The organism is Falsiroseomonas oleicola (genome assembly GCF_019029495.1).
GTDB classification, from domain to species: Bacteria; Pseudomonadota; Alphaproteobacteria; order Acetobacterales; family Acetobacteraceae; genus Falsiroseomonas; species Falsiroseomonas oleicola.
In genome coordinates, this window is record NZ_JAERQM010000009.1 from 56270 (window position 1) to 165973 (window position 109704).

The following is a 109704-nucleotide window of genomic DNA, read 5'->3' on the forward strand; positions in this document are numbered from 1 at the left end:
TGAAGGCGGTCTTCACCAACACGGTCCCCGTCGATGCCTATCGCGGCGCCGGGAGGCCGGAGGCGACCTATCTGCTGGAACGGCTGATGGATGTGGCGGCCGCCGAGGCCGGGCTCGACAAGGTCGAGTTCCGCCGGCGCAACTTCATCCGGCCGGACCAGTTCCCCTACCAGACGCCGGTCGCCCTGCAATATGACAGCGGCGACTACCATTCGACGCTCGCGGCCTGCCTGGAGACGGCGGGCTGGGCGGGGTTCGAAGCCCGCAGGGCCGAGAGCAAATCTCGGAAGAAGCTGCGCGGCATTGGCATCTCCACCTATGTCGAGGCCTGCGGCATCGCGCCCTCCGCCGTCGTGGGCTCGCTCGGCGCGCGGGCGGGGCTCTATGAGGTCGGCACCATCCGCGTGCATCCGACCGGCAGTGTCACCGTGCTGACCGGCGCGCATAGCCATGGGCAGGGGCATGAGACCACCTTCGCCCAGTTGGTCGCCGACAAGCTCGGCGTGCCGACGGCGAATGTGGACATCGTGCATGGCGATACCGCCAAGGTGCCCTTCGGCATGGGCACCTATGGCAGCCGGTCGCTGGCCGTGGGCGGGTCCGCGATGGACAAGGCGATGGACAAGATCATCACCAAGGGCAAGCGCATCGCCGCCCATCTGATGGAAGCCAGCGTCGAGGATGTGGAGTTCGAGCGCGGCACCTTCCGGGTGGCCGGCACGGACAAGACCAAGTCCCTGACGGATATCAGCCTGGCCGCCTACGTCCCCCACAACTACCCGATCGATGAGATCGAGCCGGGGCTGGAAGAGACGGCCTTCTACGACCCGAAGAACTTCACCTATCCGGGCGGCTGCCATATCTGCGAGGTCGAGATCGACCCGGAGACGGGGCGAACGGAAGTGCTGAATTTCACGGCGGTGGACGATGTCGGCCGGGTCATCAACCCGATGATCGTCGAGGGCCAGGTGCAGGGCGGCGTCGCCCAGGGCATCGGCCAGGCGCTGCTGGAAGCGGCGATCTATGATGCCTCCGGGCAACTCGTCTCCGGCTCCTTCATGGATTACACCATGCCGAGGGCCGGCGACCTTCCGGATGTCGGCGTCGCCACCCATACCACGCTCTGCACCCACAACCCGCTCGGGGTGAAGGGGTGTGGCGAGGTGGGGGCCATCGGCTCGCCGCCGGCGGTGATGAATGCGGTGGTGGATGCCTTGCGTGACTATGGCGTGCGCCATGTGGAAATGCCGGCGACGCCGCAGAAGATCTGGGGCATCGTCAACAGCCACAGGCTCGCGGCGGAATAGAGAGGGGATTCGGGACCATGTATGATTTCGCCTACCACAAGCCCGCCTCGGTCGCGGATGCCGTGAAGATCCTGGCCTCCGACCCCGAAGCGCGTCCGATCTCGGGCGGCATGACCCTGCTGCCGGCGCTGAAGCTGCGGCTGAACAAGCCGACCGCCGTGGTCGACCTCTCCGGCATCGCCGAACTCCGCGGCGTGAAGCGGGAAGGCGACAAGCTGGTGATCGGCGCCCTGACCCGGCATTTCGAGGTGGCGACCTCGGCCGAGGTGAAGGCCGCCATCCCGGCGCTGGCCGCCATGGCGAACACCATCGGCGACACCCAGGTGCGCAATCGCGGCACCATGGGCGGCTCCGTCGCCAATAACGATCCCTCGGCCGATTATCCGGCGGCGCTGCTGGCGCTCGGGGCGACCATCCAGACCGACAAGCGCACGGTCCCGGCCGATGAATTCTTCAACGGCATGTTCACCACGGTGCTGGAGGTGGGGGAGCTGGTGACGGCGATCCACATCCCCATTCCGGAAAAGGCCGGCTACGCCAAGATGCGCAACCCGGCGAGCCGCTATTCCATGGCGGGCGTCTTCGTCGCCAAGGGCGCGGCGGGCGTGCGGGTCGCGGTGAATGGCGCCGGCGCCAATGGCGTGTTCCGCGAGAAGGCGATGGAAGCGGCGCTCGCCGCCAACTGGTCGCCGGATGCCGTGGCGGCGGTGAAGGTCGATGCCGGCCTGATGAATGGCGACATCCACGGCAGCGCCGAATACCGCGCCCATCTGGTGACGGTGATGGCCAAGCGCGCGGTGGTGGATGCCGGCTGAGACTCCGTCCCATGACGAACTGGTGGCGCGGCATGAACGCGCCACCGACGACATCCTGCATCTTCATCTGCGCAACCCGGCCAATACCGATGGCCGGCTGATCGTCACCTTCGCCACGCACAACACGGGCGCGCGCTACGCCTCGCTGGAGGCGGTCCATCGTTGGCTGCCGATGGATGTGCTGGCCTTCCGGGATCCCTCCAACGGCTACTACCTGTACCAGGATGGCGGCGCCCGTTTCGGGGCGCTGCTGCGTGAGCTGGTGCAGGGCTATGATCCCACGAAGATCCTGCTTTTCGGCTCATCCATGGGCGGCTATGCGGCGCTGCGTTGGGCGATCGAGCTGGGGGCGAGCTGCGTCGTCTCCAATCCGCAGGTCAACCTCGATTCGGCGGCGACCTTCGCCTGGTCCGATCTGCGCACCAATATCCTGCGCATTCCCCATCGCGTGAACCTGGATGAACTACCGCCCGGTCCACGCCAGGCGGCCTTGACGGTGCTGCACAGCCGCCATCCGATGGATCTGGACGCGATGCGCCGGCTGTTCGGCTTCTGGCTGACCGCGCCGGGCATGGCGTTGAACCTGGAACAGGCGGCGGAGGAGGCGCATGCCTATCTGATCCGCGACTTTCCACATTTCCGCCGGCTGGTGGAGACCACGCTGGCGCAGCGCAAGGCCCTGGTCGCCGTGCCACGCCGGCCCGCCACCGTCGCCGCGGCCTGAGCCGAACTCTTCCCAAGCCCCAGCCCAGCCGGCAGGCTGCGCCGGGGCTGAAGGAGAGTGGATGTGCGGATCGACGACCCGGCGGTGATCGCCGAAGTGCGGGCGGTGTTCGACCGCTACGAGGCGGCGCTGATGGCGAACCAGACCGAGACCCTCGACGCCATCTTCTGGGCCGATCCCCGCACCGTGCGCTTCGGCATCGCCGAGATCCTCTATGGCCATGAGGCGATCCGGGCCTTCCGCGCCTCCGTCACCGCCTATGCCCAGCGCATCCAGCGCCAGGTGCGGATCACCGCCTTTGGGCCGGATGTGGCCGCGACGCATCTGGAGTATGAGCGCATCGGCACCGGGCTGATCGGCCGCGAGACCAAGATCATGGCGCGAATCCCGGGGGAGGGGTGGCGGGTGGTCTCGGCACATGTCTCGCTGCTGGCCGGCGGCGATCCGGCGCGGGTCATGGGGGATCAGCGGTGAGTGGCGACAGACAGATGCATGTGGTGGTGATCGGCGCGGGCATCATCGGCGCGGCGACGGCGCTGGGGGCGCTGCGGGAAGGCTACCGGGTGACCATCCTGGAGCCCGGCGAGCCGGGCGGGGAACAGGCGGCGAGCTATGGCAATGGCTGCTGGCTCAGCCCGATGTCGGTGATCCCGCCCTCCAGCCCCGGCCTGTGGAAGAAGGTGCCGAAATTCCTGGCCGACCCGTTGGGGCCGCTGGCGATCCGCTGGTCCTATTTCCCGAAGGTGCTGCCCTGGCTGGCGCGCTACCTCTGGGCAGGGTGGACCGAGGCGAAGGTGGAGGCCACGGCGCGCGCCCTGCGGCCGCTTCTGGTGGGCTCCCCGGCGCTGCACAAGGACCTGGCGGAACAGGCCGGCGTCGGCGCGCTGATCGAACAGCGCGGCCTGGTCTACATCTACGAGAACCGGCAGCAATTCGAGGCCGAGGCGCTGGCCTGGCGGGTGCGGAAGAAGGTCGGCATCGAATGGCTGGAGCTCGGCGCCGATGAGATGCGCCAGCGCGAGCCGGAACTCGACCGTCGCTACACCTTCGGCGCATTGGTGGAGGAGGGCGGGCATTGCCGCGATCCGGGCGGCTATGTCGCCGCCCTGGTGGCGCTGGCCCGGTCCGAAGGCGCGGAATTGCGGCGGGAAAAGGCGACGGGCTTCCGGATCGAGGGCGGGCGCCTGAAGGCCGTGCTGACCCAAGGCGGGGAGGTGGCCTGCGACCGCGCGGTGATCTCGGCCGGCGCCTATTCGAAGCACCTCGCCGCCGCTGCGGGGTCGAAGGTGCCGCTGGAGACGGAGCGCGGCTACCACGCCATGGTGGCGGATGCAGAGGTCGGGCCGCGCACGCCGATGATGCCCTATGACGGCAAGATGTCGATCACCTGGACCGATCGTGGCCTGCGCTGCGCCGGCCAGGTGGAGATCGCGGGGCTGGAGGCGGCGCCGAACTGGAAGCGGGCGGAGATCCTGCGCGACCATCTTCTGCGCAGCTTCCCGGGCCTGCCGCGCGACCTGCCGGCCAGCCGGGTGAGGATGTGGATGGGGCACCGCCCCTCCATGCCCGATGGCCTGCCCTGCATCGGCCCCGCCGGCGCCTCCCCGGATGTGCTCTGCGCCTTTGGCCATGGCCATGTCGGGTTGGTGGCGGCACCACGCACGGCCACGGCGGTGGTCGATCTGCTCGCCGGAAGGTCCCCTGCGCTCGCCATCGAACCATTCCGGCCATCGCGCTTCGGATAATCGCGCTTTTCGCTGGTTTTTCTTGCTACCTGGTGCAATCTTGCATGGTGGCGGCCCTGCATCGTGTCGGGTCGTGTCCACCAGTACGGATTGCATAAGATCGTGTTTCCCGACAACGAGCAGGGCGGCGCCGGGTCCGTCGAAGCCGAAGTGAAGTGGTACAATGCCCGCAAGGGTTTCGGCTTCGTCCTGGGACCGGATGGACAGGACGTCTTCTTCCACGCCTCGGCCTTGACCGAGGCGGGCATCGAGCCGCCGGATACCGGCGACAAGCTGAACTGCGAGATCGGGACGGACCGTCAGGGCCGGCGCCTCGTCACGCGGATCTATTCCGTGATCAAGGGTCCGGGCGGTGGTGACAGGGGCCCGCGCCCCGGTGGCTTCGGCGACCGTCCGCCGCGCCGCGACTTCGGTGGCGCCCCGGGCGGCTTCGGCGATCGTCCGCCGCGCCGCGACTTCGGCGGCGCCCCGGGCGGTTTCGGGGATCGTCCGCCGCGCCGCGACTTTGGCGGCGCTCCGGGCGGCTTCGGCGATCGTCCGCCGCGTCGTGACTTCGGTGGTGCGCCGGGTGGCTTTGGTGGTGGGGGCTATGGCGGCGGTGCCGGGGGCGGCTTCGGCGCGCCGCGTGGCAATTTCGGTGACCGTCCGCCGCCGCGCCGCGACCGCGCCGAGGAAGGTGGCCCGACCTATGCCGTCAGCGGCACGGTGAAGTGGTTCGACCAGGTGCGCGGCTTCGGCTTCGTCACGCCGGAAGATGGGGGCCAGGACGTGTTCCTGCACTCCTCCGTCCTTCAGCGCGCCGGCCGCGCCGATGTGCAGCAGGGCGAGAAGGTGGCGCTGGATGTGCGTGACGGCCAGCGTGGCCGCCAGGCCGTCAATATGAAGGAATAGGCCACTTCCCTTCTGGGTTGCGTGGGTCTGACCCCTCGGTGGCTCAAGCCTACAAATCATCACGCTTTTGGCGTCGCCTGCGGGACCCCGGCCGGGAAATCGGCCGGGGTCTTTGCGTTCAATTCATCTTTTTCGCCTGAGGCGCGCATCGCATCTGATTCGTTTACGCACTGTTCACGGTTTACGGGGAGTGTAGGGCCACCGCGACGGCCGATGCGCCGGATGTCGGGACGATCCACGGGAAGACCCCGGAGAACCACGCCATGTCATCGACCCGTCTTGAGCCTTTGCCCCTGACCTGCCCAAGCCTGCCACCCCGTCAAGCCGGGCTGTTCTACGACCCGGTCCTGCGCATGGGCATTTCCTGGCTCGACGGCGCCGCGCCACGCCCGGTGCCACGCAGCACGCCCGTTTCAGGCCAGCATGCCCGCATGGTGCAGGCCGTCGCCGGCATCGTCGCCATCGCCGCCGAACGCGCCCGCCAGAGCGGCGAGCTCCCGGCACTGCGCGATGCGCTGGAACGTGCCCTCGGGCAGAGCCCGGCGGATTCGGAGCCCACCGATCCGCGTGAGCAGGGATTGCCCGAGCCGGCCCCGATCCACGACGCCGATCGCGGCAATGAGGGGGAACGCCTGGGCACCCTGCTGCGCCGCCAGTCGCGGCGCTGAGGCGCGCCTGGAGCGACGCACCACACGCTCACCAATTGTTGGAACGCGCGGTTCCGGCCTTCGCCTCTTCTGTCATCGCGTCTCAGCCGAAACGGGTCGGGCGCAGGCCGCCCTGAAGCCAGGACACCAGCGTGTAGATGTCGAAGACGGGCAGGCCGAGTTCTGCCTGCAAGGCGGCCGCATAGGGCGGCATATTGGTGCATTCCAGCACGATCGCACCGACCTCCGGATGTCGCGCCACCAGGGCGCGCCCGGCCTCCAGGATGTCCTGCTCGGCCAAAGCGACATCCAGGTCCGATTTCTCCGCCTTGATGAGCACGCGGAAGAATTCGCGCCCCGTCTCCGTCCCCTCCACCGGCACGTCCAGCGGCACATTCGCGGCCTGGAGATGCGCGGGCGTCAGCGAGCCGCGGCTGACGGTGATGACGCCGACACGCTTGCCGGGCGGCAGCATGGCCTGCACCCAGGGCACCTGCATCAGGGAAGATGTCGCCACCGGCACCTGCACGGCCGCCGCCAGCTCCGCCTGGAACAGTGACAGGAAGCCGCAATTGGTGGTGATGGCCTCCGCGCCCAGATCCACCAGGTCCTTCGCCGCGGCGATGAAATCCGGCAGCAGCCCGCGCGCACCCTGAAGCACCACCTTCTCCGGACTGGCGCCGCGCACCACGCGGAACAGCACGGGGAAGGGCCAGGTCGTGCCATTGCCCATGTCGCCAGGGATTCGCGGAAAGCGCGCTTCCAGCATCAGGATGCCAAGTGGTGCGCCATAGATGGATTTGCCGCCACGGGCGAGGCGCGGCGCATTGGACAGGTTTTGCATGGCCAAAGCCTAGCCTCGCTTCGCTTTCTGTCCAGACGCCCGACGCAAGGGGTTGCGCGCCAGTCACCGGGGCGGTTCCTTGTGCCGTCAAACAGGCCCAACGGGATGCCAAAACCATGAAACTCCGACATCGCCTTCTTCTGCCGCTGCTGGCCCTGATGGGCGCCGCCCCTGCCGTGGCGCAGGACAACTGGCCTTCGCGACCGATCGAATTCCTCGGCGGCTTTCCCAATGGCTCGGGCGTGGACATCTATGCCCGCCGCATCGCCGCGCCGCTGTCCCAGGCGCTGGGCGTGCCGGTGGTGGTGAACAACCGCGTCGGCGCCGGCGGCAACATCGCCTCCGCCCATGTCGCGCAGGCGCGGCCGGATGGGTACCTGATCCTGTTCGGCACCGCCGGCACGCATGCCATCAACGCCACGCTGTATCGCCGCCTGCCCTTCGACCCGATGCGCGACGTGACCCATATCGCGCATCTGGGCGATGTGCCGAATGTGCTGATCACCAGCATGCAGCACCGGCCGCAATACACCGATTGCGCGGCGCTGGTGGCGGATGCCAAGGCACGGCCCGGCGCGCTGAACTATGCCAGCACGGGCAATGGCGCTTCCACCCACCTGGCGGGCGCCCTCTTCGCCTCGACGGCGGGGATCGACATGCTGCACATTCCCTTCCCCGGCCAGGGCCCGGCCATGGCGTCCCTGCTCGGCGGGCAGACCGACCTGTTCTTCAACCAGGCCGGTCCCTCGGTGGGCATGATTCGCCAGGGTGCCGTGCGCGGGCTGGGCGTGACCACCCCGCAGCGCCTGGCCGCATTGCCGGATGTGCCGACCATCGCCGAGGCCTGCAACCTGCCGGGCTTCGAGAGCACCACCTGGTACGGCGTCTTCGGCCCTCCCGGCCTGCCGGCGCCGATCCAGCAGCGCCTGAACGCCGAGATCCGCAAGATCATCGAGGCGCCGGAATTCCGCGACTGGCTGGTGAACAGCCAGGGCATCGCGCCGTCGACCGTGCGCACGCCGGAGGAATTCCGCCGGGTGCATGAGCAGGACATCGCTCGCTGGGGCCAGATCGTGCGCGCGGCCGGCGCCCAGGTGGATTGACGTAATACCAACGGCCCTTTCGCGTGACCGCTCCAGGGCCCCTCAGTCGTGCCGGAGGCACGCCAAAGGCGTGACGGGCGGAAACCTCCGGTTTCCTTGGCTCCGCGGCATAAGCCGCGGCGGCCGCCCGGACCGGTCAAGAGACCGCTCCGCTGGTATAAGAGGGGGCGCCATTGCGCCCCCTTTTCTCAGGACAGGATGAAATCCGCCGCTGTCAGCTCATGCAGGCCGGAGATCACCACATACATCTCCGGCACCAGATCCTGGTCCGCACTGTCGAGCTGGATCACCGTATTGCCGGCGAAATGCAGGAAGCGCAGCCCCGGCGTGCCCGGCGTGAAGCCCCCGGCGCCGAGCAGGACGAATTCCTGGATACCGGGCAAGGCGAGGTCGCCATCGATTGCGGAGAAGTCCAGGCGATCCTCCCCCACCACGAAATCCAGCACCCGGTCCCGCGCCGCCAGTGTGCTGTCCTCCAGCGACGTCCAGCGGAACACATCGCGCCCGGCATCGCCGCGCAGCCGGTCGGCGCCAAGCCCGCCTTCCAGCGTGTCATCCGCCGCGCCGCCCAGCAGAACGTCATCACCGGCCCCACCCATCAGCAGGTCCGCGCCCGCCTGGCCGAGCAGGTAGTCGGCGCCATCGCCGCCGGACAGCGTGTCGAGCCCATCGCCGCCGAACAGGCGATCCTCGCCATCGCCGCCATCGAGGCTGTCATCGCCGGCATCGCCCATCAGGCGGTCGCGATCCGCGCCGCCGAACAGCACATCGCCGTCCTCGCCACCGGACAGCGTGTCGCGGCCGGCATCGCCGCTCAGCGTATCCGCGCCGAGGCCGCCGGTCAGCAGGTCGTCCCCGTCGCCGCCCGAGAGGCTGTCATCGCCCGCCTCGCCGAGCAGGCGATCCCGGCCGAAGCCGCCCTCCAGCGTATCGTTGCCATCGCCGCCCAGGACACGGTCATCGCCACGACCACCGCGCAGCAGGTCATCGCCGCCGAGGCCCAGCAGCGTGTCGTTCCCGGCCAATCCGCTGATCGCATCGGCGCCGGCCGTGCCCAGGCGGCGGTCGGGCGTCGGCGGGTCCGGCGCGTCCTGCGTGCCCAAGTCGAAGGTGGCGAGGCTGGCATAGAGCGCGGCATCGGCCGGGATCAGCGTCATGCGCCCGGCCTCCAGCACCGTCTCCGTCACGTCATCGGCCAGCAGGAACAGTGTCACGCTCTGCGCCGTCTCCCCGGCGGCGAAGCTGACGGTGCCGGAGAAGGCGGTGCCCGGCGCGAAATCGGCCAGCGAGAGGCCCTCAGGCACGAAAATCCAGCCGAGCGTGCGGGCCACGGCAACATCGGCGCCGCTGCGGGTGAACTGGAAGGTGATGGGGGTGTCGCTCTCGCCTTCCAGCACGAAGGACGGGTCGGGCTGGATCACCAGGCCGCTGTCGTCATCCAGGATGGTGCCGGTTGCACTGCCTTCCAGGATCGGCTGGCCCACGGCGTTAGACAGGGTGAGGGTCAGCGCCTCATCCGCCTCCACCAGGCCGTCATCGAGGATGCCGATGCGGATGGTACGGCTGGCCTCGCCGGCGGCGAATTCCAGGGTGCCGGAGAGCGCGGTGAAATCGGCGCCGGCGGTGGCATCGACCCCGGTGATGTTGAAGTCGACGCTGCCCGCCGCCGCGGCATCGCCGCGCGTGACGGTGAAGACCAGCTCTCCGCCGCCCTCGGCCACGCTGGCGTCTTCCACGCGGAAGCCGCCTTCCACCGGCGTGTCGTCATCGGTGATGGTCACCACCACGCTGTCATTCAGCAGGATGCTGCCACCCGGCGCCAGGAAGGTGACGGGCGTGGTCGACAGTTCCAGGCGGAAGGTCTCGTTGGTGAAGCCCAGGCCGGGCAGGGCCTCATCGATCGCGTCGCGGACGATGGGGATGAAGATGGATTTCTGCGTCTCGCCGGGCGCGAAGGTGATGCTGCCGCTGGTCGCCAGCAGGTCGGCCTCGACATTGGCGAAGCCGAGGCCCTCGGCCTGGTTCACCGCCTGCCAGGTGACCGTGACCTCGTGCTGCACGCCGGCCACCAGGCGCACCTCCACCGCGGCGAAGGTGGCGCCGGGCCCGGTGCCTTCCACCACCACGGCATCCTCGGCGCTGATCTCCGCCGTCACCCAGCCCTGGCGATAGGCGTAGTGCCAGACGCCGGGCTGGCCGATGATATTGCCGGTGGTGACCAGCGCGGCGGCCGCCTCCGGGTCCTCCGCCGCATCCAGGCTCGGCGGTAATTCGGTGATGACCACCTCGCCGTCGAGGACGGTGGCGAAATCCGTCATCACGGCGCGGCCGGCGACGGTGGTGAAGAACAGGTTGTCGCGGAAGTTGAAGGAGGGCCACTCCAGCGATTCGTAGCGGAAGGTCACGTCGAAATCGATCGATGTGGCGCCCGGATTGGTCGCGGGGCGTAGGATGAGCTGGAAGGCGTTGCGGCCTTCCGCATCGTCGATCTCGGAGCCGCCGCCGGAGGCCGGCAACACATCGTCCCAGGTCACGACAAGGGTGCCGGTCGCCTCGTCCAGCTCGTACCAGACCAGATTGGTGCCGCGGGAGGTGCCGCCTTCGCTCGTCGGCAGGGGAGTCTGGTCGGTGTCCACCGGGCTCCAGAAGGGGGCCAGGATGGGTGTGATCGTCTCCCGCACGCCGACGCCCGGGCCTTGCGGCGGGATCTCCGGCAGTTCCGCGCGCTCCCCCGTATCCGGGCGGAATTGGATGAAGCCATCCTGGTTCACCCAAAGCGCCGAATAGAAGTTGCCGAGGAATTTGAGGCCGGAGCTGGCGTTGAAAAAGTCCGCCAGGTCGATCGGCACCAGGCTCCAGCGCGAATCGGCGGGCAGCGCATTCTCCCCGAAGCCCGCGGGGCCGCCGAAGCCATTGATCAACAGTGCCATGCCGGGTTCCTGTTTCCTGGACGTCCGGCACAGAGTGAGGTTGGCGCGGAAAGCGTCAACCTCGTTTCGGTTTCATCGAATTTCGCGGAGGCGGGTCAGTTCCGCCGGCGGCGCGGCTTCCTAGTTGCGCCTCCGGCGCTGGGCCGCCTCCTCCTGCCGCATGGTCACGAAGACCTCGTAGTCGGAATGCTGCGTCGGTACCCAGCCGATGACATTGCCGCGTTCCACCGCGCGGTGGATCTCCGGGTGCGCGGCGGGCAGGGCCAGGTGGAAGGCGGTGATATCCGCCTTGAAGCCATCCGGCGTGTCCTTGCGGACCACGATCGGGCCGTTCTTGATCGGGCGGGACTGCCAGATGATGCGCAGGTCGCGCATGTTCAAAAGGCCCTTTTCCGCCGTGGCCCGCAGCATGCCCCGCGAAAAGCCCTCGGAGGCCTCGCCGACGCCCGAGGCCCAGGTGACGCCGGCATCGAACTGCCGGCCCATGACGGCGACGATGGCCTGTTCATGCCCGCCGGCGAAGCCGGTGCGGCTGAAGAACTGTTCCGGATTGATCCCGGCGGCGCGCAGCTCCGCGCGCGGAATCAGGTAGCCGCTGGCGCTGTTCGGATCGGCCCAGGCCATGGTGCGGCCGCGCATCTGCTCGATGCTGGTGATGCCGCTATCGGCGCGGGTGTACATGACGGCGATGTAGCTGGTGCTGCCATCGGCTTCCTGCGTCACCAGGATGGGTTCCACATTGCCGTTCGATTCCATCCAGCTCGCCGCATAGGCGGCCGGCGACATGGACGCCATCTCGATATGCTTGCCGGCAAAGGCCTGGACCACGCCGGAATAGTCGCTGGCCTGGAACAGCCGCACGGGGACGCCGAAGGTCTCCTCGATCAACCGGCCGTAGGCGCCGTAGCGGCCGATCCGATCCGCCTCATTCTCCCCACCCAGAATGCCGATGCGGATTTGTGGCAGTTGCTCCGCCCAGGGGCGGCGGCCCTTGGCGGGCATGGCCGGCGCCTGGGCCTGCGCGGCGAGGGGGGTGAGGGCGGCGGCGGCGATCAAGGCGCGACGGCGGATCAGCATGGGTGCGGGTGCCTCGGTGACGGGACGGAGACAGTAGCGTGACACTCCGCGCGAATCACCAGGATTGGGCGTCGGGGCGCAGGATCGCCTTGGTCGTCGTCGCCAGGTTGCGCGGTTCGGGCTTCGGCATCTCCGGCCGTTCCATCCGGCCCCAGCCGGCGGCCTCCACCACCGTGCCGCCTTCCATGACGATGCGGCCGCGCACGATGGTGGCGACCGGCATGCCCACCGTCTCCATCCCCTCGAAGGGGGTGAACAGGCTGCGCGTGCTGTGCAGCTCCGCGCCACGGATCACACCCTCCTTCGCCGGGTCGACCACGGTGATGTCGGCATCGGCGCCGGGCTGGATTACGCCCTTGCGCGGGAAGAGCCCGAAGGCCTTGGCCGGGGCGACGCAGGCCATGCGGATATACTGCTCCATGCTCATGCGGCCCTGATGCACCTGCGTCAGCATGAGACGCATGGAGGTCTCGACACCGGGGAAACCGCAGGCATTGTCCCAGAAGCTGGCATGCTGCTTTTCCGCCATGGCATGCGGCGCGTGGTCGGTGCCGATCATGTCGATGGTGCCGTCGAGCAGCGCCTGGAAGATCGGCGCCCGCTGCGCACCCTCCCGGATCGGCGGGTTCAGGCGGGCGATGCGGGCCTTGTCGCCAACCAGATCCTCGGCGGCGAGCAGGAAGTATTGCGGGCCTGTCTCCACCGTGATCGGCACGCCGCGCGCCTTGGCATCCCGGATGATGGGGATGGAGCGCATGCAGGATTCATGCGCGATATGGATGCGCGCCCCGGTCCATTCGGACAAAGTGATGGAGCGGTTGAGGCTTTCCAGCGCCGCGATATCGGCCCGCGCCGCCAGATGCGCGAAGGCATCGTCCCGGCCCGCCGCCTTCATCCGGTTCTCCCGCCAGAACAGGATCGGCGAGTTCTCCGCATGGATGGTGCAGCGCAGGCCGAGGCTGGCCAGGATTTCGAAGCCTTCCAGCACCGCGCCGTCATTGGGCGCGGGCAGGTTGCCGGTGGTATTGCCGTAGAACAGCTTGAAGGCGATGACGCCGGCCTCGGCCAGCGGCTCGATCGCATCCAGCGCGCGCTCGTCGAGCAGGCCGTACAGGCCGTAATTCACATGCGCCTGGCGGGCGGCCGCTTCCTGCTTGATGGCCAGCGCATCGAGCGACCAGACCGGCGGGTCGGTGTTCGGCATGTCGAAGATGGTGGTGACGCCCCCGGCGGCGGCGGCGCGCGTGCCGGTGGTCCAATCCTCCTTCTGCGTCATGCCGGGTTCACGGATGTGCGTGTGCACGTCGATGGCGCCGGGGATGACGAATTTGCCAGCCGCCGCCATGGTGCGCCTTGCGCGCGGCGCGAAGTCGCGATGGCCGACGAAGACGATCAGCCCATCCTTCACGGCGACATCGGCGGCGAAGCGGCCGGTCTCGTTGACCACGGTGCCGCCGGTGATGAGCAGGTCGGCGTAGAGTTCGGTCATGATCAGATCACCCAGCCGCCATCGACGGTGAAATCCTGCCCCGTGGTCTGGCGCGACAGGTCGGAGGCGAAGAACAGCACGGCATTGGCGACATCCACATCGGTGCTGATGCGGCGCAGCGCGTATTCGCTGGCATGCTTCACGCGCGCCTCATCGAGGCTGATGCCCTCCTTCCGCGCCATGGTGGCGAGCACGTTGTCGAAGCGATCGCCCTCCACCATGCCGGGGGCGACGCAGTTCACATTCACATTGTGCGGGCCGAGCTCCAGCGCCGCGGATTTCGTCAGCCCGCGCAGGCCCCATTTGCTGGCGGAATAGCCGGCGCGCCCGGCGCGGCCGCGCATGCCGAAGGTGCCGCCGACATTGACGATTTTTCCCGACCTGGCCGCGATCATGATCGGCGCGAAGGCGCGCATGGTGAGGAAGCAGCCGGTCACGTTCAGGCGCAGGATCTCGTCGAATTCCTCCGGCGTCGTCTCCCAGAACGTCTTGCCGAGGGGGCCACGGCCGCCGGCGATGTTGATCAATGCGTCGCAGCGGGTGAAGCTGGCGAGCACGGCCTTGGCCATGGCGTCCACGCTGGCCGCATCCATCAGGTCGCACCCAAAAATCTCGGCGCGGCGGCCCATGGCGCGGACCTGTTCGGCGACCGGTTCGATGGCGGCGGTGTCGCGGCCGACCAGGGCCAGGTCGGCGCCGTGTTCGGCCAGCAGCAGGGTGCAGGCGGCGCCCATGCCCTTGGCGGGGCCGGTCACCACCGCCACGCGATCCTTCAACAGCATGGTGTCCTCTCCCCCATCAGTACCTCCCTCTCCCCCTGACAGGGGGAGAGGGCCGGGGTGAGGGGGGCTTCATCGACCGGCGGCCACGCCCCTCTCACCCATCCCTCTCCCCCCTAAGTGGGGGGAGAGGGCTATCACTCCGCCTTCAGCAGGCGCTTCGACCGCGTCCAGCCCTTGGCCATGGCCCGGCAATGGCAGGCCACATGCGGCGCCACCGCCTCGCACCATTCGCGCGCCCCGGCATTCACGCCGCGCAGGCGCTCCGCGGCGGCATTCGCCTCCCGCGCCAGCTTCGCCTCATCCACGCCGAGCACGCGGCGGTCGCGCAGCCGCCATTGGCCGGCGACCATGACATCGGCGACGGCGCTGCCATCCTCGGTCCAGACCATCTGGTTCGCCGCATCGTTCAGCGGCGCCCAGTTCACATGGTCCAGGTCGAGCAGCACGAGGTCCGCATTGCGCCCCACCTCGATGGTGCCGCCCTCCAGCCCCATGAGCTTGGAGGAGCCCTGGGTCGCCAGCCGCACCGTCTCCGCCGTGCCGAGCCAGTCGTCATCCTCGGCATCCTCCCACAGGCGGGAGGCGAAGGCGGCGAGGCGCATGGCCTCGAACATGTTCTGGTTGTCGGAGGAGGAGGAGCCATCGGTGCCGATGCCCACCGTGACACCAGCAGCCAATGCCTTGCGCACCGGCGCGATGCCGGAGGCCAGCCGCATATTGGCGCCGGGATTGTGCGAGATGCCGGCGCCGCGTTCCGCCAGCAGCGCCAGGTCGTCCTCGGTCAGCCAGACGCCATGCGCCACGCTGAACCAGGGGCCGACCAGGCCCAGCCTGTCCATATGGCCGAGCAGCGTCGCGCCGTCGTAGCGGATTTCGCCGCCCGCGGCCTGGTAGCGGCTTTCCGCGACGTGGGATTGCATCGGCAGCCCATGCTCGGCGGCAAGCTTGCGGCAGGCCTTCAGGAAATCGTCGGTGCCGTGCAGCGGGATGGTGGGCGCCACGCCGAAGCGGATGTGCCGCCCGCCATGCGACCAGCCGCGGGCGATGGCGTCCATCGCGCCCAGGGTCTGCGCCGCCGGCGCGGCGGACATCGCGGCGACCTTGCTGCGGAAGGGCTCGGGCAGGCTCTCGATCAGGCCGGGCGTTGCCTGGAAAAAGGTGAGGTCACCCAGCATCGGCGCCAGCACGGCGCGGATGCCGACGGCGGCATAGGCCTCCGCCATCGCATCCAGCCCCTCGGCGGTGGGCAGCGGGATTTCGGAGGGCAGGTCATAGACCGCGGTGCAGCCCTTCTTCAGGTTCTCCACGGCGTTGAGCGCGGAGGACAGGTACTTGTCCTGCAGCAGCCGCCCGCCGGTGACCCAGGGCGCATGGGCCAGCAGCAGCGCCAGGTCCCATTTGTCGCCCGAGCCCTTGGCGAGGCCGCCATGGCCATGGGTATGGCCATTCACCAGGCCGGGGATGATGAGGCGGCTTTGGGCGTCATGGGTCTGCGCGGACTCCACCTGCGTACCAGGCGGCAGCAGCGCGGCGATCTTGCCGTCCTCGACCAGCACGTCCTGGTAGCTGGTGGACAGCGCATCCGGCGCCAGAACACGGGCGCCGGTCAGCAGCGTTTTGGACATGCTTTCAAAGCCTCGCGTGACATGCGGCCGGTGCGTTTTGCACCGGCCGAGCGGCCGACTGGCCGCCGCCGCTCATGCGGCGAAGCCAAGTCGGCGGAGCCGGCGCCCGGCGCCTGAGGGCACAAAAAAGACTCTGATACGGGCGGCCGAAGGCCGGCCGTATCAAAACATCCGTTCGGACTTCGGCGGCAGGTAGCGGTCGGTGAACATGCTCTCGGCGCTCGGCGGATTGGCGACGCCCAGCGCTTCGGCATTCACCTGCACGAGCTGCTGCGCGCGGGCCATGTCGAGATGGCCCATGCCGCCGGCACGGCTGTTCGGCGTGATGATGGAGCGGTCGCGGGTCATCGCGAAGCGGCGGGATTCCAGCGCCTCGTCGAACAGCGCCTCGCGCCGCTTCAGCGCCGCCATGCCGCCCGGCACGTCGTTCAGCAGCAGCTTCAGGCCGTCGATCGAGGCCTTCACGAAGCGCGCCGCCACCTCCTGGTTCCGCTCCAGCCACTCGGCGCGGACAAACACGCCCGAGCCGTAGAGGTCGAGGCCATGCTCGGCATAGGGCCAGGAGAGGATGTTGTCCTCCGGGATGCCGAGGCCGACCAGGTTGAAATGCACGGTGAAGAGGAAGCCCGTCACCGCATCCACCTGGCCGGTGCGCAGCATGGTGTCGCGCAGGTTCGCGGCCATCGAGGTCCAGCGGACGCGGGAGGCGTCGATGCCGGCGACCTTGGCGAAGGCCGGGAACAGCAGGCGCGAACCTTCGCCCTCCGGCGCGCCCAGGCTCTTGCCGGCGACATCCTGCGGCTTCTCGATGCCGCGCCCCTTCATGGTGACGATGGCGGCCGCCGTGCGGTCGAAGACCGGGTACAGCATCACCAGCCGGCTGTTCGGATTCTCCGCGTTGAACTTCACCGCGCCGGAGAAATCTGCGAAGCCGATGTCATAGGCGCCGGAGCCCACCTTCACGAGCGCATCGCCCGAGCCGAAGCCGCGATCCATGCGGACGGCGAGCTGCTCGCGCCGGAAGATGCCGCGATCCTCGGCCAGGGCCCACATGCCGTGGTTGCCCTGAAGCGCCCAGTCCAGGGTGAAGCGGATGGCGGTCTGGGCCTGCGCGGTGCGGATGGCGGGAAGGGCGAGCGTGGTGCCGGCGGCGGCGGCCATCAGGGTACGACGGTTGAGCATCGGGGGGTCCTCCTCGGTTGCCCGCACCATAGCCGGGAAATGTGATCTGTCACCGCCCTGACAGGGGCGGAGGGGCCGGCTGGCAACCAAAACTGCCCAATTTCCGGGCGGCCTGTCCAGTCCCTGGGCTGTCAGCCCGGGATGCGGCGCTGGCTGCGCTGCGCCAGGTACAGCGTTGCCCCCACCATGATGAGGGTGCCCCAGAACAGCCCCCAGCCCGGCGCCTCGCCGAAAGCCAGCAGGCCGATCATCGCCGCGGCGGGAATCTGCACATATTCGATGGGCGCCAGCAGCCCCACCGGCGAGCGTCGCGCGGCCCAGGAGGCGAGGAAATCGCCCATCATGGCAAAGGCCGACCCGGCCACCAGGAACAGCAGGGCGCGTGGGGAGGGGGTCTGCCAGACGAAGGCGGAAACCGGCCCCCAGATCAGCACGGAGCAGATGGCATACCAGGCGACGACCCGGGCCGGCGGCTCGGTGGAGGACAGGTTCTTCACGGCCACCAGCACCCCGGCCCCGCAGGCGCTACCCGCGAGCGCCGCCAGGGTTCCGGCCGTGGAGGCCGAATCCAGGCTTATCCCCGGGCCCACCACCACCAGCACGCCGGCGAATCCCATCGCCGCGGCGATGGCCCGGTCCCAGCCCACCTTCTCGCCCAGCAGCAGAAAGGCCAGCGGCAGCGCCCAGAGCGGCTTGGCATGCAGGATCGCCACCGCATCGGCCAGCGGCAGCCAGAGCAGCGCGAACATGGAAAGCAGGAAACTGGCCGAGCCTGTGGCGCAGCGCGCCAGATGGGCGCCGGGCCGGCGGGTGGCGAGGGCCGGCAGGCCAAGGCGCAGCATCCAGGGCAGCATGACCAGGGTGGTGAAGACACCGCGTGCGAAGGGCACCAGCGGCACCGGAAGGCCATCCTGCATCGCGGCGCGGAAGCAGGCATTCATCCCGGCGAAGAACAGGCAGCAGCCCAGCATCAGCCCCATGCCGGCCAGCAGGCGGCGTCCCTCCGGGGATGGGGACACCGCCCGCATGGATTATCGGCGTTCCGGCGCCAGCTCCGCCTCCAGCTCCTTGATCCTGGCGATCAGGGTGGTCCGCAGAGCGGGGGAGTTGTGGGGCTTGATGCCGGCCAGCGTTTCCTTCAGCTCCGCCAGCAGGCGGCGCTTTTCCTGGGGCGAGCGGCGGATCGGGCGATTGTCGGAGAACTGCCCCTCATGCGAGCGCATCGGCGTGACCTTCCCGGGCTGTTGTTGCGCCACGGGGTTAGGGGCAGGGACGCCGGGCGTCAACGCGGGCAATGGGCCGCCCACGGCGTTGGCATCTGCCCATGCCCGGGGCAGATTGCGCCTGCCCGACGCCGGCCGCTTGTCCGGACAGCTTGCCCAAAAACCCCGCTCGGCGCAGATAGCGTCCCAGCGCGGTCACCGCGCGACAGGGACGAGCAAGGGAACCGACAAAGATGCCCAACGCATTCCAGCCTTCCCGCCGCGCCGTATTGCTGGGGGCCGCCGGCGCCCTGGCGGCGCCCGCCATGCTGCGCGCGCAGCCCGCCGCCATCAAGCTCGGCATCCTCCAGCCCGTCACCGGCGCGCTGGCGCAGGACGGCGAATATGGCCGCCTCGGCGCCGAGCTGGCGACTGCCGAGATCAACGCCACGGGCGGCATCAAGGCCCTCGGCGGCGCGCAGATCCAGATGGTCTTCGGCGATGCCCGCTCCTCGCCCGAGGGCGGCACGGCCGAGGTCGAGCGCATGCAGGCGGAGGGTGTGGTGGCCGTGGTCGGCGGCTTCGCCAGCCCGATCTGCCTCGCCTCCTCCCAGGCCGCGTCGCGCTACGACCTTCCTTACGTGGCGGATGTCGGCGTCTCGGATGCCATCGTCACGCGCGGGTTGAAGAACACCTTCCGCTTCTCCCCGGGCTTCGGCAGCATCACCGCCGCAGCGCTCGACAACCTCGCCAAGCTGAACGACGCCGCGGGCAAGCCGGCCAAGACCGTGGTCGTGGTGCATGAGGACGGGCTGTTCGGCTCGGGCATGGCGCGGCTGATGGGCACGGAGCTGCCGAAGCGCGGCTTCGAGGTGCTGGAGACGATCAGCCACCCGACGCCTGCGCGCGACATGTCCAACATCGCGCTGCGCATCCGCAGCCTGAACCCGGACCTGATCATCCCGTCCAGCTACTACGCCGAATTCGTGCTGCTGAGCCGCACGCTTCAGCAGCGCCGCATCCGGCCGAAGGGCATCTACTGCGTGCTGAACGGCGCGGCGTCCAACTACCGCTTCGTGCGGGAATTCCCGGATGCGGCGAACCTGGTGATGGACGTGAACCACTGGGCCGATCCGCGCAAGCCGAAGACGGCGGAGCTGCGCCGCACGGTGGAGGCGCAGAACCGCTTCTGGCTGTACAACACGCCGATGAACTATTCGGCCGTGATGCTGGTGGCCGATGCGCTGGAACGCGCCGGTGCCGCCGACCGCGCCAAGGTGATCGACGCGCTGGCCGCGACCGATGGCAAGTTCGACCGCCACATCATGCCCTATGGCCCGACGCGCTTCGTCAACGGCCAGAACCAGGCGGGGCAGGCGGTGAACACGCAGATCCAGGGCAACGACATCAAGGTGATCTTCCCGACCGACTTCGCCGACGCGCAGCCCGTCTTCCCCTGGCCGGCCTGAGGTTTTTGATGACCCTCAGACGTCGGGCGTCGGCCGTTCGGCGCGCCTGGAACTAGGCGCGCCGCATGCGGTCCTTTCCACCTGAGATCGTGATGGAGGCCGTGGCGAACGGCCTCCTCACCGGGGCTGTCTACGGCCTCGTCGCGCTCGGCCTCACGCTGGTCTATGGCGTGCTGCATATCATCAACTTCGCGCATGGCGCCTTGCTGACGCTGGCGATGTATGCGGCCTGGGTGGCCTGGGCCGCCTTCGGGCTGGACCCCTACGTGGCCATCCTGCCGCTGGTGCCGATCTTCTTCGCGCTGGGCTATGGCGTGCAGCGGCTGGTCATCGGCCCGGCGAGCGGTGGCAATGACCAGAACATCCTGCTGGTGACGCTGGGCCTGTCCATCGTGCTGGAGAACGCCATGCTGGCGATCTTCCGCTCTGACACGCTGTCGGTGCAGGTGGACTACGCGATGGAGGTGATCGAGGCCGGACCCATGCTGCTGTCCTTCCCACGCGTGGTCGGCTTCGGCGTGGCCTTCGTGGTGGCCGCCGTGTTGTTCGTGCTGCTGCGGATGACGGATACCGGGCGGGCGATTCGCGCGGTGGCCAAGGAACGCACCGGGGCGGCGCTGGTCGGCATCGATGTCGGCCATGTCTATGCCGTGACCTTCGGCATCGGCACCGCCTGCCTGGCAGTGGCCGCCTGCCTGCTGCTGCCGTCCTTCTATGTGAATCCGCGCGTGGGCAATGCCTTCGTGCTGGTGGCCTTCACCATCGTGGTGCTGGGCGGCATGGGCAGCGTCCCCGGCGCGCTGCTGGGCGGGCTGGCGATCGGCGTGGTGGAGAGCCTTTCGGGCCTGTATCTCGGCGACAGCCTCGGGCAGCTCGGCATCTTCGTGATCTTCATCCTGGTGCTGCTGTTCAAGCCGACCGGTCTGTTCGGGGCCAAGGCATGACCGCGAAGGATGTCTGGCCGATCCTGCTGTTCGGCGCGGTGGCGGCGCTGTTGCCGGTCTTCGTCACCGCCGGTACGCTGATGAATTTTGCGATCTTCACGCTGATCCTTTGCCTTGCGGCGCAGGGGTGGAACATCCTCGGTGGGTTCGGCGGACAGTATTCCTTCGGACATGCGGCCTTCTTCGGCACGGGCGCCTATGTCACGGCGGTGCTGCAGGTGCGCTACGGCGTGAACCCGTACGTCACCTTCCTGGCCGGCATCGCGCTCGCCGCGCTGGTGGGTTGGTTGATCGGTTTTCTGTCGTTTCGCTCTGGCTTGCGCGGCAGCTATTTCGCGCTCGTCACCCTGGCCTTCGCCGAGGTCTTCCGGGTGCTGTCCAACGCCGTCGAATTCACCGGCGGCGCGGCTGGTTTGCTGATTCCGCTGGACCAGCGGGCGGCCAATTTCCAGTTCGAATCGCGCGGCTGGTTCTATCTGGTGGTGCTGGCGCTGGTCGTCCTGGCGCTGCTGATGACTCGTGCGCTGGAACGCTCCCGCCTTGGTGCGCAGTTGGTCGCGGTGCGGGAGAATGAGGAGGCGGCGCGGGCCGTGGGCGTCGATGCGCTGCGGGTGAAGCTCTCCGCCATCACCTTGTCGGCGGCGATGACCGGCGCGGCGGGCGGGCTCTACGCGCAGTATTTCCTCTATCTCGACAGCACCATCGCCTATGGTGCCTGGATCAGCGTGGAAGCGCTGCTGGCGCCGATCATCGGTGGCGCGGGCACCGTCTTCGGGCCGGTGATCGGCGCGGTCATCCTGCACACGCTGGCGGAGGCGACGCGCATGATGGTCGGCCGCATCCCCGGCATCGACCTGGTGATCTACGGCATCCTGCTGATCCTGGTGGTGCGCTTCCCGCCCCGGCATTTTGCCAGTTTCCTGTGGCGACAGTTTCGTTCGTACGATCCTGATCTTCAAATCGTCTTCATTCTGCGGATCAGGCGGCGGCGCAGCGCACAGCGAGAACGGCGATGAGCTTCCTTGAGGTTCGCAACGTCTCGATGCGTTTCGGCGGGTTGATGGCTGTGTCGGATGCGAGTTTCGACGTGGCCGAGGGCAGCATCACCGGGCTCATCGGGCCGAATGGCGCCGGCAAGACCACGCTGTTTGCCATCGTCTCCGGCTTCCAGAAGCCGACCAGCGGCCAGGTGGTCTGGCGCGGCGCGGAGATCACCGCGCGGCCGCCGCATCTGCTGGCCGCCGAGGGACTGTCCCGCACCTTCCAGATCGTGCAGCCCTTCGCCGGCCTCTCGGTGCGCGAAAACATCGCGGTCGGCGCCTTCCTGCGCCACAAGCGCCGCGCCGATGCGATCGCGCTGGCCGAACAGGTGGCGGAACAGGTCGGGCTGACGGCGGAACTCGACAAGCCCGCCGCCGCGCTCACCGTCTCCGGCCGCAAGCGCGTGGAACTGGGCAAGGCGCTGGCCACGCAGCCGAAACTGCTGCTGCTGGATGAGGTGCTGGCTGGGCTCAACCCCAGCGAGGTGCGGGATATCGTGCCGGTGGTCCGTGCCATCCGCGATTCCGGCGTGACGGTGCTGATGATCGAGCACGTCATGCAGGCCGTGATGAACCTGTGTGAATCCGTGCATGTGCTGGCCCAGGGACGCATCATCGCCAGCGGCACGCCGGCCGAGGTCGTCGCCACGCCGGCCGTGGTCGAGGCCTATCTCGGCCATGGCGCCGCCAGCCGTCTGTCAGGGGGCACGCATGCTTGAAGTGCGGGACCTGGTCGCGGGCTATGGGCTGACGCGGGTGCTGGAAGGCGTCTCGCTGGACGTCTCGGCCGGCGAGATCGTCGCGGTGCTGGGCTCCAACGGTGCCGGCAAGACGACGCTGAACATGGTGCTGTCCGGCCTGGTGAAGCCGCGCGGCGGGGAGGTGCGCTTCGCCGGCGAACGCATCACCGGCCTGTCACCGTCGCAGGTGATGGCGCGCGGGCTGATCCAGGTCCCCGAAGGCCGCAAGATCTTCCCCAATCTGAACGTGCGGGAGAATCTGGAACTCGGGTCCTACCGCCGCGCCAAGGCCAATCGCGGGAAAAACCTGGAGAAGGTTTTTGCGACTTTCCCGCGGCTGCGCGAACGTGTGGCGCAGGCGGCCGGCACGCTCTCGGGCGGCGAGCAGCAGATGCTGGCCATCGGCCGTGGCATGATGGCGGAGCCGAGGCTGCTGATCCTGGACGAGCCCTCGCTCGGCCTGTCGCCGCTGCTGGTGGAGGAGATGTTCGCCTTGATCCGCCGCCTGCATGACGAAGGGCTGGCGATCATGCTGGTCGAACAGAATGTCGCCCAGTCGCTGGATCTCGCGCAGCGCGCCTATGTGCTGGAACATGGGCAATTTGCCCTGTCCGGCCGCAGCAGCGAGGTGCGCGAGAATCCGGAACTGAAACGCGCCTACCTGGGACTTTAGGGGAAGGAAAAAACGCCATGGCCATCGTGACGCCGGGGGTGGAGCCCGCCTCCACACTTCTTGCCGCGCCTTCGCCCCAGTGGCTGGGCGAATGGTCCGCCTTCGCGGCGCGTTCGCGCTTTGCCGACCTGCCGTCGGAGGTGGCGCAGCGCACGCGTCTGGCGCTGCTCGACTGCATCGGCGCCATCGCGGCGGGTGCGCAGGAAGGGGAGGTGCAGTCGCTCGCCGCGCGCATGATCTGGCGCGAGGGTGGCGGTGATTCGCCTGTGATCGGCTTCGGCGGTGGCGCGCGGCCCGGCACGGCGGCCTTCCTCAACGGCACCTCCGGCACCATGCTGGAACTGGATGAGGGCAACCAATATGCGCGCGGCCATCCGGCCATCCATGTGGTGCCGGCGCTTCTGGCCGCGCCGCGCGGCGATGGCGCCAGCTTCCTGATGGCACTCGCGCTGGGCTACGAAATGGGCAGCCGCGTCGGCATCGCCAGCAAGCTGAATGTCGCGATGCATCCCCACGGCACCTGGGGCACGCTTGGCGCGGCCGTGGCTGTGGCCAAGTTGCATGGCGCCTGTGCGGCAGAGTTCCGCGGCACCATCAACATGGCCGCCTCGCTCGGCCTCGCCACCTCCCGCAAGAACATGCTGGAGGGCGGCACGGTGCGGAACACCTATGCGGGCGTGTCCAACATGCTCGGCCTGACGGTCTGGGACCTGGTGCGCGCCGGCTTCGAGGGGGAGCGTGACGGCGTCGCCACCATCTTCGGCGAGGTCTCCGCCAGCGACTTCCGGCCGGAGGAGATGGTGCTGGACCTCGGCACGCGATGGGAGGTGGCGCGCAACTACTTCAAGCGCCACGCCGCCTGCCGCTACACCCATGGCGCGCTGGACGCGCTGGCGCGCATCACCGCCAGCACCGGCAGGCTGGACACCGCGCAGATCGCCTCCATCGCGGTCGAGACCTATGTCTGGGCCGCGCAGCTCGACAGCCCCGCGGCGCCGAACATGCTGGCCGCCAAGTTCAGCATTCCCTTCGCGCTGGCCACCTTCATCGTCCATGGCGCCGCCACCGTGCCCGCCTTCCGCGGACCGGCGCGGGAAAATCCGGAGATCCTGGCGCTCGCTGCCCGTGTCACGGTGGATGAGGATGCGGCGATGACGGCGCAGCTTCCGGGCCTGCGCCCCGCCCGCGTCACGCTGGTGATGCGCGATGGCACGCGGCATGTGGCGGAGGTCACGACGAATCGCGGCGACACCGAGGACCCCTTCACCGAGGCCGAGGTGCGCGAGAAATTCCATGAACTGGCCGATCCGGTTTATGGGCGCGGCCGCGCCTCGGCGATCGAGGGCGCGGTGATGGGAATGGGGCCGCAGACCGAGGCCTCCGCATTGGTGGAACTGTTGAAATCATGAGTCTGGATGCCGTTACGCTGGCCGTGCTGAAGGGCCGGCTGGAACAGATCGCCGATGAGATGGATGCGACGCTGTATCGCAGCGCCTTCAACCCCATCATCGCGGAGGCGCGCGACGCCTGCCACGGGCTTTATCACGCGGAGAGTGGCGCGACCCTGGTGCAGGGCACCAAGGGCCTGCCGATTTTCGTCGGCGCCATGTCCTTCGCGGTGCAGGCGGTGATCCGTCGCGTGCAGGCTGGCGCGGGGCTGGAGCCGGGCGATACCTTCATCTTCAACGATCCCTATGAGGGCGGCACCCACCTCAACGACTTTCGGCTGGTGCGGCCGGTGTTTCGGTCCGGAAAACTGTTCTGCTGGCTGGCGAGCGTCGGGCATTGGCTCGACATCGGCGGCAATGTGCCTGGCAACTACAATCCGCGCGCGACGGAAAGCCACCAGGAAGGCGTGCGCTTTCCGCCGGTGAAGCTGATGCGCGCGGGCGTGATGCAGCAGGACATCCTGGACATCCTCGCGGCGAATTCGCGCGTGCCGCAATCCAACTGGGGCGACCTGAACGGCCAGCTCAATGCGCTGGATCTCGGCGAGCGGCGGCTGCTGGAACTGCTGGACGACACTGGCGATGCGGTGGTCGATGCCGCCTTCGGCGCGCTCGCCGACCGCGCCGCGGCCCTGATGCAGGCGGAGGTCGAGGCGCTGCCCGATGGGCACTATGCCTTCGAGGATTACCTCGACAATGACGGCGTGGTGGATGAGCGGCTGGTCATCGCGCTGGACATGACGGTGCAGGGCGGGCGGATGACGCTCGACTTCTCCCGCTCCTCGGGCGCCTGCCTGGGGCCGATCAATATCAGCTACGCGACCAGTGTCGCCGCCTGCTACGTCGCGCTGAAGCACGCCTTCCCGGATGTACCGGCCAATGCGGGCGTGCTGCGGCCGATCGACTTCGTCATCCCGGAAAGCTCGCTGCTGGCCGTCGGTCCGCCGCGACCGGTGGCGGGCTACACCGAAACCATCCTGCGGCTGATCGGCGTGATTTTTGGTGCGCTGGGCAAGGCCGTGCCGGAACGCGCGACCGCTGCGCCCTTCGGCACCATCAACGCGCTGTCGCTGTCCGGCCAGAAGCAGGACGGCACGCGCTGGGTGATGTTCTCCTTTTTCGGCGGCGGGCTCGGCGGCAATCCGGAATCGGATGGGCTGCACCACGCCAACAATCCGATCTCCACCGCGACGATTCCGCCGGCCGAGATCATGGAAGCCGCCTATCCGGTGATGTTCACCCAATGGGCGCTGCGGCCGGATAGCGGCGGCGCCGGTCTGCATCGCGGCGGCGTTGGAGCGGTGTACGAGATCGAGGCGCTGTCGCCCGGCACCACGGAGGTGGCGCTGCTCGGCGAGCGTGGCCGCTACGCGCCCTTCGGCGTGGCCGGCGGTGGCGAGGGCGCGCTGAACCGCTTCGCCTGGCAGGATGGCGAGGGCTGGCAGACGCCGCCCATGGCCAGCAAGATCGTCGGCGTGAAGCTGCAGCGCGGCCAGCGGCTGCGGCTGGAAAGCCCCGGTGGCGGCGGCTGGGGCGACCCGGCGCAACGCAACAAGGAGGCCGTGGCGCGTGACCTGCGCCTCGGTTTCATCACGCCCGAAGTGGCCAAGCGCGAATACGGATACGAGGCATGAGCGTGGACCATAAGGGCGGTGCCGTTGTCGGCCCCATTGTTGGTGTCGATGTCGGCGGCACCTTCACCGACCTGTTTCTGTTCGACCCCTCGGCCGGCACCTTCCGCACCGCCAAGGTGCCGTCGAACCGGGGCGATGAGGCCGTGGGCTTCATGGCCGGGCTGCGCAAGCTGGGCGGCCCCGCGGGCTTCGAGGCGATCGTGCATGGCACGACGGTCGGCACCAATGCACTGCTGGAACGCAAGGGCGCGAAGCTCGGCGTCATCACCACCGCCGGTTTTCGGGACGTGCTGGAAATGCGCCGCCGTGACCGGCGCAATACCTGGGGGCTCTGGGGCGAGTTCTTCGCGGTGACCGACCGCGACATGCGCCTGGAAGTCGCCGAGCGCGTGCTGGCCGATGGCAGCATCCACACGCCCGTGAATGCGGAGGAGGTGGCGGCCGCCGCGCGGGAATTGCTGGCACGCGGGGCGGAAGCCTGCGCCGTCATCTTCATCAATTCCTACGCCAATGCCGCGAATGAACGCGAAGCGGCCCGGGCTGTGCGGGCGGTCTGGCCAAATGCGCATGTCTCCGTCTCCTCCGAGATCCTGCCGGAAATCCGGGAGTTCGAGCGGGCCTCCACCACGGCGCTGAACGCCTATCTCCAGCCCGGCGTCGCCAGCTATCTCGGCAAGCTGGAAGCGGCGCTGGCCGAGGATGGCTTCGGCGGCCGCTTTCACATCGTGCAGTCGAATGGCGGCATCATGTCCACCGCCACGGCGCGCAGCGTGCCGGTGCGCACGGCGCTGTCCGGCCCGGCCGCGGGCGTGATCGCGGCGGCGGCGATCGCCAAGGCGGCGGGCTTCGAGAACGCCATCACCTGCGACCTGGGCGGCACCAGCTTCGACGTTTCGCTGGTCAGCCGGGGGCGCATGGAGCTGGCGGCGCAGGCCACCATCGATTTCGGCCTGGTGATCCGCAGCCCGATGATCGAGATCACCACCATCGGCGCCGGCGGTGGCTCCATCGCCCATGTCGATCGCGGTGGGCTGTTGCAGGTGGGTCCTGAATCGGCCGGCAGCCGGCCGGGGCCGGTCTGCTATGGCCAGGGCAATACCCGGCCGACGCTGACGGATGCCAACGTGGTTCTCGGCCGCATCAATGCGGACAAGCCCATCGGCGGTGCACTGGCGCGGCTGGATGTGGAGGGCGCCAAAGCCGCCATTGCCGAGCATGTCGGCAACCCGCTCGGCCTCGATGCCATGCAGGCGGCGGAGGCCATCGTCCGCGTCGCCAATGCCAAGATGGCGGGTGCGATCCGCCTGGTCTCCATCGAGCGTGGGCATGACCCCCAGAAATTCGTGGCGCTGCCCTTCGGCGGTGGCGGCGCGCTGCATGTGGGGGCGCTGATCAAGGAAGTCGGGCTGCAGGCGGCGCTGGTGCCGCGCTTCCCGGGCGTGACCAGCGCCATAGGTTGCGTCATCGCCGATGTGCGGCACGACCAGGTGCGCACGCTGAACCTGAACCTGGATGGCATCGACGCCGCCGCACTGGATGCGCGCATGGTGGAGGAAGCCGCCGCCGCCCGCGCCGTGGTGGATGGCGCCGGCCTGCCGGTGACGCGCACCGAAATCCGCTTCGAGCTCGACATGCACTACGCCGGCCAGACCCATACGGTGGGCGTGCCGGTGCCGGTGCATGTCATCAACGGCACCACCGGCGTGTCGGAGGCCATCATCCGCATGGCCTTCGAGGCCGCCTATCAGACCGCCTTCAGCCGGCTGCTGCCCGGCCTGCCGATCCGCATCGTCTCGCTGCGCACGGCGGCCATCGGCGTGCGTCCCGACTTCGACCTGAAGGCCCTGGCCCCGCCCAAGGATGCCACGGTGGAGGGTGCCGCGCGCGGCGTCCGTCAGGTGTGGTTCGACGGTGCCTGGCACACGGCCAATGTGTGGTCGCGGCTGGACCTGCCGGAGGGGGCTCGGGTGCATGGGCCGGCGATCCTGGAACAGGGCGATGCCACGGTGGTGGTGGACCCCGATCTGGTCGCCCGCGTCGATGCCTATGGCAACCTCATCATCGAGCGGGAGTGACGCCGTGCTGACCGATACCGCGCTGCTGCTCTGTGACCTGCAGAACGATTTCATCCATCCCGATGGCGCCTATGGCCGGGCAGGGCAGGGGGCGGCGGAGATTGCCGCCATCCCGGCCCGGCTGAAGCCACTGGCGGATGCGGTGCGGGCCAAGGGGGGCTGGATCGCCTCCACCCACTTCACCCTGTTCACCGGCAAGGGCGGCGAACCCTTCATCGACCCGCATCTGCGTCACCTGCGGCCCTTCCTGAAGAAGGGCGACTTCGTGCAGGGAAGCTGGGGCCATGCGGTGGTCGATGAGCTCGCGCCGTCCGACCTGCCGGTGGAGAAGGTTGGCTACGATGCCTTCTACCAGACCCGTCTCGAATGGATTTTACGCAAGGCGGGCGTACGAAAGCTGCTGGTCTCGGGCATCGTCACCAATGGCGGTGTGGCGTCCACCGTGCGCGGCGCGCATGTGCGGGAGTTCGACGTGACGGTGCTGGAGGATGCCTGCGCCGCCTTCAGCCGCGAGGTCCATGAAACGGCCATCGCCGCCCTGCGCCCCGTCGCGAAGATCAGCACCGTCGCCGCCGAACTGGCAAAGCTGCAATGAGCATCCGCCGCGAACAGGACCCGGTCTTCGATGCCGAAGTGCCCGTCGCCATCATCGGCGCCGGCGCCGCCGGCCTGGTCGCGGCACTCGCCTGCCGCGGCGCGGGGGTGGAGCCACTGCTGCTGGAGCGGGACCCGGTGCCGCGCGGCAGCACCTCCCTCTCCGCCGGCCTGATCCCCGCCGCCGGCACGCGCTTCCAGCGCGCGCATGGCATTGCGGATGACGCCGCGACCTTCGCCGCCGACATCCAGCGCAAGGCCCACGACCACGCCGAGCCCGGCACGGTCGCCACCGTGGCGCGCGAGGCGGCGCCGACGCTGGAATGGCTGGCCGATGCTCATGGCCTGGATTTCAGCGTCGTCCATGATTTCGACTATCCCGGCCATAGCCACCGCCGCATGCACGGCCTGCCCAGCCGCAGCGGCGCGGAGCTGGTGGACCGGCTGCGCAATGCGGCGGAGGCGGCGGAGGTGCCGCTGTTGACGGAGGCCCGCGTCACCACCCTGATCCTCGACCAGCACTGCACCCCGCGCGGCCTGATCGCGGAACGGCCGGATGGCAGCGTGGAACGCATCGGCGCGAAGGCCATCGTGCTGGCCTGCTGCGGCTATGCCGGCAACAAGGCCCTGGTCGCGCGCTACATCCCCGATCTGGTGGAGGCCGTCTATTTCGGCCATCCGGGCAATGAGGGCGAGGCCCTGGCCTGGGGCGAGGCGCTGGGCGCGGAGCTGCGCGACATGACCGGCCATCAGGGCCATGGCTCCGTCGCGCATCCGCAGGGCATCCTGGTCTCCTGGGCCGTCATCATGGAGGGCGGCTTCCAGGTGAATGCCTCCGGCGCGCGCTTCTGGAGTGAATCCAGCGGCTATTCGGAAGCCGGCGTCGCCGTGATGCGCCAGCCCGGCGCCATCGCCTGGGATATTTTTGACCAACGCATCGCCGCCATCACCCGCCAGTTCGAGGATTTTCGGCAGGCCGAGGCGCAGGGTGCGGTGCTGGTCGCCGACAGCATCGCCGAACTCGCCCGGATGACGAAGCTACCGCTGGAATCGGAGATGGCGACCGTCGCCGCGCTGAAGGCCGCCGGCGCCACGGATGGTTTTGGACGCAACTGGCAAGGTGTCGCCCAACTCGCGCCGCCCTATTGCGCCGTGCGCGTCACCGGGGCGCTGTTCCACAGCCAGGGCGGCCTCGTTGTGGATGACCAGGCGCGCGTAAAACTTGCGGGGGGCGGGATCGTCCCAAATCTCTTCGCCGCCGGCGGCGCGGCCTGCGGCGTATCCGGGCCGGAGGCTTCGGGCTATCTTTCGGGCAATGGCCTGCTCAGCGCGGTCACCCTCGGCCGCATCGCCGGGGAGGCAGCGGCCGCGCTGGTGAAGCAGGGATAGGGGAAGACAAGAATGGATGGCATGAGCAACCAGGGCCTGGGCGAACAGTTCGGCATCGGCCAGCCGGTGCGGCGGAAGGAGGATGTCCGCCTGCTGACCGGCCGCGGCACCTATACCGACGACGTCAACCTGCCCGGCCAGGCGCATCTCGCCATCCTGCGCTCCCCGCACGCCCATGCCCGCATCCTGTCCCTCGACACCACGGCGGCCCAGGCCGCGCCCGGCGTGCTGCTGGTGCTGACCGGCCATGATGCGGCGGCGGACGGCATCGGCCTGTTCCCGGTGATGGTGGATGTGCCGGCGCTGGCTGGCACGGAGCCCCTCTACGCCCCCCCGCGCGCCATTCTGCAGACGGAGGCGGTGCGCTTCGTCGGTGATCCCGTCGTCGCCATCGTCGCCGAGACCCGCCTGCAGGCGATGGATGCGCTGGAGCTGGTCGAGATCGACTATGAGATGCTGCCCTCCGTCACCGATACGGCCCGGGCGCTGGACGCTGATGCGCCGGTGATCTGGCCGGATCACGGCAGCAACCTCTGCGTCACCTGGTCCAACGGCCGCGCTGCCGAAACGGATGCCGCCTTCGCCAAGGCGGCCAAGATCGCCAAGGTCGAGCTGGTGCAGAACCGCCTGGTCGGCAACCCCATGGAACCCCGCGTCGCCGTCGGCGCCTTCAACACGGAGCGCGACCGCTACGAGCTGCACAGCCCCAGCCAGGGCGTGATGAAGGTGCGGGAATCCCTCGCCAAATTCATCTTCAAGATCCCGATGGAGAAGCTGCGCGTCGTCTCGCTGGATGTCGGCGGCGGCTTCGGCCTGCGCGGCAAGAATTTTCCGGAATCCGCCATGGTGCTCTGGGCGGCGAAGAAGCTGGGCCGCCCGGTGAAGTGGCGCGCGGACCGCACCGAAACCTTCCTGTCGGACCCGCATGGCCGTGACCATGTGACCAAGGCGGAGATGGCCTTCGACGCGCATGGCAAGGCGCTCGGCATGCGCACGGACACCGTCGCGGCCATGGGCGCCTATCTGTTCGACATGGGGCCGCGCATTCCGACCGTCGCCGGCGCGCGCATTGCCGGCACGGTCTATGACCTCCAGGCGGTGAACCTGAACGTCCGCTGCGTCTTCACCAACACCCATTCGACGGATGCCTATCGCGGCGCCGGCCGGCCGGAAATCGCCTATACCGTCGAACGCCTGCTGGATGTCGGCGCCGGGCTTTTCGGCATCGGCAAGGACGAAATCCGCCGCCGGAACTACATCCGCCAGGACCAGATGCCCTACACCAACTGCGTGGGCAACGACCTGGACAGCGGCGATTTCGCCGGCACCCAGCAGATGGCGCTCGACCTCGCCGATTGGGACGGCTTCGAAGTCCGCCGCGCCGCATCCGAGGCGCGTGGCAAGAAGCGCGGCCGCGGCATCGGCTATTTCATCGAGGCCTCCGGCGGCCAGCCGCAGGAATGGGCGCGGCTGCATATGACGCCGGAAGGCAAGGCGCGGCTGCATGTCGGCACCTTCAGCCACGGCCAGGGGCATGAGACGGCCTTCGCCCAGATCGTCCATGCCCGCCTCGGCATTCCCTTCGAGGATGTCGAGCTGGTGCAGGGCGACACCGACACGGTGGAGCAGGGTTTTGGCACCGGCGGTTCGCGTTCCTCCCAGATGGGTGGCGTCGCGACGTCGCGCGCCTCGGAAGCCGTGCTGGCCAAGGCGAAGCGCATCGCGGCGCATCTGCTGGAAGTGGGCAGTGCGGATATCGAGTTGCAGGGCAACCGCTTCGTCGTCGCCGGCACCGACCTGTCGGTCACCTGGACCCAGGTGGCCGCCGCCGCCGCCGATCCGGCGAAGCTGCCGGAGGGCGAGGCGCCGGGGCTGGATGAGCAGGTGCTCTACAAGCGCAGCACCGAATGCAATTTCCCCAACGGCTGCCATGTGGCGGAAGTGGAGATCGACACGGAAACCGGCGTGCTGACCGTGGACCGCTACGCGGCGGTGGACGATGTGGGCAATGTCATCAATCCGATGCTGGTGCATGGCCAGTCGCATGGCGGCATCGCCCAGGGCCTCGGTCAGGCGGTGCTGGAACACGCCGTCTATGACAGCGAGTCCGGCCAGTTCCTGACCGCGACCTTCCAGGATTATGCGATGCCGCGGGCAGGGGACCTGCCGGACCTCGCCATCGGCTTCAACATCGTGCCGACGCCGATCAACGAGCTGGGCGTGAAGGGCGCCGGGGAGGGTGGTGCCTGCGGCGCGCCGCCGGCCATCGTCTCGGCCGCCTGCGACGCGCTGGGGCTGGACCATATCGACATGCCGCTGACGCCCGAACGGGTCTGGCGCGCGTTGGGTCGCTGAGGGCCTTTCTCAGTCGGCAAAGGACAGGCGCAGCTCCGCGCCACCCGGGATCGCCCGCTGGTCCACCCGCTCCGCCTGCCGGGTGGCCAGCCACAGGGCAAAAGCCTCCTGCGCCGCGGCCGGGCCGTCCAGGTCGCCGATATCCGGCCGCGCCGCGGGCTTTGGCAGTGGCTCCCCGGGCCAGGTTGCGGTCAGCAGCACATGGTCCGTGGCGTAGTGGGCCTGCACGGTGATGGTGGCGACGCCGCGCTCCACCAGCAGCTCCGCCAGTTCCAGCAGGGCGTGGCCGACCTGCGTCATGGTCTGCCGCTGCGCGCCCCAGGCGCCGCCCAGCGCCTCGATCCGGTCGAGCAGCCCCTGGGTCATGCCGGGACCCGGCGTGATGGTGAAGCTGGCGCGCTGCACCACCAGGGGCGCGGTCAGCAGGTTCAGCAGGATCGCCGCCAGCGCCCCGGCAGTGACGGGCGATCGCAGCAGCGGCGGCAGCACCTGTTCGAAGATCGGCACATGCAGCAGCGTGCCAAGGCCGATGGCGATGCCGAGCCCCACGGTGAAGGTGCGCCGCGCATCCAGCATGCGGGCCGCCATCAACTGGCAGCCGCTGGCGATCATGAAACAGCACACATACAGCAGCATCGCCGCCGCCACCGGTTCCGGCACCAGCAGCAGCAGCGCCAGCAGCTTCGGGCAGCAGGCCAGCGCCAGCAGCGCGAGCGCGGCGCAGATCGTCACGCGCCGCGCCAGCACCCGCGTGGCGATGGTCAGACCGACGCAGGCCGAGGATGTGCCAGTGGGCGCCGCGCCCATCAGCCCGGACAGCACCACGCCGAAGCTGCTGGCCATCAGCCCGCGCCGGATCGGCGGCGCATCCGGCCGCAGCCAGCCGCCATCCGCGGCGCGCTGGATCGCCACCAGATCACCGGTGGAGGATGCCAGCGCCGCCAGCATGGCGACCAGGAAGGGCGGCAGCATGGCCAGGTCCAGCCCGCCCGGTGCCGGCGGCATGGGGCGCGGCAGCGCCAGCCAGGGCGCCTGTGCCAGCAGGCTGGCATCGCCGAGCCCCGCATCCAGCACCTGCGCCGCCAGGATGCCCAGCGCCGCGCCGATCATCACCGCATAGCGACCGAGGGCGCCGCCCTTCAGCACCACGGCCATCATCACCGCCAGCGTGCCGAAGGCGATGATGGGGTACAGGATGGGCGCATCCGGCGCCGTTGTGGAAGCGAAGGCGCGGGGCAGCAGGCTGACGCCGATCAGGCAGACCACCACGCCGGCGACCTCCGTCGGCACCACCTTCTGCATCCGGCGCAGCGTGGCCGTCAGCACCATGCCGAGCAGTCCGGCGACCACCGCCGCGGCGCTGACGGTCGCCAGATCGGCCCCCGGCGCCGCCGCCAGATAGACCGCGACGAAGATCGGCGCCGGGATGGAGGCGACGGGATAGCCGGAGCCGAGCGGCCCGCGCGGCAGCGTCTGGATCAGGCCGGAAATGCCGAGCGCCGCCACCGACAGCGCCAGGAAGTTCAGCAGGTCGAGCTCCAGCAGCCCGAACTGCGCGCCGACCAGCCCCGGCAGGATCAGGTAGATCGACTGGATCGCGACCTGCTGCGCCGCCAGCGCCAGCGTCTGGCCCGCGCCGGGCCTTCCGTCCAGCTCGTGTTCAAGTTGCGGTGGCCGGGTTGTCGGGCGGTCCTGGCGAGGGGCGAGGAGCCGGTGGAGCAGGCGCCCTGGCAGGCTTGGCTCAAGGCGAATGCGGCGCATTCCTTCCAGCAATGGCCAAGGCGACCCGTCGAATCGCGGGCAGGATGAACCGCGCATGGCGCGATGTAACGACGCAGGTTACTGAAGAGGCCTGAATATGTTATCATCAATGCTAACACGGGTCGGGGCTGGCGCAACGACCTGTTCGCGGCACGACATCTTGGCGCGGCTCAGATTCTGGCAGTTTAGGACCCGCTCCGCGGCCCTCATTCTGTCAGAAGCAGCGCCTGCCGACGCACCAACCACACCGCGCGTTCGAACTGCGCCGTGGCGGCGAACAGCGCGGCGCGCGCGGCAGGCGACCATTCCGCTTCGTCCCGAACCAGGCGGCGGCGCAGGCCGTCCATCATGGCGCCCCGGTCGTCGGCCATCCGGCGCAGCAGCACCGCATCCTCCGCGTCGCCGTCCCCGGCCAGCTCCGCCAATTGCCCGAGCAGCAGGTGCAGCGCCTCCGCCATGCGCTGTGCAATCTCCCGCAGCGCGGGCCCGCCGCTTGCGGCGGTGGCGGTGAATTCGCCCAGCGTCTCGCGCAGCGCGGCCAGGCCGGCATTGGCCGCCTCCAGTGTCACCGCGCGGCCCAGCACCTGCCGGTCGCCAGCACGGGCGATCGCCTCCGCCAGGAACATCGCGATGGCGTGCTCCAGGGCCGCGCCGGCCGCCAGGTTCCGGGCGGCCTCGCCGGCCGGGCGCTCCGGCTCCGCCCGCAGCGGGTCGATCAGGCCCTGCAGGCGCCGCGCCAGCCGAAGCTGTTCCCGTGCCGCGAGGTCGAGCGCGGTCGGCGGATGGTCCAGGGCGCGGTCATAGAGGTAGCGCGGACGGGCGGCCTGCTCTTCCGGGCTGTCCGGGCAGAGCCGGGCCAGCAGCGCCAGGGTCCGCCCCGGCGCTGCGAGGCCGATCAGCGCGGAGGCCAGTTGCAGCAGCAGGAACAGCACGCCGATGCGGCTGGACGCCTCCGGCACCGCCACGGCCAGCCCGGCCAGCAGCAAGGGCCAGCCGCTGAGATGTTCGAACAGCAGCAGGGCCAGGAACAGCAGCGCGCCGGCGGCCTTCAGCAGGGACTGGAACATCGCCAGCCGCCGCGCCGCGCCGCGCAGCCCGGCCGCCAGCAGCAGCACCGCCCCGCCCGAACCCAGCGAGGCCCCACAGACCGCCAGCGCCGCCTGTTCGAAGCCGATCACCCCGGCTGCGTGCAGCGTCATCGCCAGGATGCTGACGGTGGAGGAGGACTGCGCCAGCAGGGTGACCGCCGCGCCGGCCAGGAAGGGCAAGGCGAGGCCGGCGACACCGCCGAAGGCGGTCAGGTCCCGCAGCTCCCGCAGCGTTGCCGCACCCTCCTTCACCAGGTCGAGGCCGAGGAACATCAGCGCCAGGCCGAACAGCGCGCCGAGCACCGGCCTCAGCCGGCCATCGCGGTCGAGGTTCAGCGCGCCCATCAGCCCGACCAGCCCGATCACCCAGAGCACCGCGAGGTGGATATCGACGGTCGCCAGCAGCACCAGCCCGGCCGTGCCGGGATTGGCGAAGGCAGCCAGCGGCAGGGACTGGCGCAGCGACAGCACGCCCGACTGCACCAGGGCTGTCAGGATGAAGGTCACCGCATTGCTGCTCTGGGTCAGGCCGCCGAGCACCAGCCCGGTGGCGGCGCTGGCGAGCGGGCCGCGCGTGGCCTGCGCGGCCACCGCCCGCATGCGCCGCCCGGCCAGGGATTGCAGATGCGTCCCCAGCCCCTTGATGCCCACCAGGAACAGCCCGATGCCGCCCAGCAGCGCGCCGAGCAGTTCCATCACCAGATCAGAAATCGCGTCATGAAATCGTCATAAATAACGGAAAATCCTACAGATATTGGAGAATGCCCCAGGCGCACGGCCTGGTCCATGCCCCCCCGGCCCGCGCCACCCCGCGTCTGGCGATTTCTTGTTGAAGATTCAAACGCTTCTGGCCGGCGGCCCGGATCGGCCCGTTCCGCCGCGCCGGAAACTGCGCTAGCGTCGCGGAAACGGCCGAGAGAGAGCACGGACGTGCCGCCAGCACTTGCCTTGACCATCCCCCCCGAGACCGATGCGGTATCCCGCCTGCTCGACGCGCTGGAAGGCTTTGCCGAGGCGGCGGAGCTCTCGCCCAAGGCCGCGCATCGCCTCTCGGTGGTGGTGGAGGAACTGGCCGCCAATGTTGTGATGCACGGCAGCACCGGTCCCGGCGCCGCCACCTTCGTCGCCGTGACGGTCAGTCAGGAGGGCGACGACCTGGTCGCCACCATCGAGGATGACGGCCGCGCCTTCGACCCCCTGGCCCATGCCACGCCGGATACGGAGGCGGAGCTGGAGGATCGCGACATCGGCGGCCTCGGCGTGCATTTCGTCCAGAAGATGACCCGCGACCTGCGCTACAGCCGGGAGGATGGCCGCAACCGGCTGGTCGCCGTGCTGGACGCGGCCGGCTGAGCGGCAGGCCCGCCATGCCGCAGACGGCCCTGGCCGCCCCCGCGCTGGGCGCGGTGCAGCAGGGCCTTGCCGCCCTGGCCGGCTTCGCGGAATCCGATGTGCTGCGCAACCGGCTGCTGCGCGCCGCCCCGCTGCTGCCGCGCCTGCCGCTGGACCGCGCCAGCATCGACCATCCGGACTGGGCGGCATTGCTGGATGCGGTGACGGTGCAGGAGACGCGGATGTTCCGCGCCGCGGCGCAGATCGCGACCTTCCGGGAACTTGTCCTGCCAACCCTCCTGCCAACCCTGGGCGATGGCCCGCTCTCGCTGGTCTCGGCCGGCTGCGCGACGGGGGAGGAGGCCTGGACGCTGGCCATCCTGGCCGCCGGCGCCGGGCGGGACTGGCAGGTGGAGGGCCTCGACCTGTGTCGCCCGGCGCTGGAGGCGGCGGTGGCCGCGCGCTACCACCTCGGCCCGCCCGATGCCTTGCGGGAGGTGCCGGAGGCCGATCGCGCCTGGCTCGATATCGCCGATGGCTGGTTCGAACCGGTGGCGGCGCTGCGGCCCCGGGTGCATTTCCGCCGCGCCAATCTGCTCGCCCCCGACCTGCCTGCGGCGGCGGCCGATGCGATCCTGTGCCGCAACGTGCTGATCTACATGACGGAGGAAGGCCGCGTCGCGGTGCTGCGCCAACTGGTCGCGGCGCTGCGGCCGGGCGGGGCGCTGCTGCTCGGCCCGACCGACCGGCCGCCACCCGGCCTTGGCCTCGCCCCCTGGCATCGCGACATCATCGGCATCTGGCGGCGGGTGGATGCGGATGGCTGAGGCGCTGCGGGCCGGTGGCCAGATCTTCGCCCTGCCGCCCGGCGCCCTGGAGGTGCCGGCGGGCCTGCTGCGCCCGGCGCCCCTGGCCAGTTCGGGGCTGTTGGGCCTTGCCGCCATCGCCGGCCAGGTGCTGCCGGTGCTGGAAGCCGCGCCGGGGCTCGGCGGTGGCCCGGCCTGGGTGCTGCTGGACCGGCCCGGCGGCCGGGTGGTGGTGGCCGGGGAGGCGATCTGCGGCCTGCCGGAGGGAGGCGCGCCGCCGCTGCTGCCGCCCCGCCCCACGGCCCGCCGCGCGCCGGCACCGCTGCCGGCCGGCCCAGGTGGCTGGTCCGTGCCGATGCGCGGTGGGGCGCAGCGGCAGGTGGCGCTGGCCGCCGAATTCGGCGCCTTGCGGATGGTGCTGCCCTTCGCGGCGCTGGAACGCGTGGTGCCGATGACCGAGCTGCGCCCGGCGCCCGCCGCGGGCCCCGCCGCGCTCGGCTATACGGTGGCGGCCGGGGCGCCGGCTTTGGTGCTCGATCCGGCCTGGCTGATGCAGGCCGAGGCTCCGGCCATCCCACCGACCCTGCTGCTGCTGTTCCGCCATGGCGGTCGCCGCCTCGGCCTGCCCTGCGGCCGGGTCGGTCCGGCCCGGGCCGGGGAGGCGACGCTGGTCCAGCGCCTCGATGCGGTGGCGGAGGCGCTGGTCGCCGCACCCCTGGCCGAGGCCGCCCTGCCGCCGCCGCCGGAGCCCAGCCGCGCCCTGCTGCTCTGCGCCGCCGGTGGCCAGGCCTTCGCTTTGCCGGTGGAGGAGGTGCTGGCGGTGATCCCGCCCATGGCCCTGACCCAGGCGCCGCACAGCCTGGGCGACCGCGCCTTGCCCGGCTTTCGCGGCATCGCGGCGCATCGGGGCGATGTGCTGCCGGTGCTGGATGCGGGGGAACGCCTCGGGGCGCGGTTCGTGCTGGACTCGCCATTGGCGGAGGCGCCGATGCTGCGGCTGCCCGGCGTCACGCCCGTGGCGCTGGCCGTCAGCCAGGTCACCGGGCTGCGCCGCATCCCGGAACGGCTGATCTCGGCCGTGGCCGGGGAGGGGATGGTCTCCGCCGTGGTGGCGCTGGGCGATGCGCCGCTGCCGGTCTGCCGCGCAGCCGTGTTGGGGGCATGGCGGTGAAGCAGATGGGCAGACGCCGGTGATCCGCGTTCTCGTCGTGGACGACAGCGGCTTCATGCGCATGGCGCTGCGCCGGATCATCGAGGCGGAGGGCGATCTGCGCGTGGTCGGCGAGGCCGCGGATGGCGAGGCCGCGATCGAACAGGCCGCCAAGCTGCGCCCCGATGTCATCGCCATGGATGTGGAGATGCCGAAGCTGGACGGGCTGGAGGCGACGCGGCGGATCATGGCGCTGCCCGATCCGCCGGCCGTGCTGATGGTAAGCCACCATACGCGGGACGGCTCGGCCACGGCGCTCTCGGCGCTGGATCGCGGGGCGGTGGACTACCTCTGCAAGGATGGCGACCTGGGCGGGGTCGATCTGTCCATGCTCGACCGCGAATTGCGCGGCCGGCTGCGGCACTGGGCGGGGCAGCGGGCCAAGGTGCGGCCGGCGGCGCGGGGCGCGGCCCCGGTGCGGGTGGTGAAGGCGGCGGGGGGTTGCGACGTGGTGGTGCTCGGCGCCTCCACCGGCGGGCCGGATGCGCTGGCCGCCTTCCTCGCCGCCGCCGGGCGTCTTGCCGTGCCCTGCGTGGTGGCGCAGCACATGCCGGCCGATCTGGCGCCGGACCTGGCCAAGCATCTGGCGCGGCTGTCCGGCGTGCCGGTGGGGGTCGGCAAGACGGGGCAGAAGCTGATGTCGGGGGAGGTCACCGTCATCCCCGGCGGCACCGATGGGCATCTGGCGCGCGGGGCGGGCACGGAGCTGATCTTGCGGCTCGCGGTGGGGGCCGCGGCGGTGCATCCTTCGGTCGACCTGCTGTTCCAGTCGGCGGCGCTGGTGGCGCGGCGCGCCCTGGGCGTGGTGCTGACCGGGATGGGGCGGGACGGGCTGCTGGGGGCGCGGACGATGCAGGACAGGGGAATGCCGGTGCTGGCCCAGACGGTGGCGAGTTGCGTCGTCGGCGGCATGCCCGGCGCGGTGATCGAGGCCGGCCTCGCCATCGAGACCGCCGACCCCGCCGGCCTCGGCCGCCGCGTGGCGTCGCTGGTGCGGGAGGTGGTGGCGTGAGCCCGTCCGATGGGCGCAGCGCCGCAGGGCGCGAAGCCCTGAATCGGCCGGCAGGCAATGGCACCCTGGACCGGGATCTGCTGGACGCCTTCGTGCCGGAATTCGAGGCGGAGGCGGTGCGCCTCGCCATGGTGCGGGATGCCGCCGCCGCCGGCCGCGCGCTGGACCAGCTTCGCGCCATGGCCGCCGCCCTCGGCGCGCCGTCGCTGGCGGCACTGGTCGACCGTACGACCCTGGCGCTGGACCCGCTGGACTGGCCCGCCCTGCATGCGGGGGCGGAGGCCCTGGCGGCCCAGGCCCGCGCCGTCGGCCAGGCGGGGCGCGACGTGCCATTGGCGGAGGCCGCGCCCGTGCCCGTCGCCGAACCCGCCGCCGAACCTGCCGCCGCCTTCCTGGACCGGGAGATGCTGGAGGCGCTGGCCCCGGAATTCGCCGCCGGCTGCGCCCGGCTGGCCGTCGCCGGGGATGCGGCGGAGGCCGGGCGCGCGCTGGACGGGCTTCGCGCCATGGCGGGCGCGGTCGGGCTGGGCTCGCTGCTGGCGCTGCTGGACCGCGCCGCGGGGCTGCTGGAGCCCTTCGATGCCAAGGGCCTCGCCGCGCTGGCGGATTCGCTGGCGGCGCAGGCCGCGCGCATCGTCGCCGCCGGGGCCGATCTCGACCTGCCGGAGGAGGAGGCGACGACCGCGGCGCTGGACCCCGAACTGCTGGCCGCCTTCGCGCCGGAATTCGCCGCCGCCTGCACCCGCCTCGCTTCAGCCACCGACCCCGCCGCCGCCGCCCGCGCGGCGGAGGCGCTGCGCGGCATGGCGGGGGCGCTGGGTCTCGATTCGCTGCGCGTGATGCTGGAAGGCATGCCGGCCGAGCCCTTTGACGCCGCTGCCCTGCCGCCCCTGGCCGCCGCTTTGGCGCGGCAGGCGGAGGCCATCGCCGCCGCCGGCCATGATCTGCCGACCGAGGCGGCGCCCCCGACCGCGCCGCGCCGTCGTGTTCTGGTGGTGGATGACAGCGCCATGATGCGCCGGCTGGTGCGGGAGACGCTGGCGCTGGATCCGGATTTCGAGGTGGTGGGGGAGGCCGCGGACGGCATCCAGGCGCTGCTCGCCCTGCAGCGCCTGACGCCCGACCTGACCATGCTGGATATCGAGATGCCGGAGCTGGACGGCCTCGGCGTGCTGCGGCGCTGGGCGCTGGAAGGCGGCGGCGCCATCGTCATCGTCTCCTCCGCCGCGCGGCCGGGCAGCGCCACGGCGGTGGAGGCGCGGCGGCTCGGTGTTTCGGGCATCGTGGGGAAGCCTTCCGGCGCGCTCAGCCCCGATCTGCGGGAACGCCAGGGGGTGGAGCTGCTGCGCACCGCGCGGCGGGCTGCCGGCCTGCCGGTGGAGGCGCCGAGGTGATCGAACCCGCGGGGACCCGCAATGATTGAAGACGAGGCGCTCTGGCAGGAGTTCGCGGGTGAATCCGACGATCACCTGGACGCCATCGACCGCATCCTCTCGGCCGGGGAATCCGACCGTTCGGCGGTGGACCGGCTGTTCCGCGCCTTCCACTCGCTGAAGGGCATGTCGGATGCGCTGGGCGCGCCCGGCATGAAGAATGTGGCGCATCGCTGCGAGGACCTGCTGGGTCTGGCCCGCAACGGCAGGCTGGCCGTCACCGGCGCCGTGGCCGATGGGCTGCTGGCCGCGGTCGATACCCTGCGCCGTCAACGCGCGACGGTGCTCGGCCAGCACCGCGACGTGCCGGCGCCGGCGGACCTTCTGGCGCGTCTTTCGGCCCTGGCGGATGCGGGGCCGGCGCCAGCGCCGAGGATGGAAGCCGCGGCGCCGCCGCCCCATCTGGGCGCGGGCGAGGCCCTGCGTGGCGCGCTCGCCTCCCGCTTCCAGAATGCCGCGCCGCTGCTGGCCGGGCTGGTGGGCGAGCGGCGGGCGGAGGCGCTGCGGGAGGCCGCGGAACTGTCGGAAGCCGCGCGGCTGCTCGGCCTTGCCCGCCTGGCCGGGGCGCTGGACCGTCTGGCGGCCCAGGCTGGCACGGCCGCGGCGCTGCCGGCCCTGGGCGGGCTGCGGCGCGGGTTGCTGCTGTTGCAGGAGGTGGCCGGGGAGGAAGCCGGCGCCCTCGCGCTGACCGGGCCGGCCGGGGGCGAATCGGTGGCGCTCGGGCCGCGCCTCGCGGCGCTGGCCCTCCAGTTGGAAGCGGCGCTGGCCGGGGGCGATGCGACCGCCGCCATGGCCACGGCGGAGGAGGCGGCGGAGGTGGCCTGCGCCTTCGGGCTCGATGGGCTGGAACATCTGCTGCTGGCGCTCGGCGACCTGGCCGACCGCGCCGCCGATCCAGATGCGGCGGCCCTGCTTGCGGCGCAGGGGCCAGCCCTGGTTGAGCGGCTGCGCCATGCCGCAGAGGGCGGCCTGGCGGGGCTGCGGGCGGTGGCGGAGGCGCTGCCGGGTGGCGAGGCGATGGATGCGCGGATTCCCGCCGCCTTCGTCACCCTGCTCGGCGCTGAGGGCCGCAGGCGGGTGATCGCGGCGGTGGAGGGCGGGCGGTTGCTGGTGCGGCTGCGGCTCGCGATCGGCCTGCCGGCGGAGCTAGAGGCCGCCATCACCACGGCCCTGGCGGCGGAGGCGGAGGTGCTGACCAGCCGCACCGTGCTGGACGGGCAGCCGCCGCATCTCGACATGCTGCTGGCCGGCCCGGCGGAGTTCGAGGCGCTGTCGCGCATCGTCACCGCCGCCGACCCGGCCCGCCGTGCCGTGCTCGACCTGGCCCCGGCCGAGACCGGCCCGGCGCCGGAGGCCGCGCCGCTGCGCAGCGCCCCGGTCACCATGCGGGTGCGGCAGGAGACGATCGACCAGATCATCGCGCTGGAGACGGAGGTGCGCGCCGCCGCCCTGGCGCTGGCGGAGACGCTGGACGATGGCGGGGCGAGCGAAGCGCTGGCCGCCCTCGGCGCGCTGGAACGCCGGCTGTCGGGGGGCGCGGCGCGGGAGCTGGGCGTGGCGCTCGGCCGGCTGCGGCAGATGCATGAGACGCTGGAGCGCGCCGAGACACGGCTGGCCGTCGGCATGCGGCGGCTGGACGATTCGGTGATGGAGTTGCGCGTGGTGCCGGTCGGCACCCTCTTCGGCCGCCTGCCGCGCGTGGTGCGCGCCGTCGCCCAGGCCTCGGGGCGGGAGGTGGAACTGGTGATGGAGGGGGAGGACGTGACCATCGACCGCTCCCTCGTCGAGCTTCTCGCCGACCCGCTGCTGCACCTGACGCGCAATGCCGTGGACCATGGCATCGAGCCGCCGGAGGCGCGGGAGGCCGCGGGCAAGCCGCGCCGGGGCATCCTGCGCGTCTCCGCCGCCCGCCGCACCGGCCAGGTCCGGGTGCGCGTCTCCGAGGACGGGCGGGGAATCGATCGCGCCCGCGTGCTGTCCCGTGCCGTCGCGCGCGGCCTGGTCAGCGCCGAACAGGCGGCGGCGATGGGGGAGGAGGAGGTCTTCGCCCTGCTGTTCCGCCCCGGCTTTTCCACGGCCGAGACGGTGACCGAGACCTCCGGCCGCGGGGTTGGGCTGGATGTGGTGCAGGACGCCATCCGCCGCGCCGGCGGCACGGTGGAGGTCGCCAGCGTCGCCGGCCAGGGCACCAGCTTCACCCTGCGCCTGCCGCTGACCGCCGCGGTGCAGACAGTGCTGCTGGTGGAGGCTGCAGGCCACCTCTATGCGTTGCCGGCGGCGCGGGTGGAGGCGGTGCTGGAGGCCGGTGCCTCCGCCGGCTGCGAGGTGCTGGAACTGGCGGCGCTGGTGGGCGACGGGCGCGGCAGGGCTTCCACGCATCTCAAGGGCGGCGCCATCGTGATCGTGAAGTCGGGCGGCCGCAGCTTCGGCCTGGCGGTGGACCGGGTGCAGCGCCGCACCGACCTGCTGCTGCGCCCGCTGCATCCAGCGCTGGCGGCGCTGCCGGGCATCGGCGGCGTGGGCGTGCTGGGCCATGGCGAACCGGTGGTTGTGTTGGAACCGGACGGGTTCGCCCCCGAAGTGGCGATTGGCTGAACGAAACAGCCCCGGCCTGCCGCTGGACGGCCGGGCGCGGCACCGCTAGAGCCCGCGCGACAGGCCGCGTTTGGGCGATTCGCCACGCGGTTTGAGACAGGCCGAATCGTCTTTTGGGGAAGGACTGCCCGTGATTGCCCGACGCCACGCGCTTGGTGCCGGCGGCCTCGCGCTGCTGCTGGCCGCTTGCCAGAATGTTGTTCCGTCCCGTGTGCTGCCCGAGGACGGCACCATCGACCTGCTGACCCTGCTGCGCGGCAAGCCGGAGCATCGCCGCTTCGCCGCCGCCTTGCAGGTCTCGGGCGCGGTGCCGCGGCTTGGGTTGCGCAGTGGGGCGGTGACGCTGTTCGCTCCGGTGAATGAAGGTTTCGATGGCCTGCCCGCCCCCGTGCTGGCCCTGCTGGACAACCCGCCGGTGAACCCCACGGAGGCGCAGCGCGCCCTGGTGCAGCCCATCGTCTTCGCCAATGCGGCCTTTGGGCTGCTGCGCTTCGAGGATATCGCGGCGCGGCGCAACACGGTGGTGACCTGGGACCGCGCGCGGCTTCAGGTGCAGCCGAGCGGCGGCCGCACCGCCAGCCTGACGCGGGAAGGTGTGACCCCCGTGGCCGGCCGGGCGCCCACCGCCATCACCCGTGGCGACGTGCTGGCGGCCGATGGCGTGTTCCATGTGACCAACGCGCCGGTCCTGCCGGGCTGAAGCACCCGCAGGCGATTAGACAAAGGCGCATACGCGCCCTTGTCTAATCGCCGAAGCGCAGCGCCAGGGCGGTGATGTCGTCGGCCTGCGGCGCGCCATCGGCGAAGGCGGTCACGGCGCGCAGCACGGTATCGACCACCTGGCGCGGATCGGTGCCGGCCTCGGCCAGGGCCGCCTCCAGCCGTTCGCGCCCGAAGAAGCCGCCCTTGTCGTCCTCCGCCTCCGAGACACCGTCGGAATAGCAGAACAGCGTCTCCCCCGGTGCCAAGGTGAAGGGGTCGGAGGCATAGAGAATGCCCTCCATCACGCCCAGCGCGGTCTGGCGGCGCAGTTTTTGCAGCAGCCGGGGCGGCGCCGCGCCGCCCAGCAGCAGGGGGATGTCATGCCCCGCCACGGCGATCCGGCCGGCCCCCGTGGTGCCGTCGATCACCCCGACCACCACGGTGACGAAGGTCTGGCTCTCATTGTCGGCCGAGAGGTCGTCATTGGTCATGGCCAGGATATCGCCCGGATCCGGCGCGCCATCCGTGGGCGCCAGCCGCTTCGCCGCCGCGCGCATCAGCCCGAGCGTGCGCGCCATGGTCAGCCCGGCCGGGGCGCCCTTGCCGGAGACATCGGCCACGGCGAACAGCATGTGCTTCGCATCCAGCCGCAGGCAGTCATAAAGGTCGCCACCCACCTGCCGCGCCGGCACCATCGCCGCATGGACCGAAAGCTGGCCGGTCGCCGCCGCCACGAAATCGCGCGGCACCAGGGAAAGCTGCGCGGCGCGGGCCGATTCCAGCTCCGCCTCCAGCGCCGCCAGCCGGGCATCGGCGAGGTCGCGCAGCCGCTTCTTCTCCAGCACCGCGCCGAGGCGGGCCTTCAGCAGCGGCGGGTCGAAGGATTTCGGCAGGTAGTCCTCGGCGCCCAGCTCGATGCAGCGGACGATCTTCTCCATCTCCGTCAGCGCGGAGATGACGATGACCGGCGGCGCGGCGCCGCGCGCGGCCCGCAACTGCTCCAGCACCCCGATGCCGTCCAGGTTCGGCATCTCCAGGTCCAGCAGCATGATGTCGAAGCGCGCCTTTTCGAGCGCCGCCAGCCCCTGGATGCCGTCCTCGGCCATGGTGACATTCGGATAGCCCAGCTCCGCCAGCCGGCGCTTCAGCACCAGCCGGTTGAAGCTGCTGTCGTCGACGACGAGGATGGCGACATCCTCGCTGGGCGTCATGCTCTCGCTCATGCCCGGCCCCGGTCGGCAGCCATCGCCTCGACCACGCTGCGGGTTTCGGCCGCGAGTTTGGACAGGTCGATCATGGTCACGGTGATCTCCTCGGCGGCCGTCGCATTGGACTGGCCGATGCGGGACAGGGTGCTGACGCGCTCGGTGATGGAGGTGACGGTGGCCTGCTGTTCCTCCATCGCCACGGCGATGGCGCCGGCAAGCCGCGCGCTTTCGGTCACCAGGGTTTCCAGCTCGTCCATCGCCTCGCCCACCGCGGCGGCGGTGCCGCTGCCTTCGCGGGTGCGGCGGCCGGCGACGAGGACGACATCGGCGATTTCCTGCGCCAGGCCCTCGCTGCTGGCGGCCAGCGCCCGGACTTCCTCCGCCACCACGGCGAGGCCCCGGCCGTGTTCGCCGGCGCGGGCGGCCTCGATGGCGGCGTTGATCGCCAGGATATTGGTCTGCGTCGCGATCTTGGCGATGGTGCCGGCGATGCGGGTGACACGCTCGGTATCCTCGGCCACCGCATCCACCAGCTCGATGAGGCTGCGCAGCTTCACCAGGTTCTCGGCCAGCAGGGTCTTCGATTCATCGGCGCGGTCGCTGCTGTCCTGCGTCGTCCGATTGACCTCCCGCACCGCATCCTGGGTATGGCCGAGCGCTTCCTCCACCTGCCGCAGCTCCGCGAGCTGGGTCATGGCGCCGTCGGAGACCTGGCCGATGGCGTCGGAGGCCTGGGTGGTGGCGATGGCGGTGCGGCGGGCGTTTTCCAGCGCCGTCTCGGTCAGGTTGCGGGCGGCGATCAGGTTGTCGCGGAACACCAGCAGGGCGCGGGCCATGTCGCCCACCTGGTCGGTGCGGTCGGCACCCGGGACGGTGGTCTCCACCGCGCCGCGCGACAGGCTGACCATGGCCGAGGCGAGGCGGGACAGCGGCCGCGCCAGCAGCCGCACCAGCACAACCCAGACCAGGGCGCAGCCCACCAGCCCGGCGGCGGCGGCGGCCAGCACGATGGTGCGCGCCTGCTGCTCCAACTGGCGTGCCGCGGCCAGGCTGACATCGGAGCTTTGCTTCACCTCCGTCCGCGCGGCGGTGGCGACACGGTTGAAGGCGGAGGCGAAGTCCAGCCATTCCTCATGCAGCGGGCCGAACTGGTCGCGCTGCCGGGCGGCGAAGGCGGCGCGGACCTGCTCGGTGAATTCCGGCAGCCGGCGGGCCATGTCGACGCCGCCGCCGAGCACGATCGGATCGAGCTGCGGGCCGAGCACATCGACCATCCGCTGGAAGGCCTCGCCGATCAACTGCCCGTTGCGGATCATCCGCTGGGCGCTGGGGCCGGGTTGCAGCACGCCGGCGATGACGCTGGCGAAGGCGGAGGAGAAATCCGCCACATGCAGGGCGAGGTCGTCCACCGCCGTATCGGCTTCGCGGTCGCGCAGGCCGAGCTGCTCGATGATGACCACCTGCCGCCCGACGACGACCAGCGCGGCGCCGGAGAGCAGCCCCACCACCATCACCATCAGCAGCGTGATGAGCCCGGCGCGCACGCCGATACGCCCGAACCAGGCGCCGAAGCGCGAGGCCTTGGGGCGCGGATGCGCGCGGGCAGGGGCTCCGCCTGTCGGGGCGGTCGCGGGGGGCGGTGCAGCCATTCGGGGTCCGGGTGGCCTTCTGGAACTGGCGGCAGGCTACAGGCCGGGCGGGGCGGCAACAAGCGCGGGCGGGCCGGGCATGATTGGGGGGGCATGGTTTGACGACCGGGGCGGGGCGCCTGATGCTTCCCCCACGCATCGTGCGGAAGGGGAGAAAATGACCATGGCCGAGCATCCGTTCACGCTGGAAGACCTTGAGACGCTGCGGCAATGGGACACGCCGACCATCTGCAATGCGCTGGAATATGTGCTGCCCGCGCGCCGCGGCCATGGCTTCACCGTGCGGCCGCTGGTCGCCGCGGACCGCAAGCTGCCGCCGATCTGCGGCCTGGCCCGCACCGGCACCATCCGCGCCGCCGCGCCTTCGGGCCGGCCGAAGGAGGTGGACCGGAAGATCCGCCTCGGCTGGTACGATTATGTGGAACGCGCCTCCCTGCCCACCATCGTGGTGCTGCAGGACCTGGACGACACCCCCGGCGTAGGCGCCTTCTGGGGCGAGGTGCATTCGGCCGTGCACAAGGCGCTGGGCGCGCAGGGCGGCGTGACCAATGGCTCGATCCGCGACCTCGACATGCTCGCGCCGGGCTTTCAGCTTCTGGCCGGCGTGGTGAATCCGAGCCATGCCTATGTGCACATGGTGGCCTATGGGCAGGAGGTCTCGATCCACGGCATGCATGTGCAGCATGAGGATGTGGTCCATGCCGATCATCATGGCGCCGTGGTGATCCCGCATGATGCGGTGCGCAAGATCCCGGCCGCGATCGAGCTGGGCGCGCGGCGGGAGAAGGTGATCCTCGACCTGTGCAAGGACCCGGAATTCAGCGCCGCCAAGCTGGCCGCGGCCATCGCCCAGGCGGACGAGATCCACTGAACCGATGAGGCTCCGCTGGCTTCTGCCGCTGCTGCCGGGCCTGGCCCTGGCGCAGGGGCCGGGCTGGGACTCGCGGGCCGCCGAATGGGCGCCCGCGCTGCGCGCCTGCCTGGAAGGGCGCGCGGGCGCCATAGTGGTGGAGGCCTGGGAGGCAACGGGCGGCCTCACCGCCCGGCTGCTGCTGCCCGGCGGCGCCCGGGAAGATTGCCAAGGCGGGGCGCGGCGCCCGGCGGGGCCGCCACGCCCGGGCGAGGGGCTGCGCGCCTTCATGCTGGAACGCCGCTGCGTCGATGCCTGGCGGGTGGTGGATGATGCGGGACGTGAACTGGGCTGGCTGGCCTATCCGGAGTGTCGATGAAGGACGTGTTGTGCCGGGTGCGCCCGGAATGGGTCGACCATTACGGCCATATGAACCTGGCCTATTACCTGGTGGCCTTCGACCTCGCGACGGATGAGGTCTGGCCGCATTGGGGCCTCGGCCCGGCCTTGCGGGCGCGGGGGCTGGGCACCTTCGCGGTGGAGTCCTGGCAGGCCTATCGGCGCGAGGTGGTGCTGGACGCGCCGCTGGCGGCCGAAAGCGCGCTGCTGGCCTTCGACGCCAAGCGGTTGTTGCTGCGGCACCGGCTGTACCATGCCGCGGAAGGCTGGCTGTCGGCGGAGAATGAGGTGCTGTTCCTCTGCGTCGATCTCGCGACCCGCAAGGTCGGCGCCTGGCCGGAGGATGTGCTGGCGCGATTCGCAGAAATGCGGGTGGAGGAGGCGCCGCGGCGGCTGGCCCTGAAGCGGGGCTGATCCGAAATGGCGTGAAACGGTGGAGGGATGTTCAACCGCGGCGTCCGAAGCTAGGGAGGCCGCAGAGGAGACACCCCGATGCCCAGCGACCAGTTCACCGAGACCACCCGTCAATCCTGGTTCAGCCGCCTCGGCGGGGCGCTGAAGGGGATCCTGGTCGGCCTGATCCTGGTGCTGGTCGCCATGGTGCTGATCTTCTGGAATGAGGGAAGGGCGGTGCAGACCGCGCGCTCCCTGGCGGAGGGCGCCGGTCAGGTGCGGAGCGTCGATGCGGCGCGGCCCGATCCGGCGCTGGAAGGCCGGCTGGTGCATGTCGCCGCCCCGGTTCGCGCCGGTCCGCCGCCTGCCGATGCCGAGCTTGGCGTCACCGCCCCGGGCGGCACGCTGCGCCTGATCCGCCGCGTCGAGATGTTCCAGTGGCGGGAGGAGCAGCAGAGCGAAACGCGCACCGCGCTGGGCGGCGGCACGGAAACCGTCACCACCTATCGCTACAGCCGGGCCTGGGCCGAGGGGCGGATCGATTCGTCGCGCTTCCGCCAGCCGGACAATCACCAGAATCCGGAACCGCGCCATGCCGGCGCGAGTTGGACGGCGGCCGAGGCCCGTCTCGGGGGCTTCCGCCTCGCGCCGGCACAGTTGGAGGGGCTGGCGGCGGAGGAGGCGCTGGCGCCCCCGGCCGCCTATAATACCCAGGGCAATGTGCTGTTCCTCGGCGCCAATCCGCAGGCGCCCCGCATCGGCGACCTGCGCATCACCTGGCGCATCGCGCAGCCGGAGGCGCTCTCCGTGGTCGCGGCGCAGCGTGGTGAGGGTTTCGCGCCCTTCGCCACCCGCGCCGGCGATGCGCTGTTCATGCTGGTGCCGGGCCAGGTGCCGGCGGCGGAGATCTTCGCCCAGGCGGAGGCCGCCAATGTGATGCTGACCTGGCTGCTGCGGCTGGCCGGCTTCGTGCTGATGCTGGCGGGCTGGGGGATGGTGTTGCGGCCGCTGAAGGTGCTGGCCGATGTGCTGCCGCCGGTCGGCGCCGTGGTCGGCTTCGGCACCGGGCTGGTGGCCCTGGTGCTGACCCTGGTGCTGGCGCCGACGCTGATCGCCATCGCCTGGCTGTTCTACCGCCCCATCGTGGCGCTGGCGGTGCTGGCGGTCGGGCTTGGCGCTGCCTTCGCCGTGACAAGGCTGTGGCGGCGGGCGATGCCGGCCTGATCCGGCGGCGGGCGCCGGGCAATTCGGCAGGGGTTGCCGATTTGCCACGGTCGCCGGCGAGGTCGCGGGGAGGGTCTGGGTCGCATTGTTTATGCGAATGACTCGCATTATCAGGGAAGCGGACTCAGGAGCCTCCCCGTATGACAATCTTCGCGCGCCACAGCCGCCTGTGCCGTTCCACGGCCCTTGCTGGCGTCCTGGCCGGCCTCGCCACCTTTCCCGCCCTGGCGCAGGGCGAACAGCCGGCGGAGGGCGGCGCCCTGCTGCTGGGCGATGTCACCGTCACCGCCAGCCGTGCGCCGCGGCCGGTGGAACAGATTCCGCAATCGGTGCAGGTGATCGACCGGGCGGAGATCGAGCGGCAGTTGCTGCTGGGCAACAATGCGGCCACCGCGATCTCCCGCCTGGTGCCTGGCTTCTCGATGACCTCCGAGACCATCTCCGGCGCCTCCGAGACCTTCCGCGGCCGCGATGTGCTGGTGCTGCTGGATGGCGTGCCTCTGAACACGCCGCTGCGCGACGTCTCCCGCATCCTGGCCTTGATCGACCTGAACGCGGTGGAACGGATTGAGACGGTGGCCGGTGGTTCCTCCCTGTTCGGCTCCGGCGCCACCGGCGGCACCATCAATCTCATCACCCGGCGCGGCACGGAACCGGGCGTGCGCTTCAGCATCGACACCTCCGTGCGCGCCTTCACCGCCAATCCCGGCCGTTCGATCCAGCCGCAGCTCTCGCTCGGCGCCAGCGGGCGGACCGATGGCGGCTTCGACTTCGCGCTGACCGCGACGGGGCGGCAGACCAATGTCACCTATGACGGTGCCGGGCGGGAAATGCCTTCCGATGCCCTGCTTGGCCAGGGCGGCGGCGACCGCACCCGCTTCGGCAACCTGACCGGCCGCTTCGGCTACGACATCGACAGCGCACGGCGCCTGGAATTCAGCGGCATCTTCATCGATGTCGAACAGGATCCGAGCTACCTGACCAGCTACACCACGCCGCGCGCCCGGCCGGATTTCGCCAATGCCTATACGGGCGAGCCGATCTATGAGCGCAGCGCCTCCGTCGCGGCGCGCTACACCGACCAGGATTTCGCGCTCGGCCGGCTGGCGGTGCAACTGTTCCACAACGACATCAACAAGCGCTTCAGCTATTCGCGCTACGCCTATCCGGCCAACAGCGTGGTCTATTATTCCGGCAACCCGGCCTCGCCCACCGATGCCAGCAACCAGACCACGCTGAACTCCGTCCGCACCGGCCTCAACATCACCGTGGACACGCCGCTGAGCGGGGTGATGGACGGGCTGCTGTTCACCTGGGGCGGCGATGTGGGGCGGGAGCGCACGACGCAGGAACTGCTCGACGGCCGCCAGGTCTTCTCGCCGCTGGAACAGACCAACTACGCCGCCTTCGGCCAGTTGCAGCTTCCGCTGGGCGAGCGCCTGACCGTGCGCGGCGGGTTGCGCTATGAGCGTTTCGACCTGGAGGCGGAGGACTTCACCCGCCCCACCGCCTTCTATGGCGTCAGCGCCGCCGGCGGCTACGTGCTGCCGGCGCTGAGCGTGACCGGCGGCAGCTATGGCTATGATGCGCTCACCGCCAATCTCGGCGCCACCTTCCGCCTGACCCCGACGGCGGAGATCTATGGCGGCTTCAGCCAGGGCTTCGCGCTGCCCGATGTCGGGTCCTTCACCCGCCGCGCCGGCCTGTCCCTGGCCTATGCCTGCACCGTCGCGCGGCCGAACTGCCTGCCGGCCGGCACCAGCGTCTCCTACGCCTCCATCGCGCCGGATGCGCAGTTGGTGAACAGCTACGAGCTGGGCATCCGCCACCGCTCGGCAGAGTTCAATGCCGGCCTGGTCGGCTTTGCCAGCACCTCGGATGACGGCGTCACCTTCGACCCCGGCACCAACCGCATCTCCCAGCAGAAGGAGCTGATCTATGGCGTGGAGGCGCATGCCGACTACGCGCTGACCGCCCATTTCCGCATCGGCGGCAACCTTACCTGGCGCGAGGGCCGCTATGATTCCAACCAGGACGGCAAGCTGGATTCGGCGCTGCCGAACAACCGCATCCCGAGCCCGATCCGCGGCGCGCTCAGCGGCACCTACAGCTTCGACCACGGCACCGTCCTGCGCGTCGAGGGCGTGGCCTTCAGCGGCCGCAACGAGACCATCGACACCCGCGGCACCCGCTACAAGCTGGCCCAGGGCGCGACGATGAACCTCAGCGCCGCGACGCCGATCGGGGGTGGGCAGGGCTATATGGCCGTGGAGAACCTGTTCGACGCCGCCTATCAGAACCCCACCGCCACCTCGGTCCGCAACCTGCCGGTGGAGGCGCTGGGCCGGGTCGTCACCCTCGGCTACCGGATCACCTTCTGACCATGGTCCGGCTCGACCTCGAAGACCGCGGCCTGCTGCGGCTGGTGCTGGACGTGCCGACGGCGCCGACGGACGAGGCCGACTACCTCGCCGCGCTGCACCGCATCAGCGAGCAGCCCGGACCCTTCGTGCTGCTGGCCAGCTTCGCCGGCCAGGCGATGCTGTCCCAGGCCGGGGAGAAGGCCCAGGCGCTGTGGTTCAAGGCCACGCGCGCGCGGATGAACGAGACCTGCCGGGCGCTGGCCATGGTGCGCCCGGGCAAGCCCGGCAGCCGCTCCGCCGAGGTTTTCGGGAAGCTCTGGAGCTTTCCCGTCGCCGTCTTCGAGGCAGAAGACCAGGCGCGGGATTTCCTCCAGCCCTTCATGGACCCGCCGGCATGAGCGCGACGACCCTGGACCCCGCCGGGCAGATCGGCCGCATGCGGCTGTTCGTGGTGCTGGCGGCGCTGTATCTGGCACAGGCCATCCCCAGCTACCTGCTGGTCGCGGCACTGCCGCCGATCATGCGGGAAGCCGGCGTCAGTCGCACCGACCTCAGCAATCTCAGCCTGCTGTTCCTGCCGCTGGTGCTGAAGTTCCTCTGGGCGCCGCTGGTCGACCGGCTGCGCCCCTTCGCGCGGGCGCAGCGGGCCGGCTGGGTGGTGCTGACCCAGGCCGGCGTCATCCTGTGCATCCTGTCGCTGATGCTGGTGGCGCCCACCGATGTGTGGAGCATCATCGCCATCGGCTTCATGACATCGCTGCTGGTTTCGACGCAGGACATCGCGACCGATGGCTATGCGGCGAAGTATCTGCCGGTGGCCGATCGGGGCATCGGCAATGCCATCCAGGGCGGGTCCATCGCCATCGGCGTTGTGGTCGGCGGCACGATGGGGCTGGTGCTGCACCATCATTTCGGCTGGCAGGTGATGATCCTGGCCATCGCCGCCATCTCCCTTCTGCCGCTGGTCGCCGCCTTCGCCATGCGCGAGCCGCCGCCGGGACCGCTGGAGGCGCATGCGCTGCCCTCCCTCCGCGCCTTCCTGCGGCGGCGGGAGGCCCGGGCAATCCTGTGGATCGCCTTGCTGTATCGCGCCAGCGAGGGGTTGGTGAAGGCGCTGGAGGGGCCGTATCTGGTCGATGCCGGCGTGCCGCTGGACTGGATCGGCTATATCTCCGGACTGTCGGCGGTGACCGCGGGGCTCGCCGGCACCGCCATCGCCGCGGTGATGGTGCGGAAGAAGGGCCTGTCCTTCACCCTGTCGCTGCTCGGCAATGCACGGACCCTGTGCTTCCTGCTCTTCGCGCTGCATGCGGCGGGCTGGGTGAGCGGCTTCGTGCCGCTGTTCGGCGCCGCGGGCTTCCAGACGCTGATCCGCTACATGGAGATCGTGGCGCTCTACAGCCTGTTCATGGCGGTGTCCTCGCCGGAGCAGCCGGGCACGGATTTCACCGTGCTCGCCTGCGCCCAGCTCATCGTCTACATGGCCGGGTCCTTCATCGCCGGACGCCTGGCGGATGCGATGGGCTATACGGCGGTGTTCGGCCTGGCGACGGCGCTGTCCTTCATCGCCGTGATGGGCACGCTGGGCCTGCTGCGGCGGGCCAAGACCATGGCGGCGATTCCGCAATAGGGATCGTCCGGCGGGGGACGAACAATCCCCCGCGCGCCGCTCAGCGGTATCCCGCCGCCTGCAACTCGAACAGCTCGGCGTAGCGGCCGCCTTCGGCCAGCAGTTCCTCATGCGTCCCCTGGCTCTCCACCTTCCCCTCCGCCAGCACCAGGATGCGGTCGGCCATGCGGACGGAGGAGAAGCGGTGCGAGATCAGCACGGCGGTCTTGCCCTGGCTGAGTTCCTTGAACCGGGCAAAAACCTCGTATTCCGAACGTGCATCCAGGGCGGCGGTGGGCTCGTCCAGCACCAGCACCTCCGCCTCCCGCATATAGGCGCGGGCGATGGCGATCTTCTGCCATTCGCCGCCCGAAAGCTCGACGCCGTTCTTGAAGCGTTTGCCGATCATCTGGGCCAGGCCCTCCGGCAGGCGGGCGATCACGGCATCCGCCTGGCTGCGCTGGGCGGCGCGTTCGATCCGCGCCGTGTCCGCACGGGCCTCGATGCGGCCGACGGCGATATTGTCGCCGGCGGTGAAATTGTAGCGCACGAAATCCTGGAAGATGACGCCGATGCTGCCGCGCAGCGCATCCAGGTCGTAATCCCGCAGGTCGCGGCCATCGAGCAGGATGCGCCCCTCCACCGGATCGTAGAGCCGCGTCAGCAGTTTCACCAAAGTGGTCTTGCCGGCGCCGTTTTCGCCGACCAGGGCGACCACTTCGCCGGCGGTCAGGGTGAAGGACAGGTGGCGCACGGCCCAGCGTTCGGCGCCGGGGTAGCGGAAGCCGACATCCTCGAAGACGAAGCCCTGGCGGATCGGGGTGGGGAAGGGCAGGGGATCGGCGGGGGACAGGATGGCCGGCGTCACCTCGAAGAAGCGGAACAGGTCATCGAGGTACAGCGCCTGGCTGGCGGTGGTGGAGAAGCCGGCGAGCAGACCCTCCAGCAATTGCCGCAGCCGGCGGAAGGACCCGGCGAGGAAGGTCAGGTCGCCGATGCTGAAGGCGCCTTCCAGCGTGCGCCAGACGATGAAGGCGAAGGCCACGTAATAGCCCACCGTGCCGATGGCGGTGAAGGCACCGCCCCAGAAGGCGCGGCGCTGCGCCAGCCGCCGGTTGCCGGCATAGAAGGCGGCCGAGACCTGGGCGTAGCGGTCGATCAGGAAGTCGTTCAGGCCGAAGACCTTCACCTCCTTCGCCGTCTCCGCGCTGGCGGCGGTGGCGCGGACATAGTCGAGTTCGCGGCGTTCCGGCGCCCGGAAATAGTCCAGCGCGTAGCTCTGGGCGTTGAAGTGGGATTCACCCAGGAAGGCCGGCACCAGCGCCACCAGCAGCAGCAGGATCAGCCAGGGGGCATAGAGCAGCAGGCCGGCGGCGAAGCTGGCGACGGTGAGCAGGTCCTGCACCTGGTTGAAGATCTGCCCCATAAGCCCCATCCGTCCGCTGGTCTGGCGGCGGGCGCGGTCGAGTTGGTCCTGGAAGGCGGCATCCTCGAAGGTCTCGAGGTCCAGCGTCGCGGCATGGCGCATCAGGCGGATGGAGGCGTCGTTCGCCACCCGCTCCCCCAGCAGCGCATCCACCAGGGCCACCAGGCGGCCGAGCAGGTCGCTCAGGATCGCGAGCCCGAATTCCGCGGCGACGAGCCAGGCGAGCCAGTTCAGCCGGCCGGATTCCCACCAGCCCCAGGGGTTCGCCGGCCGCGGCTGTTCGCCGAGCAGCGCCACCACATCGTCGATGATGAGCTTGCCGACGAACAGCGCCAGCACCGGCAGCACCGCCCGCACCAGCCGCAGGGCGAGGGAGGCGCTGGTGAGCCAGGGGCTCGTGCGCCAGACCATGGCCAGGAAGGGCCAAAGGTTGCGCAGCGCGCCCAACCTCTCCCGGAAGGATTTTGCCGCACGCGGCGGAGGGGGACGACGGCCACTCATCGCCGGCGACCGCGGCGGGCGATGCCAGGCTGGTCCATCGCGTCGATGGGAAAGCCGCGAGGCGGAATTTGGGACAGAGGCATCTACTCCGGCTTCGGCCCAGTCGGCCGACTGGCGCGATGGTGCCGGGGCCGCCGGTTCCGGCCAAGCCCGCGCCGGCGCATGGCAGCGCGGCGAGGAGGACGCCGGCACACGCCGTTGCCGCAACGATGCCATCATCGTCGACGTGAATCCTTTCACGAGCCAGGCGTGGCGTGTGGAGGTACGACGAGAGATGAGGCATTCCGTTCACACCGCGCTGGCCGCCGTGGCGTCCCTGCTGCTGGTCGCGCCGGCCGCGCAGGCGCAGCAGGTCGTCGGCGAATCCGGGTCATGGCGGGTCGAGAGCTTCGGCGTCTCCTGCGCGGCCTGGCTGACCGGCCCGAACTCTGAGCCGGGCTCCGGCAACATGGTCCGCATCGACCTGGATGGGGACCAGTGGTCGATGGTCAGCGACTTCCCCCTGACGGGCGACGTCACCACCACCCTGCTGGTCGACGGTCGCGCCTTCCAGGCGACCTTCGAGCGGCATTCGGACGCGGCCAGCGCCTTGATCCGCCCCGAACTGGTCCGGGCGCTGCGGAGCGCCCGGCGGCTTAACCTGAATTTCGATCCGACCGGCCCGCGCTACGCCCTGCAGGGCACCGCCGGCGCCTTCGATCTGCTGGAAGGCTGCGCCCGTCAGGCCGCATCCGCGGCGGCGCCAGCGCCGGTGGCGGCGGGCGTGGACTGGGTGCCGCAATCGGGGGGGAGCATCCCGCAGAATGCGCCCGCCGCCGGCCGGGACACCAATGGCCAGCCGCTGTTTCTCTGCCTGGCCGAGCACAATGGCGGGCAGCATCCCGGCAAGATCCGGCCTGGCTTCCACGGCTGCGATTTCGGCTATGGCGGGCGCGAGATCACCGCCCATGCCTACAGCGTCATGGTCGGCCAGGGTCGCTGGGTGCCGGCGACCGGCGGGCAGGTTCCGCCGAATGCGTTGCGATCGGGGCAGGAGGCGGATGGCAGCGCGCTGTTCGCCTGCCGGATCGGCTACCGGGGCAGCCTGCAGCTCGGCAAGATCAGGCCCGGCTTCGACGGGTGCAATTTCAGCTATGGCGGTCGCGAGTTCACCGGCAGCAGCTACGAGGTTCTCGTACCATGATGGCGGCTACCGGGGTGGCTTGACCATCCGGATGGTCGCGGCGGGCGCCGCCCGGCGATCCTCTCGACGGGACCAGTAGCGTCCCAGCAGCACATTGCCGCCCTCGGCGGCCCGCAGCTCGAAATGGTCGGTGCCGTTGCGGCTGAAGATGATGGTCCCGTTCGCATGCCGGTAGTTGACCCGGCTGCAGCTGCGATCATAGCAGTAGGATGCCTGGTTGTTCGGCAATATCTCCAAGGTCGAGAGGTTGTTGGACCGGCCATGACTGGTCCAGACCCAGCTTCCCGCCCATCGCAGGTTCAGGTCGATGTTGAGGTTCTGCACCAGCAGCGGCGCCGTGGCCGCTTGCGGCAGGGCGAGGCCGCGGCCGGGCGAAGCAGGCTGCGCGCCTGCGGGCCAGGCAAGCAGCAGCGCCAGGCCGAGTGCCAGGCCGGGCCGCACCGGGGCAGGGGTGTCGCGCGGCATCTCAGCGCCCTCCATTGGCGCGCGTGCATTCGCGCAGTCGCTGGACGACGTCGTTGAAGCCCATGCCCGAGACCTGTCCCCGGATGGTCCGGCCCCGCACCGGCCCCGCGCCCCATTCGAACCGGCCGGTCCTGCCGATCTGGGACATGTCATGGTCATCCGCGGGGATGTAGATGCGGCTGCCGTCGGACCGGATATTGACCATGGTGCCGTAGTCGCCGGAGCCGAGGTGGCCCCCCTCATAATTTCCCCGCGGGACGCCGGACGCCAGCACCGAGAGGAAGAAATTGCCGTTCCCCAGGCGCTGGATGATGAAGCCCTGGGTGGAGGGGGCCGAGGATATGGCGCGGCAGATCGGCCTGCCGCGCTCGATGTCCTGGGTGAAGCGCCAGCCCCATAGCGTCTGGCCATAGGGTTCCTGCGCCGCCTGGGCGGGCAGCGCGCCGGCCAGGGGCAGCAGCGCCGCGAGCAGCAGGCGCCGGAGTGGGATCGTGCCGAACATCATGGGGTCCTACCCTCTGCTCAGGATGAAGCGGACGGCCCGGTCGCCCGCGCTGGTGCAGGGCACGGCCTCAACCCGGAAGGGAAAGCGCGCATCGGCGACCTCAAGCTGCGGGATGGTCAGGCACAGCCCCGCTTCGGACCGCACGGGCGCGGCCTCCGTGGCGGTGGCGCGCGTGGTCCAGCGCGGCGAGGCGGGCTGGCAGGGCTCGAGGATGAGGACCGGCGGCCGCGACATGCCCGGCGCCTCCAGCCCCAGGCACAGCCCGGGCTGCCGCGAGATGCCAAGGCCGCCATCGGCGCGGCGGATGAAGATCAGGTCGGACGGCACGCGGCAATTGCGCAGGACCAGCTCGGCCCCCGGCTCCAGCGCGCCCTCCACGCCGAGGCAGGCCTGAAGCGCGACTTCGGGGAACAATGCGTCGCCATCCGGCTGCGCCGCCAGCGCGGCGCGCTGTGCCGCGGGCGAGAGGCTGCGCGCGCAGATTCGTGCCTCCGCCCCGACCCAGCAGGCGCCGCTGCGCGTCAGGCGGCCAAGCGGCGCCTGGGCATGGGTGGCGGCAGGGTCCTCGTTCCAGCTGGCCTCGGCGACACCCGGCGCGATCACCGTCACATAGGCGAAGCGGTCGCCGCCACTGATCTGGAAACTGCCGCCCTGCATCGGCGAGAACTGGCAGATGCCGCGGATATAGTTCTGCCCGCGTACCGTGAGCTCGCAATCCGCCGGCCGGCTGTCGGCTGCCGCTGGCACTGAGGACAGGACCAGGGCGAATAGCAGGAGGAGAACACGGCACGGCATGGCACGCTTCCGTTACTTCGCCGGCACTGTAAGCGGGGGCGAAAAAGCGAAGCAAGGTGAAATAAATACAACTAATGGTTGATGCGTCACGCCTGGTATCGCAGCATGCCGCCGACCACGGTGGCCTTCACCTGCGTGCCGGCAATGTCCTCCCCATTCAGCACGTCGCGGTCGAGCACGATGCAATCGGCCAGCTTGCCGACCTCCAACGAACCCTTGTCCCGCTCCTCCCGCTGCGCCCAGGCGCCGAGGCTGGTGTAGGCGCGGATTGCCTCCAGCGGGGTGATGGCCTGGGAGGCCTCGAGGTCGGCGCCGCCGGTGGTGCGGCGGGTGACCATGGCGGCCATGGCAGTCCAGGGGGAGACGCGACATACCGCAAAATCGGAATGGCCGGGGGCGGGGATGCCGGCATCAATCAGGCTGCGATGCGGCCACATATGGCGCATGGCCTCCTGCCCCCTATTGGCGACATAGGCCTCTCCCAATTCATCCATGAAGCCTGTGGCGGAACTGTCCACGAATTTTCCTCGGGCCAGTCGCGCGAGGATCTTGGGCGTGACGTAGCAGCAGTGCTCGACACGCATGCGGTGATCCGCCACGGGATGCGCGGCGAGGGCGGCCTCCATCACATCGAGCGCGAAGTCGATGCCGCGATCGCCGACACCCTCGATCATCACCTGCAAGCCGGCCTTGTGCGCGGCCGTGGCGCGCTGGATCAGGTCGTCCTTTTCATAGAGCAGCATGCCGGTATTCGGCACAGGCTCGCCCGGCACCGGCGTGCCGCGATAGGGGTCCCAATAGGCAGCGGTGCGCCCGCTGGTCGAGCAATCCGGGCACCACTCCACGCCGATCATCCGCAAAAAGTCGTCGCCGAAGCCGGATTGGATGCCGGCGGCGATCAGCGCCGGCACCAGCGGCTCGTCGCGGCCGGAGGCGATGATGCCCATGCGCATCCGCCATGTCCCGTCCCGCCGCATCTGCTGATAGGCGCGGATCGCCTTCGTGGGCGTCAGCGAATTGGCCACCGAGGTAATGCCGGCGGCGAGGCACTGGTCCTGCACCTGCTCCATGCCCTCGGCGATATCGGCCTCGCTGTCCTGGTCGTGCAGGGCGTTGAGGAAGACATGCGCCGCCGTCTCCCGAACCAGGCCGGTGAAGGCGCCATCGGCACCGCGGTCGAAGCGGCCGAAGGCGGGGTCGGGGGTGTCCCGGGTCACGCCGCAGGCGGCGAAGGCGGCGGAATTGGCCAGGCCGAGATGGCCATCGGTGCGCAGGATGAAGATGGGCCGGCCGAGGCTGGCGGCATCCAGCTCCGCCAGCGTCGGATAGCCGCCGGAGGCGCGTTCGTTCAGCCGGTAGAAGGCACACCACTGGCCCGGCGCCGCCTGCTGGCAGCGGGCGCGGATGCGGGCGAGCAGCGCGTCGCGCGTCGCCACATGCTCCGGCGAGACCAGCGTCCAGGTCCGCAGCCGCAGCGCATAGGCATCCGGATGCGCGTGGCTGTCGACGATGCCGGGCAGCACGCGGCGGCCCTCGGCGTTCAGGATTTTTGTCTGCGGCCCGGCGAGGTCGCGCAGGCTGTCATCGCCCAGCGCGACGATGCGGCCGTTGAGGGAGGCCAGCGCGCTGTACTCGGTGGCCGCCGCATCCATGCTGGCGATGCGGGCGTTGAGCAGCAGGAAATCGGGGCTCACGCCGCGATCCTGTCGATATGGTCCCGCAGACGGTACCATCCGCCGACGAACGGCAGGAACCAGGGCGAGCCCGTATAGGTCGGCCTGGTCGGGAAATTGAGCCCGTCCAGCGCGAAGCGCTCATTCGCCGCGCCGGCCAGTTTCAGCGCGACATTGTGGCCGAGCCAGGTGGCCATGGCGACGCCGCTGCCCTGGCAGCCGGCGGCGAAATGCACGCCGTCCTGCACGCCGATATGCGGCAGGTAGTCGAAGGTGAAGGCCACATAGCCGGTCCAGGCATGGGTGATTTTTGTCCCCGCCAGTTCCGGGAAGGCGGCGGTCATGTAGCCGTGCAGGGTCGGCGCCGATTGCTCCGCCGTCGCCGCCCGGAAGCTGGCCCGCCCGCCCCAGAGCACCCGCTTGCCGTCTGGAGACGGCCGAAAATAGTTCAGCACGCGCTTGCTGTCCGAGATCATGCGGCGGCCCGGGAACAGCCGGTCCATCGTCTCCGCCGGCAATTCCTCGGTGGCGATGATGTAGGAATTCAGCGGGATCAGCCGGCGCGCCAGCCAGGGCAGGGCGGTGCCGCGCGGGTCCTTGGAATAGCCGTTGGTGGCGACCAGCACCGCATCCGCGCGCAGCTCGCCCTTGTCGGTGGCCAGCCGGAAGCCGCTGCCCTCCTGCTTCACGCCGGTCACACGCACGCCATCGACCAGCCGGGCGCCGGCCTTCTCCGCCGCCGCGGCCAGGCCGCGCGCATATTTGCCAGGATGCAGGCTGCCGGTCGCCGCGGCGGCCATGCCGCCGTGGTAATGGTCACTCCCCAAAAATTCGCGCTGGCGCGACTTCGGCACCATCTCCGTCGGCAGGCCGGTCAGCTCCGCGATCCAATCGGCCTTTTCCGCCATGGCGCGGTAGTGCCCGGGCGACCAGGCGGCGGCATAGCGGCCGCAGCGGACATAGTCGCAGTCGATCCCCTCCCGCGCGATGGTCTCCTCGATGAAGGGGAAGGAGGCGGCGGCGGCGGCGGTGATGCGGCGCGCCTCCTCCGCCCCATAGGTTGCCTCCAGCCCCGTGGAGGCCACCTTCAGCCCGCCCGAGACCATGCCGCCGTTGCGGGAGGAGGCGCCCCAGCCGATGCGCTCGGCATCGATCACCGTCACCTCATGCCCCAGCCGCCGCAGCGTCAGCGCGGCGGAGAGGCCGGCATAGCCGCCGCCGACGATGGCGACCGCGGTGCGGTCGGGCAGGCTGTTGTCGCGGTCCGGCGGTTCGGCGGCTTCCCACCACCAGGGGCGCGCCTTGAACGCGGGAGCGAAGATCGGATGAAGATCAGTCATTGCCGTGGCGCGCGTCCCGCTGTTCACTTGCTGCACAGCGAGAGGTTCCCGCCGGAGACGCTCCGGATCAAGGGACCCGATTGGGGCATCATCAAAAAGGGGATCTGGGTATGCAAAGCTTCCAGCAGGACTGCGTCGAACTGGCGCTGGAAAAGTTTCGGCGGGGCGAGATCAGCCGGCGCGGGCTGATGGCGGGGCTCGCCGCGCTGGGCGCGGCGGCGGCATTGCCCGACCCGGCGCAGGCCCAGGCCGCGCAGCGTCTGGTGATGGTGAACTGGGGCGGCATCGCCAACCAGGGCTTCGGCAACAACTACGGCAAGCCCTTCGAGGCGGCGAATCCGGGCGTGACGGTGGTGCAGGACAGCACCGGGCCTTCCGCCGGGCGCATCCGCTCCATGGTCGAATCGGGCCGGGTCACCTGGGACCTCTGCGACAGCTCCGCCACCTCGGCCTTTCTGCTGGGCGGGATGAACCTGCTGAACCCGGTGGATTACAGCGTGGTCGACCGCGCCAATGTCATCGGCCCGACCTTCGCGCTGGAACATGGCGCCGCGCCGTATTCCTTCAGCAGCGTACTGGTCTATGACAGCAGCAAGTTCGCCACGGCGCCGACCGGCTGGGCGGATTTCTGGGACCTTCAGAAATTCCCTGGCACCCGCCTGCTGCGGCGCGATGCCGCCGGCGCGCTGGATGCGGCGCAGATGGCGCTGGGCAAGGACATCGCCAGCCTCTACCCGCTCGATATCCGCGCCTGCCTCGCCAAGGTGCGGGAAATCCGGCGCAGCCTGGTCTTCTGGACCAGCGGATCCGAGTCGGAGCAGTTCATCCGCACGGGTGAGGCGGTGATGGGCCAGATCTGGCACACCCGCGCCAAGGTGCTGGAAGCGGAGAGCAACGGCCGGTTCAAGTTCATCTGGAACCAGGGCATCCTGCAGCCGGGCATCTTCGTCAGCCCGCGCGGCAATCCGGGCGGCGCGCTGGCGCAGCGGCTGCTGGCCTCGATGCTGGCGAATGCGGCGGGGCAGGTGGAGTTGCTGAAGCTGATGGGCAACGGCCCGACCAACCCGAATGCCGCGGCGCTCGTGCCGGAGGAATTCAAGAAGTACAACCCGACCGAACCCGCCAATGCCCGGGTCCAGGTGGCGCAGGATGGCCGCTGGTGGGGGCAGAATTATGCCCAGGCCAATGCGGACTATATCGACATGGTCACCGGCTGAGGGCAGGAATGCTGCGGTGCGGCAAAGCCGCACCGCAAGCTGCGTGACAAGGGGTTCCATGCCGACGATCCTGGTGAAATCCGGTGGCGAGGCCGCCATGCCGGAATGGCAGCGGCATTTCGCCGAATTCGCCCCTGGCCTCGATGTGCGCTGGTGGGGCGATGCCGGCGTGGCGCCGGAGCAGGTGGACTACGTGCTGGTCTGGGACCCGGAGCCGGGGCGGATCGGCCGCATGCCGAACCTCAAGCTGATCTTCGGCACCGGGGCGGGCGTGGACTTCATCACCGCCGATCCGGACCTGCCGAAGCATCTGCCGCTGCTGCGCATGGCCACCAAGGGTTCCACCCAGCGGATGGGCGAATTCGTCTGCTGGGCGGCGCTGTCGCTGCTGAAGGATGCGCGCAGGGTCGCGCTGAACCAGGCGGCGGCGCGGTGGAAGTTCTTCGAACCGGAATTCACCGCGCGCGAAAGCACCATCGGCGTCATGGGCCTGGGCAATATGGGCAGCCGCGCGGCGGTGATGCTTCAGGGCCTGGGCTTTCCCGTGCGCGGCTGGTCGCGCAGCCGCAAGGACCTGCCGGGCGTGACCTGCTTCGCGGGTGCCGAGGAATTCGACGCCTTCCTGGCGGAGACGAAGATCCTGGTCTGCCTGCTGCCCGCCACGCCGGAGACGCAGGGCATTCTGGGCGCGCCCTTGCTGCAAAAGCTGCCGAAGGGCGCGGGCCTGGTGAATGTCGGCCGCGGCAGCCACCAGAAGCTCGGGGACATCATCGCGGCGCTCGATTCCGGTCATCTCTCCGGCGCCGTGCTCGATGTGTTCGAGAAGGAACCGCTGCCGGCGGAAAGCCCCGCCTGGGCGCATCCGAAGATCATCGTGACGCCGCACATCGCCAGCCTGCCGAGCCGGCGGGAACGCGCCGAATATGTGGCGGCCGCGATCGCCGATCACGCCGCGGGCCGTCCGCTTCCCAATCTCTACGACCACGCACGAGGTTACTGATGGCGCTTCCCGCCGCTCCCACCCGCCCCGATCCGGACCATGTGCCGACCGAGCAGGAGCTGCGGGAGGATCTGGCCGCCGCCTACCGGCTGATCGCGCTGCATGGCATGACCGACCTGGTCTTCACCCATCTTTCGGTGCGGGTGCCAGGCGAAGGCCACAGGTTCCTGGTCAATCCCTACGGGTTGTTGTTCGAGGAAATCACCGCCTCCTCCCTCGTGCTGGTGGATGCGGAGGGGGCGCCGAAACAGGCGACCACCTGGCCGGTGAATCCTGCCGGCTTCGTCATCCATTCCGCCGTGCATCTCGGCGCGCCGAATGCGAATTGCGTGATGCACACGCATACCTTGGCCGGGATGGCGGTGGCGGCACAGAAGGGCGGGCTGCTGCCGCTGAACCAGATGATGATGGAATTCATGGGCCGCGTCGCGATCCATGACTATGAAGGCGTCGCCGCCGACGACAATCTGTCGGAGCGTGAGCGGCTGGTGCAGGACCTCGGCGACAAGCCGGCGATGATTTTGCGCAACCACGGCCTGCTGACGGTGGGGCACACCGTGGCGGAGGCCTTCTACTGGATGTGGTATCTGGAACAGTCCTGCCGCATCCAGATCGCCGCGCAATCCTCCGGCGCGCCCCTGGCCGTCGCCTCCGACGCCACGGTGGAGCGCACCCGCAAGCAGTTCAGCACCGGCCCGACCAAGGGCTGGCTGCCCTGGCAGGCGCTGCGGCGAAAGCTGGACCGCGAGCAGCCGGACTACCGCGCATGAGCGGCGCCACCGGCCATGCCCTGGCGATCGAGCGGCTGAGCAAGCGCTATGGCAGCTTCACCGCCGTCGCCGATGTCTCGCTCGCCGTGGGGCAGGGGGAGTTCCTGACCCTGCTGGGGCCTTCGGGCAGCGGCAAGACCACCATCCTGATGTGCATCGCCGGCTTCGTCGCGCCCAGCGAGGGCGCCATCCGCCTCGATGGCCGCGACATCACCGCTTTGCCGCCGGAACGCCGCGACTTCGGCATGGTGTTCCAGGGCTATGCGCTGTTCCCGCATATGACGGTCGCGGAGAACGTCGCCTTCCCGCTGCGCGTCCGCAAGCTGGGTGCGGCGGAGCGGGAGGCGAAGGTGCGCGCGGCGCTGGACCTGGTGCAGCTTTCCGCCTTCGGTGACCGCCTGCCGCGCCAGCTTTCCGGCGGCCAGCAGCAGCGCGTGGCGCTGGCCCGCGCGCTGGTGTTCGAACCGGCGCTGCTGCTGCTGGACGAGCCGCTATCCGCGCTCGACAAGAAGCTGCGCGCCGAATTGCAGGACGAGTTGAAGGCGCTGCACCGCCGCATCGGCCGCACCTTCGTCAATGTGACGCATGACCAGGAGGAGGCGCTGTCCCTGTCGGACCGCGTCGCCATCCTCAACCATGGCAAGCTGATCCAGCAGGGCGCGCCGGCCGAGCTGTATGAGCGGCCCGCGACGCGCTTCGTCGCCGACTTCCTCGGCAAGTCCAACTTCCTGCACGGCACGGTGCGGGAGGTTTTCGCGGGCGGATTCGCCATCGGCGCCGGCAGCACGCGGGTGGTGACCGCCGCCGCCGATTCGCCGCCGCTCGGCAGCCAGGTGCTGCTCAGCCTGCGTCCGGAGAAGATGGCGCTGCTGGCGGAGGGCGAGACGGCGGAGAACAGCGTGACCGGCATCATCGAGAGCTGGTCCTATCTCGGCGCCGGCTATGCGCTGAACGTCGCGGTGCCGGATTTCGGCACGCTGCGCATCACGCTCTCCACATGGAACGCCCCGATCGCGCCGCGGGAAGGCCTGGCGCTGCGCCTCGGCTGGAGTGCTGCGGCCAGCGTGCCCGTGCTGGACGACGCGCCATGATCCGGCGGCAGGATGCCGGTTGGTGGCTGCTGATCCTGCCGGCCTTCCTGCTGATGACGGCCTTCTATGTCGCGCCCATCGCGCAGGTGCTGGCAATATCCTTCACCGAGCCGACGCCGGGCCTGGGCAATTACGAACGGCTTTTCACCAGTGACAGCGTGCAGCGGGTCATCATCACCACGCTGCGCATCTGCCTCATCACCACGGCGCTGTCGCTGCTGCTGGGCTATGTGCTGTCCTATCGCATCGCATTGTCCAGCCCTTCGGCGCAGCGCTGGTGGATTCTGGCGGTGCTGGTGCCGCTGTGGATTTCCGTGCTTGTGCGCGCCTTCGCCTGGGTGACGCTGCTGCGCCGGCAGGGGCTGGTGAATGAGACGCTGATGGCGACCGGCGTCATCACCGAACCGCTCGCGCTGGTCTGGAACGAATTCGGCATCATCGTCGGCATGGTGCACTACATGGTGCCCTATGCCGTGCTGCCGATGCTGGCCAGCATGCGGGAGATCGACCCGCGACTGCTGGCTGCCGCGCGCGGTCTGGGCGCCAGCCGCTTCACCATCTTCGGCCGCATCTTCCTGCCGCTGTCGCTGCCGGGGCTGCTGGCGGCGGGTCTGCTGGTCTTCATCTTCTCGCTCGGCTTCTACATCACCCCGGCGCTGCTCGGCGGTGGCCGCACGCTGATGGTGGCGGAATGGATCGGGTTGCAGATCCTGGATCTGCTGCGCTGGGGGCTGGGGACCATGATGGCGACGATGCTGGTCGTCGCCATCCTGACGACGCTGGCGGTCTTCGCCCGCGTCGTCGATCTGCGGCGCATCTTCGGAGGTGGGGCATGATGACGCACCAGCCCGGGCCCTTCGCCCGCATCTCCGCCGGCGTGGTGGCGCTGTATCTGCTGCTGCCGATCAGCATCATCATCCCGGTCTCGATGACCGACCAGCGCTTCCTGTCCCTGCCGAAGGAGGCGCTGTCGCTTCAGCATTATGCGACGGTGCTGACCTCCCCCGAATGGCTGGCCTCGATCTGGCAATCCTTCCTGATCGCCATCGCGGCGACCGCCATCGCCGTGATCGCCGGCACGCTCTGCGCCATCGGCTGCTGGCGCCTGTCGCGGCGGAGCACGGACCTGATCCGGGCGCTGATGCTGCTGCCGATCATCATCCCCTCCATCGTCTATGCCATCGGCCTGTATCGCTACTTCGCGGGGCTCGATCTGCTGGACCGCTTCATGGGGGTGGCGCTGGCGCACGGGGTCACCGGCATCCCCTATGTCGTCATCACCGTCTCCACCGCGCTGGCCGCCTTCGACCCGAGGCTGGAACAGGCGGCGCGGGGCATGGGGGCCTCGCTGATGCAGACGCTGCGCTGGGTGATCCTGCCGCGCATCACGCCGGGCATCCTCTCCGGCGGGATTTTTGCGTTCATTCATAGCTGGGACGAGCTGGTGATCGTTTTGTTCATCGCCTCCCGCGACGTCTTCACCCTGCCGCGACGTATCTGGGACGGCATCAACGAGAACCTGGACCCCGCCATGGCGGCGGTGGCCGTGCTGCTGGTGGTCTTCACCACGGGGCTGCTGCTGCTGGACCTGATGCTGCGCCGGCGCCGGGCGGAGTAGCGCCATGGGCGCGTAGAGGCTTTCCGGCGCCATCCGTGCTAGGTCCCCGCCATGGAGACCAAAGCCCCCACCCCGCGTGCCGTCCTCGTCGGAATCCAGACGCCGGAGGTGGACGACATCGCCCACGCCGCCAGCCTCGAGGAGCTGGGCCGGCTGGTGAAGACCCTGGGCTATGAGGTGGTGGGCGAGGTCTCCCAGCGCCGCGAGGGCACCGGCGCCGGATCGCTGCTCGGCAGCGGCAAGCTGGCGGAACTGGCGGCGCTGACGGGTGGCACCGGCGAGATCGGGACCATGGCGCCGAAGTCGACGGCGAAGGCGCGCCAGCGTTTCGAGGGCGCCGCCGACGCGCCCGCCGCCAGAGAGCCGGACGAAGAAGCCTCCGCGCCAAAACCCGAATTCGTGATCGTCGACCACGAGCTGTCGCCCAGCCAGATCCGCAACCTGGAACGCGCCACCGGCGCGCAGGTGCTGGATCGCACCGGCGTCATCGTCGAGATCTTCCACCGCCACGCCAATACGCGGGAGGCGAAGCTTCAGGTGGAGATGGCGCGGCTGAAATACGTCGCGCCGCGCCTGCGGGAATCCTCGGGCGGCGGTGGCCGGCAGCAGGGGCCGGGCGCGGGCGAGACGACGCTCGACCTCGATCGTCGCAAGATCCGCGACCGTATCTCCGAACTGAAAGACCAGTTGGAGGCGGTGCAGCGCGATGCGGACAACCGCCGCTCCGCCCGGCGCGACCAGCTTCGCGTGGCACTTGTTGGCTATACGAACGCGGGCAAATCCTCCCTCATGCGGGCGCTGACCGGCAGCCAGGTGCTGGTGGAGGACAAGCTCTTCGCCACGCTGGACACCACCGTGCGCATCCTTCAGCCGGAGACGCGGCCGCGCGTGCTGGTCTCCGACACCGTGGGTTTCATCAAGCAGTTGCCGCATGATCTTGTGGCGTCGTTCCGTTCGACGCTGGCGGAGGCGCTGGAAGCCTCGCTGCTGCTGTTCGTGGTCGATGCCTCAGACCCGACCTATGAGGCGCAGTTGGAGGTCAGCCGCAGCGTGCTGCGGGAGATCGGCGCGGATGCGGTGCCCTCGCGCCTGGTGCTGAACAAGATGGACCGGGTGGATGACGCCGGCCGCGCGGCCCTGGCGGAGAAGCACCCCGATGCCATCATGCTGTCCGCCCATGCGCCCGGGGATGTCGCCGCGCTGCGCGAAACCCTCATCGCCTTCTTCGAGGCGCAGATGGAGGAGGATGTGCTGGTGCTGCCCTATGCCAAGCAGGGGCTGATCGGCGAGGTCTATGAAAGCGCCCGCGTACTGTCCGAGGACTATGACGAGAAAGGCCGCGTCTTGAAGATACGCGGCCTGCCCGGCGCCATTGCGAGGCTGCGACGCAGCCTCGCCTGAACGTTAGACTAGCGCTTGGTCACCCCCCAAAAGACCGGCACGGTGGTCGGCCGCAGCCCCTCGATATTGCTGCGATGCGCGGCCAGGGTGCGGAACTGCCCGGCATTGATGTAGGGCAGCACGCGATAGGCGCGGGCATGGACGCGGTGCAGGATCTCCTGCCGCTTCGCCGCGTCATTCTCCTCCCACCACGACCGGCGCAGCGCCTCCAGCTCCGCATCGCAGGGCCAGCCGGTGAGGCCGCCCTCGCAGGGGCTGGCGAGATACAGGTTGGTCAGCGGGTTCTGGCCGTCCAGCACATTGGCCACCGTGACGAACATGTTCCAGCCGCCCTGCTCGACAGGCTCGCGACGGTTGCGACGCTGCGTGACGGTGGCCCAGTCCATGCTCGGCACATCCATGGTCAGCCCGCCGCGCTGGAAGGCGGCGGCCATGGTCAGCGTCGCCGCGTTGTTGATCGGGCTGTCGGCGGCGTTCATGAAGACCACGCGCTGGTTCGCATAGCCGGCCTCCCGCAGCAGGGCGCGGGCGCGGTCCAGGTTCTCGGCGCGCAGGCCCTCGGCCCCGGCATCCGATTGCAGCGGCGTGTTGCAGAAGAAGTAGGCGGGGCAATAGGGCACCTGCTCGCTGGGCCGCACGCCCACGGCATTCAGCACGTCCTGCTGGTTGATCAGATGCAGCAGCGCCTGGCGCGCTTCCGGCTTGTCGAAGGGCGGCTGCGTGTGGTTCAGCCGCAGCCAGACCATGAAGCCCACCGGGTTCAGCGCGAAGGTGCGGATGTTGCGGTTGCGCTCCAGCACCGGGATCAGGTCGGGGGAGGGCTGTTCGATGAAGTCGATCTCACCCGCCTGCAAGGCCGCCGCCGCCGTGGCCGGGTCCGGCATCGCCACCCATTCCAACCGGTCGATATTCACCACCTTGCCGCCGGCCAGGCCGTCCGCCGGTTCCGAACGCGGGCGATAGGCGGGGTTGCGGAGGTAGACGGCGCGGTTGCCCACCTGCCACTCACGCGGCTGGAAGATGAAGGGGCCGCTGCCGATCGCTTCCGTGATCGCGGTGCTGGCCGGCGTCGCCGCGATTCGCTCCGGCATCACGAACAGCGCGCTGGCGGTCGGGCGGGCCAGGGCTTCGGTCACCAGCGCGAAGGGGCGGGACAGGCGGATGGTGAAGGTCTTGTCGTCCACCACCTCCATCGCCGCCGTGGAGGCCGCCAGCGCCCGGCCGACGATGTCGCGCTGCGACCAGCGGCGGATGGAGGCCACGGCATCGGCCGCGCGCACCGGCGCGCCATCATGGAAGGTCAGCCCCTCGCGCAGGGTGAAGCTGTGGCTCAGCCCATCGGCGCTCACCTCATGCGTCTGCACCATCTGCGGTCGCGCCACGCCCTGGCTGTCGAGCGCGAAAAGCTGGTCATAGACCATGAAGCCGTGGTTGCGGACGAAGGCGGCGGTGGAGTTCACCGGGTCCAGGCTCGCCAGGTCGTTGATGAGCACGACCCGCAACGTCGACTGGGCGGCGGCGAGGGAGGCGGACAGGCTGAGGGCCGCCGCTGCCATGAGGGCCAGCCGGGGAAGGCCGAGCCAGGGTCTGCGCATCATTGAGGGTCATCCTGCCTAGTGAAGGGGCGGATCATCTCCGGCAGCGGGCCGATGCGCAATCTTCTTGCGTCATCGCCGGGTTGACGGGTGGGGATCACCGCATGACAGTCAGGTCACCAAAAACGACGCGCGGAATGGGGTTGGTCGACTGCATGGGCCAGGATGTGATTTTTTCCGGCGGGCGCGTCTTTCGCGGCCTGGCGGGCGGCTTTGCCGAGGCGCTCGCGGTGCGGGACGGCCTTGTGCTGGCCGTGGGCAGCCTGGCGGAGGTGACGGCGGCCGCGCCCGAGGCCCGGCATGTGGCGCTGGAGGGGCGGGTGGCGATTCCCGCCTTCAACGAGGCGCATATGCACCTGCTGCCCTACGGCCTGGCGCTGGCCGGCGTGAACCTGCGGGCCGAGGAGGTGCGCAGCCTGGATGAGGTGCTGGCGCGAATCGGCAAGGCGGCGAAGGAAGCGCCGAAGGGCGCCTGGGTGCTCGGCCGCGGTTACGACCATGCGGAACTCGACATCGGCCGGCATCCGACGGCGGCGGAGCTGGACCGCGTCTCCCCGGACAATCCCGTCTTCATCGTGCGCACCTGCGGCCATATGGGCGTGGCGAACACGGCCGCGATGCGCGCCGCCGGCGTCGGCCACAACACGCCGGACCCCGAGGGCGGCGTGGTGGAACGCAAGGGTGGCGCGCTGACCGGCCTGTTCCAGGAACGCGCCATGCGGCTGATCCGCGATGTGGTGCCGGAGCCGGATGAGGCGACGCTGGTCGATGCCATCGAGCGTGCCGGCAAACACCTCGCCTCGCTCGGCTTCGCCTCGGCCACCGACATGAATGTCGGCATGACGGCCGGCATGGCGGAGGTCGCGGCCTTCCGCACCGCCGTCGCCACCGGGCGGTCGCTGATGCGGATGTGGAACGTGCTGGCCGGCAATCCGGAAGGCATCGCGCTGCAGGCCTGGGAGGCCGGGCTGCGGCCGGGGCAGGGCGACGACATGCTGCGCTGGGGTGCGGTGAAGGTGTTTGCCGATGGCTCCGCCGGCGGCCTGACGGCGGCCTTCTTCGACCCGTATCTGGAAAGCGCCGGCGGCGGCACGGGCGTCTTCACCTTCCCCGATGAGAAAATCCATGCGCTGCTGAAACTGTTCCATGAGCAGGGCTGGCAGCTCGACATCCACGCCATCGGCGATGCGGCGATCGAGCAGGTTCTGGTCGGCATGGAGATGGCCGATACGCCGGAACATCCCTTCAAGGGGCGGCGCCACCGCATCGAGCATTGCGGCTTCCTCAACGCCGATCAGCGCAAGCGCATGCTGGCACGGGGCATCCTGCCGGTGCCGCAGCCGGCCTTCATGTACGAGTTCGGCGACCTCTATATCCGCAACCTCGGCCGGGCGCGGAGCGAGGAAGCCTATCCGATGCGCACCTGGCTGGAGGAAGGGCACCATCCGGCGGCCTCCTCCGATTGCCCTGTCTCCTCGGTCGATCCCTATGCCAATCTCTTCACCATGCTGACCCGCAAGACCAATCGCGGCACGGTGCTCGGGCCGGACCAGACGCTGACGGCGGAACAGGCGGTGCACTGCCAGACCTGGTGCGGGGCCTATACGCAATTCGCCGAGGACCGCCGCGGCACGCTGGAGCCCGGCATGCAGGCCGACATCGCCGTGCTGTCCCGCGACATCTTCGACTGTGATCCGGAGTTGATCCTGCGCGACACGCGGGCCGACCTGACGCTGCGTGGTGGCGAGGTGATCTTCGACCGCCACGGGGCGCTCGCGCCATGCTGAGACACGCCGTCCAACGCCTGATGCTGGCGGTGCCGGTGATGTTCGGCGTGCTGCTGGTGGGCTTCCTGCTGATGCAGGTGGTGCCGACCGATCCCGCCATCGTCCGCGCCGGGCCGAATGCGAGTGCGGAGGTCATCGCCCAGATCCGCACCGATCTCGGGCTGGATGAGCCGCTCTACGTGCAGTTCGCGCTTTATGTCTGGCGGCTGGCACATGGTGACCTGGGCGTTTCCATCATCAACAACGTGCCGGTTTCGGGCGAGCTTGCCTCGACCATCGGGCCGACCCTGGAACTGATGGTGGCCAGCCTGATCTGGTCCATCCCGCTCGGCATCGCCATGGGCACCGTGGGTGCCTATTGGCGCGGCTCGCTGATCGACCGCGTGGTGATGGCCTTCAGCGTCGCCGGCGTCTCCGTCCCCGTCTTCTTCCTCGGCCTCGTGCTGATCTGGTTCGTCGGCTTCCAGTGGCAGTGGCTGCCCTTCACGGGGCGCGAGGGTCCGCTCTGGACCTGGCAGGGGCTGCGCGCGGTGATCCTGCCGGCGATCACGCTGGGCGGTGTCTTCGTCGGGCCGGTGGCGCGCATGACGCGGACGGCGGTGCTGGATGTGCTGGGCGCCGACCATGTGCGCACGGCGCGCGCCAAGGGGCTGTCGGAACGGCTGGTTGTCACGCGGCATGCGCTGCGCAATGCGATGGTGCCGGTGGTGACGCTGATCGGCCTGCAGATCGGCTTTTTGCTTGGCGGCGCGGTGGTGACGGAGACGGTGTTCTCCTGGCCCGGCGTCGGGCGGCTGGCGGTGGGCGCCATCCTGTCCTCCGATTTCCCGATGGCGCAGGGCACCATCATCGTGCTGTCGATGGGCTTCATCCTGGTGAATCTGACGGTGGATCTTCTCTATGGCGTGCTCGATCCGCGGGTGAGGGCAGGATGAGCACGACCGTGACGGAAGTCGTTCCGCCGGCACGCCCCGGCACGCTCAAGATCCTGCTGCGGGAACCGGCCGCGGCCGTTTCGCTCGCGGTGGTGGTGCTGGTGATCCTGGCGGCGCTGCTGGCGCCCTGGATCGCGCCCTACGATCCCTTCGACACAGACCTGATGGCGGTGATGCAGCCGCCGGGTGAGGGCGCCTATCTGCTGGGCACGGACGGGCAGGGGCGGGACATGTTGTCGCGCATGCTGCACGGGCTGCGGGTGACGCTGGCGATGGGCGCGCTCAGCCTCGGCATCGGCGGCGTCATCGGCGTGGCCATGGGTTTCGCCGCGGCCTATTACCGGCGGATCGACGGGCTGCTGATGCGCCTCGCCGACATCATGCTGTCCTTCCCGGCCATCCTGTTCGGGCTCGCCATCGCGGCGATCTTTGGCCCGGGCGTGACGGCGGTGGTGATCGCGCTGGCGGTGGCCACCATCCCGCTGATGGCACGCATCGCGCGGTCCACCGCGCTGGTCGTGCTCGGGCTGGATTACATCGAGGCGGCGCGCGCCCAGGGCATGGGCGATGCGCGGCTGATCTGGCGGCACCTGATGCCGAACTGCGCCAGCCCGATCCTGGTCTTCGCCACGCTGCGCTTCGGCCAGGTGATCCTGCTGGGCTCCGCGCTGTCCTTCCTCGGCCTCGGCGCACAGCCACCGATCGCGGAGCTGGGCGCCATGGCCGCGCAGGGGCGCACCTTCCTGTTCTTCGCGCCGCATATCTCGGTCATTCCAGCCATCGGCATCTTCGTCGTCGTGCTGGCCTTCAACGTGCTGGGGGATGCGCTGCGCGACGCGCTCGACCCGCGGCTCCGTATCTAGTCAAGCAGGGAGAAAGAATATGAGGTTCCTCAAGGGCGCAATGGTCGCCGCATTGGCGGCGGTGACCGCCGTGCCGGTGCTGCCGGCCGTGGCACAGACGCCGCGCAACACCGTGGTGTTCCTGCGCGAGATCGACGCCGACCGCTACGACCTGCACCGTTCCACCGCGCGCAGCGCCGGTGAGGTGGTGGGCATGATGACCGACACGCTGGTCACCATGGATTTCGACGGGCAGACGGTGCGCCCTGGTCTCGCCGAGCGTTGGACCGTCTCGCCGGACGGCAAGACCTACACCTTCCACCTGCGCCGCGGCGTGACCTTCTGCGACGGCAAGGAATTCACCGCGGAAGACGTGGTCTATTCCATCAACCGCTGGATCTCCCGTGAAACGCGCAGCCCGGTCGCCTGGCGTGCCGGCCCGGTGAAGGAAGTCCGCGCGGTCGATTCCCATACCGTCGAATACGAGCTGAACGAGCCCTTCTCCGAATTACTGTCGCAGCTCACGCTGTTCTTCGCCGGCATCATCGACAAGAACACGGTCGATCGCCTCGGCCAGAATTTCGGCAGCCAGGGCTTCAACGGCACCGGCCCCTATTGCTGGCAGTCCTGGACCCCGCGGAACGAGCTGGTGCTGACGCGCCACCCGAACTACCGCTGGGGCCCGCCGATGTACCAGAACCAGGGCCCGGCGCATGTCGAGCGCATCGTCTGGCGCGTGGTGCCGGAGCCGTCCGCGCGTCTCGCCGCGCTGCAGACCGGCGCGGGCGACGTCACGCAATACATCCCGACCGTGGCCATCACCAATCTGCGCCGCGTGCCGACCGTCTCCGTCCTGACGCAGCCGAACTACTTCTGGGACTTCTACCTGGGCTTCAAGGTGGACAAGCCCGTGATGAATGACCGTGCCGTGCGCCGCGCCATCCACCAGGCGGTGGACCGCGAGGCCCTGGTGCGCGCCGTGTGGTTCGGCCATGCGCAGCCGGCGCTGAACATCGTCAACCCGAATACGCTGGACTACGACGCGCAGTCGGACACGATGGTGCCGCGCTTCGACATGGCCGCGGCCCAGCGCACGCTGGAAGAAGCCGGCTGGACCATGGGCAGCGATGGCGTCCGCGTGAAGGACGGCCAGCGGGCCACCTTCCTGACCTACGGCATCAACACGCTGGAGAATCAGCGCCAGAGCGAGATCATCCAGCAGCAGCTTCGCCGTGTCGGCATCGAGATGCGCATCCAGTTGTTCGATGCGACCGTCGCCTGGGGCCGGATGGCGACGCAGGAATTCGATGCGCTGTTCCTGTCCTACCCGTATTTCTCGGCGGGTGACGCGCTCAGCCTGTATTGGCACAGCCGCGCGCGGCCGACGCCGAACCGGATGAACTGGAACAACCCGCAGACCGACGCCTGGCTGGACGAGGCGCGCAGCGCCACCGACCCCGCCGTGCGCCGCACCGCGCTGGCCAATATCCAGCGCCAACTGGCGGAGGAAGCGCCCTGGCTGACCACGGCGCGTGAGAACCTGTATGTCGGCGTCTCCAACCGCGTCACCGGCATCCGCGCCCATGGCCTGTATGGCATCGGCGTCTACAAGGCGCTCGACATGCGCACGACGCGCTAAGAAGAAGGGAAGAAACGGCATGACCACCACCGTCATCCGCAACGCCGATCTCGTCGTTGCATGGGACGCCTCGGCGAAGCAGCACATCTACCTGCCCGATGCCGATGTGGCCTTCACCGGCGGCACCCTCAGCTTCGTCGGCCGCGGCTATGACGGCCCGGCGGAGGAGGAGATCAGCGGGTCGGGGCTGATGGTCATGCCAGGGCTGGTGAACATCCACTCGCACCCGTCCAGCGAGCCGATGAACAAGGGGCTGATCGATGAGATCGGCTCCCCGGGCCTGTACAATTCCTCGCTCTATGAATTCATGCCGATCTTCCGGGCGGATTCGGAAGCCGTGCCCTCCTGCGTGCGTGTGGCGCTGTCCGAACTGCTGCTGTCCGGCGTGACGACGGTGGCGGACCTCTCCATGGCGCATCCGGGCTGGATGGACCTGCTGGCGGAATCGGGCATGCGCGTCTGCATCGCGCCGATGTTCAAATCCGCCAAGTGGTTCACCAAGAACGGCCATGTCGTCGAGTACGAATGGGACGAGGCGGCCGGCGAGAAGGCGATGGCGGAGGCGCTGTCGCTGATCGAACGTGCCGAGCAGCATGAAAGCGGCCGGTTGTTCGGCATGGTGGTGCCGGCGCAGATCGACACCTGCACCGACACACTGCTGAAGGACAGTTTCGCCGAGGCCGAGAAGCGCGGCCTGTCCTGGCAGATCCATGCGGCGCAATCCGTGGTCGAGTTCCACGAGATCACGCGGCGCACCGGCAAGACGCCGATCGGCTGGCTCGATTCCATGGGCCTGCTCAGCGACCGCAGCATCATCGGCCACGGCATTTTTCTCGACGACCACCCTTCGACGAAGTGGTGGACGGATAGCGACATGGGGCGCCTGGCGGAAACCGGCACCACGGTCGCGCATTGCCCGACCGTCTTCGCCCGCCGTGGCATCACGCTGAAGCATTTCGGGCGCTACAAGCGGGCCGGGGTGAATATGGGCCTCGGCACCGATACCTATCCGCACAACATGCTCGATGAGATGCGGCTGGTGGCCTATCTCGCCCGCACCCAGGCGAACGACCCGCGCAGCATGACGACGACGGAGCTGTTCGACGCGGCGACCATCGGCGGTGCCAAGGCACTGGGGCGCGAGGATATCGGCCGGCTGGCCGCCGGTGCCCGCGCGGACTTCGTGCTGGTGGACGTCACGCATCCGATGATGCGCCCGGGTCGCGACCCGGTGCGCAGCCTGGTCTATGCGGCCGGTGATCGCGCCGTGCGCGATGTCTATGTCGATGGCAACAAGGTTGTCGCCGACGGCAAGGTCACCACCATGGACTATCACGGCGCCGCCGCGCATCTGCATGAGGCGCAAAAGCGCATCGTGGAGAAGGCGCCGTCGCAGGACTGGGCGCATCGCCCGGTCGAAGTCTCCTCGCCTCCCACATTCCGGTGGTCATGAATCCTCTTCTTGAAATCCAGGGCCTGCGGACGGTGTTCCGCAGTGCCAATGGCGATATTCCCGCGGTCGATGGCGTGGATCTGACGGTGCCGCGCGGCAAGACGCTCGGCATCGTCGGTGAATCCGGCTGCGGCAAGTCCATGCTTTCGCTCTCCGTCATGCGGTTGGTGCCGCGGCCGGGGCGCATCGCCGCGGGGCGTGTGCTGCTGGACGGTCAGAACCTGCTCGACCTGTCCGAATCCGGCATGCGCGCCGTGCGCGGCGGCCAGGTGGCGATGATCTTCCAGGAACCGATGACCAGCTTGAACCCGGTGCATCCCATCGGCCTGCAGATCATGGAGGCGATGCGCGCCCACGACACGCGTGCCAGCAAGACGGAACTGCGCGACCGCGCCATCGCGGCGCTGGACCGCGTGCGCATCCCGGCCCCCGCGCGCCGCTTCGACGAATTCCCGCACCAGCTTTCGGGCGGCATGCGCCAGCGCGTGATGATCGCCATGGCGCTGGCCTGCAAGCCGAAGCTGCTGATCGCGGATGAGCCGACCACGGCGCTGGACGTCACGGTGCAGGCGCAGATCCTCGACCTGCTGAAGGACCTCCAGGCCGAAACCGGCATGTCCATCGTGCTCATCACCCACGACCTCGGCGTGATCGCCGAAATGGCCGATGAGGTGGCGGTGATGTATGCGGGCCGCATCGCGGAGCGAGGCACCGCGACGGAACTCTTCGCCAGCCCGCAGCACCCCTATACCCTCGGCCTGCTCGGCTCCGTGCCGCGCCTGGATGAGTCGCGGGATGAGTTGCTGGCCATCGAGGGCAGCGTTCCGCCGCCCTTCGCGCTCCCAAAAGGCTGCCGCTTCGAACCGCGCTGCCCCTTCGCCATCGCCGCCTGCCGCAACGCCCCCCCGCCGCTGGAGGAGGTGGCGCCGGGCCACTACGCCGCCTGCATCCGCGCGCCGGTCGAGAACAGCCTGGACATTGCCGCATGAGCGCGCTGCTGGAGGTGGAGAACCTCACCAAGCACTACCCGGTGAAGAAGGGCATCGTGCTGGCCCGGCAGGTCGGCACCGTGCGTGCCGTCGATGGCGTGTCCTTCCGCATCGAGCGTGGCGAGACGCTGGCCATCGTCGGTGAATCCGGCTGCGGCAAGTCCACCACCGCGCGGCTGGTGCTGCGGCTGATCGAGCCCACCGGCGGCACCGTGCGCTTCGATGGGCTGGAAGTTTCGGGCGCCGCGCTGCGCACCCTGCGCCGCCGCGTGCAGGTGGTGTTCCAGGATCCCTATGCCAGCCTGAACCCGCGCCTTCGCGTGGCCGACACCATTGCCGAACCTATGGAGGTGCATGGCATCGGCACCGCCGAATCGCGCGCGGCACGGGTGAAGGAGTTGCTCGGGCTGGTCGGCCTCGCGCCTTTCCATGCGCAGCGCTACCCGCATGAATTCTCCGGCGGCCAGCGCCAGCGCATCGGCATCGCCCGCGCGCTGGCGGTGCAGCCGGAACTCATCATCTGCGACGAGCCGGTCTCGGCGCTGGATGTCTCGATCCAGGCACAGGTGGTGAATCTGTTGAAGGATCTGCAACGTCGCTTCGGCCTGTCCTACCTGTTCATCGCCCATGACCTGGCCGTGGTGCACCACATGGCCGACCGCGTGGCGGTGATGTATCTCGGCCAGATCGTCGAGACAGCGCCGAAGCGTGCCATCTTCGATGCGCCGATGCACCCCTATACGCGGGCGCTGCTCTCGGCGATTCCGCATCCCGATCCGCGCCGGCGCGGCATGGTGAAGCCGATCGGCGGCGATGTGCCGAGCCCGATGAACCCGCCCAGCGGCTGCCGCTTCCACACGCGCTGCCCCTTCGCGCAGGACCGCTGCAAGGCGGAGATGCCGGAACTGCGCGACCTCGCGCCGGGCCATCGCGTCGCCTGCCACTTCGCGGAGACGCTGCCGGCCCATATCAGCGTGGCGGAGAACGGCATGTCGCCGGTCGCGTCCCAGCGCCTCGCGCTCTACGCGGCGGCGAAGGCGCGGAAGGCGCTCCAGGCGGGCTGACGCGCGGCGCGATCATGGCCTACCCTCCGCGCCACAGGGCGAGGGGGGAATGCGCAATGATCATGTCACTGGTGGCACCGCGGCTGATGGTGATGGGCGGCGGCGCCGTGGCGAAGCTGGGGGAGGTGCTGGGCCAGCTCGGCCTGTCCCGCCCCCTGGTGGTCACCGACCCCTTCATGCTGTCTTCCGGCCTGCTGGATCGGGCGCTTTCGCCGTTGCGTGCGGCAGGCATGACACCTGCCGTGTTTTCGGACACGGTTCCCGATCCGACCGATACGGTCATTGCCTTCGGCGTCGCCGTCTTTGCCGCGGGTGATTATGACTGTCTGATCGGCTTTGGCGGTGGCAGCCCGATGGACACGGCCAAGGCCATGGCCATCCTCGCCGCCGCGCCGGCGGGCGCGAAGATGCGCGACTTCAAGGTGCCGGCGGCCGCCAACCGCGGTGCCGTGCCGATCATCTGCGTGCCGACCACCGCCGGCACCGGCAGCGAGGCCACGCGCTTCACCGTCATCACGGATACCGAGACGGATGAGAAGATGCTCATCGCCGGCCTCGGCGCCCTGCCGCTGGCCGCCGTGGTGGATCATGAGCTGACCTTCGGCCTGCCCGCCCGCATCACCGCCGATACCGGCATCGACAGCCTGACCCATGCGCTGGAGGCCTTCGTCTCCGCCAAGGCGAACCCCGTCTCCGACGACTATGCCCGCAGCGCCATGCGGCTGATCGCGCCCAACCTCCGCCGCGTCTGGGCCGACCCCAAGGATGCCGCGGCGCGAGAGGCGATGATGCGCGGCGCGACTTTGGCCGGCCTCGCCTTCAGCAATGCCAGCGTCGCCCTGGTGCATGGCATGTCGCGCCCCATCGGCGCGCATTTCCACGTGCCGCACGGCCTGTCCAACGCCATGCTGCTGCCCGCCGTCACCGCCTTCGGGCTGGAGGCTGCGCGCCCCCGCTATGCCGAGGCCGCGCGCGTCATGGGCGTGGCCAGCGAGGCGGAGGGCGACCAGGCCGCGGCGCAGCGGCTGGTCGAGGAGCTGCGCGCGCTGAACCGGGACCTCGACGTGCCGAGCCCGGCCAAATGGGGCATCGACGCCGCGAAATGGGAAGGGCTGCTGCCGCTGATGGCGAAGCAGGCCCTCGCTTCCGGCAGCCCCGGCAACAACCCGCGCGTGCCGGATGAAAGCGAGATTGTCGCCCTCTACCAGGCCAGCTACCGGGCCAGCTAGGGGGCCTGATCGCCCGGCATCGCCGCCGCCCGCCAGGCCCGGATCCAGTCCGGCAGGGCAGAGGGCGGCAGGGGGCGGCCAACGCCGAAACCCTGGGCGAGGTCGCAGCCGGCCGCCGCGGTGGCACGCCAGACATGGCTGTCCGTCACACCCTCCGCGATCACCAGCATGCCACGACGGCGCGCATGGCGGACGATGCGTTCCACCTCGCCACGGGCGCGGCGGTCATCCGGCATGGCGATCACCAGGCTGCGGTCCAGCTTCACCCCGGCGAAGGGCAGTTCCAGCAGCCCGCTGCGCCCGTCATCCAGGCTGAGATCATCCAGCAGCACGCCGAAGCCGGCATGCGCCAGCCGGATCAGGGCACGGCGGAGCACCGACCGGTCGCGCACCTGGGCGCTTTCCGTCAGCTCCAGCAGCAGGTCGTTGGGCGCCAGGCCGGATTCCGCCACCAGCCGTCCGAGCCAGACAGGCAGGTCCGGCTTCACCAGCTCCGCCAGGGGCAGGTTGAAGGACAGGCGAATGCGATGGCGGCCGCGATGGGCCGCCAATGCGGTGATGGCGCGCTGCGCCACGGCGAAGGTCAGGCGCGCGCCGAGGCCGGCACGCTCGGCCAGCGGCACGAAGTCCCCCGCCCCCAGCGCCACGCCCGGCCGTTCCCAGCGCGCCAGCGCCTCCACCATCACCGGCCGGCGATCGGCCAGGCGCACCATCGGCTGGAAGCGCACCGTGATTTCGCCTCGGGCCAGGCTGGCGGCGAGTGCCGGCGCATCGCAGGCCGCCAGCGCGTCCCGCGAGCGCCCGGCCTCCAGCATGGCCGCGAGCGGGATGCCTTCGGCCGGGGACTGGCGCATGCCGGCCGGCAGCCGCTGACCGGGCAAGGTCACCACCACCAGGTCGGTTCCGTTGAAGGGGTCCTGCGCCGCGCTCAGCAGCGCCAGGCTGCCAGCACCATTCTCCACCACCAGGTGCCGCGGCGCATGGCCCGGGCCCAGCATATGGGAGAGCGCCTCGGCCGCGGTTGCCATCAGCATCGGCGGTGGCCCGGCCATGCGGCGCACAGCGTCCCGGGTCGCGGCGATGACCTGCGGATCGGTGGCCACCAGCAGCACGGTGCCTGGCTCCGACAGGGCGCGACCATGGCGCCTCAACATCCTACGCACATCCTCCGGACAAAGCGGGGAACCGATGGCACCCGGGCGATAACGAAATCACATAATCGTGATAATCTTGGCGACAGCAACAGGGTCTGTCTGAAATCCATAACATGGCCCGTGGGATGGTGCGATTTCATCAGGTTTCAACATGGCGGGAAGGCCGGCGCCCAGCATGACCTCGCGCCAAGATGTCCAGCACGCACAGCCGCGTGTCTGCCCGGCGTCAGGCGCGGCGCGGCAGCCAGGGCTCCTCGGCCCAGCGGCGCCGCAGGTCCGAATCGCTGCGGGCCAGCAGGCGGGTCCAGGATTCGGGCCCACGGAAGCGGGGTTCCTGGCCACGGATGCCGCAGTGCTCGGCGAAATCGGCGTCGACCGCGACAGCTTCCAGCCCCCGCAGCAGTGCGGCTCGAAAGCCTTCCGGCGCGCCAGGATTCAGCGCAAAGCCGCGATGGGCGGCGGCGACCAGGTCCACCCCCTGCTCGCGCAGCGTGGGCAGTTCCGGCAGCAAGGGGCTGCGCCTTGCGGCGGCGATTCCGATGCCGTGCAGCTTGCCCTCCCGCAACCCGGCGATGGCCTCGGGCAGCGCCAGCATGGCGGCGGCGACATGGCCCGAGATCGCTGCCTGCCGCGCGGCGGCGGCGGAGGGAAAGGCGAAGCGCTGCAGGTCGAGCCGGCCATCCAGTCGCAGCGCGGCGACATGCGCGGCGGTGCCAGGCGCCGGCGTGCCCAGCGTGCCGCGGTCCCCGAGGTCGCGCAACTCCGCGAGGTCCCGCGGGCCCGAATGGGCAGCGACCAGCACCATGCTCTCCTCCACCAGTGCCGCGAGCGGTGCGATGCGGTCGCCGGGAAAGGACTCCCCCTGTTCGATCGCCCGGGTGAGGAGAAGGGGGGAGGTGACCACGCCGAAGACCCGCTGGTCCGGCGCGGTCTCGGCCAGGGCGGTGACCAGATCCAGGCCCTGGCGACCGGGCCGGTTGCGCACCACCAGGGTCAGGCGCGGCAGGGCGCGTTCGAGAAAGGGGGCGAAGCCGCGCGCCCACAGATCGACGGCCGAGCCCGGGGGGGCACCGACCAGCAACTCGGCCGGATTGCCACGCGCGGCGCGCGCGAGGCCCGGCATGGCCAGGGCGCCCGCAAGGCCCATCACGGCACGCCGGCGCAGGGTGGCGGTGGTCACGTCGCCTGGGCCTGGGCCGGCGGCGGCGCGACTTCCTTCGGTCGCAGCGACTTGGCCCCGGTGTAGAGCACCAGCGGCGCGGTGATGAAGATGGAGGAGGAGGTGGACAGCACGATGCCGAACAGCATGGTCCAGGCGAAGCCCGCCAGCGCATCGCCGCCGAACAGAGCCAGCGGCAGGGCCGAGAGGAACAGGGTGGCGGAGGTGCCGATGGAGCGGTTGAGTGTCTCGTTGATCGACAGGTCGACCACGTCGCGCAGCGGCATCTGCTTGAACTTGCGCAGATTCTCCCGCATCCGATCGAACACCACGACCTTGTCGTTCACCGAGAAGCCGACAATGGTCAGGATCGCCGCGATGGTCTGGAGGTTGAACTCGATCTGCGTCACCGCGAGGAAGCCGATGGTCTTCGTGGTGTCCAGGATCAGCGTGATGATGGCGGCGATGCCGAACTGCCATTCGAAGCGGAACCAGATGTAGACCAGCATCGCCAGCAGGCTGATGGCCAGCGCGATCATGCCGCCGCGGAACAGCTCGGAGGACACGCGCTCCCCCACCGCCTCCACCCGCAGCACCCGGGTGCCGGGGCTGGCTTCCTCCAGCGCCGCGCGCATGGCGGCGACGGCCCGTTGGGTGCCGGCCTCGTCGCCCTGCACCGGCAGGCGGATCAGCACCGCATCGGGCGCGCCGAATTGCTGCAGGCCGACATCGCCGAGATTGAGGGCGGAGGCGGCGCTGCGCAGCCGGGCGAGGTCAGCCTCGCCCTGGGTGCGGACCTCCATGACGATGCCGCCCTGGAAGTCGATGCCGCGGGCCATGCCGGGATAGATCGCCAGCACGACGGAGGCGATGGACAGGAAGGCGGAGAGCATCAGCCCGGCGACGGCCCCCTTCATGAAGGGGATGCGCGTGTCGTCCGGGACGATGCGGAACAGGGGGCGGGATAGGGCGCGAAACATGGGTGTGTCCTTGGTCCGCCGGATCAAACGGGCAGCGTCTGCGGGCGGCGGCGGCGATACCAGGTCGCCACCATCAGCCGCACCACCACGGTCGCCGTCCACATCTGCACCACGGTGCCGACCGCGACCGTGACGGCGAAGCCCTTCACCGGGCCGCTGCCGAAGCCGTAGAGGCAGGCCATGGCGATCAGATTGGTCAGGTTGCTGTCCATGATGGTGCCGGAGGCCTTGGTGAAGCCAAGCTCCAGCGCCGAGATGGGCGTTCGCCCGTTCCGCACTTCCTCCCTTATTCGCTCATTGATGAGGATATTGGCGTCCAGCGCCGTGCCCAGGGTCAGCACGATGCCGGCGATGCCGGGCAGGGTCAGCGTCGCGCCCATCACCGACAGCACGCCGATCATGATGACGAGGTTGGCCAGCAGCGCGATATTGGCCAGCCAGCCGAAGAAGCCATAGGCCAGGCCCATGTAAAGAAACACGAAGCTGGCGCCGACGGCGAGGGAGATGATGCCGGCGCGGATCGCATCCGCCCCCAGCTCCGGCCCCACCGTCCGTTCCTCCACCACCGTCAGCGGGGCGGGCAGGGCGCCGGCGCGCAGCAGCACCGCCAGGTCATTGGCGCCCCTCACGTCGAAGCTGCCGGAGATCTGGCCGCGGCCGCCGGTGATCGGCTCCCGGATATTCGGCGCTGTGATGACGCGTTCATCCAGCACGATGGCGAAGGGCCGGCCGACATTCTGGCGGGTGACATCGGCGAAGCGGCGGGTGCCGATGGAATCGAAGGTGAAGTTCACCACCCACTGGCCGTTCTGGTCCTGGCCGGCGCGGGCATCGGTGAGGTTCGCGCCGTCCACTTCCACGCGGCGGCGCACCGCATAGCGTTCCTGGAAGCGGTCGCCGGCCAGGAACATGGTCCCCGGCGGCGGCGTCGGCGCCTGGAGATTCGCCGCCTCGTCCAGCAGATGAAAGGTCATGCGGGCGGTCTGGCCCAGCAGGGTCTTGATCCGCGCCGGGTCCTCGACGCCGGGCAGTTGCACCAGGATGCGGTTGGCGCCCTGGCGGGCGATCAGCGCCTCTGCCACGCCGGTCTCGTCGATGCGGCGGCGGACGATCTCCAGCGACTGTTCCACCGCATTGCCGGCCTTGGCGCGCAGCGCGACCTCGGTCAGCGTGGCGGAAACCAGCCCGTCGGCGGCCGTGGTGACCTCGATATCCGGCTGCTGCGACCCGGCGCCGGCCGGCACCACGATGGCGGCCTCCCGCAGGATGCGGGCCATGTCCGCGGCGCGGGCGGGGTCGGAAACCCGCAGGCTGATGCGGCGCTCGGCCGGATTGGCGGCGAGGCCGGTATAGAGAATGCGCGGATTCGCGCTGCTGGCGCCGCGCCGGGCGACATCGACCAGCGCTTCCAGCCTCTCCCGCACCATGGTGGAGGTATCGACCTCCAGCAGCAGGTAGCTGCCGCCGCGCAGGTCGAGGCCGAGATTGATCTGGCGCGCCCAGTCCGGCAGCACGCTGCGCGGCAGCACGTTCGGCAGGGAGACCAGGATGCCGAGGAGGCAGACGCCGATGATGGCGAGCACCTTCCAGCGGGCGAAATACATCATGGAAGCAGCCAGACCCCAATGGTGAAGGAGCGGCCCTATTACCCCATGTGGGGGGCGATGCCACCGGGGCGGAAGATGCGGCGCGACCCCCCCTGATGCAAGCCCGCGCGTGACGCAGTATCACCCCGTGGCTTGAAGAAAGGGTTTTTCACGATGTCGCTGCGCGTGGCGGTCCTCGGGGCCGGGCATTTCGGGCGCTTCCATGCGCTGAAGGCGGCGCGGGCGGAGGGGCCGCTGCGGCTGGTGGCACTGCATGATGCCGACCCGGCGCGCGCCGCCACCGTCGCCGCCGAATGCGGCGTGCCTGCCCTGCCGGCGGCGGAGGCCATCGCGGCGGCGGAGGCGGTGATCGTCGTCGCGCCGACCCGCTTCCACGCCGCCCTCGGCCGGCAGGTGCTGGAGGAGGGGCGGCACCTGTTCATGGAAAAGCCGATCGCCGCCACCCTGGCCGAGGCGCGGGCGCTGGCCGCGCTGGCGGCCGAAGCGGGCCGCGTGCTTCAGGTCGGCCATATCGAGCGCTTTTCCGCCGCCTTCCGCGCCGTGGTCGCGGCGCAGGAAGGCGGGCGGGCGGTGCATTGGGAGGCGGTGCGCGCCGCGCCCTTCCGCCCGCGTTCGCTGGATGTCTCGGTGGTGCTGGACCTGATGATCCATGACATCGATCTGGTGCTGAAACTGGCCGGGGAGGCGCCCCGCAGCGTCGAGGCGGTGGGCGCGCGGGTGATGTCCGACCATGCCGATTTCGCCGTGGCCCGGCTGGGTTTTTCGGGCGGCCGCGCGGCGACCATCACCGCCTCGCGCGTCTCGCTGGCGATGGAGCGGCGGCTGCGGGTGCTGGGGCGGGAGGGGGAGATGAGCGTCGATTTCCTCAATCGCGGCCTGGCCATGCTGCGCCGGGGCGGGGCGGAGCCGGTGGCGAACATGCCCGACCACGGCATCGACCGCGCCGGCTGGACCGATCATGACAGCCTGGAAGCCGAGCAGGCCGGCTTTGCGGCGGCCTGCGCCGGGACGGCCCCGGTGGAGGTCGGCGCGGCGGAGGGGATCGCGGCGCTGGAAGTCGCGCTGGCCGTGGAGGCCGCCATCGGGTGATCCGGGCTACAGCGCCCGATGCAGCCGCAGGCCGGAGGCGGTGAAGCCCAGCCCCTCATAGAAGGCATGCGCCCGCAGCCTCTGCTTGCCGGAGGTCAGTTCCAGCGTGTGGCATCCTGCCTGCCGCGCCCAGGCGGCGCCGGCTTCCAGCAGCAGGCGTCCCACCCCGCCGCTGCGCGCGGCCTCATCCACCACCAGGGTCATGATCCGCGCGACGGGGCCGATATGCAGGATACTGGCCCGGTGCAGGGCGATGACTCCCAGCAGCCGCGCCTCCTGCTCCGCCACCAGCACCAGATCCTCGGGCGCCAAAGCGGCGAGTCGTGCCCGTAGATCGGATTCTGTCACCGGATAGCCGAGCTGGTCCAGCAAGCCGCGCATCTGCGGCACATCGCCGGATACCGGCGGGCGCAGGGCGATCATGGCGCCATCCGACGCAGAACGACCTCGGCCGCCGCGACGCTCGGCAGCCCCTCCGGCGGGCGCAGCTTCGTCAGCATCTCGGCGAAGCCGGCGCGCTGGGCGGCGGCCTGGACAGGGTCGGTCAGCAGGCCGGCCAGCCCCTCCGCCAGCGCCTCCGCCGTCGCCGCCTGCTGCAGATATTCCGGCACCACCTGCCGCTCCGCCAGCAGGTTCACCAAACTGGCGAAGGGCACGCGGACCAGGCGGCGGACGATGGCCGCCGTGATCGGATGGACCTTGTAGGCCACCAGATGCGGCACGCCCGCCACCGCCATTTCCAGGCTGGAGGTGCCGGACTTGATGAGCCCGGCGGAGGCGGCCGCGAAGGCGTCGTGCTTGCCGGCGAGATCCGTCACCAGGATCGGCCGCACCGGCCAGTCCCTTGTGCCCGCCGCCACCGCCTCCGCCACCACCGCCGAGACCGGCAGGACAGCAACAAGACCCGGCACGCGATCCGCCACCAGCCGCAGCGCGGCGCCGAAGACGGGCAGCAGGCGCTTCACCTCGCTGCGCCGGCTTCCGGGCATCACCACCAGCAGGGGCGCCTCCGCCGCCAGCCCATGGGCCGCGCGGAAGCGGTCGGCATCGCCGGCATCGACGCCGGATTCCAGCACCGGATGGCCAACGAAGCTGGTGGGGATGCCGGCGGCCTCGAAAATGACCGGCTCGAAGGGCAGCAGGCACAGGATGTGGTCCACCGCCGCCTTGATCTTCGCCACGCGCCCGGGCCGCCAGGCCCAGATCTGCGGCGCGACGTAATGCACCACGGGAATGCCGAGCGGGCGGATGCGCTGGGCGAGCCGCAGGGTGAAGCTGGGGGCGTCGATGGTGACGACCACGGCGGGGCGTCGCGCGGCGATCTCGGCCACCGTTTCATCCAGCCGGCGGGCGAGGCGGCGGATATTGGGCAGAACCTCGATCAGCCCCATCAGCGCCAGTTCGCGCATCGGGAACAGGCTTTGCAGGCCCTGTTCCGCCAGCCGGTCGCCGCCGATGCCGGCGAAGGCCAACCCCGGCGCGCGGTCCCGCAGCGCCGCCACCAAACGGGCGCCCAGAACGTCGCCGGAGGCCTCGCCGGCCACCAGATAGACCAGGCTCATGCGAAGCGCGCCGGACGCGGGGCGGGGACGGGGCGGCGGGGCCAGTCGCGATGGTTGCGCACGGCGCCATGCGCCCGCACCTCCGCCACCAGGGCGGGATCGAGGGTGTGGAACAGCCAGCCCGGCGCATCCATGCCGGCCGCGGCCACCACGCCATCCTCCGGGAAGCCGTGATCGGGCGGGCCGAAGATCGCCGCCTGCCCGTGGTTCTCGTCCAGCGCCACGGACCAGGGGGCGAGGCCCAGCGTCGGCGTCACCGCGACAAAACACTGGTTCTCCAGGGCCCGCGCCGCCGCGCCGATGCGCACCCGGGCAAATCCGCGCAGACTGTCGGTGCAGGAGGGGGCGAGGATCAGCCAGGCGCCGGCCTCCACCTGGGCGCGGGCATGCTTGGGGAATTCCACGTCGTAGCAGATGGAAATCCCGATCCGGCCCCAGGGCGTGTCGAAGACCGCGGGTCCGGCACCGGAGGCGACGCCCCAGCGTTCCGTCTCGAAGCGCGTCATCGCCTGCTTGTCCTGGAAGGCGAGGCGGCCATCCGGGGCGATCAGCGGGGCGCGGTTGATGATGCGCCCATCCGCGGCCCGCATCGGCAGGGTGCCCGGCAGCAGCCAGACCTGGGCGCGCATGGCCGCGGCGCGCATGGCGGCCAGGATGGCGTCCGCGTGGGCCACCATGGCGGCGAGTTCGGTGGCTTCATCCGGCGCAGCACCGCCAGCCAGCGCCGCACCCAGCTCGACGCAGGCATATTCCGGCAGGACGCAAAGATCGGCGCGGCCGTAGGCCTCGGCCAGGAAGCCATCCAGCCGCGCCTCGAACTCTGGCACTGAGGAAGGGCGGCCGACCGGCCAGGCGAGCAGGCCAAGGCGCAAGGGGAGGGGCGGAGGGGCGCTCAAAGCGTCTTGGTCCAGAAGACCAGTTCATGCGGGGACTCCGCGTCCTGGCCGATTTCCTTCCAGTCGAAATGGACCTTCAACTCCGGCCGCCGGACATAGCCGCGCTTGCCCCAGAAGGCATCCAGCGGCACCTGGCCGGGCGGCCGGCGCGGGTCGTCCTCGGCGCGGGTCACGGCGCAGAAGGCGGCCTGCGGCAGGCCCAGGCGGCGGGCATGGGCCTCGCGCTCGATGAAGAAGCGCACCCCGGCGCCCTGTCCGCGATAGGCCGGCAGCAGCACCGACTCGCCGAAATAGCAGAAGCGCGCCGGATCCAGCCCGGCCGCCCGAAAAGCCTCCGGCACCTGGGCATGCGCCTCCACCATTGGCTGGCAAGTGGCGGCGCCGACCACCCGGTCGCCGTCGCGACAGACCACGATGGCGGCGCCCGGCCCATCGGCATAGGCGCGCATATAGCCCCGCTCATAGGTCTCATCGCCCTCATAGAGGTAGGGCCATTCCCGGAAGACCGCGATGCGCAGCCGGGCGAGGTCCGCCAGCAGGGGATGCAGGGCCGGGCCGGCCAAAGTCTCGAAGGTGAGATGGATTTCCGCCATGCCCCGATGCATAGGGGCGGCGTGGCGGACAGGAAAGAGCGCGCGCGTGGATGTGGCGGTGGAGGCGATCGGATTGGTCGCCGGCGCGATGACGACCTCGGCCTTCATTCCGCAGGCCTGGAAGACGTGGCGCAGCGGGTCCGCGCGGGATTTTTCCCTGGCCCTGCTGGTGTTGCTGGTTTTGGGCAACACGCTGTGGTTCGGCTACGGCGTGATGAAGGGCTCCACCGGGCTGGTGGTGGCCAATCTCATCACCGTGCCGCTGACCTGCTTCATCTTGTGGGTGAAGCTGCGGCGGGGCTGAATTCACAAAAAAGCCCCGCCGAAGCGGGGCTTTCCAGCATCGCCCAGCTCCGCCCGAAGGTCAGGCCAGGGCAGCCACGGCCGCGTCGCGGGTCGGGTGGATCGCCAGGATCTTGTCGAAGCCGCTGATCTCCAGCACTTCGCGCACGGGGGCCTGCGGCGAGGCCACGGCGAAGCTGCCGCCGATGGCCTTGGCCTGCTTGGCGGCCTTCAGCAGCACGCGCAGCCCGGCCGAGGAGACATAATGCACCTCCGCCAGATCGGCCACCACCTTGGCGCCACCCTCCATCAGGGCGAGCAGCTTCGTCTCCGCGGCGGGGGCGGTGGCGGTGTCGAGGCGGCCCGTCAGGGCGGCGACCTTCACGCCCTTGTCGGTGCTTTCCGAAATATCCATGAAGCCTGTCCTGTCCTGAGCTCGCGTCTACGGGTTGTCTTAGACCATCGGCGCGTAGCGCGCGATCTGCGCATAGATTTCCCGGATGGCATCCGCCAGGGACCGGTTCAATTCCTCAAGATCGGCCACCGCGTCGATGCGCGCCTGCACCCGGTCCAGCTCCTGGGTCGACAGGATCAGGGAGAACAGGCCGCCGGCGCGGCACAGGCCGATCAGCATCGAATCGCGCGGGTCGGGGATGTCGTCCTGGAACAGCACGCCCATGATGCGGGCCTTCACCTCCCGCTCCTCCTTGTCGGAGATCACCGGGTAGCGGCGCTCGGGGAAGACCCAGAGGAAGCGGCCTTCGACACGCTTGAGGATGCCCTTGGAAACCAGCCGCTCGAACAGCGCGTCGCGGTATTCGTCGGCATCCGCCGCCAGCGTCTCGATCCAGTGGCGGCTGTCACCGGCCTGCGGCGCGGCGACGATCTGCGCCAAGGCGCGATCCAGCAGCGCATCGCCGGTCGGCGCGGGGTTCACCACATAGAGGCGGGTCGGGTCGGTATCGATGCGGCCGGCCAGTGCCAGTTCGGCGAGCACGGCGCCGGCCACGGCGTAGTCGCCGGAGGGGGCCGCGCGCTCCTGCAAGCGCCCGCTTTCGTCATCGAGCATCAGGAGGAGGATTTCCTCCGGCATCGTCAAGGACATGGCGTCACAAGGCTCCCTGGCCACAAGCCGGATGTCGGCTCCGGCGGGCGCCAGGGAAGCGCGCGGCGGGGGTGAAGTCAACGTAACTGCCCGCCATCATTCGCCTTGCAGCGCCGCCTCCCGCTCCGCGGCCTGGAGGAAGGCGGCGAGGCCGTCCCGGACCACCTGGGGGTCCAGGTCGCGCAGGATGAAGACGAGCCGGGAACGGCGCGGCGTGCCCTCCGGCCAGGCGGGCAGGCGGGTGGGTGGGTGGAACAGGTGCTGCACGCCATGGATCACCACCGGCCGCGATTCGCCCACCAGATCCAGCAGGCCCTTCATGCGCAGCACCGAAGTGCCACGCGTCATCGCCAGCATCTCCAGCCAACTGGCGAGGCCCGTCCAGGGCAGGGGCTTCTCGAATTCCAGGCACAGGGCCTGGATGCGCGGGTCGTGCCGATTGCGGTCGTGATGATGGTGGTGGTGATGGCCATGCGGCGCTGCCGCGCCGATCCAGGCGGCGACATCCGGCAGCTTGGACGTGGTGTCATAGGCGCCGGCATCCAGCAGCGCCGCCGCCGGCACTTCGCCGGCGATGGCGGGCAGGATCGGCGCGGTGGGGTTCAGCATCAGCAGCCGGTCGGTCAGCGCCGCCACCGCATCCGGCGGCGCCAGGTCCACCTTGCTGAGCACGATGCGGTCGGCGACGGCGGCCTGGCGCAGCGCCTCCTCCTGGCTGTCCAGCGTCGCCATGCCGGTCGCGGCATCGACCAGGGTCACCACGCCATCCAGAACGAATCGCTGCGCCATGCGCGGATCGGCCATCAGCGTGTGCAGGATGGGGGCGGGGTCGGCGAGGCCGGTGGTCTCCACCACCACCCGCGCCACCACCTGTCCCGCCAGCACCCGGTCCCAGATGCCGTCCAGCGCCGTCAGCAGGTCGCCGCGGATGGTGCAGCAGAGGCAGCCAGCATTCAGCAGCACGGTGTCGCCATCCAGCCGTTCCACCAGCAGATGGTCCAGGCCGATCTCGCCGAACTCATTGATGAGCACGGCGGTATTGGCCATGGCCGGCTGCTTGAGCAGGGCGTTCAGCAGCGTGGTCTTGCCGGCGCCGAGGAAGCCGGTCAGCAGGGTGACGGGGATCGGGCCGCTCATCCGTGGCTGTGCCCGTGATGGGAACCGTACAGCGCCTCCGGGTCCATCAACGGCTCGGCGATCACCGCCAGCTCGCCGTCGCGCATGGCGCGGAAGAAGCAGTTGCGGCGGCCGGTGTGGCAGGCGACGCCGTGCTGCTCGACCAGCGCCAGCAGCGTGTCGCCATCGCAATCCAGCCGAAGCTCGACCAGCTTCTGGATCTGGCCGGAGGTCTCGCCCTTGCGCCAGAGCCCCTGGCGGGAACGGCTGTAGTAGCAGACCCGGCCGGTGGCCAGCGTCTCCTCCACCGCCTCCCGGTTCATCCAGGCCATCATCAGCACTTCCCCCGTATCATGCTGCTGCGCGATGCAGGCGACGAGGCCGCGCGGGTCGAAGCGCACGGCTTCCACCAGCTTGTGGGCGTTCAGGGTGACAGGCTGGGTGGGTGTGTCGGTCATGGGAAGGCATTATATGGGAGGCGAGGGGGCCGCACAGCGCCCCCGCCAAGGAGATTCAGCGATGGCGGAGGCGAAGGACGACCAGCGGCTGGAAGCCCAGTTGGACCAGGCCGCCGCGACCTGCCAGCGCCACGGCGCCCAACTGACGGAATTGCGCCGCCAGGTGCTGCGGCTGGTGCTGCAATCGGGGCAGCCCATCGGCGCCTATGCGCTGCTGGACCAGCTGCGCGGTGCCCGGCGCGGCGCGGCGCCGCCCACCGTCTATCGGGCGCTGGATTTCCTGCTGGCCCAGGGGCTGATCCACAAGGTGGAGCGGTTGAACGCCTTCATCGGCTGCGACGAGGCCGGGCATGGCCATGCCCATGGGCCGGAGCATCCCCACCAGTTCCTGATCTGCGGCCGATGCGGCAGCACGGCGGAAATCTGCGACCCCGCCACCCTGGCCGCACTCAAGGCCGCCGCCGCGCGCCAGGGCTTCGTGCCGCATCGGACCATGGTGGAGATGGAGGGTCTTTGCGCCCGTTGCGTCGCAGCAACCGCCGATGCGAATGTAACGGCAGCTTAATCGACCCTGGCGGGACTGGCATTCGGGACGTTCGTGCTCAATTACCTTGAATTGAGAACGTTGCATCCTTGTTCCGGTCTGGCAGAAGCCGCTCATGAACCATGGTCTCGACGTGCCCGATGGCCGGGCGGCTGCGCTGCGGCTGCTGCGAGAGCTCCGTCAAGTGGATGCGCGCACCGGCGTGCGGAACAGCCGGATCGCCTTCGATGTGGCATTGCTGTTCTATGAGGCCAGCCTGGGCGTGGTGCAGGAAGCGGCGCTCTCGGTCGATCAGCTCGCCGCCAGCAGCGGCTATAGCGGCCCGACCGTGCGCCTGGTTTTGAAGCGTCTGCTCGAAGCCGGCACCGTCCAACCGGCGCGCCGCATCGGCAAGACCCAACTCTATGCCATGACGCCGGCGGGGCTGGCGGGCTTCGCCGGCTATGTCACCGCGATCCTGGCCTTCCGGGCACCCTGAAGCCTTGGGCACCCTGAGGCCTTGGGCGCCCTGAAGCTTCGGGCGCCCGGCGGCCATATCTATTGCGGCAGCAGCGCGAGGCCCTGTTCGAGGTCGGCGATGATATCCGCCACCTCCTCCAGCCCGATATGCAGCCGCACGGCCTGGCCCGGCAGTTCGGGCGTGACCTTGCGCACCAGCATGCCATTGGTCGGCAGCGCCAGGCATTCATAGCCACCCCAGCTCGCGCCGATGCCGAACAGCTTCAGGCCGTCGACGAAGCGGAACACCTCCGCCTCCGTGTAGCGCGGCTGGAAGACGATGCCGAACAGCGAGCAGCCGCCATCGAAGTCGCGCTTCCACAGATCATGCCCCGGCGCGCCGGGCAGGGCGGGGTGGCGCACCTCCAGCACCTCCGGCCGCTTCGCCAGCCAGGCCGCGACCTGGAGCGAGCTTTCCGTCTGGTGCTTCAGCCGCACCGGCATGGTCCGCACGCCGCGCAGCGCCAGCCAGCAATCATCCGGGCTGGCGTAATGGCCGAGTGCCGAGGCCATGCCGCGGACGAGGTGGTGGTGTTCCTGCGTCGCCACGGTGACGGAGCCCAGCAGGATGTCCGAATGCCCGCCGACATATTTCGTCAGCGCCTGGATCGAGACATCGCAGCCATGGGCGAAGGGCTGGAAGCTGTGGATGCCCCAGGTGTTGTCGATCATGCTGATGGCGCCGTGGCGCTTGGCCACCGCGTTCAGCGCCGGCACGTCCTGCACCTCGAAGGTGTGGCTGCCGGGGCTTTCCAGGTAGAGAACCCTGGTGTTGGGGGTCCAGAGCTTCTCCAGCCCCTCGGCATCGATGCAGGGGTCGTAGAACTGCGTCTCGATGCCCCAGCCGGGCAGCACATTTTCCGCCAGGTTGCGCGCCGGGCCATAGACGCTGTCGGGCATCAGGCAGCGGTCGCCGGCCTTCAGCCAGGCCATCAGCGGCACGGTCACGGCGGACAGGCCGGTGCCAGTGATGGTGCAATGCGTGCCGCCCTCGATCTCGGCGACCACATCCTCCAGCTGCCAATGGGTCGGGCCGCCCTGGGTGCCATAGGTCATCACCCGCTCGAAGCGACGCTTCCCATTCTCCCGCCGCACCTCGCAGGAGGGGGAGGTGACGGTGGAGCCGCGATGCACCGGCGGGTTGACGAAGCCGAGCGCGCGGATCGGCGGCCGCGCCGCATGCGACATGCGGGTGGCGAAGGCATGCTTCTTCTCGCCGGCGGCGGGAACATCGTCGGGCATCAGCTTACGTCCTTGGGGGTTTCCGGGCGGCTCGCCCATTCGGTCCAGGAGCCGTCATAGACGGCGGGTTCGGGCAGGCCGGCGCGCAACGCACCCAGCGCCACGACGCAGGCGGTGACGCCCGTGCCGCAGGAGGTGACGATCGGCCGGCTGTCATCGGCGCCGCGCTCGGCGAACAGCGCCTGCAGCGTCGCCACATCCTTCATCACGCCATCCGGCCCGACCAGGTCGGCGGCCGGCAGGGATTTCGCGCCGGGCATGTGGCCGGAGGGCAGGCCGGGGCGCGGTTCCGGCGCCGTGCCGTCGAAGCGGGCCTTGGACCGCGCATCGAGGATCAGCGCTTCCCCACCGCCCTGGCGCACGATGCGCTTGATGTCGCCGATGCCGGCCAGGCGGCGGGCGATCAGGTCGGCGACGAAGGTGGCGGAGGTTTTCGGGGTGGCATCGCCGGTCTCGACCGGCCGACCCTCCCGCTGCCACTTGAGCAACCCGCCATCCAGCACCGCCGCCTTCTCATGCCCGAACAGCCGCATCATCCACCAGCCGCGCGGGGAGGCGCGCAGCCCGTGCTGGTCGTAGAAGACCACGCGCGTGTCATTGCCGATGCCGAGCGCGCCCATCAGCTTCTCGAACCGCGCCGGCGTCGGGATCATATGCGGCAGGCTGCTGTCGGGATCGGCGATCTGGTCGATGTTGAACAGCAATGCGCCGGGGATATGCGCCTTGCGAAAACCGTCCGGCGCATTGCCCTGTTCATTCGGCAGATAGGTGGTGCAGTCCAGCACGACGAGGTCGGGCTTGCCGAGCTCGGCCGCCAGCCAGTCCGTGGATACCAGCAATTCCATGGCCTTCACTCCGGCAGGATGATGTGGATGCGGCGGTTCTGGCGGCCCTTGCTCTCCAGCTTGGAGACCTCCACCCGCCCGATCTCCCCGGTGCTGCGCACATGGGTGCCGCCGCAGGGTTGCAGGTCCACGGGCGCGCCTTCCGGCCCGATGCGCACCAGCCGGATGCGCCCGGCGCCACGCGGCGGCTGCACGGACAGGGTGCGGACCATCTGCGGATTGGCGTCCAGCTCGGCTTCGGTGATCCAGCTCGTGCCGGTCGGATGGTCGGCGGCGACCAGGGCGGCGAGCTGTTCGGTGAACCATTCCTTGGCGGGCGGGTCGGGCAGGTCGAAGTCCAGGCGGGACTTCTCGGCGCCGATCTGGTTGCCGGTGGCGTAGATGCCGGGCAGCACGCTGCACAGCAGGTGCAGGGTGGTGTGCATGCGCATGTGCCGGTGGCGGCGCGCCCAGTCGAGGCTGGCCAGCACCTCCGCCCCCACGGGCGGCAGGGCCGCGCCGGGGGCGAGCGTGTGCAGGATGGCACCGGCCTCGCCCTTGACGGCCTCGGCCACCACAGCCTCCCCGCCCTCCCAGCGCAGCATGCCGGAATCGCCGGGCTGGCCGCCGCTGCGGGCGTAGAAGACGGTGCGGTCCAGCACCACGCCGCGTTCATCGGCGGCGATCACGCGGGCCGGGGTTTCGCGCAGATAGGCGTCCTCGGTGAAAAGCGGCTCGGTCGTCATCAGTCTTTCCATTGCTCGCGCAGCCTGGCGCGGTTCACCTGAAGCCACAGCAGGGCCAGGGCCGCCGGTGCGTTCTGGATGCGGTTGTCGGCCACCATGCGGAAGGCTTCCTCCGCCGGCAGCAGCAGCACCCTGGTTTCCTCATGCTCGGTGGCCAGGCCATGGGTGCTGGCGGTGGCATCGGCCAGGTCGACCCGGGCGCAGTGGAAATGCACCACCTCGTCGCAGCCGCCCTGCATGAGCTGGAAGCGGCCGATGGTCTCCACCGCGCGGGCGGCAAGCCCGGCCTCCTCCGCCAATTCGCGGGTGGCGCAGGCCACCGGATCCTCGCCCGCCTCCAGCAGCCCGGCTGGGCATTCCGTCATCACCGGCGGCAGGCCGGCCGCCAGAGCCGGCAGGCGGAACTGCTCGATCATGGCGATTCGGTCGGTCGCGGGGTCATAGGGCAGGATCAGCACGCCCTGGCCGCGGCGCCACAGCTCCCAGGTCAGGATGCCGGAAGGCGTGCCGTCGAAGCGGGCATAACGGAAGCGCACGCGCTGCAGGGCGAAGCGCTGGCCCCAGACCACCTCATCCTCCAGCACCTCCAGCCCCGGCCAGGGCGGGATGGGCGGGGCCTTCTTGTGGCGCGGTGGCGTTTCGGGGGGCGGGGGCGGGCTGGCGCTCATGCCCGGCCGACCCTACCCTTGGGCATCAGGAACGTCCATGTCCCGCATCCCATCCCTTCCGATCATCCCTCCCGTACCTTCGGCACTCGCCGCCGCACGGCGCCGCGGCATCCTTCTGGTGCTGGGCGCCTCGGCCGCCTTCGTCGTCTCCGCCGCGCTGGTGAAGTCGATCGGGCCGACGATTCCGCTGCCGCAGATCATCCTGTTCCGCAATTTCTTCGCCCTGCCGCTGCTGCTGCTGATGGTGATGCAGGCCGGCGGCTTCCATCTGCTGCGCACCAGGCTGCCCTGGCGCCATGTGGAGCGCACCTTCTGGGGCATGTGGGGGATGATCGGCGCCTTCCACGGCTTCGTGTACCTGCCGCTGGCGACCGCGACGGCGCTGGGCTTCACCATGCCGCTGTTCCTGACCGCGCTGTCCACCGTGCTGCTGGGGGAGAAGGTGGGCTGGCGCCGCTGGTCCGCCGTGGTGGTCGGCTTCGCCGGGGTGCTGCTGATGGTCCGGCCCGGCTTCGGCGGCGCCGCGCTGCCGGTGTTCAGCGTCGGCCTGGTGCTGCTGGGCGCGCTGGGCTGGGCCATGGCGATGATCAGCATCCGCCGGATGGGGGAGGCCGGGGAGCCCGGCGTGTCCATCGTCTTCTGGTTCGCCATCTGCTCCGCCACCGTCGCCGGGCTCGCCACCATCCCGGTCTGGGTCACGCCCTCGCCGCGCGAATGGCTGCTGCTGGCGGGCATCGGCTGCGTCTCGGCCGTCGCGCAATTGCTGATGACGGCGGCCTATCGCCGCGGGGAGACGACGCTGCTGGCGCCCTTCGAGTATTCTGGCCTGATCTGGACCATGATGGTGGGCATCCTGCTCTGGTCCGAATGGCCGGATGGCTACGAACTGGCGGGCTTCGGCGTGCTGGTCGGCGCCGGCCTGTATATCTGGCGGCGCGAGGTGCTGCGGGCGGCGGAGGCGCGGCGATGACCGAGCCCTTCGATCCGCGCGCTCATCGCATGATCGCCGAACAGCGATGGTTCGAGGATTTCCGGCTCGGCGAGCGCTTCCCCTTGCCCAGCCGCACCATGACCAGCGCCGTCTTCCTGGCCTTCCAGGCGGCCAGCGGCGACAACCACCCGATCCATTACGACCGGGACTACTGCCGCGCCCATGGCCTGCCGGACATGCTGGCGCATGGCTACCAGGTGGCGATCCAGACCGCCGCCGGGGCCGGTATCTTCCCGCATCTGGTGCAGGAGTCGCTGAAGGCCTTTCTCGAACAGTCCAGCCGCTTCCTGCACCCTGTCTTCCTCGACGACACGGTCTATCCCTGCCTGGAGGTCGATGAGCTGACGCCCAATCGCAGCACGGGCGTGGTCGGGCTGCGCAGCACGGTGCACAACCAGAAGGGCGTGCTGGTGCTGGAAGGGCGGCATCGCTATCTGCTGCGGAAGCGACCTTGACAGGCTGCGGAAATTCGCGGGGAAAGCCCTGCTAAGCCTCACCCAGAAGCTGCGCCACGCGCCGCGTCGCGGCATGCCCCGGATGGGCACGGCGCAGCACCGCCAGATGCGCCGCGGCGGCGGTGCGGTTGCCGTCGCGCAGCGCCGCTTCCGCCAGGTGCTGCTGCGCCAGCGGGTGGTCGGGCACCGCGCGCACCGCCGCACGGAAGGCATTGCGGGCGGGGCCTGTCTCGCCCAGCCGCTCATGCAGGCGGCCGGCCGTGACATGCTGGTCCGCCTCGCGCTGCGCCGACTGCCGCAGTTGGTCTTCCAGCACCTCCATCGCAGCCTCCAGCGCCGCGGTGCGGTCGATGGCGGGCGGGCCTGGTGGCGGCGGGGCGACATCGGCCAGTGGGGCGAGGGGGGCGAAGAGGCTCGGCTGATCGGGGAACCAGCGCTGGCGCACCGCCTCATTCGCCGAGGCGAAGCGCGCCAGGAAGGCGGCGGCCTCGGCGGGGTGCGGCTGCCAGCCGCGGCCGGGCAGGGTGTCCGACACCGCGCCGGTGAAGCGGCGCCAGAGCAGGGAGGAAGCGGTCAGCCCCTCCGGCCGCGCCTTCAGCCGCTCCCCCATCGCGCGCAGCAGGTCGATGGCGGCGGGGGTGACGGAGAGGTTGCTCTGCCGGTCGGGATGGTCGGGCGGCACGGTCAGCGGCGCCTCGCACAGCGCCAGGAAATCATCCACCGCATCGCCATTAACCAGCCGGGCGCGGTCGAAGATGCGCACCACCATCGACTCCGCGCCGAACACATGCGCCCAGATGTCGAGCAGCCTTCCATAGTCGTAATGCGGCAGCCGGTCCGGCCCCTGCTGCGGCAGGGCCGGCGCCTTGATGGCGGCGACGCGCAGCGCCTGGGTGTAGCTGCTGGCCACATGCTGGTCCTGCCGCCGCAGATAGATGACCACGCGGATGCGCGCCGCAAAGGGCGCCAGCAGGTCACGCAGCCGGCCCACCTCCTCCTCCGTCGTCAGCAGCCCGCCGCACTGCTCGGCGGAGAGGACCACCAGCCGCGTGCTCGCCGGCAGCCCCGCCATTTCCGCCGCGAAATCGCGACGGAACTGCGCCAGCCGCGCCTCCGCCCCGATCCCGTCCCACAGCGCCGGATTGAAGTGACCCAGCCGCGACAGCGGCACCAGCGAGGCCGGCAGCATGCCGTGATTGGCCCAGCCGGGGGAGGTCGGATAGCAGATGCCCAGCTTTGCCAGCGCCGGGCGCTGCCCGCCCAGCACCCGCTGGATGGAGGAGGTGCCGGTCTTCGACTGGCCGATATGGACGATGAATTCGGGTTTCACGGCGTCTTCTTGAATCAGAGCGTCTTCTTGAACCAGACCCGCGCATGGCCCGCCGGCATGCCGTCCAGCCGGCCGAATTCCGCATAGCCGTTGCGCAGCCAGAAATCCGGTGCCTGGAAGCTGAAGGTGTCCGTATAGGCCTGGCCGCAGCCGCGTTCGCGGGCGATGCGTTCCGCCCGCATCAGCAGCTCGGAGCCGACGCCCTTGCCGCGCAGCTCCCGCGACAGCCACATCCAATCGACGAACAGCCAGCCCCAGAAGGTCAGGCCGAGCAACCCGCCGCGCACGGTGCCGTCCGGCGAGCGTGCCAGCAGTGTCACCGGCTCCCGGTCATAGGGGCCGCCCATTTCCTGGTTGAAGGTGTGCAGCCCGCGCTGGATGGCGGCGACGGCATCGAGTTCCGGGAAATTGTCCTCATGGATCTCGACGCCCGCATCAGGCCGCATGATCTGCGGAACGGACTCATTCCCCGGCTTTGGCGCGTCCTCTACCCCATCGGCCATGCGGTGCCGCTCCTTGTGACGTGTTGCGGCGCGGCAAATGGCCACATCGCGCGGTGGCTGGAAAGACCTGGATTGCGCAACGGGCCAGAGCTCAGCGCGGCCGCAGCGCCATCAGCGCCTGGGCCAGCGCCCGCATCTCCGCAGCCGCGACCGATCTGGGCGCGGATTCGGTCACGCCGAGGCCGCTGGCAAAGGCCTGGGCGATGCCGGTGCGGTTGCCGATCGCCGGCTCCAGCCGGGTCAGCTTGCGGCTGTGCAGCTCCGCCAGGATCTGCGCCAGAAGCTTGCCGCTGGCGGGCGCGCGGTTCAGGGCGATGGCGGCCGGGCGTTTTTCGCCACGCGCGAGGTCCAGGGTGGCATCCATGGCCCAGAGATCGGCGGAGGAGGGCTGCAAGGGAACCAGCACCAGGTCGGCATTGCGGATGGCGATGCGGGCATCGGTATCCGCATGGGGTGGCGTGTCCAGCAGCACGACGTCCTGGCTACCGCGCAGCTTGTCCAGGCTGGCCGGCAGACGCCAGCCGGCCGGCGCTTCCAGATGCAAAGGCAGCGCCCGCGCCCCGGCCGAGGCGCGCTCGGTGCCCCAGCGGGTCAGCGTCTGCTGCGGATCGGTGTCCAGCAGCGCGACCTTCATCCCAAGGCTCGCCAGGGCGGTGGCGAGATTGGCGCTGAGGGTCGACTTGCCCGCGCCACCCTTGCGCTGCGCGACGGCGACGACGAAGGCCATGCCCACGACTCCAGACCAGTTGCAGTCTCAGTCTACCAGCAAGTCACGAGAAGGTCCCGATCGCCCAACGGGGCGTGTAGAGGCCGTGGGCAGCCTCAGCGACGATCCGGCCTGGCGACATCCGGAATGGGGCTCTGGCCGAAATTGCTCGCGCCCTCGCTGCCCTGGGGCAGCCTTTGGCCGGGCACCTGCGGCGCGGGCATCGTCCGATGGCCCGCCGGCGGCTCTGTGCTGGGGGCGTGCTGTGGCGGCGTGCCGACCCCCACGGGCGGACGCGGTTCCGCCTGCCGGGCCGGGGCGCCGCGGCGCGGGTCGGAGGGAGGGCCGGCGCGATCGCCCGGCAACTCGGTGCGCGGCGGCACGGCGCTGGCGGCGGGTTCGCGGTCGAGCTGCTGCGCCGCGGCGGAGGCCAGCGGCAGCATCAGGGCGGGGAGCAGGAGAAGGCGAAGGGAATGGCGCATGGGACGCTAGCGCCAGGCGGCGATGAGGGTTCGCGGTGGCCACGCCGATTTGCCCCAGGCGGCGGCGCTTTTGCCGGGCACCCGATGTAGCCTCGGCGGCATGGACCTTCCGCCCGAACTCCTCACCCCCGCCGAGATGGCCCGCGCCGATGCCGCCGCCATCGCCGGCGGCATCCCCGGCCTGACGCTGATGGAGGCCGCCGGCCGCGCGGTGGCCCGCGCCGTGCTGCGCCGCTTCCGGCCGGTGCGGGTGCTGGTGCTGGCCGGCCCCGGCAATAATGGCGGGGATGGCTACGTGGCCGCGCGGCTGCTGGAGGAGGCCGGCTGGCCGGTGGCTGTCGCCGCGCTCGCGCCGCCCAGCCCCGGCAGCGACGCTGCCGCCGTCGCCGCCCGCTGGCGTGGCCGGATGGCGCCCTTCACGGAGGCGGAGGTGGTCCGCGCCGGCCTGGTGCTGGATGCGGTCTTCGGCGCCGGCCTGTCGAAGCCGGTGGCGGGGCGGGTGGCGGCGGTGCTGGGCGCGGCGCGGGCGCCGGTCGTCGCGGTGGATGTGCCCTCCGGCCTCGATGGCGCGACCGGGGCGGCGCGGGGTTTCGTGGCCTCCGCCGCGCTGACCGTCACCTTCTTCCGCCTCAAGCCCGGCCATCTGCTGCTGCCGGGCCGGGCGCTGTGCGGGGAGGTGGTGCTGGCCGATATCGGGCTGCCCGCCGCCGTGCTTGGCGCCATCGCGCCCCAGGCCTTTCGCAACGGGCCGGCGCTGTGGCGCTTGCCGATGCCCGGTGCGGATGACCACAAATATGCGCGCGGCCATGTCGCCGTGGTGGCCGGGCCGGCGATGACCGGCGCCGCGCGTCTGGTCGCCGCCGCCGCCCGCCGCGCCGGGGCCGGGCTGCTGACCCTGCTCGCCCAGGATGCCGCGACGGCGGCCGTGCTGCGCGCCGGCGATCCCGGCGCCATGGTGAGCGAGGCCGGGGCGGCCACGCTGCGGGAGGATGCGCGCATCGGCACCTGGGTGATCGGCCCCGGCCTGCCGCCCGATGCCACGACGCGGGCGATGCTGCGGGAGACGGTGGCCGCCGGGCGCCAGGTGGTGGCCGATGCCGGCGCGCTGCGGGCCGCGACCGGCGACCCCGCCGCGCTCGCAGGCTGCGCCGTGCTGACGCCCCATGCCGGCGAATTCGCCGCCGTCTTTGGCGCGCCCGGCGAGGACCGTCTGGCCGCGGTGCGCGCGGCGGCGCGGGCCACCGGGGCGGTGGTGCTGCTGAAGGGCGCCGACACGCTGGTCGCCGCGCCGGATGGCCGCGTCGCCATCAATCACAATGCGCCACCCTGGCTCGCCAGCGGTGGAACGGGCGATGTGCTGGCCGGCATCATCGCCGGGCTGCTGGCCCAGGGCATGCCGCGTTTCGAGGCCGCCGCCTGCGCCTGCCACCTGCACGGCGCCGCCGCCGCGCTGGCGGGCAGGGGGCTGCTGGCGGAGGATCTGCCGGCCCATCTCCCAACTGTTCTTTCGTCCTTTGGGCCGCACCATGCCGGCGATGTTGCTCGACGGCCGGGCGCCTCTCGGGCATCATCCGTGAAACATGCTGAAAGGAAGCGTGATGTCTGACGTTGCTGCCCCGCCCGGCCTGATCGACCGCGCGCTGCGGCGCGTCACCTCGCTCTGGCGGGATATCGCCTCCTCCGCCCCGGATGGGGAGGAGGGTTTTGGGCCACAGATGCGGGCCTGTCTCGATGCCAAGGGCGGCGAGGTTTCGGCCCGGTCCCGCGCCGCGCGGCTGGCGCAGAGCTATCTGGCGGCGGATGAGGCGGCGCGCGGCGACTTCCTGCGTGCCCTCGCCAGCTTCGATTCCGACGCCACGGCCGTGACCGCGGCCTGGGAACAGGTGGCCTCGGCGCCGGATGCCGAGGCCCGCGCCACCGCCAAGGCCAAGCTGCGCCGGGTGCTGGAGCCGCCGCGGCTGCGGCTGATGACGCAGTTCACCACCATCCCGGACGGCGTGAAGTTCCTGGTGGAGCTGCGCGCCGACCTGATGGCGCGGATGCGCGGCGATGCCATGCTCCAGGCGCTGGAGGCCGACCTGCGCAACCTGCTGGCCAGCTGGTTCGACGTCGGCTTCCTGGAACTGCGCCGTATCGACTGGTCCTCCCCGGCTGAGCTGCTGGAGAAGCTGGTGGGCTATGAGGCGGTGCACCGCATCCGCACCTGGCGCGACCTGAAGAACCGCCTGGATTCCGACCGCCGCTGCTACGCCTTCTTCCACCCGCGCATGCCGAAGGAACCGCTGATCTTCGTCGAGATCGCGCTGGTGGAGGGCATGGCGGCCAGCGTGCAGGGGCTGCTGGACGAGAAGGCGCCGCTGCTCGACCCGCGCCAGGCCGATACGGCCGTGTTCTATTCCATCAACAACTGCCAGCGCGGGCTGGACGGAATCTCCTTCGGCAACTTCCTCATCAAGCGGGTGGTGGAGGTGCTGGGCGCGGAATTCGGCAACCTGAACTGCTTCGCCACCCTCTCCCCCATCCCCGGCTTCCGGAGCTGGCTGGAGGCGCGGCTGGAGGCGGCCGATACGACGCTGCTGACGGAGGAGGAGGCGCAGGCGCTGCGCGCGATCGCCCCGGCGGAGACAGCCATCGCCGCCCCCGGCGCCGACCCGGCCGATGCCACGTCGGAAACCCCCGCCCAGACGCTGCGCCGGCTGATCGCCCGGCGCGGCTGGGCGCGGGTGGAGGGCACGGCGAAGCTGCTGGAGCCGATCCTGACCCGCGCCTGCGCCCGCTACCTGCTGGCGGAATCCGGCCGCGACGGCAAGCGCGCGCGCGACCCGGTGGCGCATTTCCACCTGTCCAATGGCGCCCGCGTCGAACGGCTGAACTGGCGCGGCGATACCTCCGACAAGGGGTTCCGGGAGGCCTGCGGGCTGATGGTGAACTACCGCTACGACCCGGCGAAGATCGAGACCTACCACGAGGAGTATGCGGGGGAGGGCAAGCGCGCCGCGTCGCCTGCCATCCGCAAGCTGGCCAAGGGATTTCTGTGACCCCGGCTTGAGTGAGGCGCGCGCCGCTGCGAGGATCGACCGGTAGATAAAGACCGGGTGGAAGCTGTTGCAGGGATCAGGGGCGCGCGGCGTGCTCGGCGTGCCGGATGTGCGGCGCATCGTGCTGGTGGGGCTGCTGGTCTCCATCGCCCGCTGGCTGGAGATGCTGGTGATCGGCGTGGTGGTCTGGCAGCAGACGAACTCGGCCTTCCTCGTCGCCATGATGACGCTGCTGCGACTGCTGCCGATGGGGTTGTTCGGCGCCTTCCTCGGCGTCGCGGCGGACCGGGTGCAGCGGCGCTCCGCGCTGCTGGCGATGCTTGTGGTGCAGGGTTGCCTGGCCGCGTCGCTGGCGGCGCTCGCGCTGTCGGGGGTGCTGGCAGTCTGGCATCTGGGCCTCGCCAGCTTCATCTCGGGTATCGTCTGGGCCGCCGACAATCCGGTGCGGCGGATGATGCTGGGGGAGGTGGTGGGCGCCAGCCGCATGGCGCGCGCCGTCTCCATCGACGTGGTCGCGAACAATGCCAGTCGCATCGCCGGGCCGGCGGTGGGCGGCACCATCCTGGCCGCGGCGGGGCTTGGCCCGGCCTTCCTGCTCTGCGCGGCGATGTATGTGCTGGCGGTGCTGGCGGCGTTGCGCCTGTCGCATCGCTCCGTGATCCAGCCGCCGCGCGGCGGCGTGCTGCGCGACATGCAGGCGAGCTTCGGCCTGGTTCTGCGCACGCCGGGCATGGCAGGCGTGATGATCGTGACGCTGATCTTCAACCTGTTCGGCTGGCCCGTCTCCTCCATGATCCCGGTGATCGGGCAGGAACAGCTCCGGCTGGGGCCGGAGGGGGTCGGGCTGCTGGCGGGGATGGATGGGCTGGGTGCGTTGCTGGGGGCGCTGCTGCTCGTGCCGCTGGTGCGGCCGGCCTGGTACCGGGCCATCTACGTCGGCGGCACCGCGCTGTATTGCGGCATGTTCGTGATCTTCGCCGCCATCACGGCGGCGATTCCGGCGGCGCTGGCGTTGCTGCTGGTGGGCATCGGCAGCGCCGCCTTCGCGGCGATGCAGGCAACGCTGGTCTACACCACCGCGCCACCCGAATTGCGGTCCCGTGCGCTCGGCGTGCTTTCGGCCTGCATCGGGCTCGGGCTGGTGGGCTTCCTGCATCTCGGCCTGATGGCGCAATGGCTGGGCGCGCCGGCCGCCACGATGGTGATCGGACTGGAAGGCATCTGCGCGCTGGTGCTGACGCGGCGGTGGTGGCGGGCTGGGTAGCGGCCATCCGGCTTCCATTCAAAATTATCGCGATGTGACAACATGGTGACGCCATCGCGCCAACGTGATTTCCGGACGCCAGAACCGGCCCTCGTCAGGGAATGGGCGATGGTCCCCGCCTGCCCCGGCGCCTAAGGTGGCGCCACGGGCCATACTGCTGGCGACCGGGCCTTCCCCCTGCGCATCACTGCGCGGCCCAGCCGGCAAACGATGTCAGGACGACATGACTTACGCCGTGGCGCGCTTTCCCATTGTCGGCATCGGCGCCTCGGCGGGGGGCGTCGAGGCGTTGCAGTCCTTCTTCCGCGCGATGAAGCAGCCCTCGCCCATGGCCTTCATCGTGGTCACGCATCTGGCGCGCGGCCGGCTGAGCGCGTTGCCCGGCATCCTCGCGGATTGCACCGACCAGCCGATCATCCCGGCGGAGGACGATCAGAAGGTGGAGCCGGGACATACCTATGTCCTGCAGCAGAATGCGATCATCACGATCGAAGGCGGTCGCATCGTGCTGCGGCCACAGCCGGCCGAGCGTCGGCGTGAACATCATCCGATCGATGTCTTCCTGTCCTCCCTGGCGGAGGATCAGCAGCATGGCGCGATTGGCGTCGTGCTGTCCGGCAGTGGCAGCGACGGGACGCTGGGGCTGAAGGCCATCAAGACCGCGGGCGGCCTGACCATGGTCCAGGGCAGCAACGGCACCTCCCCGCAATATGACGACATGCCGCATAGCGCGATCGGCGCCGGGGTGGTCGATCTGGTGGTCCCGGCGGAACATATGCTGGCGCGGCTCGCGGAACTTGCGGAGGGGTTCGACGACCCCAGCCGTGAACAGCTCAGCGGTGCGGCGAGTGCCGCCGCCCATGCCACCATCGCCGGCATCCTGATGGCCAGCGTCGGGCATGATTTCTCCGGCTACAAGGACCGCACCTTCTTTCGCCGCGTGCACCGCCGCATCCATGTGCTGCGCCTGCCGAGCCTGGAGGCCTATATCGCCAAGCTGCGGGCCGACCCGGAGGAGGCGCGCCGCCTGTTCCAGGACCTGCTGATCGGCGTCACCAGCTTCTATCGCGATCCCGCCGCCTTCACCGTCCTGGCGGAGCGTGTGATCCCACGGCTGTTCGAGGGCCACAGGCCGGATGAGGCCGTGCGGATCTGGGTGCCCGGCTGCTCCACGGGTGAGGAGGCCTATTCCCTGGCGATCCTGCTGCGGGAGCATATGGATGCGAATCCGGGAGGACCCCGCGCCCAGATCTTCGCCACCGATATCGACGAGGCCGCGCTCGCCGTGGCACGCCGTGGCCGCTACCCCGCGGCGCTGCTGGCCAGCCTGACTCCGGCGCGGCTGGCACGGCACTTCGTCGAGGATGGCGCCTGCTTCGCCGTGGCCAAGCCGCTGCGCGACCTTTGCGTCTTCTCGGCGCACAACCTCATCAACGATCCGCCGTTTTCCCGGATCGACCTGATCTCCTGCCGCAACCTGATGATCTATCTGGGCACCGCCTTGCAGGACCGTGTGATTCCGCTGTTCCACTACGCGCTGCGGCCCGGCGGCTTCCTGTTCCTTGGCATTGCCGAGACCATCGCGCGGCATGCAGATCACTTCACGGCGGATGACAAGGCGCATCGCATCTACCGTCGCCGGGATGCGATCGCCGCCGGTGGCCCGGCCCTGCGGCTGCTGGCCCATGCGCCGGGTACCGCGCGCATCTGGCCGCCCCGCATCGCCGCGCGCCCGGTCGCCGGCGCGCGCGGGACGGAGCTGCGCCAGGCGGTGGAGGCGCTGGTGCTGGACCAGTTCGCGCCGCCGCATGTGGTGGTCAATCGCGATGGCGACGTGCTGCACCAGTCGGCGCATCTCGGCCGTTACCTGGAGCCGGCGACCGGCCGGCCGAGCCGTCAGCTTCTGGCGATGGCCCGCCCGGGCCTGCGCTTCGTGCTGCGTGCGGCGCTGCGGGAGGCGATCGAGACCCAGGCACGGGTGATCCGCCCGTTGGTCGAGATCGAGGTGGAGCAACTGCGCATCAGCATCAGCCTGACCATCACGCCCCTGCCGATGCCGCTGCCCATGCCGGAGGCCGCGGACCGCCTGTTCATGGTGGTCTTCACCGAAATCCCCGCCGCGCCGCAGGCCCTGGTCCGCCCGGACGCGCCGCTGGAACAAGGCGGCACGCAGCGGCTGGAACGCGAATTGCGCGACACGCGCGAACGCCTGCAATCGACCAGCGAGGAATACGAGACCGCGACCGAGGAGCTGACCTCCGCCAATGAGGAAATGGTCTCGGTGAATGAGGAACTGCAATCCACCAATGAGGAGCTGGAAACCTCGAAGGAGGAGCTGCAATCGGTGAACGAGGAGCTGCGCGCCGCCAATACCGAGCTGTCCAGCAAGATCGACGAGCTGGACCGTGCCAATGGCGACCTGCGCAACCTGTTCGACAGCACCCAGATCGCCACGCTGTTCCTGGACCGTCATCTGGTGATCCGCAGCTTCACCCCGGCGGTGACCAGCATCTTCAACCTGGTCGCCGCCGATCGCGGCCGCCCCGTCACCGATTTCGCCAGCCAGCTCGACAAGGTGAACCTGCGGCGGGAGACACGGCAGGTGCTGGATGAGCGGGAGACGGTGGAGCGCCGCGTCACCGCGCGCGACGGCCAGGTGCACTACCTGATGCGCCTGCTGCCCTATCGCACGGCCGAGGGGCTGGTGGATGGCGTGGTGCTGACCTTCTTCGACGTGACCAAGGTGGTGGAAGGCGAGATCCTCGGCACGCTGGTGGATGAGCTGAACCACCGTGTGCGCAACATGCTGCAGGTGGTGCAGGCCGTCGCTTCCATCACCCTGCGCCGCACCGGGTCGCTCGACGAATTCCGCGCATCCTTCGGCGGGCGCATCAAGGCGCTGGCGCGGGCACATGAATTGCTGGCCGACCAGGGCTGGACCACGGTGGACCTGGAGGCGCTGGTGACGAAGGAGGTCTCCCCGCATGTCGATGGGGCCGACCGTGTCACCCTCAGCGGCGCGGCGGTGGCGCTGCGGCCGAAGGTGGCGCTGACGCTGGGCATGGTGCTGCATGAACTGGTGACCAATGCGGTGAAGCATGGTGCCCTGTCCGTGCCGCGGGGCGTGGTGCGGGTGGGCTGGAAGGTCGAGGGCGTGGCGCCGGCGGCGATGCTGCGCATCACCTGGACCGAAAGCGGCGGCCCCGCGACAGTCCCGGCACAGGGTGAGCAGCGCCGTGGCTTCGGGACGGAGCTGATGGGGCGCCTGCTGCACCACGATCTCGGCGGCGAGGTGAAGGTGGTGCTGGGCGATGGGGTTCGGGTGACGACGCTGGACCTGCCCCTGAACGGGGAGCCGGTGCCAGCCCTGCACGCGCTGGCAGGACCTCATGCCCCTGGCGCGAAGACGAATGGCGCCGGTGGTCCGCGAGAGACCGAGCCTAGGTTCAGGACTCACAACCAGAATAATATGACGGCGGCGAAGGCGCATGCGGAGAGGAAGATGTCGGGGCATCGATCGTAGCGGGTGGCGATAC

General features: G+C 70.0%; 99 protein-coding genes (1 of these 99 running past the window's edge). 59 read left to right on the forward strand and 40 right to left on the reverse strand.

Annotated elements, in window-relative coordinates; all coding sequences use genetic code 11:
* From JJQ90_RS23610 to JJQ90_RS23640, 7 genes are all read left to right on the forward strand, one after another.
* Positions 1-1307 carry the 3' portion of a xanthine dehydrogenase family protein molybdopterin-binding subunit gene (locus JJQ90_RS23610; protein WP_216878740.1) on the forward strand. Its footprint begins 1081 nt before the window's first position, so 1307 of the gene's 2388 nt are visible here — the last part of the coding sequence; the start codon falls outside the window, past its left edge; its stop codon occupies positions 1305-1307.
* Between the two features lie 17 nt (positions 1308-1324).
* Complete coding sequence (locus JJQ90_RS23615) at positions 1325-2122, forward strand: FAD binding domain-containing protein (protein ID WP_216878741.1); 798 nt, start codon at positions 1325-1327, stop codon at positions 2120-2122.
* On the forward strand, positions 2112-2846 hold the full coding sequence (locus JJQ90_RS23620) for an alpha/beta hydrolase family protein (RefSeq protein WP_216878742.1): 735 nt from the start codon (positions 2112-2114) through the stop codon (positions 2844-2846). The genes JJQ90_RS23615 and JJQ90_RS23620 overlap by 11 nt, the downstream gene beginning before the upstream one ends.
* Before the next feature lie 63 nt (positions 2847-2909).
* Positions 2910-3320 carry an AtzH-like domain-containing protein gene (locus JJQ90_RS23625; RefSeq protein ID WP_216878743.1) on the forward strand — a complete coding sequence of 137 codons (411 nt, stop codon included), beginning with the start codon at positions 2910-2912 and terminating at the stop codon, positions 3318-3320.
* The gene (locus JJQ90_RS23630; RefSeq protein ID WP_329959507.1) at positions 3317-4591 is read left to right on the forward strand and encodes an NAD(P)/FAD-dependent oxidoreductase; all 1275 of its coding nucleotides are present in this window, start codon (positions 3317-3319) and stop codon (positions 4589-4591) included. The genes JJQ90_RS23625 and JJQ90_RS23630 overlap by 4 nt, the downstream gene beginning before the upstream one ends.
* A 102-nt stretch (positions 4592-4693) precedes the next feature.
* Positions 4694-5482 (forward strand): cold-shock protein, encoded by a 789-nt coding sequence (locus JJQ90_RS23635; RefSeq protein WP_216878744.1) that lies wholly within the window; start codon positions 4694-4696, stop codon positions 5480-5482.
* Positions 5483-5745: 263 nt separating this feature from the next.
* Positions 5746-6150: a hypothetical protein gene (locus JJQ90_RS23640; protein WP_216878745.1), complete on the forward strand. Its 405-nt coding sequence runs from the start codon at positions 5746-5748 to the stop codon at positions 6148-6150.
* An 82-nt stretch (positions 6151-6232) separates the two neighbouring features.
* Here JJQ90_RS23640 and JJQ90_RS23645 read toward each other — a convergent pair whose 3' ends face one another.
* Complete coding sequence (locus JJQ90_RS23645; RefSeq protein WP_216878746.1) at positions 6233-6973, reverse strand: aspartate/glutamate racemase family protein; 741 nt, start codon at positions 6971-6973, stop codon at positions 6233-6235.
* Positions 6974-7089: 116 nt separating this feature from the next.
* On the opposite strand from JJQ90_RS23645, the gene JJQ90_RS23650 reads away from it, so the two are divergent.
* Positions 7090-8076, forward strand: coding sequence for a Bug family tripartite tricarboxylate transporter substrate binding protein (locus JJQ90_RS23650; protein ID WP_216878747.1), 987 nt, complete (start codon positions 7090-7092; stop codon positions 8074-8076).
* Between the two features lie 188 nt (positions 8077-8264).
* Here JJQ90_RS23650 and JJQ90_RS23655 read toward each other — a convergent pair whose 3' ends face one another.
* The 8 genes from JJQ90_RS23655 to JJQ90_RS23690 all read right to left on the reverse strand — a co-directional run bounded on the left by JJQ90_RS23655 (position 8265) and on the right by JJQ90_RS23690 (position 18384).
* A complete protein-coding gene (locus tag JJQ90_RS23655) occupies positions 8265-11006 on the reverse strand; it encodes a Calx-beta domain-containing protein (RefSeq protein WP_216878748.1) in 2742 nt (913 codons plus the stop codon).
* Positions 11007-11126: 120 nt separating this feature from the next.
* Complete coding sequence (gene phnD, locus JJQ90_RS23660) at positions 11127-12083, reverse strand: phosphate/phosphite/phosphonate ABC transporter substrate-binding protein (protein WP_216878749.1); 957 nt, start codon at positions 12081-12083, stop codon at positions 11127-11129.
* 55 nt (positions 12084-12138) lie between these two features.
* Positions 12139-13572 (reverse strand): dihydroorotase, encoded by a 1434-nt coding sequence (locus JJQ90_RS23665; protein ID WP_216878750.1) that lies wholly within the window; start codon positions 13570-13572, stop codon positions 12139-12141.
* A gap of 2 nt (positions 13573-13574) precedes the next feature.
* The gene (locus JJQ90_RS23670) at positions 13575-14354 is read right to left on the reverse strand and encodes an SDR family NAD(P)-dependent oxidoreductase (RefSeq protein WP_216878751.1); all 780 of its coding nucleotides are present in this window, start codon (positions 14352-14354) and stop codon (positions 13575-13577) included.
* Positions 14355-14488: 134 nt separating this feature from the next.
* Positions 14489-15979 (reverse strand): amidohydrolase family protein, encoded by a 1491-nt coding sequence (locus JJQ90_RS23675; protein ID WP_216878752.1) that lies wholly within the window; start codon positions 15977-15979, stop codon positions 14489-14491.
* A 162-nt stretch (positions 15980-16141) separates the two neighbouring features.
* A complete protein-coding gene (locus JJQ90_RS23680; RefSeq protein WP_230410936.1) occupies positions 16142-17161 on the reverse strand; it encodes an ABC transporter substrate-binding protein in 1020 nt (339 codons plus the stop codon).
* A gap of 131 nt (positions 17162-17292) precedes the next feature.
* Entirely contained in the window at positions 17293-18189 is an 897-nt protein-coding gene (locus tag JJQ90_RS23685) for a DMT family transporter (protein WP_230410937.1), read from the reverse strand.
* Between the two features lie 3 nt (positions 18190-18192).
* Positions 18193-18384, reverse strand: coding sequence for a hypothetical protein (locus JJQ90_RS23690; RefSeq protein WP_216878754.1), 192 nt, complete (start codon positions 18382-18384; stop codon positions 18193-18195).
* Between the two features lie 233 nt (positions 18385-18617).
* Here JJQ90_RS23690 and JJQ90_RS23695 point away from each other — a divergent pair, with 233 nt between their 5' ends.
* The 11 genes from JJQ90_RS23695 to JJQ90_RS23745 all read left to right on the forward strand — a co-directional run bounded on the left by JJQ90_RS23695 (position 18618) and on the right by JJQ90_RS23745 (position 32724).
* Entirely contained in the window at positions 18618-19832 is a 1215-nt protein-coding gene (locus tag JJQ90_RS23695; protein WP_216878755.1) for an ABC transporter substrate-binding protein, read from the forward strand.
* A gap of 65 nt (positions 19833-19897) precedes the next feature.
* Positions 19898-20776 carry a branched-chain amino acid ABC transporter permease gene (locus JJQ90_RS23700; RefSeq protein WP_216878756.1) on the forward strand — a complete coding sequence of 293 codons (879 nt, stop codon included), beginning with the start codon at positions 19898-19900 and terminating at the stop codon, positions 20774-20776.
* The gene (locus JJQ90_RS23705) at positions 20773-21792 is read left to right on the forward strand and encodes a branched-chain amino acid ABC transporter permease (RefSeq protein WP_216878757.1); all 1020 of its coding nucleotides are present in this window, start codon (positions 20773-20775) and stop codon (positions 21790-21792) included. Before JJQ90_RS23700 ends, JJQ90_RS23705 begins: the two co-directional genes overlap by 4 nt.
* Positions 21789-22535, forward strand: a complete 747-nt coding sequence (locus tag JJQ90_RS23710) for an ABC transporter ATP-binding protein (protein WP_216878758.1) — start codon at positions 21789-21791, stop codon at positions 22533-22535. The genes JJQ90_RS23705 and JJQ90_RS23710 overlap by 4 nt, the downstream gene beginning before the upstream one ends.
* Entirely contained in the window at positions 22528-23229 is a 702-nt protein-coding gene (locus JJQ90_RS23715) for an ABC transporter ATP-binding protein (protein ID WP_216878759.1), read from the forward strand. The genes JJQ90_RS23710 and JJQ90_RS23715 overlap by 8 nt, the downstream gene beginning before the upstream one ends.
* A 17-nt stretch (positions 23230-23246) precedes the next feature.
* Positions 23247-24638, forward strand: a complete 1392-nt coding sequence (locus JJQ90_RS23720) for an MmgE/PrpD family protein (RefSeq protein ID WP_216878760.1) — start codon at positions 23247-23249, stop codon at positions 24636-24638.
* Positions 24635-26311 (forward strand): hydantoinase B/oxoprolinase family protein, encoded by a 1677-nt coding sequence (locus JJQ90_RS23725; RefSeq protein ID WP_216878761.1) that lies wholly within the window; start codon positions 24635-24637, stop codon positions 26309-26311. The genes JJQ90_RS23720 and JJQ90_RS23725 overlap by 4 nt, the downstream gene beginning before the upstream one ends.
* Positions 26308-28386: a hydantoinase/oxoprolinase family protein gene (locus JJQ90_RS23730; protein ID WP_216878762.1), complete on the forward strand. Its 2079-nt coding sequence runs from the start codon at positions 26308-26310 to the stop codon at positions 28384-28386. The genes JJQ90_RS23725 and JJQ90_RS23730 overlap by 4 nt, the downstream gene beginning before the upstream one ends.
* 4 nt (positions 28387-28390) lie before the next feature.
* On the forward strand, positions 28391-28981 hold the full coding sequence (locus tag JJQ90_RS23735; protein WP_329959508.1) for a cysteine hydrolase: 591 nt from the start codon (positions 28391-28393) through the stop codon (positions 28979-28981).
* Positions 28978-30369 carry an FAD-dependent oxidoreductase gene (locus JJQ90_RS23740; RefSeq protein ID WP_216878764.1) on the forward strand — a complete coding sequence of 464 codons (1392 nt, stop codon included), beginning with the start codon at positions 28978-28980 and terminating at the stop codon, positions 30367-30369. The genes JJQ90_RS23735 and JJQ90_RS23740 overlap by 4 nt, the downstream gene beginning before the upstream one ends.
* Positions 30370-30390: 21 nt before the next feature.
* Positions 30391-32724 (forward strand): xanthine dehydrogenase family protein molybdopterin-binding subunit, encoded by a 2334-nt coding sequence (locus tag JJQ90_RS23745; RefSeq protein ID WP_216878765.1) that lies wholly within the window; start codon positions 30391-30393, stop codon positions 32722-32724.
* Positions 32725-32733: 9 nt separating this feature from the next.
* Here the strand turns inward: JJQ90_RS23745 and JJQ90_RS23750 are convergent, their stop codons facing one another.
* Positions 32734-34485 (reverse strand): solute carrier family 23 protein, encoded by a 1752-nt coding sequence (locus JJQ90_RS23750; RefSeq protein WP_216878766.1) that lies wholly within the window; start codon positions 34483-34485, stop codon positions 32734-32736.
* Between the two features lie 206 nt (positions 34486-34691).
* Positions 34692-36269 (reverse strand): Na/Pi symporter, encoded by a 1578-nt coding sequence (locus JJQ90_RS23755; RefSeq protein ID WP_216878767.1) that lies wholly within the window; start codon positions 36267-36269, stop codon positions 34692-34694.
* Positions 36270-36521: 252 nt separating this feature from the next.
* Here JJQ90_RS23755 and JJQ90_RS23760 point away from each other — a divergent pair, with 252 nt between their 5' ends.
* From JJQ90_RS23760 to JJQ90_RS27370, 7 genes are all read left to right on the forward strand, one after another.
* Positions 36522-36926 carry an ATP-binding protein gene (locus JJQ90_RS23760; protein ID WP_216878768.1) on the forward strand — a complete coding sequence of 135 codons (405 nt, stop codon included), beginning with the start codon at positions 36522-36524 and terminating at the stop codon, positions 36924-36926.
* Between the two features lie 14 nt (positions 36927-36940).
* A complete protein-coding gene (locus JJQ90_RS23765) occupies positions 36941-37732 on the forward strand; it encodes a CheR family methyltransferase (RefSeq protein ID WP_216878769.1) in 792 nt (263 codons plus the stop codon).
* Positions 37725-38882, forward strand: a complete 1158-nt coding sequence (locus JJQ90_RS23770) for a chemotaxis protein CheW (protein WP_216878770.1) — start codon at positions 37725-37727, stop codon at positions 38880-38882. The genes JJQ90_RS23765 and JJQ90_RS23770 overlap by 8 nt, the downstream gene beginning before the upstream one ends.
* 19 nt (positions 38883-38901) lie before the next feature.
* Positions 38902-39933 (forward strand): chemotaxis protein CheB, encoded by a 1032-nt coding sequence (locus JJQ90_RS23775; RefSeq protein WP_216878771.1) that lies wholly within the window; start codon positions 38902-38904, stop codon positions 39931-39933.
* Entirely contained in the window at positions 39930-41327 is a 1398-nt protein-coding gene (locus JJQ90_RS27550; protein ID WP_216878772.1) for a response regulator, read from the forward strand. The genes JJQ90_RS23775 and JJQ90_RS27550 overlap by 4 nt, the downstream gene beginning before the upstream one ends.
* Before the next feature lie 21 nt (positions 41328-41348).
* Positions 41349-43961: an ATP-binding protein gene (locus JJQ90_RS23785; RefSeq protein WP_216878773.1), complete on the forward strand. Its 2613-nt coding sequence runs from the start codon at positions 41349-41351 to the stop codon at positions 43959-43961.
* Positions 43962-44091: 130 nt separating this feature from the next.
* Positions 44092-44661, forward strand: coding sequence for a fasciclin domain-containing protein (locus JJQ90_RS27370; protein ID WP_216878774.1), 570 nt, complete (start codon positions 44092-44094; stop codon positions 44659-44661).
* A gap of 43 nt (positions 44662-44704) precedes the next feature.
* On the opposite strand, the gene JJQ90_RS23795 is transcribed toward JJQ90_RS27370, so the two are convergent.
* Together JJQ90_RS23795 and JJQ90_RS23800 are read right to left on the reverse strand one after the other, a co-directional pair.
* Positions 44705-45886: a PP2C family protein-serine/threonine phosphatase gene (locus tag JJQ90_RS23795; protein WP_216878775.1), complete on the reverse strand. Its 1182-nt coding sequence runs from the start codon at positions 45884-45886 to the stop codon at positions 44705-44707.
* Entirely contained in the window at positions 45883-47520 is a 1638-nt protein-coding gene (locus tag JJQ90_RS23800; RefSeq protein WP_216878776.1) for a methyl-accepting chemotaxis protein, read from the reverse strand. The genes JJQ90_RS23795 and JJQ90_RS23800 overlap by 4 nt, the downstream gene beginning before the upstream one ends.
* A 163-nt stretch (positions 47521-47683) precedes the next feature.
* Here JJQ90_RS23800 and JJQ90_RS23805 point away from each other — a divergent pair, with 163 nt between their 5' ends.
* The 7 genes from JJQ90_RS23805 (at position 47684) to JJQ90_RS23835 (ending at position 54379) form a co-directional block, all read left to right on the forward strand.
* Positions 47684-48391, forward strand: coding sequence for an RraA family protein (locus JJQ90_RS23805; RefSeq protein ID WP_230410938.1), 708 nt, complete (start codon positions 47684-47686; stop codon positions 48389-48391).
* Between the two features lie 4 nt (positions 48392-48395).
* Positions 48396-48749, forward strand: coding sequence for a hypothetical protein (locus JJQ90_RS23810; RefSeq protein ID WP_216878778.1), 354 nt, complete (start codon positions 48396-48398; stop codon positions 48747-48749).
* Entirely contained in the window at positions 48746-49183 is a 438-nt protein-coding gene (locus JJQ90_RS23815) for an acyl-CoA thioesterase (RefSeq protein WP_216878779.1), read from the forward strand. Before JJQ90_RS23810 ends, JJQ90_RS23815 begins: the two co-directional genes overlap by 4 nt.
* A 78-nt stretch (positions 49184-49261) precedes the next feature.
* The gene (locus JJQ90_RS23820; RefSeq protein ID WP_216878780.1) at positions 49262-50386 is read left to right on the forward strand and encodes a TMEM43 family protein; all 1125 of its coding nucleotides are present in this window, start codon (positions 49262-49264) and stop codon (positions 50384-50386) included.
* Between the two features lie 140 nt (positions 50387-50526).
* Complete coding sequence (locus tag JJQ90_RS23825) at positions 50527-52767, forward strand: TonB-dependent receptor (protein ID WP_216878781.1); 2241 nt, start codon at positions 50527-50529, stop codon at positions 52765-52767.
* 2 nt (positions 52768-52769) lie between these two features.
* Positions 52770-53147, forward strand: coding sequence for a hypothetical protein (locus tag JJQ90_RS23830; RefSeq protein ID WP_216878782.1), 378 nt, complete (start codon positions 52770-52772; stop codon positions 53145-53147).
* Positions 53144-54379, forward strand: coding sequence for a RhtX/FptX family siderophore transporter (locus tag JJQ90_RS23835; RefSeq protein ID WP_216878783.1), 1236 nt, complete (start codon positions 53144-53146; stop codon positions 54377-54379). The genes JJQ90_RS23830 and JJQ90_RS23835 overlap by 4 nt, the downstream gene beginning before the upstream one ends.
* A gap of 40 nt (positions 54380-54419) precedes the next feature.
* Here JJQ90_RS23835 and JJQ90_RS23840 read toward each other — a convergent pair whose 3' ends face one another.
* Positions 54420-56195, reverse strand: coding sequence for an ABC transporter ATP-binding protein (locus JJQ90_RS23840; RefSeq protein ID WP_216878784.1), 1776 nt, complete (start codon positions 56193-56195; stop codon positions 54420-54422).
* On the opposite strand from JJQ90_RS23840, the gene JJQ90_RS27555 reads away from it, so the two are divergent.
* The gene (locus JJQ90_RS27555; RefSeq protein WP_216878785.1) at positions 56167-57468 is read left to right on the forward strand and encodes a DUF3421 domain-containing protein; all 1302 of its coding nucleotides are present in this window, start codon (positions 56167-56169) and stop codon (positions 57466-57468) included. The two genes, JJQ90_RS23840 and JJQ90_RS27555, sit on opposite strands and share 29 nt — an antisense overlap.
* A 6-nt stretch (positions 57469-57474) precedes the next feature.
* Here JJQ90_RS27555 and JJQ90_RS23850 read toward each other — a convergent pair whose 3' ends face one another.
* From JJQ90_RS23850 to JJQ90_RS23870, 5 genes are all read right to left on the reverse strand, one after another.
* On the reverse strand, positions 57475-57933 hold the full coding sequence (locus JJQ90_RS23850) for a hypothetical protein (protein WP_216878786.1): 459 nt from the start codon (positions 57931-57933) through the stop codon (positions 57475-57477).
* Position 57934: 1 nt separating this feature from the next.
* Positions 57935-58435, reverse strand: coding sequence for a hypothetical protein (locus JJQ90_RS23855; protein ID WP_216878787.1), 501 nt, complete (start codon positions 58433-58435; stop codon positions 57935-57937).
* 9 nt (positions 58436-58444) lie between these two features.
* Positions 58445-59185 (reverse strand): hypothetical protein, encoded by a 741-nt coding sequence (locus JJQ90_RS23860; protein ID WP_216878788.1) that lies wholly within the window; start codon positions 59183-59185, stop codon positions 58445-58447.
* Between the two features lie 134 nt (positions 59186-59319).
* Positions 59320-60927 carry an amidohydrolase gene (locus tag JJQ90_RS23865; RefSeq protein ID WP_329959509.1) on the reverse strand — a complete coding sequence of 536 codons (1608 nt, stop codon included), beginning with the start codon at positions 60925-60927 and terminating at the stop codon, positions 59320-59322.
* A complete protein-coding gene (locus JJQ90_RS23870; protein ID WP_216878790.1) occupies positions 60924-62246 on the reverse strand; it encodes an NAD(P)/FAD-dependent oxidoreductase in 1323 nt (440 codons plus the stop codon). Before JJQ90_RS23870 ends, JJQ90_RS23865 begins: the two co-directional genes overlap by 4 nt.
* Positions 62247-62356: 110 nt before the next feature.
* On the opposite strand from JJQ90_RS23870, the gene JJQ90_RS23875 reads away from it, so the two are divergent.
* The 7 genes from JJQ90_RS23875 to hflX are packed head-to-tail and all read left to right on the forward strand — an operon-like array spanning position 62357 to position 69343.
* Positions 62357-63463: an extracellular solute-binding protein gene (locus tag JJQ90_RS23875; protein WP_216878791.1), complete on the forward strand. Its 1107-nt coding sequence runs from the start codon at positions 62357-62359 to the stop codon at positions 63461-63463.
* A gap of 58 nt (positions 63464-63521) precedes the next feature.
* Entirely contained in the window at positions 63522-64463 is a 942-nt protein-coding gene (locus JJQ90_RS23880) for a 2-hydroxyacid dehydrogenase (protein ID WP_216878792.1), read from the forward strand.
* The gene (locus tag JJQ90_RS23885; RefSeq protein WP_216878793.1) at positions 64463-65233 is read left to right on the forward strand and encodes a class II aldolase/adducin family protein; all 771 of its coding nucleotides are present in this window, start codon (positions 64463-64465) and stop codon (positions 65231-65233) included. Before JJQ90_RS23880 ends, JJQ90_RS23885 begins: the two co-directional genes overlap by 1 nt.
* Entirely contained in the window at positions 65230-66324 is a 1095-nt protein-coding gene (locus JJQ90_RS23890; RefSeq protein ID WP_216878794.1) for an ABC transporter ATP-binding protein, read from the forward strand. The genes JJQ90_RS23885 and JJQ90_RS23890 overlap by 4 nt, the downstream gene beginning before the upstream one ends.
* Positions 66321-67160 (forward strand): ABC transporter permease, encoded by an 840-nt coding sequence (locus JJQ90_RS23895; protein ID WP_216878795.1) that lies wholly within the window; start codon positions 66321-66323, stop codon positions 67158-67160. Before JJQ90_RS23890 ends, JJQ90_RS23895 begins: the two co-directional genes overlap by 4 nt.
* Positions 67157-67942 carry an ABC transporter permease gene (locus tag JJQ90_RS23900; RefSeq protein WP_216878796.1) on the forward strand — a complete coding sequence of 262 codons (786 nt, stop codon included), beginning with the start codon at positions 67157-67159 and terminating at the stop codon, positions 67940-67942. The genes JJQ90_RS23895 and JJQ90_RS23900 overlap by 4 nt, the downstream gene beginning before the upstream one ends.
* 51 nt (positions 67943-67993) lie before the next feature.
* Entirely contained in the window at positions 67994-69343 is a 1350-nt protein-coding gene (gene hflX / locus JJQ90_RS23905; RefSeq protein WP_216878797.1) for a GTPase HflX, read from the forward strand.
* An 8-nt stretch (positions 69344-69351) separates the two neighbouring features.
* Here the strand turns inward: hflX and JJQ90_RS23910 are convergent, their stop codons facing one another.
* Positions 69352-70941 (reverse strand): ABC transporter substrate-binding protein, encoded by a 1590-nt coding sequence (locus tag JJQ90_RS23910; protein ID WP_230410939.1) that lies wholly within the window; start codon positions 70939-70941, stop codon positions 69352-69354.
* A 152-nt stretch (positions 70942-71093) separates the two neighbouring features.
* On the opposite strand from JJQ90_RS23910, the gene JJQ90_RS23915 reads away from it, so the two are divergent.
* Genes JJQ90_RS23915 through JJQ90_RS23950 form a run of 8 tightly spaced genes read left to right on the forward strand, consistent with a single transcriptional unit; the run spans position 71094 to position 80876 of the window.
* Positions 71094-72725 (forward strand): amidohydrolase, encoded by a 1632-nt coding sequence (locus JJQ90_RS23915; RefSeq protein WP_216878798.1) that lies wholly within the window; start codon positions 71094-71096, stop codon positions 72723-72725.
* Positions 72719-73660: an ABC transporter permease gene (locus tag JJQ90_RS23920; protein ID WP_216878799.1), complete on the forward strand. Its 942-nt coding sequence runs from the start codon at positions 72719-72721 to the stop codon at positions 73658-73660. Before JJQ90_RS23915 ends, JJQ90_RS23920 begins: the two co-directional genes overlap by 7 nt.
* On the forward strand, positions 73657-74523 hold the full coding sequence (locus JJQ90_RS23925; protein WP_216878800.1) for an ABC transporter permease: 867 nt from the start codon (positions 73657-73659) through the stop codon (positions 74521-74523). The genes JJQ90_RS23920 and JJQ90_RS23925 overlap by 4 nt, the downstream gene beginning before the upstream one ends.
* Positions 74524-74542: 19 nt before the next feature.
* Positions 74543-76141, forward strand: coding sequence for an ABC transporter substrate-binding protein (locus JJQ90_RS23930; RefSeq protein WP_216878801.1), 1599 nt, complete (start codon positions 74543-74545; stop codon positions 76139-76141).
* Between the two features lie 19 nt (positions 76142-76160).
* Positions 76161-77594 carry an amidohydrolase family protein gene (locus JJQ90_RS23935; protein WP_216878802.1) on the forward strand — a complete coding sequence of 478 codons (1434 nt, stop codon included), beginning with the start codon at positions 76161-76163 and terminating at the stop codon, positions 77592-77594.
* A complete protein-coding gene (locus JJQ90_RS23940) occupies positions 77591-78583 on the forward strand; it encodes an ABC transporter ATP-binding protein (RefSeq protein WP_216878803.1) in 993 nt (330 codons plus the stop codon). The genes JJQ90_RS23935 and JJQ90_RS23940 overlap by 4 nt, the downstream gene beginning before the upstream one ends.
* Positions 78580-79647, forward strand: a complete 1068-nt coding sequence (locus JJQ90_RS23945; RefSeq protein ID WP_216878804.1) for an ABC transporter ATP-binding protein — start codon at positions 78580-78582, stop codon at positions 79645-79647. Before JJQ90_RS23940 ends, JJQ90_RS23945 begins: the two co-directional genes overlap by 4 nt.
* 56 nt (positions 79648-79703) lie before the next feature.
* Complete coding sequence (locus JJQ90_RS23950; RefSeq protein WP_216878805.1) at positions 79704-80876, forward strand: iron-containing alcohol dehydrogenase; 1173 nt, start codon at positions 79704-79706, stop codon at positions 80874-80876.
* Here the strand turns inward: JJQ90_RS23950 and JJQ90_RS23955 are convergent.
* From JJQ90_RS23955 to secD, 4 genes are all read right to left on the reverse strand, one after another.
* The gene (locus JJQ90_RS23955) at positions 80873-82030 is read right to left on the reverse strand and encodes an EAL domain-containing protein (RefSeq protein WP_216878806.1); all 1158 of its coding nucleotides are present in this window, start codon (positions 82028-82030) and stop codon (positions 80873-80875) included. The genes JJQ90_RS23950 and JJQ90_RS23955 overlap by 4 nt on opposite strands.
* A gap of 226 nt (positions 82031-82256) precedes the next feature.
* Entirely contained in the window at positions 82257-83210 is a 954-nt protein-coding gene (locus JJQ90_RS23960; protein WP_216878807.1) for a Bug family tripartite tricarboxylate transporter substrate binding protein, read from the reverse strand.
* Complete coding sequence (gene secF, locus JJQ90_RS23965) at positions 83207-84169, reverse strand: protein translocase subunit SecF (RefSeq protein ID WP_216878808.1); 963 nt, start codon at positions 84167-84169, stop codon at positions 83207-83209. Before secF ends, JJQ90_RS23960 begins: the two co-directional genes overlap by 4 nt.
* Before the next feature lie 23 nt (positions 84170-84192).
* Positions 84193-85776 carry a protein translocase subunit SecD gene (gene secD, locus JJQ90_RS23970; protein ID WP_216878809.1) on the reverse strand — a complete coding sequence of 528 codons (1584 nt, stop codon included), beginning with the start codon at positions 85774-85776 and terminating at the stop codon, positions 84193-84195.
* Positions 85777-85929: 153 nt separating this feature from the next.
* Between secD and JJQ90_RS23975 the strand changes: the two genes are divergently transcribed.
* Entirely contained in the window at positions 85930-86865 is a 936-nt protein-coding gene (locus JJQ90_RS23975) for a Gfo/Idh/MocA family protein (RefSeq protein WP_216878810.1), read from the forward strand.
* 6 nt (positions 86866-86871) lie between these two features.
* On the opposite strand, the gene JJQ90_RS23980 is transcribed toward JJQ90_RS23975, so the two are convergent.
* The 4 genes from JJQ90_RS23980 to JJQ90_RS23995 all read right to left on the reverse strand — a co-directional run bounded on the left by JJQ90_RS23980 (position 86872) and on the right by JJQ90_RS23995 (position 89916).
* Positions 86872-87288: a GNAT family N-acetyltransferase gene (locus JJQ90_RS23980; protein ID WP_216878811.1), complete on the reverse strand. Its 417-nt coding sequence runs from the start codon at positions 87286-87288 to the stop codon at positions 86872-86874.
* Positions 87285-88427: a lipid-A-disaccharide synthase gene (gene lpxB / locus JJQ90_RS23985; RefSeq protein ID WP_216878812.1), complete on the reverse strand. Its 1143-nt coding sequence runs from the start codon at positions 88425-88427 to the stop codon at positions 87285-87287. The genes JJQ90_RS23980 and lpxB overlap by 4 nt, the downstream gene beginning before the upstream one ends.
* Positions 88424-89254 carry a carbon-nitrogen hydrolase family protein gene (locus tag JJQ90_RS23990; RefSeq protein WP_329959510.1) on the reverse strand — a complete coding sequence of 277 codons (831 nt, stop codon included), beginning with the start codon at positions 89252-89254 and terminating at the stop codon, positions 88424-88426. Before JJQ90_RS23990 ends, lpxB begins: the two co-directional genes overlap by 4 nt.
* 65 nt (positions 89255-89319) lie before the next feature.
* The gene (locus JJQ90_RS23995; RefSeq protein ID WP_216878813.1) at positions 89320-89916 is read right to left on the reverse strand and encodes a GNAT family N-acetyltransferase; all 597 of its coding nucleotides are present in this window, start codon (positions 89914-89916) and stop codon (positions 89320-89322) included.
* Positions 89917-89962: 46 nt separating this feature from the next.
* Between JJQ90_RS23995 and JJQ90_RS24000 the strand changes: the two genes are divergently transcribed.
* The gene (locus JJQ90_RS24000; RefSeq protein WP_216878814.1) at positions 89963-90220 is read left to right on the forward strand and encodes a SemiSWEET family sugar transporter; all 258 of its coding nucleotides are present in this window, start codon (positions 89963-89965) and stop codon (positions 90218-90220) included.
* Between the two features lie 60 nt (positions 90221-90280).
* Here the strand turns inward: JJQ90_RS24000 and JJQ90_RS24005 are convergent, their stop codons facing one another.
* The 4 genes from JJQ90_RS24005 to hisI form a co-directional block, all read right to left on the reverse strand.
* The gene (locus tag JJQ90_RS24005; protein ID WP_216878815.1) at positions 90281-90613 is read right to left on the reverse strand and encodes an STAS domain-containing protein; all 333 of its coding nucleotides are present in this window, start codon (positions 90611-90613) and stop codon (positions 90281-90283) included.
* A gap of 39 nt (positions 90614-90652) precedes the next feature.
* Positions 90653-91303, reverse strand: coding sequence for a GOLPH3/VPS74 family protein (locus tag JJQ90_RS24010; RefSeq protein ID WP_216878816.1), 651 nt, complete (start codon positions 91301-91303; stop codon positions 90653-90655).
* Between the two features lie 96 nt (positions 91304-91399).
* Positions 91400-92440, reverse strand: a complete 1041-nt coding sequence (locus JJQ90_RS24015) for a CobW family GTP-binding protein (protein WP_216878817.1) — start codon at positions 92438-92440, stop codon at positions 91400-91402.
* Positions 92437-92877, reverse strand: coding sequence for a phosphoribosyl-AMP cyclohydrolase (gene hisI / locus JJQ90_RS24020; RefSeq protein ID WP_216878818.1), 441 nt, complete (start codon positions 92875-92877; stop codon positions 92437-92439). Before hisI ends, JJQ90_RS24015 begins: the two co-directional genes overlap by 4 nt.
* A 61-nt stretch (positions 92878-92938) precedes the next feature.
* On the opposite strand from hisI, the gene JJQ90_RS24025 reads away from it, so the two are divergent.
* Both JJQ90_RS24025 and JJQ90_RS24030 read left to right on the forward strand, forming a co-directional pair.
* Positions 92939-93442 carry a transcriptional repressor gene (locus JJQ90_RS24025; protein ID WP_216878819.1) on the forward strand — a complete coding sequence of 168 codons (504 nt, stop codon included), beginning with the start codon at positions 92939-92941 and terminating at the stop codon, positions 93440-93442.
* 94 nt (positions 93443-93536) lie between these two features.
* A complete protein-coding gene (locus tag JJQ90_RS24030) occupies positions 93537-93899 on the forward strand; it encodes a helix-turn-helix domain-containing protein (protein WP_216878820.1) in 363 nt (120 codons plus the stop codon).
* Positions 93900-93958: 59 nt separating this feature from the next.
* Here the strand turns inward: JJQ90_RS24030 and metC are convergent, their stop codons facing one another.
* The 4 genes from metC to JJQ90_RS24050 are packed head-to-tail and all read right to left on the reverse strand — an operon-like array spanning position 93959 to position 97399.
* Positions 93959-95161: a cystathionine beta-lyase gene (gene metC / locus JJQ90_RS24035; RefSeq protein WP_216878821.1), complete on the reverse strand. Its 1203-nt coding sequence runs from the start codon at positions 95159-95161 to the stop codon at positions 93959-93961.
* Positions 95161-96006 carry a sulfurtransferase gene (locus JJQ90_RS24040; protein ID WP_216878822.1) on the reverse strand — a complete coding sequence of 282 codons (846 nt, stop codon included), beginning with the start codon at positions 96004-96006 and terminating at the stop codon, positions 95161-95163. The genes metC and JJQ90_RS24040 overlap by 1 nt, the downstream gene beginning before the upstream one ends.
* A gap of 5 nt (positions 96007-96011) precedes the next feature.
* On the reverse strand, positions 96012-96731 hold the full coding sequence (locus tag JJQ90_RS24045; protein WP_230410940.1) for an alanyl-tRNA editing protein: 720 nt from the start codon (positions 96729-96731) through the stop codon (positions 96012-96014).
* Positions 96731-97399: an NUDIX domain-containing protein gene (locus JJQ90_RS24050; protein ID WP_216878824.1), complete on the reverse strand. Its 669-nt coding sequence runs from the start codon at positions 97397-97399 to the stop codon at positions 96731-96733. The genes JJQ90_RS24045 and JJQ90_RS24050 overlap by 1 nt, the downstream gene beginning before the upstream one ends.
* Positions 97400-97436: 37 nt before the next feature.
* Here JJQ90_RS24050 and JJQ90_RS24055 point away from each other — a divergent pair, with 37 nt between their 5' ends.
* Both JJQ90_RS24055 and JJQ90_RS24060 read left to right on the forward strand, forming a co-directional pair.
* Positions 97437-98369, forward strand: coding sequence for a DMT family transporter (locus tag JJQ90_RS24055; protein ID WP_216878825.1), 933 nt, complete (start codon positions 97437-97439; stop codon positions 98367-98369).
* Positions 98366-98845 carry a MaoC family dehydratase gene (locus JJQ90_RS24060; RefSeq protein ID WP_216878826.1) on the forward strand — a complete coding sequence of 160 codons (480 nt, stop codon included), beginning with the start codon at positions 98366-98368 and terminating at the stop codon, positions 98843-98845. The genes JJQ90_RS24055 and JJQ90_RS24060 overlap by 4 nt, the downstream gene beginning before the upstream one ends.
* A gap of 31 nt (positions 98846-98876) precedes the next feature.
* Here the strand turns inward: JJQ90_RS24060 and JJQ90_RS27560 are convergent, their stop codons facing one another.
* The 4 genes from JJQ90_RS27560 to JJQ90_RS24080 all read right to left on the reverse strand — a co-directional run bounded on the left by JJQ90_RS27560 (position 98877) and on the right by JJQ90_RS24080 (position 101866).
* Positions 98877-100175, reverse strand: a complete 1299-nt coding sequence (locus tag JJQ90_RS27560) for a tetratricopeptide repeat protein (RefSeq protein WP_216878827.1) — start codon at positions 100173-100175, stop codon at positions 98877-98879.
* A gap of 14 nt (positions 100176-100189) precedes the next feature.
* The gene (locus JJQ90_RS24070; protein ID WP_216878828.1) at positions 100190-100678 is read right to left on the reverse strand and encodes a GNAT family N-acetyltransferase; all 489 of its coding nucleotides are present in this window, start codon (positions 100676-100678) and stop codon (positions 100190-100192) included.
* A gap of 91 nt (positions 100679-100769) precedes the next feature.
* Positions 100770-101405 (reverse strand): ParA family partition ATPase, encoded by a 636-nt coding sequence (parA, locus tag JJQ90_RS24075; RefSeq protein ID WP_216878829.1) that lies wholly within the window; start codon positions 101403-101405, stop codon positions 100770-100772.
* 95 nt (positions 101406-101500) lie between these two features.
* A complete protein-coding gene (locus JJQ90_RS24080) occupies positions 101501-101866 on the reverse strand; it encodes a hypothetical protein (RefSeq protein WP_216878830.1) in 366 nt (121 codons plus the stop codon).
* A gap of 100 nt (positions 101867-101966) precedes the next feature.
* Between JJQ90_RS24080 and JJQ90_RS24085 the strand changes: the two genes are divergently transcribed.
* The 4 genes from JJQ90_RS24085 to JJQ90_RS24100 all read left to right on the forward strand — a co-directional run bounded on the left by JJQ90_RS24085 (position 101967) and on the right by JJQ90_RS24100 (position 109691).
* Positions 101967-103472 (forward strand): NAD(P)H-hydrate dehydratase, encoded by a 1506-nt coding sequence (locus JJQ90_RS24085; protein ID WP_216878831.1) that lies wholly within the window; start codon positions 101967-101969, stop codon positions 103470-103472.
* The gene (locus tag JJQ90_RS24090) at positions 103465-104904 is read left to right on the forward strand and encodes a malonyl-CoA decarboxylase (protein WP_216878832.1); all 1440 of its coding nucleotides are present in this window, start codon (positions 103465-103467) and stop codon (positions 104902-104904) included. The genes JJQ90_RS24085 and JJQ90_RS24090 overlap by 8 nt, the downstream gene beginning before the upstream one ends.
* Before the next feature lie 67 nt (positions 104905-104971).
* A complete protein-coding gene (locus tag JJQ90_RS24095; RefSeq protein WP_216878833.1) occupies positions 104972-106168 on the forward strand; it encodes an MFS transporter in 1197 nt (398 codons plus the stop codon).
* A gap of 223 nt (positions 106169-106391) precedes the next feature.
* Positions 106392-109691 carry a CheR family methyltransferase gene (locus tag JJQ90_RS24100; RefSeq protein WP_216878834.1) on the forward strand — a complete coding sequence of 1100 codons (3300 nt, stop codon included), beginning with the start codon at positions 106392-106394 and terminating at the stop codon, positions 109689-109691.
* The last annotated feature ends 13 nt before the right edge of the window (positions 109692-109704 follow it).

Excerpts from the sequence above, each read along its gene's own strand:
- JJQ90_RS23755 (WP_216878767.1), bottom strand. The coding sequence starts at position 36,269 with ATGGAACTGCTCGGCGCGCTGCTGGGCGGCATCGGGCTGTTCCTGGTG.
- JJQ90_RS23915 (WP_216878798.1), top strand. The coding sequence starts at position 71,094 with ATGGGCCAGGATGTGATTTTTTCCGGCGGGCGCGTCTTTCGCGGCCTG.
- JJQ90_RS23910 (WP_230410939.1), bottom strand. The coding sequence starts at position 70,941 with ATGATGCGCAGACCCTGGCTCGGCCTTCCCCGGCTGGCCCTCATGGCA.
- JJQ90_RS23885 (WP_216878793.1), top strand. The coding sequence starts at position 64,463 with ATGGCGCTTCCCGCCGCTCCCACCCGCCCCGATCCGGACCATGTGCCG.
- metC (WP_216878821.1), bottom strand. The coding sequence starts at position 95,161 with ATGCCCGACGATGTTCCCGCCGCCGGCGAGAAGAAGCATGCCTTCGCC.
- JJQ90_RS23795 (WP_216878775.1), bottom strand. The coding sequence starts at position 45,886 with ATGAGCGAGAGCATGACGCCCAGCGAGGATGTCGCCATCCTCGTCGTC.
- JJQ90_RS23645 (WP_216878746.1), bottom strand. The coding sequence starts at position 6,973 with ATGCAAAACCTGTCCAATGCGCCGCGCCTCGCCCGTGGCGGCAAATCC.
- JJQ90_RS23805 (WP_230410938.1), top strand. The coding sequence starts at position 47,684 with ATGGCCGAGCATCCGTTCACGCTGGAAGACCTTGAGACGCTGCGGCAA.
- secD (WP_216878809.1), bottom strand. The coding sequence starts at position 85,776 with ATGATGTATTTCGCCCGCTGGAAGGTGCTCGCCATCATCGGCGTCTGC.
- JJQ90_RS23925 (WP_216878800.1), top strand. The coding sequence starts at position 73,657 with ATGAGCACGACCGTGACGGAAGTCGTTCCGCCGGCACGCCCCGGCACG.
- JJQ90_RS23810 (WP_216878778.1), top strand. The coding sequence starts at position 48,396 with ATGAGGCTCCGCTGGCTTCTGCCGCTGCTGCCGGGCCTGGCCCTGGCG.
- JJQ90_RS24100 (WP_216878834.1), top strand. The coding sequence starts at position 106,392 with ATGACTTACGCCGTGGCGCGCTTTCCCATTGTCGGCATCGGCGCCTCG.
- JJQ90_RS23700 (WP_216878756.1), top strand. The coding sequence starts at position 19,898 with ATGCGGTCCTTTCCACCTGAGATCGTGATGGAGGCCGTGGCGAACGGC.
- JJQ90_RS23665 (WP_216878750.1), bottom strand. The coding sequence starts at position 13,572 with ATGACCGAACTCTACGCCGACCTGCTCATCACCGGCGGCACCGTGGTC.
- hisI (WP_216878818.1), bottom strand. The coding sequence starts at position 92,877 with ATGACCGACACACCCACCCAGCCTGTCACCCTGAACGCCCACAAGCTG.
- JJQ90_RS23705 (WP_216878757.1), top strand. The coding sequence starts at position 20,773 with ATGACCGCGAAGGATGTCTGGCCGATCCTGCTGTTCGGCGCGGTGGCG.
- lpxB (WP_216878812.1), bottom strand. The coding sequence starts at position 88,427 with ATGAGCCTGGTCTATCTGGTGGCCGGCGAGGCCTCCGGCGACGTTCTG.
- JJQ90_RS23785 (WP_216878773.1), top strand. The coding sequence starts at position 41,349 with ATGATTGAAGACGAGGCGCTCTGGCAGGAGTTCGCGGGTGAATCCGAC.
- JJQ90_RS23680 (WP_230410936.1), bottom strand. The coding sequence starts at position 17,161 with ATGCTCAACCGTCGTACCCTGATGGCCGCCGCCGCCGGCACCACGCTC.
- JJQ90_RS23855 (WP_216878787.1), bottom strand. The coding sequence starts at position 58,435 with ATGTTCGGCACGATCCCACTCCGGCGCCTGCTGCTCGCGGCGCTGCTG.
- JJQ90_RS23835 (WP_216878783.1), top strand. The coding sequence starts at position 53,144 with ATGAGCGCGACGACCCTGGACCCCGCCGGGCAGATCGGCCGCATGCGG.
- JJQ90_RS24040 (WP_216878822.1), bottom strand. The coding sequence starts at position 96,006 with ATGGAATTGCTGGTATCCACGGACTGGCTGGCGGCCGAGCTCGGCAAG.
- JJQ90_RS23900 (WP_216878796.1), top strand. The coding sequence starts at position 67,157 with ATGATGACGCACCAGCCCGGGCCCTTCGCCCGCATCTCCGCCGGCGTG.
- JJQ90_RS23825 (WP_216878781.1), top strand. The coding sequence starts at position 50,527 with ATGACAATCTTCGCGCGCCACAGCCGCCTGTGCCGTTCCACGGCCCTT.
- JJQ90_RS23800 (WP_216878776.1), bottom strand. The coding sequence starts at position 47,520 with ATGGCTGCACCGCCCCCCGCGACCGCCCCGACAGGCGGAGCCCCTGCC.
- JJQ90_RS23770 (WP_216878770.1), top strand. The coding sequence starts at position 37,725 with ATGGCTGAGGCGCTGCGGGCCGGTGGCCAGATCTTCGCCCTGCCGCCC.
- JJQ90_RS23995 (WP_216878813.1), bottom strand. The coding sequence starts at position 89,916 with ATGGCGGAAATCCATCTCACCTTCGAGACTTTGGCCGGCCCGGCCCTG.
- JJQ90_RS24055 (WP_216878825.1), top strand. The coding sequence starts at position 97,437 with ATGTCCCGCATCCCATCCCTTCCGATCATCCCTCCCGTACCTTCGGCA.
- JJQ90_RS23710 (WP_216878758.1), top strand. The coding sequence starts at position 21,789 with ATGAGCTTCCTTGAGGTTCGCAACGTCTCGATGCGTTTCGGCGGGTTG.
- JJQ90_RS23890 (WP_216878794.1), top strand. The coding sequence starts at position 65,230 with ATGAGCGGCGCCACCGGCCATGCCCTGGCGATCGAGCGGCTGAGCAAG.
- JJQ90_RS23655 (WP_216878748.1), bottom strand. The coding sequence starts at position 11,006 with ATGGCACTGTTGATCAATGGCTTCGGCGGCCCCGCGGGCTTCGGGGAG.
- JJQ90_RS23850 (WP_216878786.1), bottom strand. The coding sequence starts at position 57,933 with ATGCCGCGCGACACCCCTGCCCCGGTGCGGCCCGGCCTGGCACTCGGC.
- JJQ90_RS24015 (WP_216878817.1), bottom strand. The coding sequence starts at position 92,440 with ATGAGCGGCCCGATCCCCGTCACCCTGCTGACCGGCTTCCTCGGCGCC.
- JJQ90_RS23920 (WP_216878799.1), top strand. The coding sequence starts at position 72,719 with ATGCTGAGACACGCCGTCCAACGCCTGATGCTGGCGGTGCCGGTGATG.
- JJQ90_RS24030 (WP_216878820.1), top strand. The coding sequence starts at position 93,537 with ATGAACCATGGTCTCGACGTGCCCGATGGCCGGGCGGCTGCGCTGCGG.
- JJQ90_RS23670 (WP_216878751.1), bottom strand. The coding sequence starts at position 14,354 with ATGCTGTTGAAGGATCGCGTGGCGGTGGTGACCGGCCCCGCCAAGGGC.
- hflX (WP_216878797.1), top strand. The coding sequence starts at position 67,994 with ATGGAGACCAAAGCCCCCACCCCGCGTGCCGTCCTCGTCGGAATCCAG.
- JJQ90_RS23620 (WP_216878742.1), top strand. The coding sequence starts at position 2,112 with ATGCCGGCTGAGACTCCGTCCCATGACGAACTGGTGGCGCGGCATGAA.
- phnD (WP_216878749.1), bottom strand. The coding sequence starts at position 12,083 with ATGCTGATCCGCCGTCGCGCCTTGATCGCCGCCGCCGCCCTCACCCCC.
- JJQ90_RS23975 (WP_216878810.1), top strand. The coding sequence starts at position 85,930 with ATGTCGCTGCGCGTGGCGGTCCTCGGGGCCGGGCATTTCGGGCGCTTC.
- JJQ90_RS23650 (WP_216878747.1), top strand. The coding sequence starts at position 7,090 with ATGAAACTCCGACATCGCCTTCTTCTGCCGCTGCTGGCCCTGATGGGC.
- JJQ90_RS23875 (WP_216878791.1), top strand. The coding sequence starts at position 62,357 with ATGCAAAGCTTCCAGCAGGACTGCGTCGAACTGGCGCTGGAAAAGTTT.
- JJQ90_RS23940 (WP_216878803.1), top strand. The coding sequence starts at position 77,591 with ATGAATCCTCTTCTTGAAATCCAGGGCCTGCGGACGGTGTTCCGCAGT.
- JJQ90_RS23720 (WP_216878760.1), top strand. The coding sequence starts at position 23,247 with ATGGCCATCGTGACGCCGGGGGTGGAGCCCGCCTCCACACTTCTTGCC.
- JJQ90_RS24010 (WP_216878816.1), bottom strand. The coding sequence starts at position 91,303 with ATGTCCTTGACGATGCCGGAGGAAATCCTCCTCCTGATGCTCGATGAC.
- JJQ90_RS24050 (WP_216878824.1), bottom strand. The coding sequence starts at position 97,399 with ATGAGCGCCAGCCCGCCCCCGCCCCCCGAAACGCCACCGCGCCACAAG.
- JJQ90_RS24005 (WP_216878815.1), bottom strand. The coding sequence starts at position 90,613 with ATGGATATTTCGGAAAGCACCGACAAGGGCGTGAAGGTCGCCGCCCTG.
- JJQ90_RS23745 (WP_216878765.1), top strand. The coding sequence starts at position 30,391 with ATGAGCAACCAGGGCCTGGGCGAACAGTTCGGCATCGGCCAGCCGGTG.
- JJQ90_RS24090 (WP_216878832.1), top strand. The coding sequence starts at position 103,465 with ATGTCTGACGTTGCTGCCCCGCCCGGCCTGATCGACCGCGCGCTGCGG.
- JJQ90_RS23715 (WP_216878759.1), top strand. The coding sequence starts at position 22,528 with ATGCTTGAAGTGCGGGACCTGGTCGCGGGCTATGGGCTGACGCGGGTG.
- JJQ90_RS24060 (WP_216878826.1), top strand. The coding sequence starts at position 98,366 with ATGACCGAGCCCTTCGATCCGCGCGCTCATCGCATGATCGCCGAACAG.
- JJQ90_RS23950 (WP_216878805.1), top strand. The coding sequence starts at position 79,704 with ATGATCATGTCACTGGTGGCACCGCGGCTGATGGTGATGGGCGGCGGC.
- JJQ90_RS23935 (WP_216878802.1), top strand. The coding sequence starts at position 76,161 with ATGACCACCACCGTCATCCGCAACGCCGATCTCGTCGTTGCATGGGAC.
- JJQ90_RS23675 (WP_216878752.1), bottom strand. The coding sequence starts at position 15,979 with ATGTCCAAAACGCTGCTGACCGGCGCCCGTGTTCTGGCGCCGGATGCG.
- JJQ90_RS23615 (WP_216878741.1), top strand. The coding sequence starts at position 1,325 with ATGTATGATTTCGCCTACCACAAGCCCGCCTCGGTCGCGGATGCCGTG.
- JJQ90_RS24025 (WP_216878819.1), top strand. The coding sequence starts at position 92,939 with ATGGCGGAGGCGAAGGACGACCAGCGGCTGGAAGCCCAGTTGGACCAG.
- parA (WP_216878829.1), bottom strand. The coding sequence starts at position 101,405 with ATGGCCTTCGTCGTCGCCGTCGCGCAGCGCAAGGGTGGCGCGGGCAAG.
- JJQ90_RS23815 (WP_216878779.1), top strand. The coding sequence starts at position 48,746 with ATGAAGGACGTGTTGTGCCGGGTGCGCCCGGAATGGGTCGACCATTAC.
- JJQ90_RS23830 (WP_216878782.1), top strand. The coding sequence starts at position 52,770 with ATGGTCCGGCTCGACCTCGAAGACCGCGGCCTGCTGCGGCTGGTGCTG.
- JJQ90_RS23730 (WP_216878762.1), top strand. The coding sequence starts at position 26,308 with ATGAGCGTGGACCATAAGGGCGGTGCCGTTGTCGGCCCCATTGTTGGT.
- JJQ90_RS23685 (WP_230410937.1), bottom strand. The coding sequence starts at position 18,189 with ATGCGGGCGGTGTCCCCATCCCCGGAGGGACGCCGCCTGCTGGCCGGC.
- JJQ90_RS23750 (WP_216878766.1), bottom strand. The coding sequence starts at position 34,485 with ATGCGCCGCATTCGCCTTGAGCCAAGCCTGCCAGGGCGCCTGCTCCAC.
- JJQ90_RS24045 (WP_230410940.1), bottom strand. The coding sequence starts at position 96,731 with ATGACGACCGAGCCGCTTTTCACCGAGGACGCCTATCTGCGCGAAACC.
- JJQ90_RS23695 (WP_216878755.1), top strand. The coding sequence starts at position 18,618 with ATGCCCAACGCATTCCAGCCTTCCCGCCGCGCCGTATTGCTGGGGGCC.
- secF (WP_216878808.1), bottom strand. The coding sequence starts at position 84,169 with ATGTTTCGCGCCCTATCCCGCCCCCTGTTCCGCATCGTCCCGGACGAC.
- JJQ90_RS23870 (WP_216878790.1), bottom strand. The coding sequence starts at position 62,246 with ATGACTGATCTTCATCCGATCTTCGCTCCCGCGTTCAAGGCGCGCCCC.
- JJQ90_RS23895 (WP_216878795.1), top strand. The coding sequence starts at position 66,321 with ATGATCCGGCGGCAGGATGCCGGTTGGTGGCTGCTGATCCTGCCGGCC.
- JJQ90_RS23640 (WP_216878745.1), top strand. The coding sequence starts at position 5,746 with ATGTCATCGACCCGTCTTGAGCCTTTGCCCCTGACCTGCCCAAGCCTG.
- JJQ90_RS24070 (WP_216878828.1), bottom strand. The coding sequence starts at position 100,678 with ATGGCCGATGGGGTAGAGGACGCGCCAAAGCCGGGGAATGAGTCCGTT.
- JJQ90_RS23690 (WP_216878754.1), bottom strand. The coding sequence starts at position 18,384 with ATGCGCTCGCATGAGGGGCAGTTCTCCGACAATCGCCCGATCCGCCGC.
- JJQ90_RS23880 (WP_216878792.1), top strand. The coding sequence starts at position 63,522 with ATGCCGACGATCCTGGTGAAATCCGGTGGCGAGGCCGCCATGCCGGAA.
- JJQ90_RS23740 (WP_216878764.1), top strand. The coding sequence starts at position 28,978 with ATGAGCATCCGCCGCGAACAGGACCCGGTCTTCGATGCCGAAGTGCCC.
- JJQ90_RS23725 (WP_216878761.1), top strand. The coding sequence starts at position 24,635 with ATGAGTCTGGATGCCGTTACGCTGGCCGTGCTGAAGGGCCGGCTGGAA.
- JJQ90_RS24085 (WP_216878831.1), top strand. The coding sequence starts at position 101,967 with ATGGACCTTCCGCCCGAACTCCTCACCCCCGCCGAGATGGCCCGCGCC.
- JJQ90_RS24080 (WP_216878830.1), bottom strand. The coding sequence starts at position 101,866 with ATGCGCCATTCCCTTCGCCTTCTCCTGCTCCCCGCCCTGATGCTGCCG.
- JJQ90_RS23945 (WP_216878804.1), top strand. The coding sequence starts at position 78,580 with ATGAGCGCGCTGCTGGAGGTGGAGAACCTCACCAAGCACTACCCGGTG.
- JJQ90_RS23820 (WP_216878780.1), top strand. The coding sequence starts at position 49,262 with ATGCCCAGCGACCAGTTCACCGAGACCACCCGTCAATCCTGGTTCAGC.
- JJQ90_RS23765 (WP_216878769.1), top strand. The coding sequence starts at position 36,941 with ATGCCGCAGACGGCCCTGGCCGCCCCCGCGCTGGGCGCGGTGCAGCAG.
- JJQ90_RS23955 (WP_216878806.1), bottom strand. The coding sequence starts at position 82,030 with ATGTTGAGGCGCCATGGTCGCGCCCTGTCGGAGCCAGGCACCGTGCTG.
- JJQ90_RS23930 (WP_216878801.1), top strand. The coding sequence starts at position 74,543 with ATGAGGTTCCTCAAGGGCGCAATGGTCGCCGCATTGGCGGCGGTGACC.
- JJQ90_RS23980 (WP_216878811.1), bottom strand. The coding sequence starts at position 87,288 with ATGATCGCCCTGCGCCCGCCGGTATCCGGCGATGTGCCGCAGATGCGC.
- JJQ90_RS23840 (WP_216878784.1), bottom strand. The coding sequence starts at position 56,195 with ATGGTCTGGCGCACGAGCCCCTGGCTCACCAGCGCCTCCCTCGCCCTG.